Here is a 115343-nt window from a genome sequence, read left to right on the forward strand (position 1 = left end):
TTATCGGGTATCCGGGGAGGATTAAGGGGGTATTTGGGTAGAATCAGGAGTAATTAGGAGCGGAAATAGACGAAAACCTGTGTTTGGATTTCGGCTGTCGGAGGAAAAGGAATTTTGCAAAGGTCTCCATTTATTTAAAGGCCGTCTGAATATTTCAGACGGCCCTTTTTGTCAATCAAAACACTACTTTACATTCTATCTTGATATAATCTTAATAATCCGTTAGATAACGCTCGAAACAGTAAGTCCAAATAAGCATGATACGGGAAATCAAATCGCAGAAATGAAGTTCATTCTGTGCGTTTTTATTTGGGTTTGCTGTCAGTTTTCGACGTGTTTCAGACGGCCTATATAACAATAGCTACTTTTAACGAAAGGCCGCCCACTCTATGCACGAATTCTCCCTCGGTCCCATTGTCATTGTCCTGTTGGTTTCCGTCATTACGGTTATCTGCTGTCGCAAGTTCAACATTCCTTCCATGCTCGGTTATCTTTTGGTCGGTTTTATTGCCGGTCCGGGTATGTTTAAACTGATTCCACAAAGCCACGCCACCGACTATTTGGGCGAAATCGGCATTGTGTTCTTGATGTTCAGCATCGGTCTCGAATTCTCCCTACCCAAACTCAAAGCCATGCGCCGCCTCGTATTCGGTTTGGGCGGTTTGCAAGTCATCATTACCATGCTCTCGATTATGGGCATTTTGATGGCAATGGGCACGCCGTTTAACTGGGCGTTTGCCACTGCGGGCGCACTGACCATGTCGTCCACCGCCATCGTCAGCCGCATTCTGTCGGAGAAAACCGAGCTGGGTCAGCCACATGGTCAAATGGCCATGGGCGTTTTGCTGATGCAAGATATTGCCGTGGTACCGCTGATGATTCTGATTCCGGCACTTGCCGGCGGCAGCGAAGGCAACTTGTGGGTAGAGCTGGGCTTGGCCGGTTTGAAAATGTTGCTGACCTTGGGCATTTTGTTTGTTGTCGGCAGCCGAGTGATGTCGCGCTGGTTCAGACTGGTTGCCAAACGCAAATCGTCCGAACTCTTCATGATCAACGTTTTGCTGGTTACTTTGGGCGTGGCCTATCTGACAGAACTTGAAGGCCTGTCTATGGCATTGGGCGCATTCGTTGCCGGTATGCTGCTTTCCGAAACCGAATACCGCATTCAGGTGGAAGACGACATCCGTCCATTCCGCGACATCCTGCTGGGCTTCTTCTTCATTACCGTCGGTATGAAGCTCGATATTCAGGCGCTGGTCGGCAACTGGCAGCAAATCCTGATTTTGTTGGCAATCCTGTTGGTCTTGAAAGCACTGGTCGTCTTCATCATCGCTTTACGCATGAAAAACCCTACGAGCGATAGCCTCAAGAGTGCGCTTTATTTGGCGCAAGGCGGCGAGTTCGGTTTCGTGATGCTGGCTATTTCCAGCAAAATCAATATGGTTTCGCCCGAATTGGAACAAGCAGCCACTGCAGCCGTCCTGCTCTCCATGATTGCCGCACCATTCATTTTGGGCAGCAGCGATGCCATCGTCAGCCGCTTCGTCAAATCCGACTGGGATATGAAAGCCTTGGACTTACACTCCATGCTGGTGGAAACCATGAGCAAATCCGAACACGTCCTGATTATCGGTTTCGGACGCGGCGGTCAATCGGTCGCCCGTGTATTGGCGCAAGAAGGCATCCCCTACTTTGCCCTCGACTTGGATATTGCCCGCGTACAAGTGGCACGCAACGCAGGCGAACCGGTTTCCTTTGGCGATGCCAAACGCCGTGAAGTCTTGGAAGCCGCCGGCTTGGGACGCGCCAAAATGGTGGTCATCACGCTGAACAATATGCATGAAACCCAACATGTTCTCGGCAACATCATGTCCATGCATCCGAGCATGCCGGTTTATGTTCGCGCCACCAATGACGATTACGTCAAAACCTTTACCGAAATGGGTGCGGAAGAAACTGTCTCCGATACCAAAGAAACCAGCCTGGTGCTGGCAAGCTATGCCATGTTGGGCCACGGTCTCTCTTACAACCATGTTTATCAAACCATAACCCACATCCGTCACAGCCGCTATGCATCGTTGCAGGACTTGTTTGTCGGCAGTGATGATGACAGCTTCTCCGACGAAGACAGCAAGGCCGTCTGCCGCCACGCTTTCCCATTGCAAGGCGAGGCACACGCCATCGGCAAAACCATCCGTGAATTACCATTGGCAGCGCATTATCTGAAACTATTGTTTATCCGCCGCAATACCGGAAAAATCCAAGACCTTGACCCTGATTTCGTTCTGGAAACCGGCGACATTTTGGTTGTTGCAGGCAAGCAGGAAGAAATTATTTCCTTTGAAAACTGGTGCTTGCAGGGAGATATCTAATTATCGGCAAATAAATCTTGCGCGCATCAGGATTTTTTGGTTTAATAGCGTCTTCGCAATTTTGCGCATGGGTGATTAGCTCAGTTGGTAGAGCGTCTGCCTTACAAGCAGAATGTCGGCGGTTCGACTCCGTCATCACCCACCAAGTTTCTTTTTCATTGTCTTTGACAGTGGATGCGCGGTGGTAGCTCAGTTGGTTAGAGTACCGGCCTGTCACGCCGGGGGTCGCGGGTTCGAGCCCCGTCCGCCGCGCCATTATTTAAAAATACTGATTTTTCAGTATCTCCCTTTTTCGGGTGATTAGCTCAGTTGGTAGAGCGTCTGCCTTACAAGCAGAATGTCGGCGGTTCGACTCCGTCATCACCCACCACTTTCCTTTTCATTGTCTCTGACAATGGATGCGCGGTGGTAGCTCAGTTGGTTAGAGTACCGGCCTGTCACGCCGGGGGTCGCGGGTTCGAGCCCCGTCCGCCGCGCCATCAAGTTAAAAATAAAAAATACCGGTTTTTACCGGTATTTTTTCGTCTGCACCCTATGCCTTTTTATAAAAAATCCAGCTATTTAAATAATATAAACAGGACAACACAATAAAGCAGACATATGGTTTAAATCCTGAAAGACCATCCATCTCAAGCGGATTCACACCAAACGCTTATTCATCCAATCCCTAAATCATCTTCCAAAATAGACATAGATACTTACCTCCCCTTCTTACACAAAGGCCGTCTGAAAACGTCAATACATTTTCAGACGGCCTTTTTTAGCTTATCAAGCCTGATACCTAATCATGCAGGAGGCCTTAGCATCAATCCAATGATCTCCGCCCGGCTGAACAATTTTAGACACCAGCTTATCCAAGTCGCGTAAATAATCGGTTGATTTCTGGCTGTTGATAATGACGACAACCAGCAACGGTTTTTCACCTAACCAATACCCAGCCAGTGCGCGGACATCTTTAAGCGTACCAGTTTTGAGGCGTAGGTTTTCACCGGGCTGCTTCAAGCGTGTTTTAAGCGTGCCGTCTTTACCGGCAATCGGCAGCGTACTGATAAACTCGTTTTTAAACGGGCTGAAGTAGGCTTTTTCCAACATTTGCGCCATCATTCGCGCATTGAGCCGTTCAACGCGGGACAGGCCTGAGCCGTTTTCCAACACCAGCCCTTCCGTATTAATACCGGCAACCGCCAGCTCGCTTTTTACGATAGACGCAGCCTTGGCCTGCGCCAGCTTGTAATCAGACATGTTTCCGGCAAATTTAAGAAAAACCGAACGGGCAATCAGATTATTGGAATGCTTGTTCATATCGGTGAGGATATCGGTAAGCGGTTTGGATAGATGACTCGCCAACACATGCGCGTCATGAGGCGCGACACCTGTTGTCAGGCCGTCTGAAACCGTGCCGCCTTGTTGGCGCCATTGGTTGACAAAACTTTTGCCGACAAATTCTTTCATGCTGTACATATTTAGATACAGCTCTTTGCCCAAGCAGCTTTCCGGCAGCTTGCCCGATACGGTCAGCGTATTGTTTTTATAGGAAGTCTTCATGTGGTTTTTTAAAACACTGCACTTCCCTTCTTTATTCTCAAGCGTCAATTTGTTTTGAATGTTCAGATTCGGCAGCGGCGGATTGGTACGGATGACCAAGCTTCCGTCTTCTTCTTTTTCAGCACGCAGTTCAACGGTTTTATACGCCAACATATTGGGATCGGGCGGCGTCATAAAGCTTTCGGCAGAATCGGAAGCAAAATCATCCGGATTCTTCACATCGCCCCACAGGCTGCGGTCGAGTATCAGATGTCCGTCAATATGGCGTATGCCCTTATCGCGCATCTGTTGCTGCATTTGCACCAGATCATGCTGGTCAAACACAGGATCGCCGCTCCCCACCCAATACACATTGCCTTTCAACGTATCGCCTTTGATTGGGCCGTTGGTTTTAAACTCAGTTTTCCAACGATAATCACCGCCCAACATACGAAACGCGGTAAACGCCGTTACCAGCTTCATGGTCGAAGCAGGATTGCGCAATTCATCGGCACGGTGTTCGGCAATCACTTTGCCGCTGTCCAATTCCTGCACATAAACGGAAATTTCATTTTCAGGAATACGCCCGAAATCCAAAGCCCATGACGGACAAACCGCCATCATCAGGCTGATTGATAAAATACTTTTTAACTTCATTGTGTTACAAAATCTTATAAATTCTTACGAGGTACTTAGGCCGTCTGAACGTTTCAGACGGCCTTTTTATTTATTTCTGATGCGCTTTCAAACGCAAAGCAAACATAACGACCACAACACCGACAACCAAAGCGCAACCCATCGCCAAATGGATACCGTCCAGCATAGCCTGTTGCGGCATATCTGCGCTGGAAAGTTTCTCACCGATATTGGTTGCACCGACGAAAAACGCCGCGCCGATGGCACCGGCAATCGGATTGATGGTGGTCAGAATCGCCGCACCGTGCGGATTGAGCGTTTTCGGCAACGCATTCAGACCATGGGTTTCGCCGGTTACACAAGCAGACACGGAAAGCGCCAACAGCGTAAACATCGCCGTCAACATCACCACTTGCGTATCAATCCGTAAAAACAGCCACAATACCGCCAGCGACACCACCAGCATCACTGTTGCCGGCAAAACGACAAAGCGTCCGCCCTTTTTGTCCAACAATTTACCGAACAACGGAGCGGCAACCGCTTGGGCAATACTGGCAGGCATCAGAATCAGGCCTGTTGCTGTACCGGTCAGCATCAACACTTGCTGCGTGTACATCGGCACCATCAGCTCCAAGCCCAAGAACAGGAATACCGCACCGGCCAAAATCACAACGCAATATCTGAACTGTTTGTATTCAAACGCACGAAGGTTCAACAACGGCGTAGCCAAACGGAACTGACGGTGCGCAAACCAACCCACCAGTACAACGGAAGCGGCAAAGAGCAGGATAAATTCCAGCAGCGGCATATGGGCAAAATTACTGCTCGCATAAACCAGCCCGCCAAATCCCGCAATCGATAGTACGGCCGACAACATATCGATTTTCGGACGGCTGATGTTGCTCAAATTGACCGTCAAATATTTGCCCACCAGCACCATCGCCGCCAACATAAACGGCGCGGTAAAACCGAACAGCACGCGCCAATGCGTATGGTCGATGATGATGCCCGACAGCGTCGGCCCCATTGCAGGCGCAGCGGTAAACATCATGGTAATCACGCCCATCGCCGTTCCGCGCTTGTTGGGCGGAAAAATCGACAACACGCCGTTAAACAGAAGCGGGACAAAAAACGCGGCAGACACCGCCTGCACCATACGCCCCACAACCAAAATTCCGAAAGTCGGTGCAAACGCGCAAATCAGCGATCCTGCTAAAAACGTTGCCTGCGTAAACAGCACCATTTTGCGCGTTTCAAACCATTGAATCACGCCGGCCGTAATCGGCGTAAATGCCCCCATGACCAGCAAAAAGCCCGTTGTCAGCCATTGAACCGTGGTCTTATCGACACCAAAATCTTTCATAATCGGCGTAAGCGCGACATTCAGCAGCGTGTCGTTGAGATAGCCGAAAAATGCGCCGATGAATAAGGTGGCGACAATGGTTTTAGCTGGAAAATCGGGATTGTCGGCATAGTATTCGTGTGCCGTTGCGTCCTCTTGCGAATCAGAAGCGTGCATAATAATTTGAAATATCAGCGAAACCGTTATTTTAGCATAAACCATTTTGACAGGCCGTCTGAAACCTTGACCGCTTCCCCAGATAACACTAAAATTTAGAATTGTTTTCATTTTTATTATTAAACAGGAGAAAAACATGTCAAAGAAAGTCAGCATCTTGGTCGGCAGTCTGCGTAAAGGCTCGTTTGCACGAAAAATCGCACAAAACGTCATTTCCATGTTCCCCGAAGGCTACGAAGCGCAAATCGTCGAAATCGGCCATTTGCCTTTATACAACTTCGACTACGACGATCCTGCCGTTACCGACTTCCCCACTCCATCCAGCTATACCGAGTTCCGTGAAACCATCAAAGCCTCTGCCGGCGTATTGTTCGTGACTTCCGAAAACAACCGCACCGTCCCTGCCTGTCTGAAAAACGCCATCGACATTGGCTCCAAACCCAATGCCGATGTTGCCTGGAAAAAAACACCTGCCGGCATCATCAGCCATTCAGTCGGCAAAATGGGCGGTTATAGCGCGCAAAAAAATCTGCGCCTTGCCCTTTCATATTTCGATATGCCGCTGACCGGCCAGCCGGAAGTGTTCCTCGGCAACTCGCCTACCCTGTTTGACGACAACGGCCAGCTCATCGAATCCGCGCGCGGCTTTGTTCAAGGCTATATCGACCAATTGGTCGCCTTGATTGAGAAAAACCCTAAATAATCGGAATTGAAGCATACAGGCCGTCTGAAAAACGAATTTCAGACGGCCTCATCTTTTGCAAAAAATCAGTTTTTCGACAGTTCCTAAATTTTTACTAATTGAGTGCGGTTATAATCACTATCCACCCATCCTCCGGAGAACTTCCATGCGCGTATTATTGGTTGAAGACGATGCCATGATTGCCCAAGCCGTCAGTGCCAACCTGAAAGACACCGGCTACGCTGTCGATTGGGTCAGCCGCGGTTCGGAAGTTGCCGCAGCAGTGGCGGCGCAAGCATACGATTTGCTGCTCTTGGATTTGGGTTTGCCCGGCAAAGACGGTTTGGACGTATTGGCTCAAATTCGCAAAGGCGGCTGTAGCGTTCCCGTCTTAATCGTGACCGCGCGCGATGATTTGCACAGCCGACTCAACGGTCTAGACGGCGGCGCAGACGACTACATCGTCAAACCCTTCGACATGGCTGAACTGCAAGCCCGTATGCGCGCCGTATTGCGCCGACACGGCGGACAGGCGCAAACGCTGCTGAGCAACGGCATCATCACGCTCAACCCTTCCACCCATCAGGCGGAAGTGGTCGGGCAGGAACAGGCCATCATGCTCAGCAACAAAGAATTTGCCGTCCTCCAAGCCCTGCTGCTGCGTCCGGGCATGATTCTGTCGCGCAGCGATTTGGAAGACAAAATCTACGGCTGGGGTGAAGAAGTCGAAAGCAACGCCGTTGACTTCCTGATTCATGCCTTACGCAAAAAACTCGGCAAAGAAGCGATTCAAAACGTCCGCGGGGTCGGCTGGCTGGTTGCACAAAACAACCAGGTCGTCTGAAAAACCACAACAATATCAACACACAAACCATGCAACGCCTTATCCACACCATCAAACAATCCCTGCAAGTCCGAATCAGCCTTGCCCTGATCTGCATGCTCCTGCCCCTCTCCATCCTTGCAGGCATATTTTCATATTACGATACTTATCACGAGACCCAAGAGGTTCAAGACGACCTGTTGCGCCAAGTCGCGAACTATCTCGACCCGAGCGATGCCGATGACGAGAATCACTCGCTCGACAACGACAACAAGATTTCCGTTCAATTTCCCAATACGCCCAACCCCATTGTCAGCCTGCCTGAGAAGATTTCAGACGGCCTGCACACCATCCAGGCCGACGACGACGACGATTACTACCGCGTTTATACCCGCGACACCAAGCAAGGCCGCATCGCCGTCATGCAGGAAAGCGACTACCGCGAAGAGCTGGCCGAAATGGCCGCCGTACAGAGTATCCTCCCCATGCTCCTCGCCCTACCCCTGATTATCCTGCTCACCGTCTGGATTACCCACCGCACCATGCGTTCCGTCAAAACCCTGTCCAACGATTTGGAACAGCGCCAAATCAACGACCTCTCGCCGATGGACACGCAAGACATTCCCAGCGAAATCCAAGGCTTTGTCGTCGCCATTAACAACCTGTTGCAGCGTACCGACGAAAACGTCCGCCAACAGCAACGCTTTATCGCCGATGCCGCACACGAATTGCGCAGCCCCATGACCGCCCTTTCCCTTCAGGCAGAGCGGCTCAACAATATGCAGCTGTCCGCCGAAGCGCGCGAGCAGTCCGCCCTGTTGCAACAAAGCATACAGCGCAACCGCCACCTGCTCGAGCAACTCCTTTCCCTCGCACGCGCCCAAGCGCCCGAAACCCAACGCCCCAAAACCTTGATCAGCCTGCAAAACCAGTTCCGCCGCGTCTTGCAGGAACTCATGCCGCTGGCGCTGGCCAAAGGTCAAGACATCGGCGTCGCCGTTGAAAACGACTGCCAAATCCACGCCGACGACACCGAAATCTACACCCTTATCAAAACCTTTACCGACAACGCCATCCGCTATACTCCCAAAGGCGGCCGCATCGATTTGGGTTTTGACGAAACCGCCGAATACCTCAATATCTGGGTGGAAGACGACGGCCCCGGCATTCTCCCAAGCGAACGCCAACGCGTTATCGACCCCTTCTACCGTATTCTCGGCACCGAACAACAAGGCACCGGACTTGGTCTGTCCATTGCAGACACCATTGTCAAACGCCATCAAGGCCGTCTGAAACTGGCCGACAGCCGACGCTTTGACAGCGGCTTGTTGATTATTGCCGAGTTGGATAAAAAGACACTTTAAATAATCGACCCGCCCAAATTGGTCTATCTAGCTTTAATCCGATAAATGAAAACGTTTTAAAACCAAAGGCCGTCTGAAAATACCTTTCAGACGGCCTTTTTATATTTTAAAGCAAACCTCATTCATTCCTCACAAATACGGCTGCAAGGTTTGGCGGAGGATTTCCATATCGGTAATTTCAGTAATATTGGCTTTGCCCAAGTATTCCAAACCGACAAAACGCATGATGCCGCTGCTGACTTTTTTGTCGTGGCTCATGTGTTCAATCCATTTTTCAAAGGAGAAAACAGGCGGCGCAGACGGAAGAGAGGCGGCTTCCATTAAAGCGGCAATGCGGTCGGTATCGGCTTGTTGGATTTTGCCCAAAATTTGCGACAAACGGGAAGCGAGGACACAACCGGCGGCAACGGCTTCACCGTGCAGCCATACGCCGTAGCTCATTTCGGCTTCGATGGCATGGCCGAAAGTGTGGCCGAGATTAAGCCATGCGCGGATACCCTGCTCGGTTTCATCTTGGGCAACAATATCGGCCTTCATTTTGCAGCAATGGTAAACGGCTTCTGCCATTTTTTCTTGATGTTGCACCATCAGGTCGGCCATATTTTCTTCCAACCAAGCAAAAAATTCGGCATCGCCCAATGCGCCGTATTTGATGACTTCGGCCATACCTGCGGAAAGTTCGCGTTGCGGCAGCGTTTGCAGGGCGGTCAAATCGGCCAGCACGGCTTGCGGCTGGTAGAACGCGCCAATCATGTTTTTACCGAGCGGATGGTTGATGGCGGTTTTACCGCCGACCGAGGAATCAACCTGGCTGAGCAAGGTGGTCGGCACTTGAATAAAAGGTGCGCCACGCTGATAAGTTGCTGCGGCGAAACCGACCATATCGCCTATCACGCCGCCGCCCAAAGCGATTAAAGTGGTTTTGCGTTCGGCACGGTTTTGCATCAGACCATCATAAATCAGGTTAAGCGTCTGCCAGTTTTTATATTCTTCGCCGTCGGGAAGGATGATGCTGAAATGCGGCACGCCCAGCCTGTCTAAGGCCGTCTGAAGCTGTTTGAGATAAAGCGGCGCAACGGTTTCGTTGGTAATGATGGCTGCTTTTTTACCTAAATAGGGCTGAAGCAGCGTATCTGCCTGCTCAATCAGTTTATGCCCGATAAAGATGGGGTATTGATGGGACGGGGTTTGGACAGTCAGGGTGCGCATGGTGTTCCTTTGTAAAGCGTGTTATTCGCTCAATATTTCAATCAGCCGTTTGAGCGTTTTGTGGCAGCTGTCGGATTCGATGACGAGATGGGCGGTTTGACGGTACAGCGTATCGCGTTGGTCATACAGCTCTTGCAGTTTGGCCAAAGGGTTGGCAACTTGCAACAGTGGCCGGTTGCTGTCGTAACGGGTACGCTCCAGCAAGGTTTCGGGGCTGGCATGCAGATAAACAACCGTGCCGTTTTGGCGCAAAATCTGTCTGTTTTCACTGCGCAATACGGAGCCGCCACCGGTCGATAAAACGATGTTGCGCCGGGAAGCGAGCTTCTTCAGCATATTGGTTTCGCGGTTACGGAAGCCTTCCTCCCCTTCCATCTCAAAAATGGTCGGAATGGATACGCCCGAAGAAGTGCAGATTTCGTAGTCGCTGTCGTAAAACGGGCATGCAAACATTTGGGCAAGCTGCTTGCCCAAAGTGGTTTTGCCCGCGCCCATCAGCCCGATTAAGATTAAATTGCCGTTGATTTTTTCCATGTGGGTCATTTTATACGATATGGTGGTTTCGTGGAAAAGTTCGTCGTTTTTCAGACGGCCTTTTCATCTCAGGCCGTCTGAAAACCAAAACAGGCATACCTTTTCAGATATGCCTGTTTGTCATTTTGAAAATCAGTAACGCAGATTGTTACCCACATTGTCCATAATGCGCGGCGTGATGAAAATCAACAGCTCACGGCGGTTTTCACGTTTGCCGCGTGATTTGAACAGATTGCCGACAACAGGAATATCGCCCAAAACAGGTACTTTGTTCACTGCATTGGTGCTTTCTTCTTCGTAAATACCGCCGACAATCAGCGTGCCGCCATCTTCAACCATGGCTTGGGTATTCAAATGTTTGGTGTTGATACACTTGGTTGTCAGAGAATCCACGGTACAGTCGATCGGGGTATCACGATTAATCTTCACAGTCATGATGATTTGACCGTCAGGCGTAATGTTCGGCGTTACGGTCAAGCCCAAAACGGCTTTCTTGAAGGTAATCGAAGTCGCACCGCTGGAAGAAGCCTCTTGGTAAGGAATTTCCGTACCGGATTCAATTTTGGCTTCTTTGCGGTCTTGCGTCAGCACGCGCGGATTGGAAATGGTTTTGCTCTTACCTTGTTCTTCAGACGCGCTGATTTCCAAACCCAATGCGCCGGACGAGAACGCACGCACCAGCGCAATGCTGTTGACTGCGGCTGCGGTCGGCAGACTGACGTTCGGATCCAAAGTCCATGTGCGGTAGCCTACATCGCCACGGTTAAACGAGGCATTGGTATTGTAGTTGGTTTGTGCATTGCTCCAGTTGCTGCCCCATGCGTTACGGCCACTTGCGCCACCGGAACCGAATTTAACGCCCAAGTTGCGGAAGAAGGTATCTTCTGCTTCGACAATGCGCGCTTCAACCATCACTTGACGGGTCGGAACGTCCAGTTCATCAATCAGTTTGCGGAATTTCTCAATCACGCCGCGGTTGTCGGTCACGATCAGCGTATTGGTGGCCGGATCGATTAAGGCGCTGCCTCGGTTGCTCAACAGAGTATTGCGGGTATTGGAATTATTGCTGTCGTATTCTTCCAAACGCAGAATTTTGCGGAATTCTTCCACATTTTTGTATTTCAACTGGAAGGTTTGAGAATACAGCGGACCCAATTCGGCAATCTCTTTTTCAGCCTGCAAGAAGGCTTTGTCTTTTGCCAACAATTCATCGCGAGGTGCGATATTGATGATGTTGCCTTGACGGCGCATATCCAAATTGCGCGCCTGCATGACCAAATCCAAAGCCTGATCCCAAGGTACATCTTTCAGGGATAAAGTCATGGTGCCTTTGACGGTATCGCTGGCAACAATATTCACACCGGATTCTTTTGCCAAAATCTGCAAGATGGTACGAACTTCTACATCTTGGAAATCCAAAGAAATTTTACGGCCTTTGAACGATTTGTTCGCATTTTGGTTCAAGCCGCTGGATTCGGTATTGGCGGCTTTAGGCGATACTTCAAATACAAAACGGCCGGAAGAAGCTTTGGTATTGATGTCCCAATTCGCATTATTGTTGCGGATAATGAGCTGGGTAGAATTGCCGATACGTTTGAGCGTAACGTTTTGTACAGGCGTATTGAAGTCAGCCACATCCAAACTGCGTTGAGCTTGTGTCGGCAGCGTATGGTTTTTCAATGTCACAACCACGCGATCGCGCTGCTGTTTAATGTCCGGCTGTCCGCTGAAACCTGGGGCAGACAATTCAATAATGCCGGAATTGCGTGCACCTTTGCGGAAATCGATATTGGCTGCTGAAACAGCTTGATAAGTCTGAGCAGCGCGCGCGGTAGACGGCGTAGCCGCACGTTCATTTGCAACAGCCGCATTGGTTTGGTCAGTAGATTCGTTTACAAACACCCAAACTTCGTTGCCGCGAATCTCAGTATTGTATTGGCTGATTTTGTTCAAACCCAAAACCACGCGTGCGCGGTCATTGTTTTGCGCCGCAGTAATTTGATTCAACAATGGGTCGGCATATTCCAAAACAGGCTGAGGCAAACGGATATTAGTGTTGGCAAAATCCAATGCGATACGTGCCGGAGTAGATGTTACAAAACCATGAGGTGTGGTAACGTCTTTGTCGAAACGGATTTTGATGATTTTTTGGTTGTCAGGCAAAGTGGAAACGTTGATATCGGTAATATTGCCTGCAAAGGCCGTCTGAACAGCGAGGGCAACGCTGAAGCCGGCAAATAATTTTGTCATGTGCTTGGTTTTCATAATCGAGTGAGACCCCTAAATTAATTTGAATTCGAACTATCTGAGCTATTGGAAGAATCCGCCTCTTTACTGCTCAATGGCAATTCGGCCTTCCGGTACACCCAGTTGCCGTAGCTGTCCTCAACTTGCTCGGTCAAGATAATTTTATCTTCGGTAATACTTTGGATTCTGCCGTAATTCTGACCGATGTAGTTTCCGGGATAAACGGTATAAACATGGTCGTTGACCTTGATAAATCCGGAAACTTTGCCGCCGCTTTGCAGCGTTCCGACAAAGGCCATATTTTCCAAACTGAAGGCTTCCAATGTTTCTTTCGGACGGTTCACATCCGGTGCATTGCCGCCTTTAGGGGCAGTGTCCAAACGGCGTGAATCAAACGCATTCATGCCTTTAAAGTTCGGCAGGCTATACGGCTTAGGCAATGTAACCGTCGGCTCTTCAAACGGAATAATCTTGGATTTCGCTTCCTGACGGGTTTGCGTCATCCATTGAGTCAAATCTTCATAGCTTTGCGTACAGGCTGCCAAGGGAAGAAGACTTAAGAGTAAGATGATTTTTTTCATGATTTCCCTATTCTTTTATTTTTGCTCATTCTCGGCAGGTTTGCCTTCTTCTTGTGCCTGTTGCGCAGCCAATTCGGCAGCAATCTCTTCGGCCGGACGTGCTTTGTAAGTCGTCGCAATCGCGCTCAATGTCAACTCGCCTTTATTGCCTTTGCCTTCTTTATCCTCGCCTGCATTCACGAGTTTCAAAGAATCTAAAGTAATAATGCGCGACAAATCGCCTACATCACGGGTAAATTGGCTAATCTGAGAGTATTTGCCTGTGATGGAAATCTGATACGGCAGTTTTTGAATTGGACCATCGTTTTCAGGTTGGAGCGGTGCAACGCTGTCCAAACGCAATCCGTTGGTTGAACCTGCCTGATGCAATTCTTGAATCAGGTTCGGAATTTCCGCGTCGGTCGGAAGTTGTTTCAACAAAACGTCAAATGCAGAACGAATCGAAGCCAATTCAGCTTTCAAATTGTTTAAGCTTGCCGCCTGAATGCTTTTACGCGTAAAGGTTTCCTTCAGCTCTTCTTCTTTGGATTCCTGCGTATTCAAGGTTTCAATCTGATCTTTAAATACGCCGACATAGCCCAAAGCCAACATACCGACAATCAATAAACCTGCCAGCAAAAGTTTTGAAGGCATATTGAGCAGGTACAGGTTTTGTACGTCCAATTGTTTCAGGTTTTTAGATGCCATTATTGAGCCTCCGGAGCAGGTTCTGCCACAGGTTCGGCCATTTCACCGCTGCTTTGGGCAGTCGGTGCAGGAGCCGGCGTATTCACTTGGTTGATTGAAGATTTCAAAGTAAATTCTTGGTAGTTATCTACTTTTTTAATACTCAACAATTCAGGCTGCAAGAAAATACCTGTACTCGGCAGGGAGCGCATCATAACGGCAATTTTATTGTCGCTGATGGCATGACCGCTGATTTTATAGCTGGTCGGGCTTTCGGCTTCCAACGCGGTCAAATAAGTATTATCTGGCGTAAGCGTATTCAAAGAATCAAGGATATAGGCCGCTTGATAGCGTTTTTCCTGCAACTCTTCAACTTTCAGCTTTTTAGCCAAGAAGGCTTCTTTTTCTTGCTGAAGTTTATCGATTTCACCCAATTCTCTATCAAGTCTGTCGATTTCGGTTTGCAGGAAGTTGTTGCGGCCTTCTTGATTGCGGATGGCGCTGTCAATACCGAGATAAGTAGCGGCCGCCAAGCCTAAACCCACTGCAAAAGCACCAAGCATCAATATTTTGAATTGCTGCTGCTTGCGCTGTTTAATTTCTTCCCGATAAGGAAGAAGGTTGATTCTGGTTAATTCAATCATGTTCTCAAAGTCCCCTTAATGCCAATCCGAACGCCAAGGTCAGTGACGGCGCATCAATTTGAAGCTGCGGCAATTCTACTTTTGCACTGCGTTCCACATATGAAATCGGATGCAGATATTCTGTTGCCGTATTGGTTTGCGAGAAAATGCTTTCTGCCAAACCTGCCTGCTGTGCGGTAAAGCCTGTCAGCAGGATGTGTTTGATATTGGCGAAAGAATCAGTGGCCTGCGTGGTATAGTAAAATTGCAAAACACGCTGAACTTCTTGCGCAACCTGTACATTAAAACGGTCGGCAATCTGAGACTGGTAGTCGGAAGGCTTGTTTTGAGAAGCCATCATTTGCGCGGCTTTTTCTTCCGTCACCTGATAAGTCCGCTGAATCAGCTGATTGAGCTGCTCTGTGCTGACCGGCGTTTCTTGTTTGTAAAGAATACGGCCGTTTTGCAGAATCAAGGCATACATTTGCGTCGCATGAATGCCGAACACGGCAACTTTTTCCTCTGCCATTTCGGGAGCATGCGTATTTATCCAATGAACAAAGGCATTGCGTTGCGCCAGCAAGTCTAAATCCAAAGCGGACAAAGGCAAGCCCGCATTCTCAAACATTTCAATGCGCGGCTCGACATCATCTTTTTTGGCGGCAACAGCTAAAACATGCTGACCCGAGCCGACTTCTTCAGCTTGAAAGTCATAGTTCATTTCTTCAATAGGCGCAAATTGGCCGACTTCCGCCTCGACAAACTCTTCCAAGTCCAAATCGGTATCACGCGGGTTGTAAATAATTTGCTCGACTGTCGCCAAATTTTGTGGCACAGCCGCAACAATATTTTTGCAAGAACTGCGTAATTGTGTGTAAGTATGTTGGATGTAAGTAGCAAGCTGATCGTAGTCTTGAATTTTGTTGCCTTTGACAATATTTTTAGGCAATTTGGTAATAACGTATTTTTCCAGCTGAATTTGGTTTAAACTACGGCCTGTCAGTTGTACCATCTTAATGGCATGTTGGCTGATATCGACGCCGATGGCAGAGCGGTTGTTCAATCCGCTAGAAGCCTTGCCTGTTTTGGTATCTTTCGTGCTTTTAAATAAGCGCATGATTTGACTTCCCTGTATCATTTAGGAGTGAGTAACTGTTTCGTTATCCGTAAAGGACTTCTTATTCTTTGCACAGTATTGACTGTGGCTGATAGAAATCGTTTCCCATTTTACTTTATTTATCGCCATTAATGGCAAATTATTACTTAGTCATGATTAAAAAGATTATAACGACCTGCCTGGGTCTCTTATTGGGACTGGCTCTTTTCGGCGTGGGGCTAATTGCAATTGCAATTTTGGTCACCTATCCGAAGCTGCCGTCTTTGGACACTTTACAACACTACAAACCCAAAATGCCGCTGACGATTTATTCTTCAGACGGCCAAGTAATTGGCGTTTATGGCGAGCAACGGCGTGAATTCACCAAAATCGGTGACTTTCCCAAAGTTTTGAAAAATGCCGTGATTGCCGCCGAAGACAAACGCTTCTACGACCACTGGGGCGTGGACGTTTGGGGTGTGGCGCGCGCCGCGATCGGCAACGTCATGGCCGGCGGCGTCCAATCCGGTGCCAGTACGATTACGCAACAGGTTGCTAAAAACTTCTACCTGAGCAGCGAGCGTTCGTTCACCCGTAAATTCAACGAAGCCCTGTTGGCCTATAAAATCGAGCAGTCTTTGAGCAAAGACAAGATTTTGGAGCTGTACTTCAACCAAATCTATTTGGGTCAACGCGCTTATGGTTTTGCATCTGCAGCCCAAATTTATTTCAACAAAAATGTTAATGAATTAACATTAGCCGAAGCCGCCATGTTGGCCGGCTTGCCTAAAGCACCTTCTGCCTACAACCCGATTGTAAACCCTGAGCGTGCCAAATTGCGTCAGGCTTATATTCTGAACAATATGCTGGAAGAAGGCATGATTACCCTGCAGCAACGCGATCAGGCTTTGAAAGAAGAGTTGCATTACGAGCGTTTTGTACAAAACATCGATCAAAGCGCTCTGTACGTTGCCGAAATGGTGCGTCAAGAGCTGTTTGAGAAATACGGCGAAGATGCCTACACTCAAGGCTTCAAGGTATACACCACCGTCGACACCGCACACCAGCGCGTGGCCACCGAAGCCCTGCGTAAAGTCCTGCGCAATTTCGACCGCGGCAGCAGCTACCGCGGTGCAGAAAACTACATTGACCTGAGCAAAAGCGACAACGTAGAAGAAACCGTCAGCCAATACCTTTCTACACTTTATACCGTCGATAAAATGATTCCGGCGGTTGTATTGGAAGCCTCCCGCAAAGGTGTACAGATTCAGTTGCCGAGCGGCCGCAAAGTGACGCTGAACAGCCACGCTTTAGGCTTTGCCGCCCGTGCCGTCAACAACGAAAAAATGGGCGAAGACCGCATCCGCCGCGGCTCCGTCATTCGTGTTAAAGGCAGTGGCGATACCTTTACCGTCGTTCAAGAGCCTTTGTTGCAAGGCGCATTGGTGTCTTTAGATGCGAAAACCGGTGCAGTCCGTGCATTGGTCGGCGGCTACGACTACCACAGCAAAACCTTCAACCGCGCAACTCAAGCCATGCGCCAACCCGGCTCGACGTTTAAACCGTTCGTTTATTCCGCCGCTTTGGCAAAAGGCATGACTGCTTCCACCATGATTAACGATGCGCCGATTTCACTGCCGGGTAAAGGTGCAAACGGCAAAGCGTGGAACCCGAAAAATTCAGACGGCCGCTATTCCGGCTACATCACGCTGCGCCAGGCTTTGACCGCTTCGAAAAACATGGTGTCCATCCGCATCCTGATGTCTATCGGCATCGGCTACGCGCAACAATACATCCAACGCTTCGGCTTCAAGCCGTCTGAAATCCCTGCCAGCCTGTCTATGGCTTTGGGTACAGGCGAAACCACGCCGTTGCGTATTGCAGAAGGTTACAGCGTCTTTGCCAACGGCGGTTACAAAGTGTCCGCCCACGTCATCGACAAAATCTACGATAGCCAAGGCCGTCTGAGAGCGCAAATGCAACCTTTGGTAGCCGGTGAAAACGCACCTCAGGCCATTGACCCGCGCAACGCCTACATCATGTACAAAATCATGCAAGACGTTGTCCGTGTCGGTACCGCACGCGGTGCAGCCGCACTCGGCCGCGCCGACATCGCCGGTAAAACCGGTACTACCAACGACAACAAAGACGCATGGTTTGTCGGCTTCAACCCTAGCGTTGTGACTGCCGTCTATATCGGCTTTGACAAACCGCGCAGCATGGGTCGTGCAGGTTACGGTGGTACAATCGCCGTACCGGTATGGGTAGAATACATGCGCTTTGCCCTGAAAGGCACCAGCGTCAAACCGATGAAAGCCCCTGAGGGCGTGGTTTCGAACGGCGGCGAAGTGTATATGCGCGAACGCATGACCACCAGCTCCGACCTGGCCTTGGACAACAGCGGCGTTGCACCGCGTCCCGCTCAACCTGCCCGTCGCACGGTTCCGAATGAAAACCGCCGCCGCACCGAGAGCGGCAATGCGCCAGCCCGTGAAGAATCAGACGAAACCCCAGTTCTGCCAAGCAATACCGGCAACAATAACAGACAACAACTGGACTCTCTGTTCTAATGTTCTAAAGTAAGGCCGTCTGAAACGTTCAGACGGCCTTTTTTAAGAAAATTCAAAGCAAAACCATGATTGATTTACACTGCCATTCGACCGTTTCAGACGGCATGCTCTCCCCAACCGAAGTCGTCCGACTCGCCCGTCAAAACGGTTGCACCCTACTCGCCCTGACCGACCACGACCATACCGGCGGACTTGCCGAAGCGCGCGCCGAAGCCAATACCCTCGGCCTCCCCTTCGTCAACGGCGTGGAAATATCCGTCACTTGGCGCGGCCGCACCATCCACGTTGTCGGCTTGGACTTTGACGAACACAACGAAACCCTGCAAAGCCTGCTTGCCGAAGTCCGCAAAGGCCGTCTGAAACGATTGGAAGCCATCGCCGCCAAATTGGAGAAAAAAGGCATAACAGGCACGTATGAAGGCGCGCTGGCATTAGCTGCCAACAAAGAAATGGCCAGCCGCACCCACATTGCCGAATTCCTCATCCGCGAAGGCCATGTCAAAAACAAACAGCAGGCATTTACCAAATATCTGGGCGACGGCAAATCCTGTTCCGTCAGACACGAATGGGCCACACTGGAAGACTGTGTAGCCGCGATTACAGGCGCAGGCGGCATGGCCATTATTGCCCACCCGATGCGCTATGAATTATCCGCCACCGCCAAACGAAACCTGTTTCAAGAATTTAAAAATCTCGGCGGCGCAGGGATTGAAGTGCACAGCGGCAACTGCTGCAAAAACGACCGCCTCAACTATGCCCTGCTTGCCGACCGCTTCGACTTTCTCGCCAGCGCAGGCAGCGACTTCCACCGCCCCAACGACTTCAGCGGCGGCATACTCGGCGCCTGTCCCGACTTACCCGAACAATGCCGCCCGGTCTGGGAACACTTTAAGGCCGTCTGAATTTTTGACAGCAATTTTTCAGACGGCCCGCCAAGTATGAGACAGTTATAAACATATCACACTCTACATATTGAAACTGCCTGCCCGATACACCATAATAACCCTATAAATACCCCAAAAATAAAGGTTAACGCCATGTGCCAACTGCTCGGCATGAATTGCAACACTCCCACAGACATCATGTTTTCTTTTGAAGGCTTCCGCCGTCGTGGCGGCATTACCGACCACCATGCCGACGGCTTCGGTATCGGTTTTTTTGAAGGCAAAGGCGTGCGCTTGTTTCACGACGACAAGCCCAGCGCCAACTCTCCCGTTGCCGACTTGGTGCGCGCCTACCAAATCAAATCTGAAAACGTTATCGCCCATATCCGCAAGGCCTCACAAGGCCAGACCTCACTAGCAAACACTCATCCCTTCATGCGCGAGATGTGGGGCGAATATTGGCTGTTTGCCCACAACGGCCATTTGATTGATTTTTTTCCTGAGCAGGGCGAGTACTACCATGCCGTCGGCACGACCGATTCCGAACGCGCGTTCTGCTTTATCCTCAACCGCCTGCGCAGCCGCTTTGCCACCAAGCCCGAACCTGAAGTTTTGTTTGACGCCATTGCCGGCCTGACTCATGAAATCCGCCGCTACGGCTTGTTCAACTTTGTGATGTCCAACGGCGACTGCCTGTTTGCCCACGCCAGTACCTTACTGCACTACATCGTGCGCAAAGCCCCGTTTGGCAAAGCCCGTTTGCTGGACGATGATGTCATGGTCGATTTTTCAGAAGTGACCACCCCGAACGATAAAGTTTCCGTCATCGCTACCCTGCCTCTGACGCGAGATGAAACCTGGTCGCAATTGGCAGTCAATGAATTGGTGATGTTTCAAGACGGCGATATCGTCCGCAGCGACCGCCCCGAAAATCCGGTTTACATGAGTGCGGAAGAAGGTTTGGAAATCGCCCGTGCCGTCGGCGTATCGGTTTGACGTTTGATTGACTGAAAAACATAAGACCGTCTGAAAGGCTCAACTTCACTCAAGTTGCCCTTTCAGACGGCCTTTTTATACTTAATCCATAGACAAAGCCTTTACTATACGAAAATAACGCAATCCGCTACAATAATAGTTCACAAACAATAAATTCAATTGCTTAGCGACCTTGCCGAGCGTATGACAAGGAAACCCGATGAAGTGCCCGTTTTGCCAACACCCCAACACTCAAGTAACCGACTCGCGATGGCTGGAAGACACCAACAGCATCCGTCGCCGTCGCAGATGCTTGGAATGCGGACAACGCTTCAGCACTTTTGAAACTGTTGAAATGCGGATGCCGCAAGTCATCAAATCCAACGGCACACGGGTTCCCTTCAATGCGCACAAACTGCAGACCAGCCTTGAGCGCGCGCTGCACAAACGTCCTGTCACACAAGAACAAATCGATGAAACCGTTGCCCTTATCGAGCAGCGCCTCTACCGTTTGGGCAAAAAAGAAGTTGCTTCGCGCATCGTCGGTGAAATGGCGATGGAAGAACTGGCAAAAATTGACCAAGTCGCTTATGTCCGCTTCGCGTCCGTCTATAAAAGCTTTAAAGACGTTTCCGAATTCACCCAAGTCATCGCCGAATGTAAAGCCAAATAAGGCCGTCTGAAACCATGTTTTCCACACTTGATACCCAAATGATGCAAACCGCCCTCGAGCTGGCCAAGCTTGGGCGGTTTTCTACTTCCCCAAATCCCCGCGTCGGTTGCGTGATTGCACACGGCGCACAAATCGTCGGACAAGGTTTCCACGTCAAAGCAGGCGAGCCGCACGCTGAAGTTCACGCATTAAGGCAGGCCGGAGCGGCGGCCAAAGGCGCAACAGCCTATGTCACGCTGGAACCTTGCAGCCATTACGGCCGCACACCGCCATGCGCCGAAGCGCTGGTTCATTCCGGTGTAACGCGCGTGGTTGCCGCCATGACCGACCCTAACCCGTTGGTCGCAGGCAAAGGTTTGTCCATGCTGGAAGCCGCCGGAATCCGTACCGAAAGCGGTTTACTGGAAGCGCAGGCGCGCGAACTCAACCGCGGTTTCCTGTCGCGTATCGAACGCGGCAGACCGTTTGTCCGCCTCAAATGCGCCGCCAGTTTGGACGGCAAAACCGCCCTTTCAGACGGCCGCAGCTTTTGGATTACCGGTGAAACAGCGCGCGAAGACGTGCAAATTCTCCGTGCCGAAAGTTGCGCCGTTTTGACCGGTATCGGTACCGTACTTGCCGACAACCCGAAACTCAATGTCCGCAGCTTCCCCACCCTGCGCCAACCTGCGCGTATCGTCTTAGACAGCCGACTGCAAATCCCTTTGGACTGCCACCTCGTTACCGATACCGAAAGCCCGATCGTTATCGTTACCCTTTCCTCAGATGAACAACGTTTGCAGGCTCTAAGCGCATTTGAACATATCCGCATCATCAGGCCGTCTGAACACATCAACGGCCGCATCAATCTTCTTTCACTCATGCCGCAACTGGCAGAGCTTGGCTTTGGCGAAGTTCTGGTAGAAGCAGGCTCAACACTTGCTTCATCCTTTCTGAAGGATGACTTGGTGGATGAAATCGTCCTCTACCAAGCGCCAAAACTATTAGGCGCAGGCAAACCTCTTTTCTCCCTCCCTGAAAATCCGGCCGCCCTACTTTCAGACGGCCCTTGGCAAAGTCAATCGGTAGAAATCATCGGGCAGGACATTAAATGGGTTCTCCGGAAAAAATCCGTCTAATTGCCTCAACTTAATAATCAAACCACTTTTAATAGGATATATCTATCATTTACATAGCAATAAATGTAATTTTTTCGTCAATATATTATAATGACTTTAGCGTATTCCAATTTAAAACTTTGACTTAAGTTAACTATCCTCAAGCCGATTGTCGACAAATTTTCCTTTTTTTCATCACGAAATAATGGATTATTAAGATAAGTTAAGCCACGAAAATTTATTAAAAGTTTTTATTCTAGAAGGGTTTTAAACGGCATAAACGGTAGTTTCATTTCATGAATCATACATTTGACAAAACAATATCTAAAATCAAAACATGTGGTTGAATGTAATTTCTAAAAATTAAGTATTCAAAAATACCGTTTCCATACCATAGAGGCCGTCTGAACGACCGTTAAACTTTTTTGATTGAGACGAATCAGATAAGTGCTTATGATTTTGTCTAATGTAATTATAAGTATGGTTTTAAGGCTTCACACGATACGGCAGCCGGCTATGGCTATGCGGTTGCAGCAAACAACTCAGGCATCGGGCAAACACTCCCGATTTACTCATTCATTAAACGAAAGACATCATGAAAAACATTACGATACAAAAATTTGCCGATAAGACCGCAAAAATCGGCATCGTTGGCTTAGGCTACGTCGGTTTACCACTGATGTTGCGCTACGTGGATATCGGTTACCAAGTTTTGGGTTTCGACATTGACACCAACAAAGTCGACAAGCTCAACAAAGGCGAAAGCTACATTGAGCATATCCCTTCCGACAAAATTGCCGCTGCTTCCAACAGCCTGTTTGAAGCAACGACAGACTTCTCCCGCATCGGCGAAGTAGAAGCCGTCATTTTGTGCGTACCGACTCCGCTGAACAAATACCGCGAGCCGGATATGAGCTTTGTGATTGACACTACCGATGCGGTAAAACCTTACCTGCGTGCCGGTCAAGTGCTGTCTTTGGAATCTACTACCTACCCCGGCACTACCGAGGAAGAATTGCTGCCACGCATGGAAGAAGGCGGCTTGAAAGTCGGTCAAGACGTATTCTTGGTTTACTCTCCTGAGCGCGAAGACCCGGGCAACCCTAACTTTGAAACCCGTACCATTCCCAAAGTCATCGGTGGCCATACCCCTGCGTGTCTGGAAGTCGGCCTTGCGCTGTACCAACCTGCCATCGATAAAGTTGTTCCAGTAAGCTCCACCAAAGCGGCCGAGCTGACCAAACTTCTGGAAAACATCCACCGCGCCGTAAACATCGGCTTGGTGAACGAAATGAAAATCGTTGCCGACAAAATGGGCATTGACATTCACGAAGTCATCAATGCCGCCGCAACCAAACCGTTCGGCTTCGTTGCTTATTACCCAGGCCCTGGCTTGGGCGGCCACTGTATCCCTATCGACCCGTTCTACCTGACTTGGAAAGCACGCGAATACGGCGTAAACACCCGTTTTATCGAATTGGCCGGTGAAGTAAACTCCCATATGCCTGACTACGTTATCGAAAAAGTCAGCCTGGCTTTGAATGACCACAACCGTTCTATCAAAGACAGCAAAATCTTGGTATTGGGTATCGCCTACAAGAAAAACGTGGACGATATGCGCGAAAGCCCGTCTGTGGAAGTTATGGACCGCCTGCACAAACTGGGCGCAGTGGTTTCCTACTCTGACCCGCACGTTCCAGAGTTCCCACATATCCCCGGCCACCACTACTTCGACCTGAAGAGCGAAGCGCTGACCCCTGAAACTGTCGCCCAATACGACTGCGTGGTTCTGACCACCGATCACGACAAATTCGACTATGACATGATCACCGAACATGCCAAGCTGATTGTCGATACTCGCGGCAAATTCCCAGTGAAAAATCCTAAAGTCATCAAAGCATAATCTTGCTTCAGACGCATCCGGCTGCCACCGGTTTCCCCGACCGGGACGGCGGCCGGTTTCCCAAGGCCATTTGTTTTTTCAGACGGCCTTGGCAAACCGGCAACGGTAACAACGCATCTCTTACGAAAAACGCTCAGCTCGAACTTCCGGCCGTCTGAAAACAAATAATATGAACGCGAAAAAAATCCTCGGCTACGCATTGGGTCCGGTAGGAAGCGCCGCTTTCGGCCTACTTTCCCTGCCGCTCATCTCATGGTACTTCCCTGCGGAAGACATCGGCCGTATCGTACTCTTGCAGACCATTGCCGGACTGAGCATCCTGTTGCTGGGCTTGGGGCTGGACCAATCCTATATTCGCGACTATTACGCAGTTAAAGACAAGGCCGCGCTGTTCAAATCCGTTTTTTTATCGCCATTGATTCTGACTGTGGCGGTTGTGGTTTTAGTGTTATTGATAAACGCATCATGGCCGTCTGAAATCATTTTCGACATCCCCAGTGCAAATTTGGGGATTCTCTTCCTGATTTTCTTGGCCACCACGCTGATTATCCGTTTTTTAGCCTTGATTTTGCGGATGAAAGAGCAGGCACTGGCTTTTTCCGTCAGTCAGCTTGCGCCGAAATTTTTGATTTTGGTGTTGGTTTTTGCCGTGATCGCTTCCGGCCTGCCCGCCAATACCACTTCGCTGGTTTTTGCCTACACCGCCGCCCAAGTGCTGACCGTTGCGCTGTTAATCTATCAACTGCGCCGAGATCTGCAAGCCGTTTCCCATGCGAAATGGTCGTCCGAGCTGCATCGGGACGGCCTGCGCTACGGCCTGCCACTGGCATTCGGCAACTTGGCCTATTGGGGCCTGACTTCGATTGACCGTTTTGTCCTCAAGAATATCTCGGGCTTGGACGAGTTGGGTATTTATTCGATGGCGGTCAGCTTTGGTGCCGTCGCCCTGATTTTCCAAAGCGTGTTCTCCACTATCTGGGCACCTTTGGTGTTTAAATGGGTAGAAGAAAAAACCAATCTGGACAAAATCGGCGACATCACGCTTTCCATGACCGTCCTCATCAGCGCAATGATTTGCCTCATCGGGATTTTCTCGCCGATGGCGACTTGGATACTGCCGGAAAAATACACGCAGGTTCAATTTATCCTGCTCTCGTGTATGCTCTTCCCCCTGTTTTACACGCTGACCGAAGTCAGCGGCATCGGGTTGAACGTCGTCCGCTCGACTTGGCTGATTACCGTCATCAACATCGTTGCCTTTATCGCCAATACCGCCCTGCTCTATCTGCTGGTACCGAAATTCGATGCAAAAGGTGCGGCTATGGCCAGCGCAACGGCTTTTTGGCTGTTTTTCATCTTGAAAACCGAATTCTCTTCACGCCTGTGGCAGCCTTTGCCGCGCCTGAAGATTTATACCAACTCAACGCTCTGCCTGATGATCTGCCTTGCCTACACTTGGCTGGGTACGCGCGACAACTACATTTGGTTCGCGCTGGCATGGGCAGTCGGACTGGGTTTCCTGTTCCTAAAATACAAACACGCACTATTTGCCGCGACCGAAAACATCAAAGCCAAATTAAACCGTTCGTCAAAATAGCCAACCTGAGATTCACGTCTCTACGATAACAACAGAACGACCATGAAAATAAAACGTCTGAACTTATACACTTACATCCTATACATCATGCTCGCAGCCTATATGCTGGGGCCTGCGCTGTCCTTTAAGGTCGGCGTACCGCGTATTGACAACCCGCTGACCCTGATATTTGTACTGCTTGGTTTTGTCGTATTTTTTCTGGAAAGCAAGCATATTCCGCGCAAGATTTTTGCCATGCTCTGCGCCCTGACCGCCATGTGCATCTGGCCCGCCATCCACATGGGCATTACGTCGCTGACGCCGACGCAGTACATGGATATTTTGTTTTTTATGGCGGTTCCGGCTTTCTTCTACTTGTTTTACCAAGTATTGAAGCGCGCCGACGACCCTTTGGGGACGATTCAGAAGTTCCTCATCGTATTTACGCTGTTTATCGCCGTACCGCCGTTTGTAGAGCTGGCCACCGGTATTCAGTTTGTGAGTGCCAGCGATGAGTTGGCTATTGACGAAGGCTCGCTCAAAGGCTTGTTCTTTAACCCGAACAACCTCGCCGCCACCGCGGTCTGCCTTGCGCCTGCCATTTTGTTTTTCTTCCAACTCCAAGGGCGGAAACACAAAGAAAAACTACTTGGCTGGGGCTTGTTCCTGCTGTTGGGCATGGCCATTTTCGCCAGCGTATCGCGTACCGCCATCGGCTGCTACCTGTTGATTTTGTTGGTTTATACGGCCTATCGCAAAAACGGTTTTATTACGGTCGGCGTTGCTGGTTTGCTGGCATTGGTATTGTCGATGATTCCGTCACGCGCGATTGCGGAATTTTTGCTGTCGCTCAACGGCAACCAGTTTTTGGAACGCTTTTCCAGCCGCGTGTACCTCTTCCTGTACGACTTGGGCAGCGACAACTCCGTGTCCTACCGTCAAGAGATTTACAACTACTTCTGGAACAATCCGCCCCTGCTGCTGACCGGCTACGGTCCTAAAAACTTCCGCGAATATTTCGGCGGCCATTTGAGCGGCAGCTTGGGCTTTGAAAACCCGCACAGCTTCATCATCGAGCTGTATCTGGGTTTCGGCATGATTTCCTTACTCGGCTTTATTGCCTTTGTGGCGTGTTATTTCCTCTACACTGCCTCAAACCGCGTAGTAACCGGCAAATCGCGCGTTTTGGCTTGGGTTGCCTTGGGCATTTTCCTGCTGGCCGGTTTTATTCCGTCCACTATTTTGCGTATGCCGTTTATCTGGCTGCCCTGCCTGCTGATTTTTATTTACAGCGTATTTGTTGCGCCCAAGCTGAAAGATATGGCCGCTTACGCATACAACGAAACACTATACGATACGAAGAAACCATCATGAAAATCATCCTGACTACCTCCATGTCCGGCCTCGGTGGCACTGAAAACGCCACTTTCCGCCTCGGCCGCCTGCTCAAACAACGCGGACACGATATCGTATTGGCCTCTTCAGACGGCCCTTTGATTCAGGAAGCGCAAGCATTGGGCATCCGTTGGCAGCCGATCGATTTTTACCAAGGCGGTCTTTTGGGTTACGTCAAAGGCATGTTTGCCTATATGAAGCTGCTGAAAAAAGAAAAACCTGATGTGGTTCACTGCCAAATGGCGCGTATCGTTCCGGCCTGCGCCATTGCGGCCAAGTTTACCTCGCCGAAAACCAAAGTGTTCTACCACGCGCGCGGCCTTGATCCGGAAACTTATCCAAAAATCGCCAAGCTTTTCGACAAGCTGGGCGTGTACATCATCGGCAACTGCAAACACGAACGTGAAAAACTCATCCGTTACGGTTTCCCTGCCAACCGCATCACCTACACTTACAACGCCCTGCATAAAGCAGATTTCGTTCCTGAAAAAACAGTCAAAGACTATGTCCAACTGGGCACGCTTTCCCGTTTGGACACCGTCCGCGCCGTGCATCTGATGTTGGATATTTTGAAGAAAATGGTTGACCGCGGTATGCCTGTACGCCTCAACGTTGCAGGTATCGGCGAAGAAATGGACAACCTCAAAGCCCAAGCCAAACGTTTGGGTATTGAAGATAAAGTTACCTTCCTCGGCGGTGTCCGCGACTTGACCGGCTACTTCAAAGAAGTCGATATTTTGGTGAACACGCCGCATTGCGTGGGCGACCACGGCGCAGGTGTCGGCAACAATATTTTGGAAGCCGGCCTTTACGACACACCTGTCGTGACCTACAACATGGCAGGCATTTCCGAAATGGTCATTACCGGCCAAACCGGCTACTGCATTCCTTTCGGCGATGACGAAGCGTTTATCGAAGCCGTTGATACACTCATCAAGCATCCTGAGTTGCGCAGTCAAATAGGCAAAGCCCTGCACAAACACGTTGAGACCTTATGCTCCGACGACGAAATCTACCGCACCACCATGGCTGCGTACGAAATGTAAGGCCGTCTGAAACATGAACATTACCATCGTCGCCCCTTATTGCTCGCTGCCGTCCGAACCGCATTTCAACCGCTTCTGGTATCTTGCCGAGCTATTGTCGCAGTCGCATGACGTGTTGCTGATTACCAGCAACTTCAAGCACTACGACAAATCTTTCAGACGGCCTGAAGATGCCGAGGCCGCCTCACAAGGCCGTCTGAAAGTCATGCTGTTGGAAGAAAGCGGATACAGCAAAAACGTGTCTTTGGGACGCGTGACCAGCCATCACCGCTTCGTCAAACATTTTGAAAAATGGTTGGAAAACTGCCGTCCGGGCGAACAAGACGTCGTCTTTTCCGCCTATCCGCTGATTGCCACCAACCTGCTGTTGGGCAAACACAAAACGCGTTTGGGCTACAAACTGATTGTCGATGTGCAGGATGTATGGCCGGAGTCTTTCTCCTCGGTCGTACCGTTTTTGAAAAAAGTACCGCACAACCTGCTGCCCTTTGCTTCACGCGCCAACCAAGCCTACCGCTACGCCGATGCGCTGGTTGCCGTATCGCAGACTTATCTCGACCGCGCCAAAGAAGCCAATCCGAACGTACCCGGCGAAGTCGTCTATATCGGCGCTGATTTTCCCAAACTCGATGCCGCGCCTGCCAAAGATTTTGGCGACGACAAAACCCGCTTTTTCTACTTGGGCACGCTCAGTTACAGCTATGACGTGGAAACCGTGTGCAAAGGCGTTCGCAAACTGTTGGATGCCGGCGAAAACGTCGAATTGCACATCATGGGCGGTGGCCCCGATTTGGAGAGGCTCAAACAATATGCCTGCGACGGCATCAAGTTCTACGGCTACATTCCTTACGCCGAAATGATGTCGGTCGCCAAAGGCTGCGACATTTCCGTCAACGCCATCCACTCTTACGCCATGCAGTCGATTACCAACAAACTGTCCGACTATATGGCTTTGCAAAAACCGATTCTGAACAGCCAGGTTAACGACGAAGTTGCCGAAGTCCTTACCCTGCTGCCGCATGCGAACTACCGTTCCGGCGATGTGGACGGTTTCGTTCAAGCAGCCAAAGATATTCTGAAGCGCAAAAATGATCCTGTTCAGTCCGAAGAAATCATCCGCCGTTTCAAGCGCGACGTTGCCTATCAAAAAATCGTCAACCTGATTGAAAGATTAGCTCATGAATAAATTTTTCAAACGCCTGTTTGACATTGTTGCCTCCGCTTCAGGGCTGATTATCCTGTCGCCTGTGTTTTTGATTTTGGTGTACCTCATCCGCAAAAACTTAGGCTCACCTGTGTTCTTCATCCAAGAGCGACCGGGCAAGGATGGCAAGCCGTTTAAAATGATTAAATTCCGCTCCATGCGCGATGCAATCGATAAAGACGGCAACCCGCTACCGGACAGCGAACGCCTGACCGATTTCGGCAAAAAATTACGTGCCACCAGTTTGGACGAACTTCCTGAATTATGGAATGTCTTAAAAGGTGAGATGAGTCTGGTTGGACCTCGTCCACTGCTGATGCACTACCTGCCGTTGTACAACGACTTCCAAAACCGCCGCCACGAAATGAAACCGGGCGTGACCGGTTGGGCTCAAGTCAATGGCCGCAACGCCATTTCATGGGATGAAAAATTCGCCCACGATGTTTGGTACATCGACAACTTCAGCTTTTGGCTGGATATCAAAATTTTGTTCCTGACGGTTAAAAAAGTCTTCGTCAAAGAAGGCATCTCAGCCGAAGGAGAAGCCACCATGCCTTATTTCACGGGTAATAAAACTGATGAAAAAAAATAACATACTGATTCTGTCGGCAGGTCGCCGTGTCGAATTGGTGCAGGACTTCCAAACCGAAGCCGCACGTTTTTCAGACGGCATCGGCGTTTTTGCCACTGACCTCAACCCCCACATGTCTTCTGCCTGCCATGTTGCCGACCGCGCTTTCAGCGTGCCGCGCATTGATGCAGCCGAATACATTGACAGCATTTTCGAGCTGGCCAAACAACACGACATCGGTCTGATTGTGCCAACCATCGATACCGAGCTGCTCAAACTGGCCGAAGCACGTGACCGTTTTGAAGCTGAAGGAATACATATTGTCATTTCCGATGTAAAACTGATTACCCTGTGCCGCGACAAGCGCCTGACCGCAGGCCTGTTTGCACAATACGGCATCCGTTCACCTGAAATTTACGAACGGGACCGCCTGGTTTTCCCATGTTTTGCCAAGCCTTATGACGGCAGCCGCGCCATCGGTGCGAAAAAAATCAACACACCGGCTGATTTGACTGTCGACATTACCGAAGACCCAAAAATGATGTTCGCCCAATACATCGATATTGAAAATGCTTTTTCCGAGTTTACCGTCGATATGTATTACGACCGTCAAGGCCGTCTGAAATGCGCCATTCCTCGCGAGCGTTTGGAAGTACGCACCGGCGAAGTCAGCAAAGGCGCAACCCGACGCAATGCCCTGTATAACGAGCTGGTTGAAAAAATGGCCGTATTGGAAGGCGCACGCGGCTGCATTACCGCGCAATTCTTCGTCAGCAAAACCGACAGCACAACCTACGGCGTAGAAATCAACCCGCGTTTCGGCGGCGGTTTCCCGTTGACTTACGCCGCAGGCGGCAACTATCCGGGCTGGCTGATTCAAGAATACATCGGCGGCCAAGACGTCCCTTTCTCCGACGACTGGGAAAACAATTTAATCATGCTTCGTTACGATGCTAAAGTTTTGGTAAAAGAACATGATTAAGCCGGAAGAATCCGTCATCGTCTTTGATCTTGACGATACGCTTTACTCTGAGTACGACTACAAATGCTCCGGAATACAGGCAGTTGTAGGGATCATTACGTCGCTTTACCCGCAATACGATGCCGATGTACTAAATGAAATTGCAGACAATAAAAGTAAAGACTGGCTCGACAATTTGTGTCATCATTGCAAATTAAACGAACTAGAGAAACAATCACTTTTGTGGCAATATCGACTACATAGGCCTGTTATCCGACCCTATGTCGAACCGTCTTTTTTACGGAAGCTGATGCGCCCTTTTGCCGCACGCGCCCTAATTACAGACGGCCGCAGTCTGACACAGCGTTTGAAAATACAGGCCTTGGGTTTGACCGATTTGTTTGACGACATTTTGATTTCGGAAGCCATGCAATCGGAAAAACCCGACGATAAGCGTTTTGTCTTCCTGCAAAACAAATATCCGGCTGCAAAACGTTTCATCTACATCGGCGACAACATCAAAAAAGATTTTGTCGCACCAAACAAACTGGGTTGGCTCTCCATAGGCATCATGCCTAAGCCGCACAATATTCATCAAGCCGAGCCCGAGCAATACGGTCGTGAATACCAGCCCACCCTTTGGATAAACACCCTGGAAGAATTGACTACACTGACAACTTCCGCCACCGAAAAAGCAAATGCATAAGGGACATTTCTCCATGAAAATCTTATTTATGGGTCGTAAACAGGTTTCCGCCAACCTGCTTCGTTTTTTGACCAAACAAGACCATATCGAAATCGTCGGCGTCTTGACCGACAGCCATCTGCAAGGCTCGCCGACCACGGCCGCCGCACAGGAATTGGGCTTGCCCCTGTACACCTTCGATACGGCTTTGGAAGCAATGCGAGAAGGCCGTCTGAAATACGATTTGGGCTTGTCCGTCCTTTACTGGCGCAAGCTGCGTGATGAATTCCTGAGCATTCCGATTTTAGGCACGATAAACTTCCATCCTGCGCTGTTGCCCGAATACAAAGGCACGGGCGGCTACAACCTGGCCATCATGGACGAGCTGAACGAATGGGGCAATACCGCCCACTACGTCGATGCTTCCATCGATACCGGCGAAATCATCGAGGTGGACCGTTTCCCTATTGACGCTGAAACAGAAACCGCCCAATCGCTCGAACGCAAAACCATGCAGGCATTGGAAGATTTCGCACGACGCATCATCACCCGCGCCATCGAATCAAAAACCAAATTGCCGACCACGCCAAACATCGGTGGCCGCTACGTCAGCCGTGACGAAATGGAAGCCATGAAGCAAATCCGCGACGGCGACAATATCGAGAAGAAAATCCGCGCCTTCTGGTTCCCTCCTTACGACGGCGCATACGTCGAAATCAACGGTCAGAAATACACCCTGATCAACCGCCAACTGCTGGAAGAAATTGCTCCCAAAGGATCAACCAGTCTTTTCGCAGGAAAAACAAATGCTTAACACATCACTCTCCCCATGGCCAAGCTTTACTCAAGAAGAAGCCGATGCCGTTTCCAAAGTCCTGCTGTCCAACAAAGTCAACTACTGGACAGGTACGGAATGTCGCGAATTTGAAAAAGAATTTGCTGCTTTTGTCGGCACACAATACGCCGTCGCCCTTTCCAACGGTACGTTGGCTTTGGACGTAGCCCTCAAAGCAATGGGCATCGGCCAAGGCGATGATGTGATTGTCACTTCGCGTACTTTCTTGGCTTCCGCATCCTGCATCGTAACCGCCGGCGCAAATCCGGTTTTCGCCGATGTCGATTTGAACAGCCAAAACATCAGCGCCGAAACCATCAAAGCCGCACTGACACCAAACACTAAAGCCATCATCGTGGTTCACCTTGCCGGTATGCCTGCCGAAATGGACGACATCATGGCTTTGGCAAAAGAACATAACTTGTGGGTTATCGAAGACTGCGCCCAAGCGCACGGTGCGAAATACAAAGGCAAATCCGTCGGCTCTATCGGCCACGTCGGTGCTTGGTCATTCTGCCAAGACAAAATCATGACCACCGGTGGCGAAGGCGGCATGGTCACCACCAACGACAAAGAGCTGTGGAGCAAAATGTGGTCGTACAAAGACCACGGCAAAAGCTATGACGCCGTGTACAACCGCGAACACGCACCAGGTTTCCGCTGGTTGCACGAAAGCTTCGGTACCAACTGGCGCATGTTGGAAATGCAGGCGGTCATCGGCCGCATCCAGCTCAAACGCATGCCTGAATGGACGGCGCGCCGCCAAGAAAACGCCGCCAAACTGGCTGAAAGCTTGGGCAAATTCGCCAGCATCCGTTTGGTCGAAGTGGCCGACTACATCGAACACGCGCAATACAAGTTCTATATTTTCGTCAAACCCGAACACCTGAAAGACGGCTGGACGCGCGACCGCATCGTCAGCGAACTGAACGCGCGCAAAGTCCCCTGCTATCAAGGCAGCTGCTCCGAAGTGTATTTGGAAAAAGCCTTCGACAACACGCCTTGGCGTCCGAAAGAGCGTTTGAAAAACGCTGTCGAGTTGGGCGACACCAGCCTGATGTTCTTGGTGCACCCAACCCTGACCAATGAAGAAATTGCGTTCTGCAAAGAAAACATCGAAGCCGTATTGACTGAAGCCACGGCATAATCATTTTCAGACGGCCTGCAACTTCAGGCCGTCTGAAAAAATAAAACAGCCTGCTTCAAACAATCCGTACCAAGCCACATTACAACACTCAGACACAAGAAATATAAAATGAACTTGGAAACCCTGCTGGCTCTGCCGCGCAACCTTAAAAAAACCTTCTTCGTCATCCACGATATCTTGATGATATTCGTGGCGTTTTGGTTTGCCCAAAGCCTCAAAGTGCAATATTCCGACGAATGGTTGAGTATCGCCAACTGGCTGGCTTTCGGCAGCACCGCTGTGCTGACCATCATCCTTTTCATCCGTATCGGCCTCTATCGCGCCGTCACGCGCTTCGTCAGCATCCGCGTCCTGACCTCAGCCGCATTCGGCAGCATCATTTCAGCAGTCTTGTTCTGCCTGACCACCCTGATTTTTGAACAAAAACTGCATCTTGCCCTGCCCATCGTCTATTTCTTGGTCTTGGTGGTCGGCGTAACCAGCTCACGCATGATCCTGCGTGCGATTCTGACCGACCATCACCGCAAACAGATGACCCCCGTCATCATCTACGGTGCAGGCCAATCCGGCCGCCAGTTGTTGGAAGCCATCAAACAGGTTAACGAATATTCGGCCATCGCCTTTGTCGATGACAACCCGAAAATCCAACGTACCGTCATCTATGACCTTGCCGTCCACAACCCCAACGAAATCCCGATGCTGATCAGCCGTTACGGCGTCCGCAAAATCCTGCTGGCGATTCCAAGTTCTACGCCGGAAGAACGCAAAGACATCATCCGCCGCCTCGAAGCATACAAATGCGAAGTCCTGACCATTCCGGGCATGAAAGATTTGGTCGACGGCAAAATCAACGTCAGCTCATTGAAAAAAATCTCTGTGGTCGATTTACTCGGCCGCGCCCCTGTGGCACCTCGCCCTGAATTGATGAGCGCCGACATCAGCGACAAAGTCGTGATGGTAACCGGCGCAGGCGGCTCTATCGGCTCCGAACTTTGCCGTCAGATTCTCAACTGCCGTCCGACCAAACTGCTGTTGTTTGAATTGTCTGAATTTGCCCTGTACAGCATAGACAAAGAATTGCGCGAAACCCAAGCCGCGCAAGGCAGCCAAGTCGAAGTCGTACCGCTTTTGGGTTCGGTTCAAAACAAAGAACGCCTTAGCAGCATCATGAAGGCCTATCACGTCGACACCGTTTATCATGCCGCAGCCTACAAACACGTCCCTATGGTCGAGTTCAACACCATCGAAGGCATTCAAAACAACGTGTTCGGCACACTCTGTTGCGCGCAGGCCGCCGTAGATGCGGGCGTTTCCACCTTTGTTTTGATTTCCACCGACAAAGCCGTCCGTCCGACCAACACCATGGGCGCCAGCAAACGCATGGCCGAACTCTGCCTACAAGCCCTTGCTGCCGAGCCAGAACAAAAAACACGCTTCTGCATGGTGCGTTTCGGCAATGTATTGGGTTCGTCCGGCTCCGTTGTCCCTGTATTTGAAAAACAAATTGCCGAAGGCGGCCCGATTACCCTGACCCACCAAGACATTACCCGCTACTTCATGACCATTCCCGAAGCAGCGCAACTGGTTATCCAAGCCGGTGCAATGGGTAAAGGCGGCGACGTATTCGTCCTCGACATGGGCGAATCCGTCAAAATCATCGACCTTGCCCGTCAAATGATTGTCCTCAGCGGCCTCAAGGTCAAAGACGAGCAACACCCACACGGCGACATCGAAATCAAGATTACCGGCCTGCGCCCGGGCGAGAAACTTTATGAAGAACTGCTCATCGGTGATGAGGTGCAAAAAACCACTCATCCCCGTATTATGACCGCCAGTGAAGTAATGCTTCCATGGACGCAATTATCTGACATACTGTCGGAACTCCAAACCGCTTGTCTCCAAAGCGACCAAAACAGCCTGCGCCAGCTTCTGCTGCGCGCACCGACAGGCTTCGTACCTAAAGACGGTATCTGCGACTTGGTTTGGCAACAAAACAATAAGGCCGTCTGAACATTTTCAGACGGCCCGGACACCATCCCGCAAGGACTACTACATGAAAAAAACGCTCTCCCTGCTTACTCTATTCGCACTGACTGCCTGTAACAGCACGACAGTCATTCCTGGTTCAACCATCAAAACCAGAACCAAAACCATTGTTTACACCGATACCGACACCGCAGCCGATACCAACCTCGACAGCCGCGTTGCCGTTTACCCCATCACGCCCAACCTGATTGAAAAAATGCGCAAGCCGCCTGTACTTTCCCAAAACAACCAAGGTTTGGAGCAAAGCAAAAGCGCTTACCGCTACCGCATCGGCAGCGGCGACGTCCTCAATATCATGGTTTGGGCGCACTCCGACCTCAACTCCCCTATCCAGCAAAGCAATCCGCAAACCAACCAAGTCAGCCGCGGCGCCTGGGTAGATGAGGGCGGTTATATCACTTACCCGTTGGCAGGAAAAATTCAAGCCAAAGGCAAAACTTTGGATGAATTGCAAAACACCCTGACCAGCCTTCTGAAACGCTACATCAAAAACCCTCAAGTAGCCATCAACGTTACCGAATTCCGTTCGCAACGCATTTCAGTATCCGGTGCCATCAACCAAGCAGGTCAGCTGCCGATTACCAATATCCCGATGACCATTTTGGATGCCATCAACCAAGCAGGCGGTGTCACCCAAAGTGCCGACACCCAACACATCAAATGGACGCACAACGGCGTCGACCGCACCATCTCCCTGCAAGACATGCTGCAATACGGCGATATGTCTCAAAACCATCTCCTTAGCCATGGCGACATCGTTTACGTTCCTAACAGCAGCAACAACAAAATCTACATCATGGGTGAAGTCGGCAAACAAGCCACCCTGCCAATCGGCAATCACGGCCTCAACCTGACCCAAGCGCTCGGCGAAGTCGGCGGTATGAACCAAAACTATGCTGACGCAACCGGCGTATTCGTGATCCGTCGCGCACCTGAAGATGCGGCCAAACCTATCCACATCTACCAGCTCAACCTGAAAGATGCGACCTCTTACGCACTGGGCAGCGAATTCAAACTGCGCTCCGAAGACACCGTTTACGTTACCGCCGCCCCAGTTACCCGTTGGAACCGCGTAATGTCACAAATTACCAACTCCATCAGCAACGTCAACACCCTCGACAATACGTTTAAATAAGCAGTGGTTCCTGCTGTCAGACCCTTGTTTGACAGCAGGATACAAAATCACGCACAATCCGACCAAATTACATAAACGGCATATAAAAGCCGTACACACCGCACAAACGGAAAAGCAGTACCTTATAGTCTGACTCACGCTTTTTTCAGACCATAAACCGAAACAATATCATGTACCACAACATACTCATCGTCTGCCTAGGCAACATCTGCCGCTCCCCCACCGCAGAGCGGATCATGCAGAAAAAACTACCCGGCTACCGCATCAGCAGCGCCGGCATAAAAGCACTGGCAGGTAAGGATGCCGATTTCCAAGCCATCAAAACCGCACTCAAACACGGCGTTATCGTTGCAGGCCATACGGCACGCCAACTGACTGCCCAAATGTGCGAACAGGCCGATTTGATTCTCGTCATGGAGCCCTGTCAAATCGACATGGTGGCCGACATCCATCCGCCGGCACGCAGCAAAACCATGCTGTTCGCCCAATGGTTGCCTAAAAAAACCGTACCTGACCCATACAAACAAAGCAGTGAAATGTTTGAAGCCGTTTTTGAACAGCTCAATGCTGCCGCAGACACTTGGAAAACCAAACTAAACGGAAAAACTCAACCGGTATAAAACCGGCATGAACAAGAAAGCAAGCAATGAAAAAAACGACCTACACACCTTACAGCGCAGACAACGACGAAATCGACTTCGGCCAACAGTTGCGCGTAATTTGGACAAATAAATACAAAATCCTCGCCGCCCTGCTTGCAGGCGGCATTCTTGGCGCAGCCTTCAGCCTGGCATCCACTCCGCAATACCGTGCTGATGCCATGCTGGAAATTGAAACGCGACAAAACCAAATCCTGACTGAAATCAACAGCATCTTCAACAACCAAACCACGCCGTCTGAAGCAGAAGTCGAGCTGGTTCAATCACGCTTGGTGTTGGGTAAAACCGTTGACGATCTTCAGCTTGACCAAGAAGTCAAAGCCAAATACACACCTGTTATCGGCAGCCTGATGCACAACATCAGCGGAGACCCCGATCCTAAATTGACCGTCGGCAGCTTTACCGTACAAGACGAATGGTTCAACAAAACCTTCACGCTGACCGCCAAGAGCAACAAAGCCTATACCCTTACCCTTCCTGACAAACGCGTCGTCGAAGGCAAGGTTGGCGTGCCTCTGAAAATCAACAATCAAACCACCCTCAAAATCGATCAAATATTGGCCAATCCGGGTCAAGAATTTGCGTTGACCAAGTTCTCCCGCATCAGCGCCATCGAAAACATCCAAAACAAACTGGCTGTTATCAGCAAAGGTAAAACCAGCCCCATCATCAACCTTACCTTTACCGGCACCGACCCTAAACGTACCAGCGTCATCCTCAACAGCATTGCCGACAACTACGTTGCGCAAAACCGCGAACGTGACGTCCAAGTTGCATCCAGCGGTTTGGCCTTCATCAGCGAAGAATTACCACGCTTGAAAGAAACCTTGCAAGACGCTGAAAACAAACTCAATGCCTACCGCCAACAATCAGGCTCCCTCGACATTCCGCTCGAGTCTAAAGGCGCATTGGAAAGCCTGACCGGCATCGAAACCCAAATTACCCTGCTTAAAACCGAAGAAGCAGGTTTGGCCGAGTTGTACACGCCGGAACACCCTTCCTATAAAGCCGTATTGGACAAACTTGCTGTCCTCGAGCGCGCTAAAAACAAAATCAACCAACAAATCGCCGAGTTGCCGAATACCCAACAAGAAGTCATCCGCCTGACCCGCGACGTAGAAACCAACCAGGCTACCTACGTCCAACTGTTGAGCAAACAACAAGAACTCAACATCATGAAGGCCAGTGCGCAAGGTAATGTCCGCATCGTCGATTATGCCTATGTCCCTGAAAACCCCGTTGCACCGCGCAAAGCCGTCATCACACTTCTGAGCGCACTTGCCGCAGGCTCATTGACCGCTTTGTGGCTGATGATTCGTAACCGCATGAAAAACGGCATTACTTCATCCGAAGAAATCGAAAACCTCAATTTGGAAGTCGTCGCTCTTGTTCCGCATTCCAAAACCCAGCAAAAACGCGACTTCTTCAAAAACAAATTCAAAAAAACCGGCGGCCGTTCCAACTATCTGCTGGCCAGCGAAGACCGCGCCGATACTGCTGTCGAAGCCATCCGCGCCCTGCGCACCAATATCTACTTCTCCATGCTGGACGCGCCTAACAACGTCCTCATGATTACCGGTGCCGCGCCTGAGGCAGGTAAATCCTTTATCTCCGCCAACCTCGCCGCCGTAATGGCGCAGTCAGGCAAACGCGTTCTGCTTATCGATACCGATATGCGCAAAGGCTACCTCGACCGACTCTTTGGCCTTACTCCCGAGTTCGGCTTGTCTGACATCCTAAGCGGCAAAGCGGCTCCGGCCAAAGCCGTACAAGAGACCGGCATTGAAAACCTCCACCTCATCAGCAGCGGCAGCTATCCCAGTAATCCGTCCGAACTTTTGATGGACAACCGTTTCAACGAGTTGCTCGCCCACGCGCGCCAACGCTACGATTACGTCATTTTGGACACGCCGCCCGTATTGGCCGTGACCGATGCCGTCATCATCGGCCAACATGCCGGCACCGTCCTGATGATCAGCCGTTATGCGCACACGCGTGCACGAGAGCTTGAGGCCAGCGTCGAGCGCCTCAAACAAAACCACATCAACATCAAAGGTGTCGTCCTCAACGGCATGAAGCGCGAAGCCAACAACAGCTACGACTACTACGCCTACGATGCCTACCATTCCGGTAACAATAAATCATAAACCGAAGCAGGCCGTCTGAACTTTCAGACGGCCTAAGGCTTTTTAAACGGCACAAAATATTTTTCACAAACGCCGCCCTTGCACCCCAAAGCCGTTTGTTTTAAAGTAAGCCCCGTTCCCATATGGAAGAGAAACATGAAAATTACCGTCATCGGCGCAGGTTCGTGGGGTACAGCTCTCGCGTTGCACTTTGCGCACCACAACAATGAAGTTGCCCTTTGGACACGCAATCCCGACCAAATCCGCACCCTGCAAGCAGATCGCGAAAACAAACGCGGCTTGCCCGGCTTCCCTTTCCCCGAGTCCCTGACCGTTCACGCCGATTTGGGTGAAGCGCTGAAAGACAGCCAACTTGCCCTGATCGTTACCTCCGTAGCCGGCCTCAGAAGCAGTGCCGAGCTGCTCAAACAGCATAACGCCGCCGATATTCCCGTTCTCGCCGCCTGCAAAGGTTTTGAACAAGATACTGGCCTCCTGACTTTCCAAGTACTGAAAGAAGTCCTGCCTAACAATAAAAAAATCGGCGTTCTCTCAGGACCGAGCTTTGCCCAAGAACTCGCAGCCCAACTGCCTTGCGCCGTCGTGTTTGCTTCCGAAAACAAAGACTGGGTGGAAGAAACTACTGCCCAACTGAACACCAACGTAATGCGCCTGTACGGCAGCACCGATGTCATCGGTGTCGCAGTGGGCGGTGCCGTTAAAAACGTCATGGCGATTGCCACCGGCCTTTCAGACGGCCTCGAATACGGCCTCAACGCACGCGCAGCCTTAGTAACACGCGGCCTTGCCGAAATCACCCGCCTTGCCATCGCCATGGGCGCTCAACCCAAAACCATGATGGGCTTGGCAGGCATCGGCGACCTTATCCTGACCTGTACCGGCGCACTCTCGCGCAACCGCCGCGTCGGCCTCGGCCTCGCAGAAGGAAAAGAGTTGCATCAAGTGCTTGTCGAAATCGGCCACGTTTCCGAAGGTGTCAGCACCATTGAAGAAGTCTTCAACACCGCCGCCAAATACCAAATCGATATGCCCATCACTCAAACCCTGCTGCAACTCATCCGCAAAGAAATGACACCGCAGCAAGTCGTTGAACGACTGATGGAACGAAGCGCTCGCTTCGAATAAACGGTCGCGCCGTCTGCCATTCAGACGGCCTGACGCACAATATGACGGCCATAAGGCCGTCTGAAGGGAAACACATGAACCAATCACTGAACAATCTGGAAATCAACGTTTACCAACTTGTCCAAAAATTTGAAACGCTGGTTTCAGAAAACCGCCGTCTCAACGAAGAAATCGACAGACTCAAACTCGAGCAAGAGCAACAAAAACGCCAACACGACGCGGCCATTGACGAACTCAGCGAAGCCTTGCTGGTTCAAGTCGGCAAACTCAAAGAGGACCTGCAAAGCAAAATTGACAACCTGACTGCCGAAAAAGAAAACTACCGCAACGCGCTGGCCCAAAGCGCAGACCAAATCCGCAGCCTCATTACCCGATTGCCCCAAGAAACACAACAATAAAAGGATGCCCCGTGAGTATCGAACAAGTCAATCTCGACATCATGAATGTCAACTTCACCATCAACACACCGAGTGAAGAAAAAGCCACCCTTCTGCAAGCCGTTGAAATGCTCAACAAGAAAAGCGATGCGATTAAAGAAAGCGGCCGCATCGTCGGCACAGACAAAATCGTCGTCATGGCAGCCCTCAACGTCGTGCACGACCTCTTGAAAACCACCCTCAACGACGATTTGGCAATCGGTGAATTTGAGCGTAAAATAACCGACATGAACAACGCGTGCCAAAAAGCACTGGCGCGCTTGGAGCAAAACTGATTTTCCCCTTTTCCCTGCGGTGTTCGCGAAGGCATACATTCCTTTGAACCAATACGTTCGCTTTAGGTTGCCGGGAGCTGTAGTGGGCGCGAGCGTCCGTTTATTGGACGCACCCGAAACTACCCGAGGTGACCGCCTTGTCAGCAAGGTTCAAGCGGATTCAGCCTAAACGGCACTCGTGGGGATTCCCTAAAAAAAGCCATACCGACAGGTGTGGCTTTTCCCTTTCCAAGTAAAGACTTTCGTAAAGATTTCCGGCCGTCTGAAAAAACCGCATATTCATGCATCAAACACACTCAATTAAGATTGACAAAAACCAATCTCCTCTTTAAAATCCATAACTTTCTATATATATCTGGATTCCAACCATGAAAACCTTCTCTGCAAAACCCCACGAGGTGAAGCGCGAATGGTTCGTCATTGACGCAGAAGACAAAGTTCTGGGTCGTGTCGCAGCCGAAGTCGCACACCGTCTGCGCGGCAAACACAAACCCGAATACACCCCTCACGTTGATACCGGCGACTACATCATCGTCATCAACGCAGACAAACTGCGCGTGACCGGTGCTAAATTCGAAGACAAAAAATACTTCCGTCACTCTGGTTTCCCAGGTGGCATCTACGAGCGTACTTTCCGCGAAATGCAAGAGCAATTCCCAGGCCGCGCTTTGGAACAAGCCGTAAAAGGCATGTTGCCTAAAGGTCCTCTGGGCTACGCCATGATCAAAAAACTGAAAGTGTACGCTGGCGCCGAACACGGCCACGCTGCACAACAACCTAAAGTTTTGGAACTGAAATAATAAGGACACGACATGAACGGTAAATACTACTACGGCACAGGCCGCCGCAAAAGTTCAGTGGCTCGTGTATTCTTGACTAAAGGTACCGGCCAAATCATCGTAAACGGCCGTCCCGTTGACGAATTCTTCGCACGTGAAACCAGCCGCATGGTTGTACGTCAACCTCTGGTTCTGACTGAAAATGCCGAATCTTTCGACATCAAAGTTAACGTAACCGGTGGCGGCGAAACCGGTCAATCCGGCGCCATCCGTCACGGCATTACCCGCGCCCTGATCGACTTCGACGCAGCCCTGAAACCAGCCCTGTCTCAAGCAGGCTTCGTTACTCGCGATGCTCGTGAAGTTGAACGTAAAAAACCTGGTTTGCGCAAAGCACGTCGCGCAAAACAATTCTCCAAACGTTAATACGTTTTCAGAATCGAATCAAAAAGCCTTGCCCTGCAAGGCTTTTTTCATTTATAAAACAATAATCCAATATCCCCCGCAATATATGATGAAAACCCTGCTCCACTACGCCAAATCATTGCTTCAGGCTGTGATTATCTTCATCTTCTTATCCCTGATTGTCGACTGGGTGCGCAAGCCTGACCAGCCCTTACAATCAGCGGCACAAACCATTACTTTAACCGATGGGCAAACCACTTCCCTTCAATCCTTCAGCCAAAATCGGGTTGCCGTCGTTTATTTTTGGGGTAGCTGGTGTCGTATTTGTTCATACACATCATCAACCATAGAAAAGCTGCACCAAGACAATATCCCAACACTGGGCGTAGCCTTGCGCTCCGGAAGCGACGCGGACATTGCCCACTATATGCAACAAAACAATCTATCCTTTCCAAACTTCAATGATTCAGACGGCCTGATGTCTCAAAAATGGGATATAGCCGTCACACCGACCATTATCATATTAAAAGATGGCAAAATGATTCATCACACATCCGGACTTTCCAGTTATATCGGCTTAAAAATCAGAATTTACTTGGCAGATATCTTCAGCTAAATTCATTGAAAATCCACTAAAAATAGAGAATCTAAAGAATAATTTCAACTGAATATATTCAACCAATTCCATTTCATAAATAAATAAACTATCTCTTTCCCAATAACATATGATTTTGTTGAGATTATAAAGAAAATAGACTAAGATATAACCATAAGAACAATTGGAAACATTATTATCAAAACAAACTGTTAGAGATCTTCATCTAATATTGTGGCAGTGATGCTTTTGTTCCCATGACCCGGCTGCCGACGGCAGCCTTAAAACAGCAATATTCGCCTTTATCAATCTACCTCACGCTTCAACGGTTTGATTTTTGATAACACCGGAGACTTAGTAATGCCCAACCAATCTAAACATGCATCTATCAATATCGGTCTGATTCAGGCACGGGAAGCATTGATGACCCAATTCCGCCCTATTCTGAACCAAGCCAATATTACTGACCAGCAATGGCGTATCATCCGGCTCTTAGCGGAAAACGGCACACTCGACTTTCAAGATTTGGCCAATCAGGCCTGCATCCTTCGCCCCAGCCTGACCGGCATTCTGACCCGCTTGGAAAAAGCAGGTTTGGCCGTGCGCCTGAAGCCTTCCAACGACCAACGCCGCGTTTATCTGAAACTGACGCCCGAAGGCGAGAAACTCTATGAGTCCACCGGCGCATTGGTTGACGAGCGCTATGACGCAATTGAAAAAGTCCTTACCAAAGAAAAAATGGCACAACTCAAAGAACTCTTGGCAGAGCTGGCAAAAATCGAACAGGCATTAAAATAAAGCGAGCCGGATGACAGATTCAACACACACACTCAAGAGATCCTTCCGAGATGCCATGGCCTCCTGTGCCGCCGGCGTGCACGTTATCACGACAGACGGCGAAGCGGGACGCTATGGCATTACTATGACTGCCGTAACTGCCGTTACCGACGAGCCACCGACGGTCATGCTGTGCATCAACCGCCAATCCGCCATCATTCCCATTCTGCAAGGCAACCGTGATTTGTGCATCAACACACTCAACGATAGCCAGCAGGATGTTGCCGAACACTTTGCCGGACTGACCGACCTCTCGCCCGAAGAACGCTTCGAATACCATATTTGGCACAGGGGGCAAACCGGACAACTCGAAGTCGAAGGCGCACTGGCGCACCTGCACGGCAGCATTGTCGATCAACGCGAAATCGGCACGCATTACGTCTTTTTCGTTCAGATCAACGAAATCCGCAATACCGACACGCAAGCGCCGGCATTGCTGTATTTCCGTAGGCAATTCAAATCTTTGGCATAAATAAAGGTCTCAGGCCGTCTGAAACATCGGTTTCATTTTTCAGACGGCCTGAGACTTTTTCTGTTTCACACATTATAGGCACACCCATGAAAGCAATGATACTAGCCGCCGGTCGCGGCGAACGCATGCGCCCGCTGACCGACCACACGCCCAAACCCTTACTCGAAGTAGCAGGTACACCGCTTATCGGCTGGCACTTGCGCCGCCTGCAGCAGGCCGGTTTTACTGAAATCGTCATCAACCATGCCTGGCTTGGACAACAAATCGAAGATACCTTGAAAGATGGTTCGGACTACGGCGTGCGCATTGCCTACTCTCCAGAGCGCGCCGGAGGCCTGGAAACCGCCGGCGGCATTGCCACTGCCCTGCCTCTTTTGGGCAACGAGCCGTTTTTGGTCGTCAATGGCGATGTATTAACCGACATTAATTTCCAAGCTGCACGACTGGCTGCCCAGCGCATGCAGGAACACAACCTTCTCGCCCATTTGTGGCTGGTGAACAATCCGCCCCACCATCCCGAAGGCGACTTCGGTCTGCTTTCAGACGGCCTGGTATCCGCATCATCCGCAGACGGCCAAGCCCTGACTTTCAGCGGCGTGGGCGTTTATCATCCCGCACTTTTCAAAGATACTCCGGCGCACCAAGCTGCCAAACTTGCCCCTCTATTGCGTCAGGCCATGAACCAAAACCAAATCAGCGGCGAACACCACAACGGCCTTTGGTTGGACGTCGGCACCGTCGAACGCCTGCAAGAAGCTGACCGTATCGCCCAAAGCTGGTAAAACAAAAGGAACGTATCCGATACATCCCTTTCAATATCAAAGGCCGTCTGAAAATATTGGTCAACCCATTTTTCAGACGGCCTCAATCTATCATCAAGCTTTAGCCAATTTCTTTTCTTTATTCATTCCTAACAAGCCATTAACAATCATCACGCACAATCCCGACCAAATCAGGCCATAGCCGATCAATGCGCCTTTTTGCACCGGCTCGCCCAGCCATACAATCGACACAATAAAAAGCAATACAGGCTCCAAATAGCTCAACATGCCGAACACCGCCACCGGCAGCAACTGATTTGCCTTCAAATTCAAATGCATGGATATTGCACTATTAAAACCCAGCAACACAATAAAGAAAATTAAAACTGGTTTGGCCGCAATCATCGCCGGCGTATCCGTTGCAAATATAATATACGCCAATGCAAACGGCGTAATCATCAACAAATCAAAGGTCAGCCCGATTAAGGAAGGCACGCCCAGCTTGCGGCGCAGCAGATAATAAAACGGATAAGTACCGAACACCCATACAGTCGTCCACGAAAACGCGCCCGACCGCACCAATTCGCATGCCACGCCTGCACACGCCAAGATTACCGCCACCCTCTGCAACCGGTTCAAACGCTCTTTAAACCAAATCCGTCCGCCCAGCATCATCGCCAAAGGAAACAGGAAATAACCCATGGCAATGTTTACCCCTTCTCCATTGACCGGCCCCCAAACAAACAGCCACAACTGGCTGGCAAATATCGGCGTCGGCAATACAATCAGCAGCCATCGTTTCCAATCCCGGCCAACGCCATAAGCAAAACGCATTGCCGCCTGCCAACCGTTGACCATGGTCATCAGCACGCACAAAGCCGACAGCATGGCGACCATGCGCCAGGCAAACACCTCCGTCCCCGTCATCGGCCGCATCCACATACCGTACAGAAACAGCATGGAAAACAACAAATTGGACGCTACCGCAGCCAGTAAACCTTTGGATAAATTCGTCATTTCAGACGGCCTTTTGCAATCAATCAAAGTTAATATTGTAGAAAAAACGGATGAAAAAATTACTCATCTTTTTGAATGAAGTTTTACCGCAAACATCTATTTCATTAAAGGCCGTCTGAAACCCTGTCTTCAGGTTTTCAGACGGCCTTTCATTACATCGAAGCAGTCTAATGCATCAACCCTGCTTCACAATATCCGACAGCGGCCAGCGCGGCTTGACATTGAATGCACCGACAGCCTGACGCTCGGCAAGACGCATCGCGCCGGCAAAGGCAATCATTGCGCCGTTGTCGGTACAGTATGCCATCGGTGGGAAATAGACGTTGATTTTTTCTTCCTGCGGTTTGGGTTTGCCTTTTTCAGACGGCATTTTGACGGTCAAGCGCGAAAATTCATCGCGCAGTTTCCAGTTTGCACCCACACCGCCGGCAACCACCAAAGTTCTGAAACCGGTATCCAACAATGCTTTTTTGGCTTTGGCCGCCAACACGTCAACTACCGCATCTTGGAAAGCGCGGCAAATGTCGTTGCGTGTTTGTTCCGGAATTTCATCGCAATCTGTTTCGCCGCGGACTTTTTCGACAGCGGTCAAAACGGCGGTTTTCAAACCGGAAAAGCTCATCTGCAAATCGTGTGAATGCAGCATGGGGCGTGGGAACGTGAAGGTATCAGGCGTGCCGAGTTTGGCCAGCTCGGATAATTTGGCACCACCGGGATAAGGCAGACCCAACAGCTTGGCTGTTTTGTCGAACGCCTCGCCTGCCGCATCATCCACGCTTTCGCCCAACAAGGTGTAATCGCCGATACCGCGTACAGCCATAAATTGCGTATGTCCGCCCGACACCAGCAAAGCGACAAATGGAAACTCAGGCTTGTCGTCTGCCAACAAGGGCGAGAGCAAATGGCCTTCAAGATGGTGGACGGGGATAACGGGCTTGCCGATGGCAAATGCCAACGCATTGGCGAAGCCCGAACCGGCCAGCAATGCGCCGCCCAAGCCCGGGCCTTGCGTAAAGGCAACCGCGTCGATATCGGCATAGCCTACGCCTGCTTCCTTCAAGCAACCTTGCGTCAACGGCACCACACGGCGGATATGGTCGCGGCTGGCCAATTCGGGGACAACGCCGCCGTATTCGGCGTGCATCGCCATCTGGGTGTGCAAATGATGCGCCAACAGGCCGCGCTCGGTGTCGTAGAGCGCAACGCCGGTTTCGTCGCAAGATGATTCAATTCCTAATACCAACATGGTTTGAGGCCGTCTGAAAAAATGATTAAAAACGATTCAGACGGCGTTTTCTCCGAAAACGGAAAAAGGCCGTCTGAAATAAAGTGCGGAATAAGCGGCTTACAAAGTGCCGTAAGAATGCAGGCCGCTCAAGAACATATTCACGCCGATAAATGCAAAGGCGGTAATGACCAGGCCGATGACCGCCCACCAAGCCAACACTTTGCCGCGCCAGCCTGCCACCAGCCGCAAATGCAACCAGATCGCGTAATTCAGCCAAACGATGAATGCCCAAGTCTCTTTCGGGTCCCAGCTCCAATAGCGGCCCCACGCGTCGGCCGCCCACAATGCGCCGAGGATGGTGGCAATGGTGAAGAATAGGAAACCGACGGCAATCGCTTTGTACATGACTTCTTCAATGACTTGAGATTGTGGCAGCCATGATTTTTTGCCCGCATCTTCTTTTCTGAGCGCCAACAGTTCGGCAATACCCAGCATGGCGGCGATACAGAATGCGCCGTAGCCGATAAAGTTGGCCGGAACGTGGATTTTCATCCACCAAGACTGCAAAGCAGGAATCAGCGGCTGAATAGTATGCGCCTCGCGCGAAACGCTGTACCACAAGACAAATCCGACTACGACCGCCATAAAGCTGAAGACAAATCCGCCCAGTTTTTGTACGGCAAAACGGCCTTCGTAGTAGAGGTACATCAGCGCCGTAATGACCAAGAACAAGATGAATACTTCGTAAAGATTGGAGACTGGAATATGGCCGGCATCGGGACGCAGCAGATAGCTTTCATGCCAGCGTACCAGCAGGCCGATAAAACCCGCCATCGCGGAAACCCACGCAAACACGCTCCCCATGCCCAAAAGCGTATTGGTCGGCACATTCTTGCGCACCGCCGCTATCGCGCCGACGATATAGGCAAACAAGGCAAAGAATACAAACGCGCATTGCCACATAATCGCCGACTGGCTGCTTAACAGGTATTTGAGCAGGAAGCCGTCTGCGCGTTTGATGTCGCCGCCATACAAATCAACAGCCAAATACGCCAGGCACACGCCCACAGGGATAAACCAGCGCATCGGTTTGAAAAACCAACCCAGAAAAACGGCAATACCGGCACTCGCCCACAAAATCACCATTTCGTAGATGTCCATGTGCAGACCGGCCTGGGTTTGGGCAATAAACGCACCGATGGCAATCAGCAGTGCGAATGCCCAGTCGAAAAGGTTGAGGTTTCGGATAAATGATTTGTGTGTCAGAAGCTCATGCTCGGGCAAGGCCTGATGTTTGTTATTCATGGTTCAAATCCTTGGCAAGCTGCTGCAATTGCCGTGTGTGTTGCGGAAATTCTTTCTGCAAGTCGCGTTCGTTGCGGCTGGAAGACATGGCAAAACGGATACGGCCGTCTGAAAACAGCAGCCAAGCGCGTTTTTCACGAATATAGAACATAAACACCGTACCCAACACCAGCAATACCGAACCCAGATATACCAAGAATGCGCCCGGCGAACGGGTCATCTGCAATCCGGAAGAGCGAACTTCGGAATAGCCGTCCAATTGCAGCAACATCGGCGCAGGATACTCGGTCAAACCGGTGTAAGCGTCCATTGCATGCAGCAGGAAGCGGTTGCGCTTTTCGTCTTGCGGCCAAGCCGGCAGGTTGTATGTACTGATCGTGTCTTCTAAAGCGGCGTTCATCACGCCATAGAGCATCTCGTAGAAATAGCCCTGCATTTTTTCCTGCTGGTCTTTGGGAATATTGGTGGTAACAAATTTGTCCAAAGCCAAATAGCCGCCTTTGGCAAAAATCGACAAGGTATTTTCCGCCGCCGCCATGAATTGCTCGCGGATTTCGGCGGGGGCGCCTTTAACGGCGTTGGCAACGGTTTTACGGCGTGCCGCATCGTCTTTCAAATATTGGCGCAAAGCCATAAAGGTATCGATTTTACCGTTTTTATCCATCGGAATGCGCAACCAGCGGTATTGCTGCGCCAAGCCGCTGCGCGTGCCGGTAATGAAGAAATAGTCTTCATCTTGTTTCAGCGGCAACATATAGTTTTTATATTCGACCGCCTGCCCCGCTTTGTCGCGGATGCGGTAAACGATAGACGGGCCGATATTGGTGTATTTTTTGTCCTCCTGACGGACGGAGCGGACATCATTAAGGGCGGATTTCAGGTTTTGCTCTTTTTCAGACGGCTCGCTCATGTCTTCGACGTTCATCGAAGTAAACTGGTCGAATTCCAGTTTATAAGAAGTCTTGCCCAAATCCAGCGGAAACTCGCGCATGGAAGTTGCTTTGAGTTTGACCGGAGTACGGTCGGCATCAGCCAGATTCCACGCTTTAAACGTCAAATCCGAGCCGCCGTCGGCGAAACTTGCCTGATAAACCGTAATACCGTGCAGCGTCAAAGGATGGTTGACGCGGATGGTGTGTTCGCTGACTTTGCCGGTTGCCTTGTCCGTGACTTCCAAGTCGCTGGCGAAATCGCGCGGCATACCGGTATCGTAAAAGTCGATATGGAATTTCTTCAATTTGACGGAAAACGGCAAGTCTTGCACGAGCATGCCGTTATCCGCATTCAGAAATACCACGTCCGCGCTCTGCCCTTCCGAAATATTGACATTGCCCCTAAACGACAAATTGGACGTACCCAACACGCTTTCGGGCTTAAAGTCTTTGGCGTAAACCGCCGTATTGTCTGGCACGACCCGGCCGGTAAGCATACCGATTTTCAGCAGGATGTTGCTGTCTATCAAACCGCCCAAACAAATCACAATCAGCGCGGCATGGGCAAAGATATAGCCCCATTTGTTCATCGCACCTTTTTTCGCCGCCACCAAAACCGAACCGTCTTCACGCGTAACGGTTTTGCAGCCATAGCCTTGTACTTCCAAATATCGTTGCGCGACTTCGGGCGTCACCTGTCCGTCTAAAACGGTGGAATGGCGCATTGCCGCCAGTGATTTTTCCTTGGCGTTTTCACGGAAGGAACGAATCTCGCGCAAAAACGGCGGAACATTGCGAATCAGGCACAATCCGGTGGAAATCACCAAAAACATCATGATGACAACGAACCATGCCGAGGCATACACGTCGTACAGGCCCAAAAAGCCGAAAATCTGCGACCAAAACGGGCCGAATTTCACCAAATAATCGACTTGCGGCTGGTTTTGCTGCAAGACCGTACCGATAATCGAAGCTACGCCCAACAGGCTGAGCAGGGCGACGGCAAAACGCATGGAGCTGAAAAAGGCAAACCACGGTCTACGGATGAGTGGGACGGATGATGAAGATTTACTCATGTCTCAAATGTCGGCTTGGGGCAACCCGATCCAATGGAACGGACTGCAATGACGTGTGATGCGAAAGGAAGAATACTGCATATTGTAGTAAAAATCTTGCTGTCGCTATTTGAAAAAACCAATCAGGCTTATCGGCCTATATTGGCTAAGGCCGTCTGAAGAGTTTTCAGACGGCCTGTATCAATAAGCTCGTTTCAAAACGAAATTAGTGCAAACCTTGGATGAAGTTGGCTACTGCGTTCAACTCTTCTTCGCTCAGTCGGTTGGCAATATCGGCCATGATGGCGTTTTTGCGTTGGCCGGATTGGTAAGCTTTCATTTGCTCGACAACGTAAGCTTTGTGTTGGCCGCCCAGACGAGGATAGGCTTGGATTTCAGTACCGCCGCCAGGGATACCTGCGCCGCTAGGACCGTGGCAAGACATACATGCCGGCAGTTTTTTAGCGCTCAGGCCGCCGCGATAGATTTTCGCGCCCAGCTCTGGGTTTTCTTTAGGATTGGCTTCGCCCGGTTTGCCTTGTTGTTTAGCGTAGTAGGCGGCAGCGTCGCGGATGTCTTGTTCGGACAAGTTCATCACCATCGGTTTCATCACGCCGGCAGCACCGTGGGTACGGGTACCGTCTTTGATGGCCATGGTTTGACCGTAGGTGTAGGCCGCAGCCTGACCTGCCAGTTTAGGATAAGTTGCGATACCGCTGTTACCATCGGCTGCGTGACACGCCGCACAGATAGTAGTCGCTACCTGTTTGCCTTTTTCAGCATCTGCTTTAGGGGCAGCGGAAACCGCACCGGCAGCCAATACCAAGGCCAATAAAGTCAATCGTTTCATGGAGTGCTCCTGATTACAGCATTGCGTACCGCGTCAATGCCTTTTTTATACTCAAATACCGGGGAATTTTCCCGATTAAAACCGATAATTCTATAAACGTGCTATTCTATACCAAGTTTACATTAAATTACTACTCAAATTACCAAACTGTTGCAACATAAATGCCCGATACAAATTATGATGTTGCAGTTTTGTTTCCATGTAAGGAAATACTGATGAACCTTTTTCAAAACGCCAAATTCTTTACGACGGTCAACCATCTGAAAGACCTGCCCGACACGCCGGCCGAGATTGCCTTTGTCGGCCGAAGCAATGCCGGTAAATCCAGCGCCATCAATACTTTAACCAATCATGTGCGCCTTGCCTACGTTTCCAAAACACCGGGCCGCACCCAACACATCAATTTCTTTGAGCTGGAAAACGGCAATTTCATGGTCGACTTGCCCGGCTACGGCTACGCGCAAGTACCGGAGGCCATTCGTGCACACTGGGTAAAACTCTTGGGCGACTACCTGCAACAACGTCGCCAACTGATCGGCCTGATTCTGATTATGGACTCGCGCCATCCGCTCAAAGCTTTAGACATTCAAATGCTGGACTTTTTCCACATCACCGGCCGTCCTGTGCATATCCTGCTGTCAAAAGCAGACAAGCTGTCTAAAAACGACCAGATTAAAACTTTAGCGACGGTAAAAAAATCACTCAAGCCCTACACCGAGCGTCAAAAAATCAGCGTTCAACTGTTCTCCAGCCTGAAAAAGCAAGGTATGGACGAAGTCAATCAAGTGGTCGGCTCATGGTTTGACGCGCATCGCGAAGAAATCGAGAATCTTGCAGACGAAACATCGCCTGAGTGATTGTAAGACAAGGCGGAATAAGATGAATTGACCAACCGCAAATCTTATTCCGTCATTTGTTTTTCTATAATGCCGTTTTCTATCTGACTTTCAAAGAGTATATATACGCATACCCTTTTTTATTGCGTTTTTAGTTTCCTTATCGCAAACTAAAATACTATATAAGAAAGTTTCTCAAACACACGGTTTCTATTCAACTAAACCGTTTTCAGACGGCCTTTGCCTCATCTTCGCCATCAGTCCAACCAGCTTCTTTCAATTTCCTCTGTTGCGCGTCATAGCGTGCTTTTTCCGCCCAATACATTGTCTGAATACAGGCATCGCCGCATTCGCTGCCGCAACATTCCCACGACTCAGGGCGGACAGGTTCGTCTAACAACGGCTCGCCCAAGATGGCTTCGGCTTTATTCTTCAGGGTCGTATCCATCGGCGATTTCCAAGCGCGCACCGTCAAACTCAATCACTTCGCCGCCGCGTATTTTGGCGGTTTTACGGGTTTCAGTTTCGCCGTTGCGCAACACCAGCCCTTCGGCGATAAACGCTTTTGCCTGTCCGCCGCTTTCGGCAAGGCCGGCCAATTTCAATAAGTCGCACAACGCGATGTATTCGTTGTCTTCAAGATAGACTGTTGCTTCCATCATTTAATCCTTTTCAATAATGGCGATATTTTAACATGGCCGTCTGAAAGAAAGCCCCCTTCTGTTTTATTTGCTTTATCCAACCCCATTACATTTGGTTTTCAGACGGCCTTTCGCTGCCAACCCTGCTACAATACGCCTTTTATTGTTCACGCCGATTTTGCCATGACCGAGCCGACCTACATCCCCCTGCGCCTGCATACCGAATTCTCGATTACCGACGGTATGGTGCGGATTAAAAAACTGATTGCCAAAGCGCAGGAATACGGTTTGCCTGCTTTGGGCATCAGCGATTTGATGAATGAATTCGGCTTGGTGAAATTCTATAAAGCCTGCCGCGGCGCAGGGATTAAGCCCATCGGCGCGGCGGATGTGTGGATAGGCAATCCGAATGCACCTGACAAGCCGTTTCGCGCCATGCTGATTATCCGCAACGATGCGGGTTATCTGCGTTTGAGCGAGCTTTTGACGGAGGCCTATGTCGGCAAAGACCGCAATATCCATCATGCGGAACTCAACCCCGAATGGCTGGAAAGCGGCGACAACAGCGGCTTGATTTGTTTGAGCGGCGCGCATTACGGCGAAGTGGGCGTGAATCTATTGAACAGCAATGAAGACGCGGCGCGTACGGCGGCGTTGAAATATGCGGCGTGGTTTCCCGATGCGTTTTATCTAGAGCTGCAACGCCTGCCCGAACGCCCTGAATGGGAGGCTTGCGTTTCCGGCAGCGTGAAGCTGGCGGAGGAACTGGGTTTGCCGGTGGTGGCGACGCATCCGACACAGTTTATGAGCCGCGACGATTTCAACGCACACGAGGCGCGGGTGTGTATCGCGGGCGGCTGGGTATTGACGGACAAAAAACGTCCGCGCGATTTCACGCCGAGCCAGTTTTTCATTCCGCCGGAAACCATGGCCGAACGTTTCGCCGATTTGCCCGAAGCCCTCGAAAACACGGTGGAAATTGCCAAACGCTGCAACCTGCACATCACATTGGGCAAAAACTTCCTGCCGCTCTTCCCTACTCCGGACGGCTTGTCGCTGGACGATTATTTGGTGAAACTGTCCAACGAGGGTTTGCAGGAACGCATGATTCAGCTTTATCCCGACGAGGCGGAACGGGCGGCGAAAATGCCTGAATATCAGGAACGTTTGGATTTTGAGCTGAATATCATTATCCAGATGAAATTCCCCGGCTATTTCCTTATCGTACAAGACTTTATCAACTGGGCAAAAACGCACGGCTGTCCGGTTGGGCCGGGCCGTGGTTCGGGCGCAGGCTCGCTGGTGGCGTATTCACTGAAAATTACCGACCTCGACCCGCTCAAATACGCGCTGCTGTTCGAACGTTTCTTAAACCCCGAACGCGTCTCCATGCCTGACTTTGACGTAGACTTCTGTCAGGCAAACCGCGGCCGCGTGATTGAATATGTACGCGAAAAATACGGTGCGGAAGCGGTCAGTCAGATTGTTACCTTCGGCACGATGTCCTCAAAAGCGGTGATTCGCGACGTCGGACGCGTGCTGGAACTGCCGTTTATGCTGTGCGACAAACTGTCCAAGCTGATTCCGTTGGAAGCCAACAAACCCCTGAGTTTGGAAAAAGCCATGGAGGCCGAGCCGCAGATTCAGGAATTAATCGAAGCGGAAGAAGCGGACGAACTCATTACGCTGGCGAAAAAGCTGGAAGACCTGACGCGCGGTTTGGGTATGCACGCGGGCGGCGTGTTGATTGCGCCGGGCAAGATTTCCGATTACAGCCCCGTGTATCAGGCGGACGAATCCGCCTCGCCCGTATCCATGTACGACAAGGGCGACGTGGAAGACGTGGGTTTGGTGAAGTTCGACTTTTTGGGTCTGCGCAACCTGACCATTATCGAAATGGCGCAGAACAACATCAAAAGTACCACCGGCGATATCGTCGATGTCGGCAAGATTCCGCTTGACGACCAGGCCGCCTACCAAATCTTCCGCGATGCGAACACCACCGCCGTCTTCCAGTTCGAGTCGACCGGCATGAAAAAAATGCTGAAAACGGCGCATACAACCAAGTTTGAAGAACTCATCGCCTTCGTATCGCTCTACCGTCCCGGCCCGATGGACAACATTCCCGACTTTGTCGCGCGCATGAAAGGTCAGGAGTTCCAATACATCCACCCGCTGCTTGAAGGCATCCTCGCGCCGACCTACGGCATTATGGTGTATCAGGAACAAGTGATGCAGGCGGCGCAGATTATCGGCGGCTACTCGCTCGGTGGCGCGGACTTGCTGCGCCGCGCCATGGGTAAGAAAAAACCCGAAGAAATGGTGAAACACCGCGAAATCTTCGCCGAAGGTGCGGAAAAACAAGGTATTTCGCGCGAAAAATCCGACGAAATCTTCAACTACATGGAAAAATTCGCCGGCTATGGTTTCAACAAATCCCACGCCGCCGCCTACGCCCTGATTTCCTACCAGACCGCATGGCTCAAAGCCCACTATCCCGCCGAATTTATGGCGGCAACCATGTCGTCTGAATTGGACAACACCGACCAGCTCAAGCATTTCTACGACGACTGCCGCGCCAACGGCATCGAGTTCCTGCTGCCCGACATCAACGAATCCAACTACCGCTTCACGCCGTATCCGAACATGAAAATCCGCTACGCACTCGGCGCGATTAAAGGCACGGGCGAAGCCGCCGTCGAATCCATCATCGCCGCGCGGCAAAGCGGCGGCAAGTTTACCGGCCTCTTGGACTTCTGCGAGCGCGTTGGCAAAGAACACATGAACCGCCGCACCCTCGAAGCCCTGATACGCGGCGGCGCGTTCGACAGCATCGAACCCAACCGCGCCATGCTCTTGGCGAACATCGACCTCGCCATGAACAACGCCGACCAAAAAGCCGCCAACGCCAATCAGGGCGGGCTTTTCGACATGATGGAAGACGCCATCGAACCGGTGCAGCTCATCGATGCGCCCATGTGGAGCGAATCGGAAAAACTCGCCGAAGAAAAAACCGTCATCGGCTTTTATCTGTCCGGCCACCCGTTCGGCCCGTATGCCCAAGAAGTCCGCCAAATCGCCCCGACCAAATTAGGCCGTCTGAAACCGCAAGACAGCGTACGCCTCGCCGGATTCGTGACCGCCGTGCGCACCATGATGGGCAAGCGCGGCAAAATCGCCTTCGTCAGTCTCGAAGATTTGAGCGGGCAGATTGAAATCATGGTCAGCGGCCACACGCTGGAAAACTGCGCCGACTACCTCAAATCCGACCAAGTGCTGATTATCGAATCCAAAGTCAGCCGCGACGACTACGGTGGAGGCGACGGGCTGCGCATCATGGCAAACCAAGTCATGACCCTGCAAATGGCGCGCGAACGCTACGCCCGCAGCCTCAGCCTCGCCCTCGCACCCGGCCACGACATCGCACGCCTCGCTGCCATTCTCACCGCCCACCGCCTGCCCGACACATCGCACATCCCGTTGCAACTGTCGTACAGCAACAGCAAAGCATCGGGTAAATTGAAAATTGCGCCCAAATGGATTGTAACGCCAAGCACCGCCTTGTTTGACGAACTGGAAACATTGCTCGGCAGCAGGGCAGTTCGTGTGAATTGGTAAGACTAAAGGCCGTCTGAAACTACACGTTCAGACGGCCTTTAATTTAAAAATCAAATACGGATTGAGGCTTTCAGACGACCTTATTGTATAGAGAGATTATCTGAAAAGTTTATTGCAAGAGACTTTGGCTAATAGGAAAAGATAGCCCACAAAAAAAGGGGGTGAAAATACACCCCCTTTTTCTATAGAAGCCCCATATCAAAGGCCGTCTGAAAAACAGTTTTATTTAACGATTTCAACCGGGCCGTGGTCGTCGCAGTGATCTCCGTGTTGGTGATGCAGACGGCCGTTGACGATGTAGTCGACGTGATCGCCGTGCGGTACAGCTTCGTGGCCGCAACCTTCGCCGTGAATGTGGCCGTGGCAGGTATCAACCGGATGGCAGCCGTCAGGGTTGGTTTCATTGACGCTCAGAGCATGCTCGTCGTAGTGGCCGTTGTGCTCATGGTGCAGGTGGCCGTCGTGCAGATAATCGACGTGGCCTTCGTGTTTGATGGCAGTGTGGCCGCAGTTTGCGCCGTGAACGTGGTCATGATGTTCGTGGGTTTTGCAGGTCATTTTTTCTCTCCTAATGTTCAGTGAATAGCAATCTTTCGCGATTGATTCTTTCATTTTATCTTTTTTTTGATACAAACGTAAAAAATTTTACAGTTATTAATATATTGTTACGATATATCATCTGTTGATATATAAGCCTATTTTATTTTTCAGACGGCCTTTCATCTATAATTCATTTATTTTCAGCGAGAACTTCAAACCCTTCCGGCAATGTAAAATATCGAATTTTTCAGCCGTAACAGGTAACATGGAAACAAAGGGATGGGTTCTTCAAACAAACAGGTACTGCAATGGGAAAACAAGCCAGACTTTATATGGTTCGCAGCACGCAAGGTGCGCTTTATGATGTATTTTTTGAACGCGGTGTGGCGGCGTTGGCCTGGCCCATGCTGGCCGAAGCGGCGGCCAAGGGTTTTGGCCGTGAGAAACTGACGGATATTTACCGTTCGGCCGTGCCGGATGTGAAATTGAGAACAGCGCAATCGGGTGCGGCTCAGATGTGGCGGTTTGCCAACGAGTTGGCCGATGGAGATGCCGTACTGACCTACTCGCCTGCCCTGCGCCGTTATCGGATCGGCAGAATTACAGGCGGCGCAGTACATTGTCCGCAATGGGACGATGAGAAAATGTCGCTGGTGCGGCCTGTTGAGTGGCTGGGCGAAGTATGCCGTGATGATTTGAGCGTGGCAGCACAACGGGCTTTAGGCAGTGTGGCAACTTTGTTTGCTGTATCGGAAGCGTGTGCAGCAGAAATTTTTGAACGCGTGGGTTTTCAGACGGCCTAAGAAGGAAAAGGAAACAGGATTATGTGGAACACCATGCATGAATGGCTGAACGCTTTGCCTGTCAGCGAAGAAATCATCAAATCGGCATTGATGTCGGTATTGATGATTGTGGCCGTCATTGCCGGGCGCAGCATTTTGCTCTCGGCGCATTTTCGCAGCCATCCGGATTTGAGCATTGAAAACAAACGCCGCTCGCTGGTGTTCAGCCGCAACGTGACCATGTTGCTGATCCTGCTCGGGCTGGCGATGATTTGGGCGGCGCAGATTCAAACTTTGGCGTTGTCGATGTTTGCGGTAGCCGCAGCGATTGTGGTGGCGACCAAAGAGCTGATTATGTGTTTGTCCGGCAGCATCCTGCGCTCGGTAACCAAACAATATTCCATCGGCGACTACATCGAAATCAACGGCCTGCGCGGACGGGTGGTCGATATCAATATGCTGAACACGCTGATGATGCAAATCGGCCCTAATCCGTTGATCGGCCAACTTTCCGGCAAAACGCTCTCGTTTCCCAACAGCCTGCTTTTGAGCCATACCGTGCGCCGCGACAATATTTTGGGCAATTATGTGATTCATACGGTGGAAATCCCCGTGCCGATTCATTTGGATTCGGACGAAATCATAGGCCGTCTGAAAGCCGTTCTTGAGCCGTTGTGCGCAGCCTATGTTCCCGTTATCCAACAATATTTAGAAAACGTTCAAGCGCAAAAACTCTTTATTACCCCCGCCGCCCAGCCGCGCGTGTCTCGCGTGCCGCATGATGACAAGGTGTACAACATCATCGTGCGCTTTGCCTCGCCCGTAGCCAAACGCTTGGAAATCCAACAGGCAGTTTTGGACGAATTCTTACGCACACAATGCCGATTAATCAATAAATTAAAATAGCCCAGTTTATATATACTATCAAATCCCTTACAATACCGAGGTTCATAATAAACAATAAGGAAAAATCATGTTGCCCGAATCAGCCCTTGCTGAAATGTATCCCGTCATTATGACCCCCAGCCATGACGGCAAATATTTCCACAATTACACCCTCTCGCTTCTAAACATCGTCCACACCAACGCCTCCCTCGGCCTGCCGCTGCAAGTAATGATGCAGCGCGGCGAAAGCCTGATTACGCGCGCGCGCAACAATTGCGTGGCCACATTCTTAGAAAACAAAGAATGGACGCATTTATTCTGGATTGACTCCGACATTGGCTTCTCTCCCGACTCATTCTACCGCCTGCTTTTGGCAGACAAAGACGTTGTAGCAGGCATTTATCCGCTCAAACGCGAAAACTGGCCTGAAGAAGGCGTTCCAGCCGGCACGACCCAAGCCGACTTCGAGCGCATGTACACTTCTTATACCGTTAACACCAGCGAAAAAAATGAAAACGGCGAAATCATCCTGAAAGTCGATGAAGACGGTTTTATGAAAGTTCATGATGCGCCAACCGGCTTCATGGTTATCAAGCGCAGCGTATTTGAAAAAATGATGGCAGCCTACCCCGAGTTGAACTATATCTCCGACAGCGACTACAACAGAGAAGACAAAGGCCTACACTACCGCTTCTTCGACTGCATGGTCGATCCTGAAAGCAAACGCTATCTGTCCGAAGACTACACCTTCTGCCACCTCTGGCGTCAAATCGGCGGCGACGTATACGTCGACGTACAATCCAACCTGACCCACCAAGGCGCAAAAGTGTATCGCGGCTCGTTTGCCGAATCCCTGCAAACCAATGTTGCCAATGCAGTATTTGCCCCGAAAGGCACACCGATGCGCCTCGAGCTGGCTGCGCCATTGCACGCCAATCCGCGTGGCGCAGAATAAAATTGGCTGATAGACAGACGGAACACTTTAATTCTGCCTGTCTGCCACCATATAACGCCTATCGTTTTCTTTTCAGACGGCCACAAGGCCGTCTGAATCCATCTTATTCAGGAGAAACCATATGAGCGACAACGTCCTGCTCCACTTGGGCGAAGAACCCCGTTTCGACCAAATCAAAACCGAAGATATCAAACCCGCCCTGCAAACCGCCATTGCCGAAGCGCGCGAACAAATCGCCGCCATCAAAGCGCAAACGCACACCGACTGGGCAAACACCGTCGAAAAACTGACCGACATTACCGAACGCGTCGGCCGTATTTGGAGCGTGGTTTCCCATCTCAACTCCGTGGTCGATACGCCCGAATTGCGTGCCGTATACAACGAATTGATGCCCGAAATCACCATCTTCTTCACCGAAATCGGTCAAGACATCGAGTTGTACAACCGCTTCAAAATCATCAAAAATTCTGCCGAATTCGACACCCTCTCCCCGGCGCAGCAAACCAAGCTCAACCACGACTTGCGCGACTTCGTCCTCAGCGGTGCCGAATTGCCGCCCGAACAACAGGCAGAACTGGCACAACTGCAAACCGAAGGCGCGCAACTGGGTGCCAAATTCGCACAAAACATCCAAGACGCGACCGATGCTTTCGGCATTTACTTTGACGATGCCGCGCCGCTTGCCGGCATCCCCGAAGACTCCATCACCATGTTTGCCGCCGCCGCACAAAGCGAAGGCAAAACAGGCTACAAAATCGGCCTGCAGATTCCGCACTACCTCGCCGTTATCCAATACGCCGACAACCGCGAACTGCGCGAACAAATCTACCGCGCCTACGTTACCCGCGCCAGCGAATTGTCTGACGAAGGCAAATTCGACAACACGGCCAACGTCGAACAAACCCTCGCAAACGCGCTGAAAACCGCCAAACTGCTCGGCTTCAAAAACTACGCCGAGCTGTCTCTGGCAACCAAAATGGCGGATACGCCCGAACAGGTTTTAAACTTCCTGCACGACCTTGCTCGCCGCGCCAAACCGTTTGCCGAAAAAGACTTTGCCGAAATCAAAGCCTTTGCGCGAGAAAACCTGAATATCGAAGATCCGCAATCTTGGGATTTGAGCTACGCCGCCGAAAAACTGCGCCAAGCCAAATACGCCTTCAGCGAAACCGAAGTGAAAAAATACTTCCCTATCAGCAAAGTATTGGCAGGCCTGTTTGCCCAAATCAAAAAACTCTACGGCATCGAGTTGGCTGAAAAAACCGTCCCCGTTTGGCACAAAGACGTGCGCTATTTCGAGCTGAAACAAGACGGCCAAACCATCGGCGGCGTTTACATGGATTTGTACGCACGCGAAGGCAAACGCGGCGGTGCATGGATGGACGGCTACAAAAGCCGCCGCCGTTTCGCCGACGGTACGCTGCAACTGCCGACCGCCTACCTCGTCTGCAACTTCACCCCGCCTGTTGGCGACAAAGAAGCGCGTTTGAGCCACGACGAAATCATCACCCTCTTCCACGAAACTGGCCACGGCCTGCACCACTTGTTGACCCAAGTTGACGAAGTGGGCGTATCCGGCATCAACGGCGTCGAATGGGACGCGGTCGAGCTGCCTAGCCAATTCATGGAAAACTTCGTTTGGGAATACGACGTATTGGCGCAAATGTCCTCGCACGAAGAAACCGGCGCGGTATTGCCGAAAGAGCTGTTCGACAAAATGCATGCCGCCAAAAACTTCCAACGCGGTATGTTCCTCGTCCGTCAAATGGAATTTGCCCTCTTTGACATGGAGATCTACCATCAGGAAGATGAAGGCCGTCTGAAAGAATGGCCGCAAATCTTGGACAAAGTGCGTCAAGAAGTCGCCGTGACCCAACCGCCGGCATACAACCGCTTTGCCTTGAGCTTCAGCCACATCTTCGCCGGCGGCTACTCCGCAGGCTATTACAGCTACGCATGGGCGGAAGTTTTGAGTGCAGACGCTTACGCCGCTTTTGAAGAAAGCGATGATGTTGCCGAAACCGGCCGCCGCTTCTGGAAAGAAATACTGGCAGTCGGCGGTTCGCGCAGCGCAGCCGAATCCTTCAAAGCCTTCCGCGGCCGCGAACCAAGCCTAGATGCCCTGCTCCGCCACAGCGGTTTCGACAACGCAGCTTGATTTGAAAACCCGCCGTTTTAATTGCTGATTCAACGCTAAAGGCCGTCTGAAATGTTTCAGACGGCCTTTTTATAATCAATTCAATATTTTCAGCAAAACAAATATAAAACCATTCAGCCGATAAAACTACCCGGCGCGGAACGCCGCAACGGTTGCCAAGCTCAATATTTTCCCAATGCGGACAAGCCGCCCATAAAAACAGGGCATGTTCCCATGCCCTATCATTTGAATTTCAGACGGCCTTTCGGTTGTCAAAACTTATTAGGAACAATGAGCAAGCACTGTCCCTAACAAAATTTTCGAGAAAACAGAAGTCCGCATTTCAAATTCCTATCTTCCTCCTACCCATCGCTAAAATTAGTTTTTGCCCTTTTTATCGCCGGCATTCAAGCGCATATTGATAAATTCCATCATCAAATCTTTTTTCGTCCAGAAAAAGGTTTTCATTTTTTCCAAAGAATAGATTTTCCGAATCATCGCAGGCAATCCTGCATGAACGATGGCCGCGACTTCGCCATTGGTTGTTTCGTTGTCCATGGCGGCTTTGAGGTTTAGATTGTGCGTATTCAGGTAGTTGCTAAGCTCTTTCCTGACACTGTTGCTGATTTCGAATTGTTTCATGCTTTCCGTCCATAATGTTTTTATAATTAAATAGCATATGATTCTAACAAGTTTTTTGCATCGTGCATATCTCAACTTGCATATTGTTGCGAAATTTACAATTTGGCTTTTGAGTAAAATCATGCCTGCAACACATTGTTGCGGCGCACCCTGTCGGATTGTTTTGACTATTTTGTTTCGGCTTAGGCCGCATTGCGGATAAAATAACGGTTTTAGGTGTTGAGGCCGTCTGAAATGTATTTGTGGTTTAAGCTGTTACACATATTTTTTGTGATTTCTTGGTTTGCCGGACTGTTTTATCTGCCGCGGATTTATGTGAATCTGGCGCAATTAAAGCCCGGCAGCGTGGAATATGTACGGCTGACGGATATGTCGCGGCGGCTGTACCGCTTTATGTCGCCTTTGGGCTGGGGAACGCTGATATTTGGCGCGGCCATCGGGTTTGTCAATAATTGGTGGGGCAACGGCTGGCTGGCGGTTAAATTATTGTGCGGCCTGCTGCTCTTGGCTTACCAGCTTTATTGCGGCCTGCTGCTGCGCCGTTTCCAAAATGGCAGCAATGTGTATTCGCACCGCTGGTATCGGGTATTCAACGAACTCCCCGTATTGATGATGGTGGCCGCGCTTTATATGGTGGTTTTCAAGCCGTTTTGATCTTCAGACGGCCTGTTTGGTAAATAAGGAAAGAATTCATGACGATCGAAATCGAACGCCGCTTTTTACTGGCAGATGACAGTTGGCGCAAAGCGGCAAGCGAGCCGCTGGTATTGCAACAGGGCTATTTGAGCGTGGAAAAAGAGCGCACCATCCGTGTGAGGATTATCGGTTCGCAAGCCTGGCTGACCCTGAAAGGCTATATTTCCGACATGACGCGCAGCGAGTTTGAATACGAAATTCCGCTGGCTCACGCGCAGGCGATGATGGCGGACATGTGCCCGTTTAAAATGGAAAAATACCGCTATCAAGTTGAATTTAAAGGCTTTGTGTATGAAATCGACGAATATTTCGGCGACAATGCACCCTTGATTGTGGCGGAAATCGAATTGCCGTCTGAAGATACTGAGTTTCCCAAACCGTCTTGGTTGGGCAAGGAAATCACGTCAGACGGTAAGTTCACCAATGCGTATTTGAGCAAACATCCGTATTCGTCTTGGACGGAATAAGGGCAACAACCTCTATGCACATACAAAAAAGGCATGTATCGCACATGCCTTTTTTCTTTTCAGACGGCCTGATTTGCTTGTATCAAGCTGCTTTCGACATAGTGTTTCAAATATCGGGCAAGCCCGTGTGTTTTATCCGTGGAACCTTATGCCGGACGGCAGGCCACCATGTAGTTGACTTCGGTCGAGTCGCACAAAGAATAACGGCCGCTCAACAAATTGTAGGTCATGCCCTTGCTGCCGACGGTATCCAATCCGGCTTGGCGGCACATGCGTGCGAGTTCTGCCGGCGTGATGAATTTTTTCCAGTCATGCGTGCCTTTGGGGACGAATTTCAACAGATATTCCGCGCCGACAATCAGATGCAGATAAGATTTGGGATTGCGGTTGATGGTGGAGAAAAACACCATGCCGTCAGGTTTGACCAGTTTCGCACAGGCTTGAACAATGGCGGACGGATCGGGAACGTGTTCCATCATTTCCATACACGTTACCACGTCAAAGCTGTGCGGCTGCTCGGCGGCGAGGTCTTCAACGCGGATGCAGCGGTAATCGATATTGGCAACGTGTTGGCTGGCCGCATGGGCAGCGGCGGTTTGCAGGGATTTTTCCGCCATATCGATGCCGGTAACGTGTTCTGCGCCGCGTTTGGCCATGCTTTCGGATAAAATACCGCCGCCGCAGCCTACATCCAGCACGCGTTTACCTGCCAATCCGGCATAGCCGTCGATATAGTCTAGGCGTAAGGGGTTGATGTCATGCAGGGGCTTGAATTCGCCGTTTTTATCCCACCATTTATCGGCGATTTGGCTGAACTTGGCGATTTCGCCGGCATCTACGTTGTCGTGTTGATTGCTCATGGTTTGCTCCTGCATAAAATCATTCGCCTGATTTTAGCCGATTGTGCTTCAAAATAAAATGTTTCAGACGGCCTTTGCCCGTTTATCGGCCCTATTTCAACTTTCATCCGCCTGAATATAAAAAACGCACCTTGTGGCAAGGTGCGTTTCAATCGGTACGATTTAGAATTTAGCGCCGGATTCGTTGGCCATGTAGTCAACTGCGGCTTTCACTTCATCATCACTCAAGCTGCCGTTGCCGCCTTTGGCAGGCATGGAATTAAAGCCTTCTAGGGCGTGTTTGTGCAAGGTGTCTTTACCTTGTTTAATGCGAGGCGCCCAGTCTTCTTTTTTGCCTACGGCCGGAGCGCCGGGAATCAAGCCGCTGTGGCATGCTTTACAGTTCGCTTCAAAAACAGCTTTGCCGTCCACTTTGGCGGATTCTGCAGGTTTGGCTTCAGCGGCAGGCGCTTCGGCTTTCTCTTCAGGCTTGGCAGCTTCTTCAGGTTTGGCGGCTTCCTCTGCTTTGCTGGCAGCAGCTTCAACCTTATCGGCGGCTTCTTGAACGGCAGATGCAGTCGCATCGGCAGCAGAAGCGGCTTCGTTTTTCACTTCAGATGCAACGGCTTGAGCAGTCTCTTGTGTCTCCTGTTTAGCCTCTTGGGAACAAGCTGTCAAACCAGCCATCATCATTACGGCAATCAGTAATTTGTTCATGTTCTGTCTTTCCTTAATTTTATTTAAATCACTGTTTTATATAAACAGCTCAAAAATTCTAACATAGAAACTAATACTTTCGACCTACACTATAATAAATATTGGTATAAATCAGATTTTGTCTCAAAAACAGAAAAATATATTGACACCACCTCTCTACTCGGATAGAAATTCACCCCATTTGTCATGAAGCGCGATAACTTTCATTTTATTGTTCAAGCAGTTACTTATTTTATTTTCAAAGTTTCTTTTAGAATTCAACTTTTTACCGATTTCTCCATGAGTAGTGTCAACCTGAAAGCCATCCCCATCCCAAAAAGGCCGTCTGAATCCCAATCAGGTTTCAGACGGCCTTTTTGAATCATGTTAATAAACATTTGCCGCTTGCCTATGCAAAACACACCAGCAGGCTTACCTATTTATGTGGTTATTCATATCCCGACGACAATTTAATCCATTGCTGCCATTAGTCTTTTGCCAATGTTTCAGCTTCAGCCCACAATCCCCGCTTCTGCTCTGCCGTCAACGTCTTAATGCCGATTTCCCGTTTCAGCGCTTCACTTTTGTTCAGGCCGTCTGAAACGATGCGCATCTCAACAGGCTTGTTCAACCGCGTGTATTTCGCGCCTTTTCCTGACAAGTGCGCCGCAAATCGCTCTTGCGGACGGTTGCTGATGCCGCAATAAAACGCGCCGTTTTCGCACAAAATCAGGTAAACGCTCCAATTTTCCGCGTTCATAAATCCCCTTCCTTGGCAAAACTCTCGGTAAAAATGCGCACGGCAACCTCAGTTTTGGCAGACTGCACACGATAAGGCGTTACCAAATAAAGGCTGACCGGCGGCAATGTCCATTCAGGCAAAATCGCTTTCAGACGGCCTTGCGCAATTTTCTCCCTCACTTCGCCGCCCACCTGCAAAGACAAACCAAATCCGCTTTCGGTCAGATTACACACGGCGGCAAGATGCGTGCAGGCAATGCTGTCGGCGATATCGAGGAAATAGCTTTCTTCACCGTTTTGCAAGGTCGTACAGACAGGTAAAAAATGCAGCCAGCGGTGTGCATGAAGCTGAGAGGGATGGGTAATGGGCGGATACCGGTCGAGATAATCGGGTGCGGCGCAAATGATGTACGGCCAAGTTACGAGATGGCGCGCAACCAAGTTGGGATCGTCCAAAGCCCGGTCGCCGCCGCGTATGGCGATGTCGGTCTGATTGTGTTGCAGGTCGTCCAAAGTATCGCTGAAATTAAGGACAGGACGAATTTTGGGAAACTCAGTTTGCAATCGTGAAAACGCCGTCTGAAAAGCGCGGGAGCCGATGACCGTAGAAGTCAGGGAAATGCGCAATTCGCCGACGGGTTCGGTTTTCAGATTGTCGATAACGGTACGCGTATCGGCAAGTGTGGCGGCGAGGCGGCGGCAGTATTCGCCCAAGGCGCGGCCGGCATCGGTAGGCGCAAGGCTGCGCGTACTGCGGTTTAACAGCTTGATGCCGTGCAGGGTTTCGAGGCGGTTGATGTGCTGGCTGACGGCAGACGGCGTCATGCCCAACACGGCAGCAGCGGCGTTCATGCTGCCGTGTTCGAGGACGGCGGCGAAAACGAGCAGGGGTTTGATGTCTTGCATGATGTTTACTTTACTGAAATTGGTGTTTTCAGACGGCCTGTTAGGAATACTGCGGATTATATAGCGCAGATGAAAAATCGGCGCGGAACTGATTGGGCGGTTGAATAATATTTATTTATAGCCATTTGCATATTTACCCTTTTTAAGGTATACCGCCTATTGATGTTTATATTTTAAAAGGATGATTAAATGGCCGATTTCGACACATCCACCCCTGACAAACCCAAAGGACTACTGTCGCGCCTGCTGCGCTTCTTAGGCATTGGTTATTGTGCTGAAGATGAACAAGAGCGTGCGCGTTTGGCTGCCTTAGATTTGGATACGGCAGTTTATGCAGACTTATTTGGTGACGAATCCGATGAAATACTGGTTTTGACTTCAGATTTCGGCCTTAAAATGGGAACAATCAGGATTAACGCAGCCATAGGCGGCGGCAAAAAACAATTCCAAGGCAAAAGTTGCCCAATTTTGGGCTATATCCATGTTGGAAGCGGTATGCTCATGGATGAGCCCGTTCATAAGCTGACCTGGGCAGAAGACAACCTAAACAACCCCTTTAAAAACTGTTCATTTCAGACGCTCCGACCACTGACTGTGTACCGTATCCGTAGTAAACTGGCTATAGATTGGGAACCATTCGGAAGCGATTGGCTGAGCAACATCCTTTTAGTTGAAGTGCTCGAAAGCGATGTACACAATCAAGAATTGGAAAACTTACGCCAAAAATATCTGAATCCCGTTGTATATACCCATCCGCCAGCAACGTTCAGATTAGACACATTCATGGGCACTTTCGAGGCATCTTCAAAATGGGCAGGGCTACCTGTGAAATTATCTTTGAACGCAGACGGCAAAAAACCGGCAAACAGGGCGCTCAAACGCTTAACGGAAGCATTTGCACAACAGGCGCAACTCTATTCCACCCTAAACACATACCTGCTCGAACATATCCGTAAACACAACGGCATCCGCACCAAAAACGATTTTTTTGCCAATCCGCATCCGACAGCGGAAAGCTTCCTTCAATATTTAAAGCCGCAAGCATTAAATATTGTCGATCAGAATCTCTATATCGTGTTTCACAATGATGACGATGCATGGATACCCGACGATGAATACTATTTTTATGTTTCATTTGATAAAAAGGGTCACATCACCAGCATCACTTCCTGATACTGACAACAGGCCGTCTGAAACTTGCCTCCGTTTCAGACGGCCTTTTTCTATCTATTATTTAGTTTAACTTCACAATCATAACAGCAAATCAGGGATTATCAAGCGTTTCAGACGGCCTTACAATGCGCTCATCTAATCAATCACATCCCTACAAGGAGTCAAATATGAAAATCGCAGTTATCGGTGCAACTGGTTATGTCGGCAACGCAGTCGTTCAAGAATTGGCAGGCCGCGGTCATGAAGTAACCGCTTTCGCTCGCAACACAGACAAAGTTTTCCAAGCGCAAAATGTTGCCGCAGTCTCCGCAGATGTCAATGCAGCCGATTTTGCCGACAAACTGGCAGGCTTTGACGCCGTGGTCAGCGCGTTCACCCCGGGCTGGACCAATCCCAACATCGGCGCGGATTTCACACGTGGCGCAAACAGCATCGTCGAAGCGGCAAAAGCAGCACAGGTGCCTTATTTGTTGGTCGTCGGCGGCGCGGGCAGCCTGTATGTGGCACCCGGTTTGCAAGTTATCGATACGCCCGACTTCCCGAAAGAAATTTTCGACGGCGCCAATGCCGCACGCCATCTCTTGGCAGAACTCCTGCCGCGCCACGACGTGAACTGGTCTTTCGTTTCCCCTCCGGCACGGCTAGGCGCAGACGGCGGTTTCAGCGAAGACAAAACCAGCAAATACCGCTTGGGCAAAGACGATTTGCTGATGGACGGTGAAATTCCGGCAGGCATCAGCGTGGCCGATTTGGCAGTCGCCATCGCCGACGATGTGGAAAACAAAGCGCATTTGTTTGAACGCTTTACCGTCGCCGCCGTTTAATCATCTTAATTTAAAGGCCGTCTGAAACCCAAAGTTTCAGACGGCCTTTTCATATTCGGATCGATAGAAATAAATATTTAATTACAATTTTGCTATAGCAAACATAACTAACTTCCGATATTTCAAGGCTTCCAACCTCGTCAGTCCCACCTGCGCGGAAATGACGGCAATAGGTATTGCGTATCGAAAATAAAGTAATTGGGCTATATAAAACAAAAACCACCGTTTCCACCCACCTCAAACGGCAGGCGGTTTTAATTCAATTTGATTTTTCGAGCCCCCACCAATTTCGTTATCTATAAAATCATTGAATTGTTGACGGAACTCCATTGGTCGGGCGATATAAGGAATCGGAGCATGACTACCGCCCGTCCCTCTGACCACTACGGAGCCATAATTGAAAATCCTACCCCAAAAACCTTGATTTACCGAAATACTTTCGATACGGTTGATATTTATCTCAATTGTTTGCCGGCGGATAAAGCCAAACTTAGCGATAACCCTTTTGTTAGTTAAAGCAAGCTCGGTTGTCATTACATTCAATACCGCGAACACTATAAATACGATACCGATTACCCACATCAACAGCAGGATACCGAAAAAAATCCTCCAGAATTGGGAAAACCACGATACTTGCGCTTTATAAACAATACGTTCACCTCGCCCTAAAGAGCTTTCAATATAACTTGCCATTTAACATTCTCCACATTAGGTATTTTCCAAAAATACGGATTATAATCCGTGGATAAATAGGCGTCAAAATTGGATATTTTGAGATTTGTGAAGACAAATCTCATGAGTAAAATCAGTGTTTTGATAGGTATAAAAATCCGAGAAATCCGCAAACAGTCCAATATCAACCAAGAAAGCTTAGCCTTACTTGCCGATATAGACAGAAGCTATATGGGTAGAATAGAAAGGGGGGAGGTCAACATAACGGTTGATAAACTATATCAACTGTCTTCTGCTTTAAACTGTTCCGTACACGACTTACTACCGGATGATTTGGAAATTAAAAATACCTGAACCGTTTAAGTAGTCCGCCCACATTGCCAATCTGCTAAAAAGGTCGTCTGAAACCCCAAAACCCAAAGTTTCAGACGGCCTTTTGCTATAATACGCACATTAAATTTACCTATACGCGAGTTCTCATGTCCGCATCCCAACCCACCATCGCCGCCACCGCCACCGCACCCGGACGCGGCGGCGTCGGCGTGATCCGTCTTTCCGGCAAAAACCTGCTGCCTTTGGCGCAAACCCTCAGCGGCGGCAAAACGCCCAAACCGCGCACCGCGCTTTACACCGACTTTCTCGGCGGCGACGGGCAGCCGATAGACAACGGCATCCTGCTCTACTTCGCCGCGCCAGCCAGCTTCACCGGCGAAGACGTGATTGAATTGCAGGGACACGGCGGCCCCGTCGTAATGGACATGCTGCTTTCGCGCTGCCTCGAACTGGGCGCGCGTATGGCGGAGCCGGGAGAATTTACCAAACGCGCCTTTCTCAACAACAAACTCGACCTTGCCCAAGCCGAAAGCGTCGCCGACCTCATCGACGCCTCCAGCAAGTCCGCTGCACGCATGGCGTTGCGTTCGCTCAAAGGCGCATTTTCCCAACACATACACGAGCTGGTGGACGACCTTATTACTTTGCGGATGCTGGTCGAAGCCACGTTAGACTTCCCCGAAGAAGACATTGATTTTCTCGAAGCCGCCGATGCGCGCGGCAAGCTCCAAGCGCTGCAAGGCCGTCTGAAAACCGTGCTTGCCAGTGCGGAACAAGGTGCGATTTTGCGCGAAGGCATGAACGTCGTCCTCGTCGGCGCGCCCAACGTCGGCAAATCCAGCCTGCTCAACGCCTTGGCTGGCGACGACATCGCCATCGTAACCGACATCGCAGGCACCACCCGCGACACCGTGCGCGAACAAATTACCCTTGACGGTGTGCCCGTCCACATCATCGACACCGCCGGCCTGCGCGAAACCGACGACGTGGTCGAACAAATCGGCATCGAGCGCAGCCGCAAAGCCGTCTCCGAAGCCGATGTCGCCCTGATTCTGATTGACCCGCGCGAAGGCGTGAACGCCAAAACCCAAGCGATTTTGAACAGCCTGCCCGAAGGTTTGAAAAAAATCGAAATCCACAACAAAGCCGACCTGACCGGCGAACCCGTCGCCGTCCGTTCAGACGGCCTCGCGCAAACCGGTGCGGACACCGTTATCAGCCTGTCCGCCAAAACCGGCGCCGGTCTCGACTTGCTCAAACACGCGCTGTTGCAGGAAGTCGGCTGGCAGGGCGAAAGCGAAAGCCTGTTCCTCGCCCGCAGCCGCCACCTCAACGCCTTGCACGAAGCCGAAGCCGAGCTGGAAAACGCCGCCCTCTGCGACAACAACCAAATCGAGCTTTTCGCCGAACACCTGCGCCTCGCCCAAAACGCCTGCAGCGAAATCACCGGCGAATTTACCGCCGACGATTTGCTGGGCGTGATTTTCTCGCGCTTCTGTATCGGCAAATAAAACGGTTTACCATCAAATACAAAGGCCGTCTGAATGTTCAGACGGCCTTTTTTATCACCAAAACAAGCTTAATTTCACTTGCGTTTATTTATTGGCAGCTTCTGCCATATTTTTTGCGATTTTGGTTGCGCCAACTGTCAAACCGGACATGCCGATCAGAGAAGCCGCGGCCAATTTGATTAATGTTTTCATTTTAACTCTTTTCTGTGTATTTAAGGGTGTGTTGTGTATTTTTTATTTATCGGCATCAGCCATATTGTGGGCGATATTGGTTGCACCGACGGTCAGGCCGGACATACCGATTAAAGAGGCTGCTGCCAGTTTGATTAAAGTTTTCATTGTTTATCTCACTTTCTTGTCTGTCGGCCGAGAAACGGCCTAAGTTGCGTTTTCTGAGGTATTGTAATTGATTCGTTTATAATTGAATTATTTGTGTACTACCGTTTCGATATTGTAGGCGACGCCGAGGGCGGAGGCCGGTATCCCGACATGCCGATTAAAGAAGCGGCAGAAAGCGTTATTAAATGTCCCATTTTAAGTAGTCCTTTTTCATAGATACAAAATGTTATTTAACAACATACACATTTTTTCGCCGGCATCTGCGCTGCCGACAGGACGAATCATACCGTGTTAATCGTTAATTAATACAATTTTTTCGTAAAGATAAAATACTAAAAACATACATAACAAAGCTTTTAGTTAATTTATATTTTGTTTTGAAAATGACACCGATGTCTTTTTCAATGACACCGATGTCTTAATTACATACGCACTACAAACGTATCTTGCTGCGCCCATAAAATCCCTCCTTTTTTGTTGCAAAATTGCACTCTAAATTAAATATATTTTTAAATTCAAAATGTTACAAAATTATATTTTTTGCAAACCAAATATTCATTTAGTCAAAACCAATACCTTTGATAGCTTCTTTTAAAGAAAACACACGTTTCTAGCGCATATCCGACCATAAAATGCGCTGCAAATATATGATATAGTGAAACATTCTGCGTATTGACTATTTCCAGCATGAACAACACCCTAATCCTGACCGGCGCGGCCGCATTTTTTATCGGCGCGCTGTTTGCTTGGCTGATAACACGCTACCAAGCCCAAAACCGACACTTTATTGTTTTACAAGAATTGGCCGAAAGTCGCCGCTTGCATGAGTTTGCCGAACAGGTGCAGGCTCAAACTGCGACGGATTTGGCGCAAAGCCGCCATACCGTACAGGAATTGCAAGACGAATTGCAGGAGACGGGCAACCGCTTTGCTGCAGCCGAAAAACAGATTGCCTATCTGCAAGATTGCGAGGCCGAAGCCGAAGCTTTAAAACACGAATGTGCAAAATGGCAGCAAAACGCGCAAAACCTGCAAATCAACAATGAACGCCTAAACACGCAACTGATTCAAGAACAGGCCTTGAGTGCGGATAAAAATACGCTTTTACAACAGCAGGAAACGGAAAAAGGCCGTCTGAAACAAGACTACGATACGCTTTTAGAGCAAAACCATGCGCTGCAAGTCCAAAACGAGCGCCTCTCCACACAACTGACGCAAGAAAAAGCCAATATCGACGACAAAAACAGCCTTTTACAGCAACAGGAAGCCGAAAAAGGCCGTCTGAAACAAGAATACGCCGCCCTTTTGGAGCAAAATCACGCGCTTCAAGTCCAAAACGAGCGCCTCAACACCCAATCGGAAAAAGACCGTCAGGCTGCCGAAGAAAAACTGGCACTGCTGGCAGATGCGCGTAAAAACCTGAGCGACCAGTTCCAAAACCTCGCCAACACTATTCTGGAAGAGAAAAGCCGCCGCTTTACCGAACAAAACCACGACCATCTCCAGCAACTGCTCAATCCGCTCAACGAACGCATCCACGGCTTCAGCGAGCTGGTTCAGCAGACTTATGAAAAAGAAGCCAAAGAGCGCCTGACCATCGAAAATGAGCTCAAACGCCTGCAAACCCTCAATACCCAGCTCCACCACGATGCCAAAGCGCTGACCACTGCGCTGACCGGCACGCAAAACAAAACCCAAGGCAACTGGGGCGAGATGATTTTGGAAAGCGTATTGGAAAATTCCGGCCTGCAAAAAGGTCGCGAATACATCGTTCAAGCTTCCAGCGTCCGTCACGAAGCAGACGGCACCCAACGCCGCCTCCAGCCCGACGTCCTCATCAATCTGCCCGACAACAAACAAATCGTCATCGACTCCAAAGTATCGCTGACCGCCTACGTCCGCTATACGCAAAGCACCGGCGCAGAAGCAGAACGCGAGCTTGCCAACCACGTCGCCAGCATCCGCGCCCACATCAAAAGCTTAGCAGCGAAGGACTACACCGACCTTGAGGGCGTCAAAACGCTGGATTTCGTCTTTATGTTCGTCCCTGTCGAACCGGCCTACCTCCTCGCCCTGCAACACGATCCAAACCTCTTCCAAGAGTGTTTCGACAAACGCATCATGCTGACCGGCCCCAGCACCCTGCTTGCCACCCTGCGCACCGTTGCCAATATCTGGCGCAATGAGCAGCAAAACCAAAACGCACTGGCGATTGCCGAGGCAGGCAGCAAACTTTATGACAAATTTGTCGGCTTTGTCGAAAGCATGGACGGCATCAATAAAGCGCTCGGTCAGGCTCAATCACAGTTTCAGACGGCCTATGGCCGCTTGGTTTCCGGCAGGGGCAACCTCATCAGCAGCACCGAAAAACTGCGCAAATTGGGCATCAAAGCCGGCAAACAGCTGCAACGCGATTTATTAGAAAAAGCCATGTCAGAAAACGAAGATCATGCAGCCTTACCAACCGCACAAGACCAAGAAGATAACTGACAAAATTTAAGATATTGCAAATAAAGGGAATTTAACCAATGAGCAACATCACCATCGTCCTTGCCGCCGATACCGGCTACGCTGAGCAGGTTCATACCCTGATGAAGTCCGTCTGTACGCACAATACAGGTGTCAATTTCTACCTTATGCACAACACTTTCAGGAAAGAATGGATCAACTATACCAACCAAAAACTCGCCGCTAGCGGCAGCCGTCTGAATGATGTCAAAATCGAAATGGACTTCAGCCAATATCGCCGCCTGTCCCATATTTCGGATGCCGCATTTTTCCGCCTGATGATGCAGCACCTGCCCGTCGACCGCGCCCTTTATCTCGACAGCGATATGGTGGTTACCCAATCCCTGCATGATTTGTTCAACCTCGATATGCGCGACTATCCCGTCGCCGCCGTACAAGATTCCTATCTCGCCCGTACCGATTGGAACCATCCGACCGGCCTGCATACCACGCCCTATTTCAATTCCGGTATGTTGTTGGTCGACCTGGCGCAATGGCGGGAACACAATATCGCAGCGCAACTGCTGCAAACTGCTACCACCATTGACAAATCCGTTCCCTACGGCGACCAATGCTTTCTAAACACCGTATTTCAAAAAAACTGGCTGCAACTAGAAGAATCTTGGAACTTCCAGACCGGTGCAGTCGAATATTTCCAAAAACGAAACCTCAGCGAAGTATTCCCCAAACCCGACACCGTCCCGCCCGTTATCCACTACACCACACGCGCCAAACCGTGGTTGTGCGATTACGGCGAGATTCCTTTTATCGAAGTCTATTGGCAATACTATTGCGCCGACTGGCCGGAAGCGTAATTTCAGGCAAGGGACCCCTCTCCCTTCGATTACTCTTAAAGAACCCATCATCAAAAACAAAAGGCCGTCTGAAATCGTTTCAGACGGCCTTTAAGCCATAAAAAACAGACAGAACATTCTGCCTGTTTTGTGTTCACACCCGACCGTAAAGCAGGCTTTGCCACCTACCCTCAGTCGGCATCATCGTTATCCGCTTAGATACCGCGCAACAATTCGTTCACGCTGGTTTTCGCACGGGTTTGCGCGTCCACGCGTTTAACGATAACCGCGCAGTAGAGGCTGTGGCTGCCGTCTTTGGAAGGCATGCTGCCGGATACGACGACCGAACCAGCCGGTACGCGGCCTTGATAGATTTCGCCGGTCGTACGGTCAAAGATTTTGGTGGATTGACCGATGAACACGCCCATGGAAATCACGCTGCCTTCTTCGACAATCACGCCTTCAACGATTTCAGAACGCGCACCGATGAAGCAGTTGTCTTCAATAATGGTCGGGCTGGCTTGCAGAGGCTCGAGTACGCCGCCGATGCCGACGCCGCCGCTCAAATGCACGTTTTTACCGATTTGCGCGCAAGAGCCGACAGTCGCCCAAGTATCGACCATCGCACCTTCGTCAACGTATGCGCCGATATTGACATAAGAAGGCATCAACACGACATTTTTCGCCACAAAGCTGCCGCGACGGGCAACCGCACCTGGAACTGCGCGGAAACCTGCGCTGCGGAATTCGTCTTCAGACCAATCGGCAAATTTAGTCGGTACTTTGTCGAAGCATTTGTTCACACCGTCGTTGAGGATTTCATTGTCCTGAATGCGGAAAGACAGCAATACGGCTTTTTTCGCCCATTCGTTGACTTTCCATTCGCCCATGCCCAAACGCTCGGCAACGCGCAGTTTGCCGGAATCGAGTTGGCGGATGGTTTCCAAAACCGCTTCACGCACTTCGGGGGTAACGGTATTCGGATTGATTTCGGCACGGTTTTCAAAAGCCGTTTCAATGATGTTTTGCAAAGACATGTTGATTCCTTCAAGAGTTCAGGGCCGTCTGAAACCTATTCAGACCACCCTATTACAAATATTTAACTCGTTATTTTGCCATGTAAAAGCGATTTCGTCAGCTATTAACATGATTAGCGCCGAGCGTTACACGGTTGGATTTTGGTTAAGCCAAGATTTTCAGACGGCCTGCTTAAGTGAATTATTTTCTAACTAATTTTCCAGCTACGACATACAGACTGTCGCTTCTACCGACACGCCGTGCCGATAAATCAATCTTCGCCGCCAATCTTTTGCAGAAGATTTTCAACCACCACGCCGTATTCGATATTCCGCTTTAACGGTTTCGCGTTCAAATCCTTCAAGGCCGTCTGAAAGTCGGCAAAATTCATCAGCTGCGAACCGAAACGGCGCATATGTTCGGTATCCTGCTGACAGTCTATCAGCGCAACGCCCAAATCCGATAAAAACGGGACGGCGCAGGCAAACGCAATCTTTGACGCATCGGGACGCAAGGCAAACATCGATTCGCCATAAAACACACAGCCGATTTGCACGCCGTAAAACCCGCCTGCCAACTGCATTTCGCCTTGTTCATCCGGCAGCCAGCATTCAAACGAATGCGCATGCCCCTGATGGTGCAGCTTCAAATAGGCCGTCTGAAACGCAGGTTCTATCCACGTTCCGTCCTGTTCTGGACGCGGCACATTGGCGCAATGGGCAATCACTTTTTCAAAACAGCGGTTGACCGTTACCCGATACGGCTTGTGACGCAAAGTTTTGGCGAGCGATCGGCCGATATACAGGTTTTCCGGCACAATCACGGCACGCGGCGCAACCGCATACCAGAAAAACCAACCGTCGCGGCTAAACCACGGAAAAATCCCCTGCCCATACGCCGACAACAGCCGCCCCGTATCCAAATCGCCGCTGACGCCGACCAAGCCGTCGCATTCTGCCAAAGCGTAAGACGGGTCGGGGAAACGATAATCCCGTGGCGCAAGAAAAGGAATCTTCATCGTAAAGCCCATAAAGTTTCAGACGGCCTCAGGCTGAAAATGCCCAAGGCCGTCTGAAAAATCAACATACAAACTGATTAACGTTTGGTTTTGGTTTGGCATTCGCCACATACGCCGTACATATACAGCGCGTGATCGACGATGCGGTAGCCGTTTTCTTCGGCGATTTTGTCTTGCAGCGCTTCGATTTCCGGATTGTGGAATTCGGTTACTTCGCCGCATTTCACGCAGACGATGTGGTCGTGGTGATCGCCTTTGTCCAATTCGTAAACCGCTTTGCCGGTTTCAAAATGGTGGCGTTGCAAAATGCCGGCCTGTTCAAACTGGGTCAACACACGGTAAATCGTCGCCACGCCGATTTCCACACCCTCTTCCAACAGGATACGGTACACATCTTCCGCACTCAAATGCTCCTCGGCATGAGTCTCGAACAAGTCCAAAATTTTCAAACGTGGACCCGTAACTTTCAAACCGCTGTCTTTCAATTGCGCAATGTTGCTGAATTTTTCCATAATATTCAATATCCCTGTAAGGTAATAACCGTTATAATACGCACTTTCCGCCCGTTTGCCCACTATTGGGCCGTTAAAGGGCGGCAATCTGCCGCCGGTCTTACAATTGAAAATCGGCGAAAAGAAAAATTAAGAAGATGATTATCGTTTGCTTTTTAAAAATATTCAAGCGATGATAAACATCTTTCCCGAAATGACACAGAAAGGTAAGCCCGTGAATAAAGCCTTATGCCTTGCCATCGCCGCTATTTTAGGTCTGGCCTCATGCAGTGCCGAGCGCGTATCCAACTTCCCATCCTACAAACTCAAAATCATTCAAGGTAACGAGCTCAATCCCCGCGCCGTGGTTTCCCTGCGCCAAGGCATGACCCGCGACCAAGTCCAACTGCTGCTCGGTACGCCGCTCCTGCGCGACGCCTTCCACGCCGACCGCTGGGATTACACTTTCAACACCAGCCGCAACGGCATCATCAAAGAACAAAGCAACCTGACCCTGTACTTTGAAAACGACGTCCTCGCACGTGCCGAAGGCGATGCCATTCAAAAATCCATCGAAGCGGTTCAAGCCGGACAAAACGTCGTTCCGACTACCGAAACCAACGCGAAATAAGGAAGCCCCATGAGCGCATTGAAAATCGCCATTGCCGGCGTCAACGGCCGCATGGGTCGCGTTTTGGTTGAAGCGGTCAACAACCACCCCGATGCCGTCCTCTCCGGCGCACTCGAACATTCCGGTTCGGAAGTATTGGGTTTGGATGCAGGCTTCGCCTCCGGCCTCAAAACCGGCGTTACCATTTCAGACGACGTAGATGCCGTACTGGCTCAAAGCGATGTCCTCATCGACTTTACCCGTCCCGAGCCAACCCTGAAACACCTGCAAAAATGCGTGGAAAAAGGCGTCAACATCATCATCGGCACGACCGGTTTTGACGACGCAGGCAAAGCCGCCATCCAAGCCGCAGGCGAGAAAACAGGCGTTGTCTTCGCCGCCAACTTCAGCGTCGGCGTCAACCTGACCTTCCATATCCTCGACACCGTCGCCCGCGTGTTAAACGAAGGCTACGACATCGAAATCATCGAAGGCCACCACCGCCACAAAGTCGATGCCCCAAGCGGCACCGCGTTACGCATGGGTGAAGTCATTGCCGACGCCCTCGGCCGCGACCTCAAAGAATGCGCCGTTTACGGCCGCGAAGGCCACACCGGCCCGCGCGATCCGTCCACCATCGGTTTTGCCACCGTCCGCGCAGGCGACATCGTCGGCGACCACACCGCCCTCTTCGCCACCGACGGCGAGCGCGTGGAAATCACCCACAAAGCCAGCAGCCGCATGACCTTTGCCGCCGGTGCCGTACGCGCCGCAGTTTGGGCAAACGGCAAAAAAGGTCTGTACGATATGCAAGACGTACTGGGTTTGAAAAACCGATAAGCCCGCATCATCAGGTTTCATACCTTACAAGGCCGTCTGAAAGCACAACGTCGATTTTCAGACGGCCTTATTAAAAAGAAAGCCCCACCATGTCCTATCAACAAATCACCATCAACGTCAACGATGCCGTCGCCGAACGCCTTGCCGACGCGCTGATGGAACACGGCGCATTGTCCGCCGCCATTGAAGATGCCTACGCCGGTACAGAAAACGAGCAGGCCATTTTCGGCGAGCCGGGCATGCCGACCGAGCAAATCTGGCAACAAAGCAAAGTCATCGCCCTTTTCGGCGAAAGCGACGATGCCGCTTCCATTATCGAAGCCGCCGCGCAGGAATGCGGTTTGAACGATTTGAAATACACCGACGAAATCCTTGAAGATCAAGACTGGGTGCGCCTGACCCAAGCGCAATTCGACCCGATTCAAATTTCCGACCGCCTGTGGATTACCCCGTCTTGGCACGAAGCGCCCAACGGCGACGCCGTCAACCTGCAACTCGACCCTGGCCTTGCCTTCGGCACCGGCAGCCATCCGACCACCCGCCTCTGCCTCAAATGGCTGGACACGCAGCTCAAAGGCGGCGAAAGCGTATTGGACTACGGCTGCGGCTCAGGCATTTTGGCCATTGCCGCCCTCAAACTCGGCGCAGGCTCCGCCATCGGTGTAGATATTGACGAACAGGCCATCCGCGCCAGCAAAGACAATGCCGCGCAAAACAACGTCGACGCGCAGTTCTACCTGCCGGACGGCCTGCCGCAAGGCCAATTTGATGTCGTTGTCGCCAACATTCTGGCAAACCCGCTGCGTATGCTCGGAGAAATGCTTGCCGCGCGTACCAAACAAGGCGGCCGCATTGTCTTGTCCGGTCTTTTGGACGAACAAGTCGAAGAACTCAGCGGCATTTACAGCCAATGGTTCGACATCGAGCCTGCCGAAATCGAAGAAGGCTGGGCGCGATTGAGCGGTGTCAAACGCTAAACCCGTTTTCCGATACAAAGGCCGTCTGAAATTTAATCTTTCAGACGGCCTTTTTGCACTTAAAACGCTGAATATTCCAGCAAAATCAGGTATAATTGCCTATTATTTTGACCTTTCGGAACACATCCGCCGCGCCCGTTTGACATTTCATTGCGCGCACGGAAAAATTCCTTGAAATTCAGCAAGAAAAGACCATGACTGACCAAAAACACGAAGAATACGGCGCCGACAGCATACAAGTGCTGGAAGGCTTGGAAGCGGTACGCAAACGCCCCGGTATGTATATCGGCGACACGCAGGACGGCAGCGGCCTGCACCACATGGTGTTCGAGGTGCTCGACAACGCCATTGACGAAGCGCTCGCCGGACATTGCGACAAAATCACCGTAACCATCCATGCCGACAATTCCGTCAGCGTGGCCGACAACGGCCGCGGCATGCCGACCGGCATCCACCCGAAAGAAGGACGCTCTGCCGCCGAAGTCATCATGACCGTCTTGCACGCGGGCGGCAAGTTCGACAACAACAGCTACAAAATCTCCGGCGGCTTGCACGGCGTGGGCGTATCCGTCGTCAACGCACTGTCCGACTGGGTAACGCTGACCATCTACCGCGACGGCAAAGAACACTTCGTCCGCTTCGTCCGCGGCGAAACCGAAGAGCCGTTGAAGGTTGTCGGCGATTCCGACAAAAAAGGCACAACCGTACGCTTCCTCGCCAGCAGCGAAACCTTCGGCAATGTCGAATACAGCTTCGACACTCTTGCCAAACGTATCCGCGAACTCTCCTTCCTCAATAACGGCGTAGACATCGAGCTGACCGACGAACGCGACGGCAGACACGAAAGCTTCGCCCTCTCCGGCGGCGTGGCCGGCTTCGTGCAATACATGAACCGCAAAAAAACGCCGTTGCACGAAAAAATCTTCTACGCGTTCGGCGAAAAAGACGGCATGAGCGTGGAATGTGCGATGCAATGGAACGACAGCTACCAAGAAAGCGTGCAATGTTTTACCAACAACATTCCGCAACGCGACGGCGGTACGCACCTGACCGCACTGCGCCAAGTGATGACCCGCACCATCAACAACTATATCGAAGCCAACGAAGTAGCCAAAAAAGCCAAAGTCGAAACCGCCGGCGACGATATGCGTGAAGGCCTGACCTGCGTTTTGTCCGTCAAACTGCCCGATCCGAAATTCTCATCGCAAACCAAAGACAAACTGGTTTCCAGCGAAATCGGTCCCGTCGTCAACGAAGTCATCAACCAAGCCTTGACCGACTTCCTTGAAGAAAACCCGACCGAAGCCAAAATCATCACCAGCAAAATCGTCGATGCCGCGCGCGCGCGCGAAGCCGCCCGCAAAGCCCGCGAAATTACCCGCCGCAAAGGCGTGATGGACGGTTTGGGCCTGCCGGGCAAACTTGCCGACTGCCAAGAAAAAGACCCTGCCCTGTCCGAACTCTACCTCGTCGAGGGCGACTCCGCAGGCGGTTCCGCCATGCAAGGCCGCGACCGCAAATTCCAAGCGATTTTACCGCTCAAAGGTAAAATTTTGAACGTCGAAAAAGCACGTTTTGAAAAAATGCTGGCCAGCCAAGAAGTCGCCACGCTGATTACCGCTCTAGGCGCAGGCATCGGCAAAGAAGAATTCAATGCCGAAAAACTACGCTACCACCGCATCATCATCATGACCGATGCCGACGTGGACGGCGCGCATATCCGCACCCTGCTCCTGACCTTCTTCTACCGCCAAATGCCCGAGCTGGTTGAACGTGGCTACATCTACATCGCCCAGCCGCCTTTGTACAAAGCCAAATATGGCAAACAAGAGCGCTATCTCAAAGACGAATTGGAAAAAGACCAATGGCTGCTCGGTTTGGCCTTGGAAAAAGCCAAAATCGTTTCAGACGGCCGTACCATCGAAGGCGAAGAGCTTGCCAATACCGCCAAACAATTCCTGTTGGCCAAAACGGTTATCGAGCAAGAAAGCCGCATCATTGACGAACTCGTCCTGCACGCCATGCTGCACGCTTCGCCGGTCGATCTCAGCACGGCAGAAAGCGCAGACCGGGCCATTGCCGAATTGAGCAGCCTCTTGGACGAAAAAGAAGTCGCGCTCGAACGCATCGAAGGCCATGAAGGACACCAGTTCATCAAAATCACACGCAAGCTGCACGGCAATGTGATGGTGAGCTACCTCGATCCTAAGTTCCTCAACAGCAAAGCCTACCAAACCCTTACCCAAACCGCCGCCGCACTCAAAGGCATGGTCGGCAAAGGGGCGAAGCTCTACAAAGGCGACAACGAATACGACATCGACAGCTTTGAAGGCGCTTTGGACATCTTGATGAGCGTTGCCCAAAAAGGCATGTCCATCCAACGATACAAAGGCTTGGGCGAGATGAACCCGGAACAACTTTGGGAAACCACGATGGATCCTACCGTCCGCCGTCTCCTGAAAGTCCGCATCGAAGACGCCATCGCCGCCGACGAAGTGTTCGTTACCCTGATGGGCGACGAAGTCGAACCGCGCCGCGCCTTCATCGAAAACAACGCCCTGCTGGCGCAAAACATCGACGCCTAAGCATGGAAAGATAAAAGGCCGTCTGAAAAACCACTTTCAGACGGCCTTTTTATTTTTGTACTTTGTTTCTTACAACTCAAATCCCAACAACTTCGTGTGTTTTAATAGAGTGTTCCAACTGATTCGGATTCGGGACAACCCAAATACCCCATTTAAAACGCTCCAATCCACTTCCGCTTTATTCCGCTTTCCCTAAAATCATCGCATCGCCATAGCTGAAAAAGCGGTATTCCTGTTCCACCGCATGACGGTAAACGCTACGGATATGCTCCATGCCCGAAAACGCGCTAACGAGCATCAGCAAGGTTGATTTGGGCAGGTGGAAGTTGGTAATCAAGCGGTCGGCAACATTGAAGCGGTAGCCCGGCGTAATGAAAATATCGGTATCGCCGCGACCGGCTTTCAGACGGCCTGTTTCGTGTGCGGCAGATTCCAAGGCGCGCATGGAGGTTGTGCCCACCGCCCACACCTTATTGCCGCGCGCTTTGGCGGCTTCAACGGCGGCAACGGTCTCGGCCGGTACGTCAAACCACTCGCTGTGCATTTTGTGTTCTTCAATTTTATCGACGCGCACAGGTTGGAATGTGCCGGCACCGACGTGCAGGGTCACTTCTGCGGTTTCTACGCCTTTGGCTTTCAGACGGCCCAACAATTCATCGGTAAAGTGTAAGCCTGCCGTCGGCGCGGCCACTGCGCCTTGATATTTGGCGTACACGGTCTGATAGCGGCTGTCGTCCTCATCATCGGCCGCGCGTTCGATATAAGGCGGCAAGGGCAGATGGCCGTTTTGCTCTAAAAGTTCGTAAACGGTTTGCTCGCCTTCAAATTTCAGGCAAAACAATTCCTCCGCGCGCTCCATCATGACGGCACGGATATCACCTTCAAAAATCAATTCTGTACCCGGTTTCGGCGATTTGGACGAGCGGATATGCGCCAATGCGGTATGCGCGTCCAATACCCGCTCAATCAGGGCTTCGATTTTGCCGCCGCTGGCTTTTTGGCCGAACAGGCGCGCCTTCATCACTTTGGTATTGTTAAACACCAGCACATCGCCCGGTGCAACATAATCGGGTAAATCGCCGAAATGTTTGTCTTCAATCGGCAATGTAGGCAAGGCAACCAGAAGCCTGCTGCTGCCGCGCACTTCCGGAGGATGCTGGGCAATCAGTTTTTCGGGCAATTCAAAATCAAAATCGGAAATATCCATTGTCGCGCATACTTTAAAAAAACAGGCGCCATTATACGCGCAAAGTTGGTTTTCAGACGGCATGTTTTGTCGAAAAACCAATAAATTAGAATAAACGCTCTTGAAAAAATCACTTTTTAACAAAAATCAGCGTTCCTTTCTTTTTTCGCCGAAAAACGCCTTTTTTCTATCTTTTACTGGACATTTACCGACAAGTTCGGGAAAATAACCAGATTCATTTCTCAGGCTCCGCCCTGTTCCGACATTATTTAAACGCCGGATGGCAAACCTGCCTTCCGACGTCTCAGGAAATCATCTAAAACCACAGCGGCGCATACCCAATATGCACTTTATGCCGCGCTAAAAAGGAAAAGCAATGGATTTGCGTAAATTAAAAAAACTGATTGATTTGGTCGAAGAATCAGGCATTGCAGAAATTGAAGTTACCGAAGGCGAAGAAAAAGTCCGCATTACGCGCACCACTGCCGCCGCAGCTCCTATTTATGCTGCTCCGGCACCTGCCGCAGCCGCTCCGGTTGCCGCCCCTGTTGCTGCTGCTCCGGCACCTGCCGCTCCAACCGCCGCCCCTGCCGCTCGCGATTTGTCCAACGCGCAAAAATCGCCTATGGTCGGTACGTTCTACCGCGCCCCAGGCCCGAACGCCGCCGCTTTCGTCGAAGTCGGCCAACAAGTCAAAGCCGGCGATACTTTGTGCATCATCGAAGCCATGAAGCTGATGAACGAAATCGAAGCCGAGAAATCCGGTGTCGTTAAAGAAATTCTGGTTGAAAACGGTACTCCGGTCGAATACGGCGAGCCGCTCTTCATCATTGAATAATCCGTTTTTTCAGACGGCCTTTATCTTTAAGGCCGTCTGAAATTCCTTTTTCTGTTCATTAAGGACAAACCATGCGTCTGATTTTGGCTATTTTCTTGCCTTGGTTGCAGTTTTTCACCATCGGCCGTCCGTTTGCAGGCATCATCTGTCTGATTCTGCAATGTACGCTGGTTGGCTGGATACCGGCAGCCATGTGGTCGGTTTACGCCTTGAGCCAATACAAAACCGACCAAAAAATCCGCAACGCATTAGGCGGCCGATGAGGCCGTCTGAACCATCCGGAAAGATTATCATGCTGAAAAAAGTATTGATCGCCAACCGGGGCGAAATCGCCCTGCGCGTCCTGCGTGCCTGCCGTGAAATGGGCATCGCCACCGTCGCCGTCCATTCCGAAGCCGACAAAGACAGCCTGCACGTCAAACTCGCCGACGAATCCGTGTGCATCGGCCCTGCCGCATCTGCACAAAGCTACCTCAACATTCCCGCCCTCATTGCTGCTGCCGAAGTAACCGAAGCCGACGGCATCCACCCGGGCTACGGCTTCCTCGCCGAAAACGCCAATTTTGCCGAACAAGTCGAACAATCCGGCTTTGTCTTCATCGGCCCGAAAGCCGACACCATCCGTCTGATGGGCGACAAAGTATCCGCCAAACACGCCATGATCGAAGCCGGCGTGCCTTGCGTTCCCGGCTCTGAAGGCGCATTGCCAGACAACGGCGAAGAAATCCTCAAAATCGCCGATAAAGTCGGTTATCCCGTCATTATCAAAGCCTCCGGTGGCGGCGGCGGTCGCGGTATGCGCGTCGTCGAGAAAAAAGAAGACCTCCTCCAGTCTGTCGAAATGACCAAAGCCGAAGCAGGCGCGGCATTCGGCAACCCGATGGTTTACATGGAGCGCTATCTGCAGCGTCCGCGCCACGTCGAAATCCAAGTGATTGCCGACGAACACGGCAACGCCATCTATCTCGCCGAGCGCGACTGCTCTATGCAGCGCCGCCACCAAAAAGTCATCGAGGAAGCGCCTGCTCCGTTCATCACTGAAGAAGAACGCGCCAAAATCGGCAAAGCCTGTGCCGACGCTTGCAAACGCATCGGCTATCGCGGCGCAGGTACGTTTGAATTCCTGTACGAAGACGGCGAATTCTTCTTTATCGAGATGAACACACGCGTTCAGGTTGAGCATCCGGTTACCGAGCTCATCACCGGCGTGGACATCGTCCAAGAGCAATTGCGCATCGCATCCGGCCTGCCTTTGCAATACAAACAGGAAGACATTCAAGTCGAAGGCCACGCGTTTGAGTGCCGTATCAACGCCGAAGACCCGTACAACTTCATTCCAAGTCCGGGCCTGATTGAAAGCTGCCACTTGCCCGGCGGCTTCGGCGTCCGCGTCGACAGCCATATTTACCAAGGCTACCGCATCCCTCCTTACTACGACAGCCTGATCGGCAAAGTCTGTGTCGTCGGTAAAGACCGCGACCAAGCCATGGCCAAAATGCGTGTTGCCCTCGATGAGCTGGCGATTACCGGTATCAAAACCAATACGCCGCTGCACCGCGACTTGTTCAGCGATCCGGGTTTCCAAAAAGGTGGTGTCAGCATCCACTACTTGGAACATTGGTTGGAAGAACGCAAAGCCAAACTGGATAAATAATCCCTTGTTTTGACTAAAAATAAGGCCGTCTGAAACGCAAAATAAAGTTTCAGACGGCCTTTTTTAAGGCGAAGCAGGCTTCTTCAAATACCGCGTGGACTTTTACGCGCTGGAGAGCCTGCCCGAACTCAAAGCAGGCGAAATGGCGCGTTTGGACGCTTTGGCGCAGGAGCATGGGATTCCGCTGATTATCGACAACGCTTACGGAATGCCGTTCCCGAATATTATTTACAGCGATGTGACGCTCAACTGGCACGAAAACATCATCCTCTGCTTCAGCCTTTCTAAAATCGGCCTGCCCGGCGTGCGTACCGGCATTATTGTCGCCGCACCCGAAGTCGTCAAAGCCGTCAGCAGCCTGAACGCGATTGTGAACCTGTCGCCTACCCGCTTCGGCTCAGCCATTGCAACGCCGCTGTTGCGGGACGGTCGTCTGAAACAGCTTTCAGACGACGTCATCCGGCCGTTTTACCGCAATCAGGCACAAACTGCCGTCTCGCTGCTCAAGCGCGAGCTGGGCGCATATCCGCTGAAAATCCACAAGCCCGAAGGCGCGATTTTCCTGTGGCTCTGGTTTGAAAACCTGCCCGTTTCGTCGCAAACTCTGTACGAAATGCTCAAAGCCGAAGGCACGCTGATTATTCCGGGCGAGCATTTCTTTGTTGGCATCGATACGCAAGATTATCCGCACGCGCACGAGTGCATCCGCATGAGCATTGCTCAGGACGCGGAAACGCTGGAAAAAGGCATCGCCGCCATCGGCAGGGTGGTGCGCGGTTTGTACGATGCGGCGTAAACGGTAAAGTTGATAGCCATTCAGTCAAAAGGTCGTCTGAAAACAGTTTCAGACAACCTTTTATCATTTATTTATTTTTTTTGAAATAAAATTAATTTTCTTTTAAAATTAACCATTACGATCGACTTTTGAAAGAAAATACAAATGACTAAGCTCGCTTCCAGACTCAGCATCCTCAGCCTCTCCCTCCTTGCCGTTTCGGCGGCATTTGCCTCAGACGAACCCCAAGACCGAGAAATCTCCGAACTCGAAACCATCACCGTAACCGCCAGCGCGGACGCATCCAAGGGCGGTTTGATTCCTGCATTTAAAGGCGGACAGGTGGCGCGCGGCAGCCGCGTGGGTATTTTGGGCAATAAAAAAAACCTAGAATCGCCGTTCTCCAATACTGCTTACACCAATAGGCTGATTCAGGACAAACATGCGCGCAGCGTCGGCGACGTACTGCAAAACGACCCGACCGTCCGCGTTGCGCGCGGTTACGGCAATTTTCAGGAAGCGTATTTCATACGCGGCTTTGCCGCCGAATCGGACGATACCATGTACAATGGCCTTTACGGCATCCTGCCGCGCCAATACATCGCCACCGAGCTTTTCGAACGCGTGGAAGTCCAGCGCGGCGCATCCGCCTTCTTAAACGGCATGGCGCCGGGCGGCAACAATATCGGCGGCACGGTATCCGTATTGCCCAAACGCGCGTCCAATGAAGGATTGAACCGGCTGACTGCCAATTACGGTGCGGGAAAACGCGGTGGTTTGGCGGCGGATGTAGCGCGCCGTTTCGGACAAAATCAGGAATTCGGCGTGCGCGTCAATGCGGCGCACCATAACGGCAAAACCGCAATAGACGACGAAAAGTCCAAACTCAGCCTGGTCAATGTCGGCCTAGACTGGCGCAATGAAAATGCCCGCCTATCCGCCGATTTGGGCTGGCAGGACAACAAGCTCAAAGCCACGCGTACCAATGTTACCCTGTCAGGCCTGACCGCCGTGCCGGCCGCGCCTGATGCCTCGTCCAACTGGGCGCAGCCTTGGACGTATTCCAACGAGCGCGACTGGTTCGGCACAATGCGTGGCGAATACGATTTCAACGACAACCTGACTGCCTACGCCGCCTACGGCTTCCGCCGCAGCAAGGAAAACAATTCTCTGGCAAACCTGACTGTCGGCAATGTCAACGGCAACGGATCGATTTACCGCTTTGACAACGCGCGTAAGGATAAAATCGACACGGGCGAAATCGGTTTGCGCGGCAAATTCAATACGGGCGCGGTAGAGCACGAATGGACCGCCGCCGCCAACCGGTTCCAATCCTCGCGCAAAAACGCTTACATCATGGATTGGGGCAACCAATATACGACCAACCTCTACAACCCGTCCCGCTATCCGCAACCCGCAGCCGCCAACCCGCTGTATTCGGGCAACGACATGGGCAATCCTGCTGTTACCGGCAAAACACGCCTGACCAGCTTCGCCTTGGGTGACACCTTCAGCCTTTGGGACAAACGCCTGCAATTCATGCTCGGTGCGCGCTGGCAGCAGGTGCATAACAAGGCTTACGCCTATAATACGGGCGCGCAAACCGAAAATTACAAAAAATCGCGCCTCAGTCCCGCCGCCGGCGCGGTGTACCGCATCACGCCGAATTGGTCGGTGTACGGCAACTACATCGAAAGCCTGGGACAAGGCGCGACTGCAGGCTCGACTGCCTCCATCAACGGCCGGGTCTACGCCGTCAGCAATACCGGCGAATCGCTCAAACCCTATGTTTCCAAACAAAAAGAAATCGGCACGAAATTTGAAGCCAACGGCTTCGGCGCGGGATTGGCCCTGTTCCACACCGACAAACCGCGTTCGCTTTACGTTGCCGAAAGCAACAACACCGCCCGCTTCACCTCCGAAGGCAAAGACCGCCACCGGGGTGCGGAAATCACCGTTTACGGGGAAGTCGCACAAGGTGTGAGGCTCTTGGGCGGCATTACCCTGCTCGATGCCAAGCAGAAATCTACCGGCTCATCTTTAACTGACGGCAAACGCACCATCGGCGCGGCTAAAACCCAAGCCAACATTGGCTTGGAATGGGAAGTGCCGAAAGTGCAAGGTTTGGCATTTGACGGACGCATGGTTTACACCGGTTCTTCCTACGCCGATGCGGCCAATACGCTTAAAGTCGGCGGCTGGACGCGCTTCGACATCGGCGCGCGCTACCACACCCAAATCGGCAGGCACGAAGCCACCTTCCGCGCCCGCCTCGATAATGTTGCCAACAAGAAATACTGGGCATCCGTCGGCGGATACCCTAACAGCGGCTACCTGAACGCCGGCGCACCGCGCAGCTTCACCCTGTCGGCATCCGTCGATTTTTAAGGCAGCAAACGGCAAAGGCCGTCTGAAAAATATTCAGACGGCCTTTAAGAATGTCGGCAAACCCTTTCCCCTACCGCAAAAACAAGACAAGCTCACGACAAATCAGCCGGTTGCATTTTCAGCAGCCTCTGATGCCGTGATGTCTTTACCCGAAACCGCCCTGCCCTAAGGCCGCGTTTTCGGACAACCGCTGCAAAATTCCCCGTCTTCCCGACGGTAGTGTTGGCAGCAGGTGGCCAGTTGTGCCTGAAACCCCTGTGTTTCCCCGTCCCACACCAGCGCGCCGTTGCAGCGTACCGCCAAAGCATCCTGCCATTGCCGCGCCAGCATTTCCGTTTCACCGCGCGAGAGCAGGCGCAGGGCATGTGCGGCAGACAGAGCTTTGAGCACCGCATCGCCGAGGAAATATTCCGCCAGCTTCGCACCCAAAGGATAATGCGGACGAATCAGCGGCAGCGAGGCGTACAGATAGGCTTTCAAATCTGTGGCGGTTCGTGAAACGGCTTCCTGCCTGAGCCGCACCGTACAATCCTGCACCGCAATGCCGAAACGTGCGGTAAACAGCCCGTCGAAAGTGTGGGCAAAACCTGAAAAATCGGGCGATGCACCTTTGACCGATGCCGCCCACACACCCAGATAAACCGGCTGCCACATCCATAAAAGCCAAGTGCGGCAAGCCCAATAGACCGCCCCTGCTTCAGGATGTGCCACGGAGAGCCTGCCGAACGCCGATGCCATGATCTCCGCTTCGCGACTGTCCGCCTCTGTTTCAGACGGCCTCGCATCGCCGTCCAAAGCAGGCAGCACAAGGGCGCAGAAACGGATGATGTCTTGGATGGCGAGAGTGTTTGGGAGGCTCATGTCTGCATTTGAATTGAAATAAGAATTGTTATATTTTAACCATATCCAACCGGGCGGAAAAGTTGCCGTTTGACAGCGGACGGACAAAACCGGAACAAAGCGGCAAAGCCGCAGGCCGTACAGACAGTATGGAACCGGTTCACACGGTGTTTCAACACCTTAGCGTATCGTCCGCTTTGAACAGGACAAGCCGGTTCCGTACCGTTTTTTTGTTTATCCGCCGGCAAACATCCTCCGCCCCATTTTACCGAAAGGCCGTCTGAACCCGTGTTCCAACTACAAAACGCCTCATTTGCCGTGCCCGGGCGCACCCTGCTGCACGATATTTCCCTCTCTTTCGAACCGAACAAGGTTTACGGCCTGATCGGACACAACGGCTCGGGCAAGTCCACCCTGCTCAAGCTGCTGACGCGCCAACACGAATTGGCCGGCGGCAGGATATTGCTGGACGGCAGGGACATTCATGACTATTCCGTGCGCGGATACGCCAAAGAAGTCGCCTATCTGCCGCAGCACCTGCCGGCCGCCACCGCACTGACTGCCCGCGAGCTGGTCATGATGGGGCGTTATGCATGGAGCGGCCTTTTGGGGCGCACCAACGATGCGGACAGGGAGGCGGTCGCCCAAGCCTTCCGGCTGACGCACACCGAAAAATTTACCGGACAAATCGTCGATACCCTCTCGGGCGGCGAGCGTTCGCGCATCTGGCTGGCAATGTGCCTGGCGCAGCAAAGCCGCTTCCTGCTCTTGGACGAACCGCTCGCCGCTTTGGACATCGCCCACCAGATAGAAGTGATGGCACTGGTGCAGAAGCTGTCGCGCGATTTGGGGCTGGGCGTGATTATCGTCATCCACGACATCAATCTGGCGGCGCAATATTGCGACGAACTGGTCGCGCTCAAACAAGGGCGGCTGCTGAAAACGGGCAGGCCGTCCGAAATCATGACGGCGCAAGTGTTGAAAGACATTTACAGCGTCGAGATGAACATCATCGCCCACCCCGAAAACGGCCGCCCCGTGGCATTGCCTTGAAAAATTCTTCCAAGAAGAACACGTCGTCTGAAAAGCCGGAATGTGCAGGTCGGATACCCGTATCCGACAAAACGCAGATATTTCGGTTGCTTTGAACGGCACCGCCAATTTGAAAATATCGGATTCGAGAATCCGACCCACATTTTTCAGACGACCTTGACCCCAACCCCCGAAAGACTGCCGAACAAATGTCCCACCGCTTTTCAGACGACCTCCCCCACTTTGCCGCACGGCTGTTTCTCACCGCCGCCGCGCTGTTTGCCGTTTTTTCCCATGCCGCACCGCGTGTGGCGACTTCGGACTGGACGATAACCGAAACGCTGACGGCGATGGGGCATCCGCCCGTCGGTGTCGCCGACAGAAGGGTTTACGATACCTGGGTAAACTATCCGCCGCTGCCTGCCTCGGCGAAAGAGGCAGGTTTGCGCTTCCAGCCGAACCTGGAGAGGCTCTATCAGATCAAACCCGATTTCTTCGTACAATCTTCATGGTATGCCGCCGCCAAGCCGCAATTTGAAAAAATCGCGCCGGTACACGAGCTGGATTTCGGTACCCCAAAAGGCATCGAATACGCGCACACGCTGGATACGACGCGCAAACTGGGCAGGCTTATCGGCGATACGCCGGCTGCCGAAAAGCTGATACGCGACACGGAAAACCTGTTCGCCCGCGCCCGTCCCGTACTCGCCCCCTACCGCAACCGCCCCTTTGCGGCCGTCCAGTTTGCCGACGGCCGGCATTTGCGGATTTACAGCAAAACTTCGCTCTTTCAGGTCGTTTTCGACAAGCTGGGGCTGAAAAACGCATGGACGGGCAAGAGCAACGAATGGGGGTTTGAAAACATCACGCTGGTGGACTTGGCCAAGCTGCCGCCGGATACGGTGCTGATTATCGTCAAACCGCATCCGCAAAATACGCGGCCGGTATTGGAAAAAAGCACGCTTTGGAAAAGACTGCCGTTTAGCAGGCCGGAAAACCGCCGTATTTTCGAACCGTCGTGGAGCTACGGCGCACTACCCTCCATGCAACACTTCACTTTGCAACTGATGCGTTCGATGCCGTCTGAAACGGCATCCGCAAACAAGGAGGCCGCATGGTAAATATGTTCAGACGACCCCTGCCCCCACTTGCCGTCCTGCTGCTTCTTTTGTGTGCGCTGACGGCATGGTGGATCTTGAAGCTGGAATGGACGCTGCCGTGGCTGCGGATTTTCGACTGCCCCGATACCCTGCCCCTGGACGCACTGATGGTGCAGAACAATACCCTGCCGCGTATGGCGATGGCGCTGCTCGCCGGCGGCAGTACGGCGGCGGCAACCATGCTGATGCAGCAGCTGATGCGCAATCCGCTCGCCTCTGACGGCACGCTGGCAGTCAGCAGCGGCGCACAGACGGCACTGGTGGCGGCAACCGTATTCGCCCCCTCCTTCCTCTCCTACGGCACGTCCGCCGTGGCGTTTGCCGGTGCGGCGGTGGCCTTGGGCGCAGTCTTGTGGCTGTCGTCCCGGCGCGGCCTGCAACCGCTTACCGTCGTGCTGGCAGGCCTGGTGGTCAGCCTCTATCTCGGCTCACTGACGGGCATTGTGATGCTGTTTTTCAGCGAAGAGACGCGCGGCGTGATGCAGTGGGGCAGCGGCTCGCTGGTGCAGGACAGTTGGCGCGACACGCTGGGACTTTTGTGGCGCGTCGCCGCAACCGCCCTGTTTACAGCCTTTCTGATCAAACCGCTGACCATCATGAGCCTGGGCGACACGCAGGCGGAAGCGGTGGGCATCCCTGTCAAAAAAATCCGCCTGCTCTCGTTGGCAGCGGCGGCCTTTTTGGGCGCAAGCGTGGTCGGCTTCGTCGGCATGATGGGCTTTGCCGGACTGGCGGCGGCCACGCTGGTACGGCAGACGGGCGTGCGCACACTGCCCATGCGCCTGATCTGTTCCTTCATCATCGGCGCACTGCTTTTGATGCTGACTGACAACAGCCTGATGCTGCTGAAGCACTATCGCGGCATAGACCTGCCTGCCGGTGCAGTAACGGCACTCATCGGCGCGCCGCTTCTGCTGTGGCTGATGATGAAAACCCCGTCCCGTCCTTCTTTTCAGACGGCCTCCGACACCGCGCCTGCCGCGCTGCATACCTCGCGCCTGTTGCGCCTGCTGCCGCTGATTGCCATTGCCGCAGCGGTATTGGCCCTGACCGTCGGACGCTACGATGAAACCCTGCGCCTGACCATAGACCCCGAATATTTCGTATTCCGCTGTCCGCGCGTGATGCTTGCCGCCGCCACTGGCACCATGCTCGCGCTGACCGGCGTGATGCTGCAAAGGCTGACGCAAAATCCGATGGCAGGCCCCGAGCTTTTGGGCATCAGTTCCGGCACGGCATTCGGCGCGATGGCCTGCGTCATGCTGTTCGGCATCACTTCGGGCAGCGGCTGGTTTTGGCTGGTCGGAGTGATTTCCGCACTGGCATCCTTGGGACTGTTGATGCTGTTCAACCGCAAAAACGGGCTGACTCCCGAAAAAGTCCTGCTCACCGGCATGGCCATCGCCGCCCTTGCCGATGCCGCCATCCGCATTTGGACGGCAAGCGGCGACTACCGCGTACAACAGCTATTGGTATGGATGTCCGGCTCGACCTATCAGGCAACGCCCGAATCCGCCCTCATCGTCAGCCTCCTCGCCGCCGCTTCGCTCCTGCTCATCCTTCCCCTGCAACGCTGGCTGGGCCTGCTCAGCCTGAACGCCGATGTCGCCCAATCCACCGGCGTCAACGTCTCCCTTGCACGGATGGTGCTGATCGCCTCAAGCGCGGCACTGACTGCCGCCGCCACCCTGCTTATCGGTCCCTTGAGCTTCGTCGGCCTGCTTGCCCCCCACCTTGCCCGTATGCTCGGCGCGCGTCTGCCCGGACAGCAGCTTGCCGCCGCCGCACTCATCGGCGCATCGGTTATGATGACGGCCGACTGGCTGGGCAGGCAGATAATGTTCCCTTACGAAGTCCCCGCCGGAATGATGGCCACGCTCATAGGCGGCGCATATTTCATGATGATGATGCGCAAGCTTTAATGCGAACGGAGATACAAAAAGGTCGTCTGAAAACAGTTTCAGACGACCTTTTTGTTTAACATGTTTATTCGATAATAAAAATCTAACAAAAATAAAATCTCAATTAATAATAACAATATTAAATTGAAGTCATAGTTCCAATAGTCAAAACCTTTCTGTATAGTCCTTTTCATAGCTTAAGTAAAAGGAAAAACAAATGTCGATACAAGAAATTTATGAATGCCAAGAAACCGGCTACGAATATGCTTTTCGGCAAATCGTTTTATAAATCACTGACCATTTTGCAAAGGAAACCATCATGACTACCTCCAAATGCCCTGTTACCCACCTGACCATGAACAACGGCGCGCCCGTTGCCGACAATCAAAACAGCCTGACCGCAGGCCCACGCGGCCCATTGCTGGCGCAGGACTTATGGCTGAATGAAAAACTCGCCGACTTCGTGCGCGAAGTCATCCCCGAACGCCGTATGCACGCCAAAGGTTCGGGCGCATTCGGTACGTTTACCGTGACGCACGACATCACAAAATACACCCGCGCCAAAATCTTCAGCGAAGTCGGTAAGAAAACCGAAATGTTCGCCCGTTTCACCACCGTGGCAGGCGAGCGCGGCGCAGCCGATGCGGAACGCGACATCCGCGGCTTTGCGCTGAAGTTCTATACCGAAGAAGGCAACTGGGATATGGTCGGCAACAACACGCCCGTGTTCTTCCTGCGCGACCCGCGTAAATTCCCCGATCTGAACAAAGCCGTCAAACGCGACCCACGCACCAATATGCGCTCTGCTACGAACAACTGGGACTTCTGGACGCTGCTGCCCGAAGCCCTGCACCAAGTCACCATCGTCATGAGCGACCGCGGTATCCCAGCCAGCTACCGCCATATGCACGGCTTTGGTTCGCATACTTACAGCTTCTGGAACGAAGCGGGCGAGCGTTTTTGGGTGAAATTCCATTTCCGCAGCCAGCAAGGCATTAAAAACCTAACCAACGAAGAAGCCGCAAAAATCATCGCCGACGACCGCGAAAGCCACCAGCGCGATCTGTACGAAGCCATCGAGCGCGGCGAGTTTCCAAAATGGACGATGTACATCCAAGTCATGCCTGAAGCCGATGCGGAAAAAGTGCCTTATCATCCGTTTGACTTGACCAAAGTTTGGCCGAAAAAAGACTATCCGCTGATTGAAGTGGGCGAATTCGAGTTGAACCGCAATCCCGAAAACTTCTTCGCCGATGTGGAACAATCCGCCTTCGCACCGAGCAACCTCGTTCCCGGTATCGGCGCCAGCCCCGACAAAATGCTGCAAGCGCGTTTGTTCAATTACGCTGATGCGCAGCGCTACCGCTTGGGCGTAAACTTCCGCCAAATCCCTGTCAACCGCCCACGTTGCCCTGTTCACAGCAATCAGCGCGATGGACAAGGCCGCGCCGACGGCAACTATGGCAGTCTGCCGCACTACGAACCCAACAGCTTCGGCAAATGGCAGCAACAACCCGACTTCGCCGAACCGCCCTTGAAAATCAACGGCGACGCGGCACATTGGGACTACCGCCAAGACGATGACGACTATTTCAGCCAACCGCGCGCCTTGTTTAACTTGATGAACGACGCGCAGAAACAGGCTTTGTTCGACAATACCGCCGCAGCCATGGGCGATGCACCAGACTTCATCAAATACCGCCATATCCGCAACTGCTACCGTTGCGACCCGGCATACGGCGAAGGCGTAGCCAAAGCCCTTGGACTGACTGTCGAAGATGCTCAAGCGGCACGAGCTAACGACCCGGCTTTAGGTCAACCTGGTTTACTGTAAGTAGGTATTATGTGGATAGAAATTGAAGAAATCTTGTCTCAAACTGTCCGATACAGTCGTTCAAGCAAAAAGTAACGGTTTAGATCATTAATCAGGCCGTCTGAAACGCAAAATAAAGTTTCAGACGGCCTTTTTTATGATGAAGTTTATTTGATTTCTTCAGATTCAATAGAACTGGCTGCCCTTATTTCTCTGTAAATCATGGCGTACCCCTCACCATCTCACGCTTCTTGCTGGCAAATAAAAAACCGCACGGCTGCTTGCCGTGCGGTTTTGCTTTTTTGTCTGAAGGTTTCAGACGGCCTTACATCATGCCGCCCATACCACCCATGCCGCCCATATCAGGCATAGCAGGTTTTTCTTCAGGGATTTCAGCGATCATGCAGTCTGTGGTCAGCATCAGGCCGGCGATAGATGCAGCGTGTTGCAGCGCAGAACGGGTTACTTTGGCAGGGTCGAGTACGCCCATTTCGATCATGTCGCCGTATTCGCCGGAACCTGCGTTGTAACCATAGTTGCCTTTGCCTTCCAATACTTTGTTCACAACCACGCTAGGTTCGCCGCCTGCGTTGGCAACGATTTGGCGCAGAGGAGACTCAACGGCGCGCAATACGATTTGTACGCCTGCGTCTTGGTCGGCATTGCCGGTGTGCAGGTTTTCCAAAGCGGCACGGGCGCGCAACAAGGCTACGCCGCCGCCGGCAACCACGCCTTCTTCAACGGCTGCGCGGGTAGCGTGCAGCGCGTCTTCCACGCGGTCTTTTTTCTCTTTCATTTCCACTTCAGTAGCAGCACCGACTTTGATCACTGCCACACCGCCGGCCAATTTAGCCACGCGCTCTTGCAGTTTTTCTTTGTCGTATTCGCTGGTTGCGGTTTCGATTTGTTGGCGGATTTCAGCAACACGCGCTTCGATTTGGGCTGCGTCGCCGAAGCCGTCGATGATGGTGGTGTTTTCTTTACCGATTTCGATGCGTTTGGCTTGACCCAAGTCATCCAAAGTTGCTTTTTCCAGAGACAGGCCGACTTCTTCGGAAATCACCACGCCGCCGGTCAGGATGGCGATGTCTTGCAACATGGCTTTGCGGCGGTCGCCGAAGCCAGGGGCTTTAACGGCAACGGTTTTCAGAATACCGCGGATGTTGTTCACCACCAAAGTCGCCAAGGCTTCGCCTTCTACATCTTCAGCGATAATCAACAGCGGACGGCTGGCTTTGGCCACTTGTTCCAAAACAGGCAACAAGTCGCGGATGTTGCTGATTTTTTTGTCGAACAACAATACAAACGGATTGTCCAAAGCAGCGATTTGTTTTTCAGCATCGTTAATGAAGTAAGGAGACAGGTAGCCGCGGTCGAACTGCATACCTTCAACTACGTCCAGCTCGTTTTCCAAAGACTTGCCGTCTTCAACGGTAATCACGCCTTCTTTGCCGACTTTTTCCATCGCTTCGGCGATAATCGCGCCGACTTGTTCGTCAGAATTGGCAGAAATAGAGCCGACTTGGGCGATTTCTTTAGAAGTATCGCAAGGTTTGGCGATGTTTTTCAGCTCGTCAACCAAAGCGGCAACGGCTTTGTCGATACCGCGTTTCAGGTCGGTCGGATTCATGCCGGCGGTAACGTATTTCATGCCTTCGGCAACGATGGATTGCGCCAATACGGTTGCAGTAGTGGTACCGTCGCCGGCTACGTCGTTGGTTTTGGACGCAACTTCTTTCACCATTTGCGCGCCCATGTTTTCGAATTTGTCTTTCAATTCGATTTCTTTTGCAACAGACACACCGTCTTTAGTGATGTGCGGGCCGCCGAAAGCGCGGTCGAGCACCACGTTGCGGCCTTTAGGGCCCAAAGTTACGCGTACGGCGTTTGCCAATACATTGACGCCGTTTACCATTTTTTGGCGAACTTCATTGCCGAATTGTACGTCTTTTGCTGCCATTTAAATTCTCCAAATCAATATTAAAAATCTGTTTGAGGCCGTCTGAAAACTTCATATTTGATTCAGACGGCCTTTTGGTTCTGAAACTTAATTCAACAATTATTCAACGATACCGAAGATGTCTTCTTCACGCATTACCAACAGCTCTTCGCCGTCGGCTTTTACAGTTTGGCCGCTGTATTTGCCGAAGATCACTTTGTCGCCGACTTTGACATCCAGCGGACGGCGCGCGCCGTCTTTACCGATTTTGCCCGCACCCACGGCGATTACTTCGCCCATGTCGGGTTTTTCAGCAGCCGCACCCGGCAAAACGATGCCGGAGGCAGTTTTTTCTTCAGCTTCTAAGCGTTTGACGACTACGCGGTCGTGTAAAGGGCGGATGGTCATGTCTTAATGCTCCGATAAATAAATAGATTGAAAACAATTGTCTGTCGGACATGACAGACACGGTTTGCTTGAAAATAGCGGCACACTTAGTAGAAAGCCTGCCGTAATGGCGAGTAGATTTGGGTTGTTTGCGACAAATTCAAGGGAAAAAGTAAAAATTTCTATGCAGTCTTTCCAAATATTTTCATACACAAAAATGTTCGAGTACATATTTTTTAGACGGCCTGATATACCAACTGCAAAGTTTGTTTAAAAACAACTCACTTCCTTAACAAATTCAATACAACTCTTTACAACTGTTTCTTTTATATGCATTATTATAAATGATGATTATTCTTAATTGCATATTTTAAAGATAATTTCTCTTTATTTGCTTTTATTTTTTATTACTGTCATTTTATTAAGGACATTTCTCAATGAATACGCCCCTGTTCCGACTGAGCCTGCTGTCACTGACACTGGCGGCCGGTTTTGCACACGCAGAAAATGAAGCCAAAGACAATGTTGTGCTTGATACCGTTACCGTCAAAGGTCAGGCCACAAGCGCCACACACCGCGTAACGACGAAACGTATGGAAGAAACGACTTCCACTGATTTAAAAGACGTATTGTTCAACGAACCCTCTATCAGTTTCGGCGGTGGCAACGGTCAGTCGCAGTGGGTAACCATCCGCGGCATGGGACAAGACCAAATAGACTATAAAGTTGACGATACCTACACCGACAGCCAGATTTTCCACCACAACGGCCGCTTTATGCTTGACCCCACATTGGTAAAAGTCGTTGCCGTGCAAAAAGGTACGGGTTCGGCCTCTGCAGGTATCGGTGCAACCAGCGGCGCAATTGTTGCCGAAACGGTTGAAGCCAAAGATTTACTGAGGGAAGGTCAAAACGTCGGTTTCAAAGTCAATGCCGGCATCAGCAGCAATAAAGGCTATTCACGCGGCGCAAGCATTTACGGTCAGGCAGGCGGTTTTGACGCTTTGGTTTCAGGCAATTTCGTACGCGACAAAGAATACACGGCAGGCAAAGGTTACCGTAATCTGCTCGGAAGCGATAAGGTTTTAAACAGTGGATTGGGTTCACGCGGCTTGTTGGGCAAAATCGGCTATCGTTTCAACGAGGACAACCGTATTGAATTAAGCCACCGCCAAGAGAAACAATATGGGGAACGCGCCCTGCGCGAAGAGTTCGATTTCTCGCAAGTCTTCCAAACCGACCGCCGCACAGGTCAATACGTTTTGGATGCCAACGGCAACCGTATTCCGAATACCGCCAACAACTCGCCGCGTTACCGCACGCTGACCCAAGACACCACCAACTTGGAATTCAAAGGCGGAAACTTGGGCTTTATTGACAAAATCAAAGCCAATGTTTACCGTTTGAATACCAAACGTGATGAAGTCCCCAGTCCAGATTATGAATTGGACGGCGAAGTACGGACATACGGAGCCAACCTCAATCTCGACAGCCGTCTATTTGACCGCCATACCTTGAAATACGGAGTAAACTGGCGCACTCAAAAAAGCAGCTCAAAAGGAGAAAACAGCGAGAAGAAAAGCGATGCCGGCGTATATGTAGAAGGCATTTGGGATTTCTCACCGGTTACGCTGACCACAGGTTTGCGCTATGACCGCTGGAAAATGAAAACCAGCAGTAATACAGAAAATTCAGACGGCAACCTCAATCCAAGCATCGGGCTGGTTTATGACATTACCCCTGATTTTTCCATCAACACCAGCCTGAACTATGCAACCCGCAGCCCCCGCCTGTACGAAGCAGCTTTAGCAAACAACAGGCCGATTATTTCATCACCTGACTTGAAAGCAGAACGCTCGCGAAATGCAGAAATCGGCTTTAACTACCACTGGAATTCTGCCCTGACGCTCTCCGGCAGCTATTTCCATCAGCAAATCAAAGATGTACAGGCCATCCGTCAAGAAGGACGAAACAACGTCTGGTATAACGGCGGCAAGCTGAAAAACACAGGTTACGAACTGAACGCAGCCTACCGCTGGAAAGGTCTGACCGCACGTGCAGGCGTAGCCTACAGCAAACCGAAGCTGAATGGCGATACCGCTGACAAAGTAACGACCGCCATCCCGATGGGACGCACATGGACAACCGGTCTCTCTTACCAATTCGACAATCCGAATCTGGAAATCGGCTGGCGCGGACGTTATGTCCAAAATGCAGGCTATGCTCCGACCTCGCGCGGCTCTGATGTGGCTCTGAATGTCGTCCGTGCAGGCTACGGCGTCAACGATATCTTCGCCAACTGGAAACCGACAGGCAAAGACGATTTGAACGTCAACTTCTCCGTCAACAATGTCTTTGATAAAAACTACAAGCCGCACAGCCAGCGCGCAGGTGCCAATTCTCTGCCTGAACCAGGCCGCGATGTCCGCTTGAGCGTAAACTACCGCTTCTAAGCAATCAGCTTGAAAAGGCCGTCTGAAAACAAAAGTTTTCAGACGGCATCTAGCTTTATAATCCGATACAAGTTATCATTTCTATTTACTTTATTTCCGACCACGGAGAAACCCTATGTTACGTTTGACCGCTTTAGCCGTATGCTGCACCCTCGCTTTGGGTGCGTGTTCACCGAAAGATTCTGCGTCCAACCAAGCCCAAACTGCTTCCGCTTCTGCCGCCCAAACCGAAGGTGCAAGCCTGACCGTTAAAACGGCGCGCGGTGAAGCAAAAGTGCCGCAAAATCCGGAGCGTATCGCCGTTTACGATTTGGGCATGCTCGATACTTTAAACAAACTGGGCGTGAAAACCGGTTTGTCCATCGACAAAAACCGCCTGCCCTACTTGGACGAATATTTCAAAACGACCAAACCTGCCGGCACGCTGTTTGAGCCTGACTACGAAGCACTCAACGCTTACAAACCGCAGCTCATCATTATCGGCAGCCGTGCAGCCAAAGCGTTTGACAAGTTGAACGAGATTGCGCCGACCATCGAAATGACCGCCGAAACCGCCAATCTGAAAGAAAGTTCCAAAGAGCGCATCGATGCGCTGGGGCAAATCTTCGGCAAACAGGCCGAAGCGGACAAGCTGAAAGCGGAAATCGATGCTTCGTTTGAAGCGGCGAAAACTGCTGCGCAAGGCAAAGGCAAGGGTTTGGTGGTATTGGTCAACGGCGGTAAGATGTCGGCTTTCGGCCCTTCCTCACGTTTGGGCGGTTGGTTGCATAAAGACATCGGCGTTCCCGCTGTTGATGAATCGATTAAAGAAGGCAGCCACGGCCAGCCTATCAGCTTTGAATACCTGAAAGAGAAAAACCCTGATTGGCTGTTTGTTTTGGACCGCGGCGCGGCCATCGGCGAAGAAGGTCAGGCGGCAAAAGATGTGTTGAACAATCCGCTGGTTGCCGAAACGACCGCCTGGAAAAAAGGACAGGTGGTTTACCTTGTTCCTGAAACTTATTTGGCGGCCGGTGGCGCGCAAGAATTGCTGAACGCTTCCAAACAGGTCAGCGATGCGTTTAATGCGGCCAAGTAATTCGGCGCGGGCATAGCCGCCCGCTTCTTTCAGACGGCCTGAACGGTTTGATGACTCACATGGTCAAGTTGCTTGATCTGAAGTCATTGGATTTAGGCCGTCTGAAAATACATGGTGCAAATGGACAATTTTTGCCTGTTTGCATCTGTTTTTATGATGGGCAAACCTGCTTTTTTTGCCAAATACCTTAACCCTTCTTTCAGACGGCCTTATTTTTTCCGAACCATTTTATGTTTCACAAACCTTCATTTTTAAATGCGATCAACGGCGTGGCGCTGCTGATATTGTTTGCCGTCAGCCTGTCAGTCGGCGTGGCCGAATTCAAATGGTCCGCCCTGTTTTCGCTATCCGACAGCCAGCAAGTGATGTTCATCAGCCGCCTGCCGCGCACGTTTGCGATTGTGCTGACGGGTGCGTCGATGGCGGTGGCCGGCATGATTATGCAGATTTTGATGCGCAACCGTTTTGTCGAACCGTCGATGGTGGGTGCAAGTCAAAGCGCGGCTTTGGGTTTGCTGCTGATGACCCTGCTGCTTCCGGCCGCGCCGCTACTGGCAAAAATGTCGGTTGCCGCCGTTGCCGCGCTGATCGGGATGTTGGTCTTTATGCTGCTGATCCGCCGCCTGCCGCCGACCGCGCAACTGATGGTGCCTTTGGTCGGGATTATTTTCGGCGGTGTGATTGAGGCGGTGGCCACCTTTATCGCGTATGAAAACGAAATGCTGCAAATGCTCGGCGTGTGGCAACAGGGCGACTTTTCCGGCGTGTTGCTCGGGCGGTATGAGCTGTTGTGGGCAACGGGGATTTTGGCTTTGTTTGCCTATTTGATTGCCGACCAGCTGACGATTTTGGGTTTGGGCGAAACAGTAAGCGTGAACTTGGGGCTGAACCGGACGGCGATTCTGTGGTCGGGGCTGATTATTGTGGCGCTGATTACGTCTTTAGTGGTCGTGACGGTCGGCAATATTCCGTTTATCGGCTTGGTCGTGCCGAACATCATCAGCCGCCTGATGGGCGACAAGCTGCGCCAAAGCCTGCCTGCAGTGGCCTTGCTGGGCGCGTCTTTGGTATTGCTGTGCGATATTGTCGGACGCGTGATTGTGTTTCCGTTTGAAATTCCGGTCTCTACGGTTTTTGGAGTGATGGGGACGGCTTTGTTTTTATGGCTTTTATTAAGGAAACCTGCTCATGCCGTCTGAAAAAAATATCGGTTTTATGGCAGGAAGCAGCCGTCCGTTGTGGGTGGCCTTTGCGCTGTTGCTGGTTTCCTGCGTCCTGTTTATGACGCTCAACGTCAAAGGCGATTGGGACTTTGTTTTGCACCTGCGCCTGACCAAGCTTGCCGCGCTGCTGATGGTCGCCTATGCGGTCGGCGTGTCCACGCAACTCTTCCAAACGCTGACCAACAATCCGATTCTGACCCCTTCGATTTTGGGTTTCGATTCGCTGTATGTGTTTTTGCAGACCTTGCTGGTGTTTACGCTCGGCGGCGTGGGCTATGCTTCCCTGCCGTTGACGGGTAAATTCGGCTTTGAACTGGTCGTCATGATGGGCGGATCGCTACTGCTGTTCTACACGCTCATCAAACAGGGCGGACGCGATTTGTCGCGCATGATTTTAATCGGCGTGATTTTCGGGATTTTGTTCCGCAGCCTGTCATCGCTGCTTTCGCGCATGATTGACCCCGAAGAATTTACCGCCGCACAGGCGAATATGTTTGCCACCTTCAATACCGTCCACTCGGAATTGTTGGGCATCGGCGCAATCGTGTTGCTCATCAGCGCCGCCGTGATCTGGCGCGAACGCCACCGCCTCGATGTTTACTTGCTCGGCCGCAATCAGGCCATTAATTTGGGCATCAACTACACGCGCAATACCTTATGGCTGCTGCTCTGGATCGCCGCATTGGTTGCGACTGCCACCGCCGTTGTCGGCCCAGTAAGCTTTTTCGGCCTGCTGGTTGCCGCGCTGGCCAACCATTTTTCTCCGTCGGTCAAACATTCCGTCCGCCTGCCCATGACTTTTTGTGTCGGCGGCATCCTATTGGTCGGCGGGCAAACCATCTTCGAACACTTCCTCGGCATGCAGGCCGTATTGAGCGTAGTCGTCGAATTTGCAGGCGGATTGGTATTTTTATATTTGGTGTTGAAAAAGAAATAAATTAAACGTGCCCAAACGCTCGCAAAAATAAATTCAGGCCGTCTGAAATCCATGTTTTCAAAATATTTAACCCTTGAAATGAAACTAAATTTCTGACATGTACTCATAGTAAACATTACTAGATTTACTAGAATTACAAAAAATGAGCACGACATTAAAATACCGTCCTGACTTGGACGGCATACGGGCTTTGGCAGTCTTGGCTGTCATTATTTTCCACATTGACGCCGCTTGGCTGCCCGGCGGTTTTCTCGGCGTGGATATGTTTTTCGTTTTGTCCGGCTATCTGATCACCACCATCATCAGCCGCGAAATGCAAAACGGCAGTTTTTCGTTTTTAGAATTCTACAAACGCCGCGCGAAGCGCATTTTGCCTGTTTTTTCCTGCGTATTGCTGTGTACGAGCTTGGCCGCCGCAATCTTTTTCTTGTCGTTTGACCTGCGCCAATACGTCAAATCCGCAGTGTTTGCGTTGCTGTTTTCGGCCAACCTGTTTTTTGCACGGCGCGGCGGCTATTTCGATGCCGATGCGGCGGAAAAACCTTTACAGCACATTTGGTCTTTATCGCTGGAAGAGCAGTTTTACTTTGTTTTTCCAGTTTTGCTGACTGCTTTTTTCCGATTCAGCAAAGGGCGCAACATCCGCCAATTCATCCTTTTGCTGATTGTATTGAGCCTATTGTCCGTCTTTTTGCCCACCTTCGGCATGGATCCTTATTTCCTGCCTTATGTGCGCGCATACGAGCTGCTGATCGGCGCGCTTTTTGCCTTTATTCCGCCCTCCCAAACCAACGACCGTTTCAGCACGCCCCTGGTCGGCTGGGCGATGATGGCGGTGATTGCCGCCATGCTGCTGCTTCCTTACGGCGTGTTGCCCGGCGAAGGCAATATCGAACGGCTGCTGTGCTGTACGGCGGTTGGCGGCTTGATTTACTCGGGCAAAACCCTGCAAACGCAAAACGGCTTCAATACCGCCAAACTGTTGAGCCTCAAGCCCGTTGTGTTTATCGGTTTGATTTCCTATTCGCTGTATCTGTGGCATTGGGTGGTCTTGGCCGTCATGCGCTATGTTTACATGGACAACGCTTTGCCGATGTCCGCGATTGTATTGGCAGTGGTGCTGATATCGGGCTTGTCCGTTTTGTCCTATTACTTTGTCGAAACACCGGCGCGACGGATAAAGAATTTCACCACCAAGAAATTCATCGGGGTAATCGCCGCCTATTTCGCCCTGCTGATTCCTGCCGCCGGATACCTGCTGACTGCCAAACCGGCCGCATACGAGGCAAACCTATATACGGTTGACGAAAGTAAAATCTGCGCGGATACCTTGACCAAAACCGACTGCGCTGTCGGCGCAGAAAACCAAAGCAGCAAAGTCCTGCTGATGGGCGACTCCCACGCCGCCCACCTGACGCCCTTTATCGATATGGTGGGCAAACAGGAAGGCTTTGCCGCCGATGTTATTTCGTCCAACAGCTGCGGCGTTGCCTTCGGCTTCCTTCTGCCGCAAAGCGACCGACGTGCCAACCGCTGCAACCCTTACAACCGCTTTATCGCACAAAAGGTTGAAAACTATCCGGTGGTCTTTATCTCGCAACGTTGGTTCCTGCATACCGACAAGCCCGGTTTTACGGATCATTTCGGCAAAATGCTCGACACCCTGATCCAACAGGGCAAGCAGGTTTACGTCTTTGCCGACACGCCGATGAGCGCGCAACTGCCCCTGCGCCATTACTACCTGAAACAGCGTCTCGGCATCGACATGCAATACGTTTCCGAGCATAAAAAAGCGGAAATTGCCCGCTCCGCCGAAGCGAACAAAACCATAGAAAACATCGTCAAACAGCGGCCTGCCGTGCATTGGGTCAACATCATGGGGCCGATTCCGGCAGACAAAACCATAGACGGCCTGCCGATATATTTTGACACCAACCACCTCAACACCCACGGTGCGACAAAACTGGCGGAAAAATTTATACAGGACAAAAAAATACTCCTAAAATAACACCGCAGTTTCAGTCAGAAACCTTTGCCGCAATACTGAATACAAATGCCGCTCAAAGCGCAGCAAACAGTATGCCGCAAAGGTTTCAGGCCGTCTGAAACCTTCAGACGGCCTAAGCAAACCCATAAAGGACAACCCTCATGACACAAGAACGCCTCCCTTCATTCTTCGATAATGCCCCGACCATTACCGTCCAAGACGCATTGGCCGACTTCCTCGGCGCAGCCGAAAACGGCATCCTCACTTACCACTACGCCGATGCCGTGCGCCTGTGCGGCCATTCCTGCCCAACCGTTGCCGGAGCCTACCTGATGGTGGTCAAAGGCCTGAAAGCCCTTTACGGCGCAGAGCTGCCGCAACGCGGCGACATTGAAGCCTTTATGCAGGGCGAGCGTGACGAGGGCACGACCGGCGTGACCGCTTCCGTCGTCCAACTCCTTACCGGCGCGGCACCTGAAACCGGCTTTGGCGGCGTAGGCCCGGCCGGACGCTTTGCCCGCCGCCATTTATTGTCCTTTGGTGCAGGCGAAATCAACGGCACACTCGCGCTCCGCCGCCGCGATACCGGCAAAACCGTTGCCGTCAGCCTCAACGCCGCGCTCCAACCCTTTGCGCCGCAAATGCGCGACATCATGCCCAAAGCCGTCAGCGGCAACGCAAGTGCCGACGAACTCAAACAATTCGGCGAGCTTTGGCAAGAACGCGTCCGCGCCTTCCTGATCGACCAAGCCGACAATCCCGAATTTGTCACCGTCAACGAAATCTAAAACGTCATAATCAATAAGTTTCAGACGGCCTTAAAACTCAAGGCCGTCTGAAACCCCCAATTTCCCATTTTCGGACCCGCCTATGATTACCATCCGCAACGTCAGCCACACCATCGGCAGCAACCCCATCCTCAACGACGTCAGCCTCGACATCCCCGAAGGCGGCATTACCGCGCTAATCGGCCCGAACGGTGCTGGCAAGTCCACCCTCCTCTCCTTTATGGCGCGCCTGCAACCCTTGGTACACGGCGACATCAGCTACGCAGACAAAGACATCAAAACCACCCCCACCGCCGAACTCGCCCACACGCTTTCCATCCTCACCCAAGAAAACAGCATCATGAGCCGCATTACCGTGCGCGACCTGCTCATGTTCGGCCGCTATCCCTACCACCAAGGCAGGCCGTCTGAAAACGACAAAACCATCGTCGAAGAAGCGCTTGCCGAGTTCCACCTGCAAGACTTTGCCGATCGCTACCTGACCGAGCTTTCCGGCGGCCAACGCCAACGCGCCATGATTGCTATGGTGTTCTGTCAGCGTACCGACTACGTTTTGCTGGACGAACCGCTGAACAACCTCGACATGTATCATGCCCGCTCCCTCATGCAAATCCTGCGCCGGCTGACCGACGAACACAAACGCACCACCGTCGTCGTACTGCACGACATCAACCAGGCCGCCGCCTATGCCGATTACGTCGTCGCCATGAAAAACGGCCAAGTCGCCATGCAGGGCAAGCCCAACGATATTTTCACCGCCGAAAACATCAAAATCCTATTCGATATGGACGTCAACGTCCTCGATTACGAAGGCAAAAAACTGGTTATCCACCATATCTAAATCCGACAAAAAGGCCGTCTGAAACCAGATTGTTCAGGTTTCAGACGGCCTTTGTCTATTCAAAGCATTTATTTTTTATCGTACAAACCGCGGACCACGCGACCAAACGCGGCAATGCCTTTTTCCAGCGTTTCCGCGTCCTGCGCAATGCTCATGCGGATGCACTCGTGCGCGTGCGGATAGTCTTGCGTATCAATGCCGACAAAGAAATGCTCGCCCGGAATAATCAGCGTGCCTTCGGCCTTGAGCATTTCGTACAAGGTTTGCGACGAAACAGGCAGGTTTTCAAACCAAAGCCACAAGAAAATCGCACCTTCAGGCTTGTGGATTTTCAACGGATACGCGCCCAATTCGCGTTTGAGCAGGGAAACCGCCGTTTGCGCCTGCTGACGGTAAAACGGCTGAATCACTTGGTCGGCCAGCTGTTTCAGACGGCCGTCGTTCAACAGCGGAGCCGCAATCGCCGCGCCGAAACGGGTTGGCGACAGGTTCACAATCGCGTTCAGGCTGCTGACGGCTTTGACGACTTCGGGTGCGGCGACAATAATGCCGGTACGCACGCCGGGCAGGCCGATTTTAGAAAGGCTGAAGCAGAGGATGATGTTTTCGTGCCAGTTGAGCGTCACATCGCTGTAAATAATATTCGGAAACGGCATTCCGTAAGCGTTGTCGATAATCAGCGGAATCCCGTGTTCCTGCGCCAAAGCGTCCAAACGCGCCATCTCGCCGTCGGTCAACACATTGCCGGTCGGGTTGGTCGGGCGCGAACAGCAAATCGCACCGATTTTGCCCTCTTTCAATTCAGACAGGCTCTCCAGCGCGTCAAAGTCCACGCGGTATTTGAAAAAGCCCGCTTCGCCTTCGTGTTCGACATTTTCGATTTTCGGTTTTACCGAAATAAAATGCTGCCCCTCGACATGCACGTCGGCATAACCTATATATTCAGGCGCCAGCGGCAGCAAAATGGCTTTCTCAGCCGTTTGGCCGTCTGAAAGATTGAATTTGCCGCCAAACAGGTTAAACAAATAGAAAAACGCGTTCTGCGAACCGTTGGTCAGCGCGATATTGTCCGCCGTCAGGTTCCAGCCGTATTCACGGTTGAGAAACTCAGTCAAAGCCGCAATCAGCGCCGCGTCGCCCTGCGGATTGGAATAATTTCCGATATTCTCAACAGCATGTTCCGCCGCCAGCTTGGAGAACACATCGGCGAACACCGCATTGACTTCAGCAATCTTTGCCGGATTGCCGCCGCCAAGCATATTGACGGGCTTATCGCTTTTGAGCGCGTCGCCCAAATCGTCCATCAACTGCAAAATACCGCTGTGTTGTGTGAATTTTTCGCCGAATGCTGAAAACTGCATGGAAACTCCGTTGCTGAGTGTGTAAAAAAATAAACCGCTATTATAAGAACAAAGGCCGTCTGAAAACCAGTTATCCTGATCTTTCAGACGGCCTTTAGTTCCTCAGCTATCTATGCTGAATAACCCGATAGCCATTTTCTACGCTTTTACCTGTCTTGGCACAAAGTTCATCGCCGCATCGCACGATATTGGCTCTATTGATGCGACCGACCATATCTGCATCCTGTCGTTTTTGGTCAATCAACATTGTATAAAAGAAAGATAATGCCAATCCACCAATAACCAATGTTGCCATTGCAAGCGAAATAACCCATACCAAACGTGAAGAAATCTTCTGATTTTCTTCATTTACCTTATTCAAATATACATTGAATTCACGTACTTGATCAGCCATTTGATTGCGTGCCTTTTCCATGTCACGCACATAACCAGCCACAGAATTTGACATTTCTTTCGTCACTTCCGCGCGTACCATCTCTGTAATCATCTTACGTTGATCGTAAAGTGATTTATCCAATTTATCCTCAAGATTTTGGACAATCTGATGAGCACTTTGCCTAAATTGTACCATTACCTCGGCGGTTTCAAGCAAAAGATTATGTGCCTGTTCAAGTTCGTTATTATTCATACGTAACTATCTATTGAAAGAATAAGGAAAAAACGTGCCATTAGCATTCTTCAAATTTGGAAAGGATTTAACCAAACGAACGACCGCCATAGCTGCGCTCTTCTTGAACTTGCGGAGTATTTTGAGCAACTTCTTGAGCCTGATTTTGTTTTAAGGACTCTCGCAACTCATCTCTAAAATTTGCCACCACATCGGCATTATCAGCCAATGCTTTGGCTGTGAACGTACCATCTTTGTCGTTTTTAAAGCCTTGAATTAGAGCTTGGAGTTTATCAGTTGGACTTAAATCTAATTCTGCAAGATTTGTATCAGATTTTTCCATGCTATGCTTTTGGGGACGTTCCTTAATTTTTTCCATATACTTAAGTTCATTTTCAGAGCGTATTGGAAATTTAGCATCCATAACGTTTTTTTCAATTCGCGAGCGTAGCATGTTTTCAGAAATTTCGCCTCGCCAATAATCACCGATAGCATCAGCAACTCTTCTCGCTTTGCCTGTTGAACCGTGATAAACCATAGAATATAAACCTGCCCGTTGCTCTTCCGATAATGCTTCTTGAGGACAATTCACAGTTTTTAATATTTCATTATCTAATGTATTTTCATATTCAGGGGAAATCTTATTATATAACTCAAGGGTTTGCTCTCGTGTCAAAAAAAATTTCATTTTACTTTGTTCTGAAGTAAATATATCCCATGAAGATGATTTTCCATTTTTACCAAATGAAATTGGTCCTAAAACAACTTGCGCTTCCTTACCAAAATTAGATTTTCTAAAAGATGCCAATGTCTGATATTTTTCATCTCTATGCTTATCTAAGGTATCTGTATATTTTTCCAAAGTAGAGACTAAATTTTTCCTATCTAACTCAGAAATATTTGCTATATCAGCAAGGAGATTTACACGAGAATAATTTAATTCCCAGCTTCTATCTTTTTGGCGATTAACCAACAACACGCCTATCCCAACAGTTGGAAGTCCCTTAATATCTAAATAAATATTGTTAATAAAGTCCTCATTTCGTTCTACTAAACGATTACGGGCAGCTAAATATTTTTCATTGCTAAAATTATTACGATTATCCATATCTATTTCTATCTGTAATGTTAATGGCTACTTGATTTCCATTTTCCATTGGACCAACAAAATTTTTCAGGATCTAAATAATACGAACCATTACGGGTAATATACTCTACTTTAATACACCCTTTCCCTAAACTTTTAATCTCTCCTTCATAAGAAATATCTTCCATTCTTTCTACAAACTGTTGGGTTTTAGGTTCAAAAATATAGATTCTATTAATGTTTTGTAAAGACGGATAAATAGCAACTGAAAGAATATCAGCGTAACCATCATTATTTAAATCTAATATTTTTAATAGATCAGTTGCTCTGGGATGTTCAAAAGGCTTTCCTTCATCGATAATTTGAATTTTATGATTTTGCTTATTTATAATTTTAATTTGGTAATTTTCTTTATTTTTGTTACTATATATAGTAGAAATTTCAAAAGGGAAATCATTAATGTTCGGATAGAAACTTTCTTTTTTAGCCATATTTCCACCTTGTTGTGCAACGCACCCAGTAGAAAATAAAGTAAGTACAATAACAGGAATTATAAACAGTTTTTTATATTGCATTGTTCCTCCTAGAAGAATGTGAATTTTTTAGAATTGTACCGTAACTAGCATGAATACTCCATAGTAATTTTAAATTTGGTCTTATTATAACCTTAAGTTGAGAATAAATCAAATAAATCAAAATTTCCTAACGTTTTTATATGAAATAATTTCTGCTCCAGATTATAAACAAGCTCTTTTACATCATAAGAATTTTTTAACCCCCTGTAATATATCATTTAATGGATTAAAGCAAGCTTCATCCTCATAAGCAGAGTACGTTTTTCTTAACTTAGAAAAATAACTTGAAGGAATTTTTCAACTAATTTATTTTTTTGTTTTCAATTTGTAATTTTTTATATTTTTCATCTATTGCATTATCTAAGCTAAGAGATAAACTATACAAACATTCATTTCCAATTTTATGTAGTTGATCATACTTTTCCACATTGCATAGAATGTATGTTTTCTCATCGATTGACTTCTTAATAAAAATCTTGAGCAAAACAAGAACCAGATCCTAACAGGCAAATAGAAAGAATGCTTTTTTCATTTCAAACTCCTTAAATTTGTAATGTCTTATCCTATTATAGCAATAACCATTTTTAAAACTTATAAAGTTACATTTTATTGCTCACAAGATTCTAGCACCATTTTGAAAACTTAGTACTAATAAATAATTATCAATTAAATTTTAAAGATAAAATTTAAAAAATAACCGTTCTTTTATTATACTTCTATAAATTTCATAGAATAGATGATTTTAATCCTACCTATTTTTTTCAAACATCCTTTAATACGAAAAATGGTATATACAAGCCCCAAAAACTCGTCATTTAAAACAATAAAAACAGTAAGTTAAAAATACACTATACAATTATCCTCCCTATAAAAAACAGGCCGTCTGAAAATCTTTCAGACGGCCTTTAGTATTCAATCTTTCATTCAACGGCCAAAATGCTCACGGCGTTCGCGCCAGTCTTGGCGGATGGAGCCGCTTTTGCCGACCGGAGTATCTTGTTCGACTTCCCAAATAAAATTCGTTCCGCCACCAATCGGATGCGAACCGCGCAAGCCGATGTGGCTGCCTTGATCGGCAACGGCGGTGCTGCTGCGTGTTTGACCGCCGAAACGGGTTTGCGAGGTTTCGATGCCGCTTTTGATGCTGCCGTAAAGCTGTACGTCGGCATGTGCGGCCAGTGCGGCGGTGGAAAGTGCGGCTGTGAGGGGAAGTTTCAAGTTCATGGTTTATCCTTTTTTTGGAGAGGAATTGTGAGGCGATTGTATCGGCCTTGTGCGTAAACAAGTTACAATTCTTGCAAAATCTGACAGGAGTTTTGATGATGCACTCTTTACGCGCTGCCGCGGTGCAAATGGTGTCGTCCACCAACCCCGAAACCAATATTGCCACGATGAAACGCCTTGTCCGCGAGGCGGCCGAACAAGGGGCGGATTGGGTGTTGCTGCCCGAATATTGGCCGCTGATGGGCAAAAACGATACGGACAAGCTGGCATTTGCCGAGCCTTTGGACGATGGAGGCGTTGGCGAAACCTACCACACCCGTTTTCAGACGGCCTTAAGCGAAACGGCAAGGGAATGCGGCGTGGTGTTGTTTGGCGGTACGGTTCCGCTGCAAAGCCCAGACGCGGGCAAGGTGATGAACACGATGCTGGTGTATGACCGCGACGGCAAACGAATCGGGCTTTACCACAAAATGCACCTTTTCGGCTTTTCCGGTTTGGGCGAACGCTACGCCGAAGCCGATACGATACTGGCAGGCAGCGATGTGCCGAAGCTGAGCGTGGATGATGTTCCGCTGGCGGCCGGTGTCTGCTACGATTTGCGCTTTCCTGAGTTTTTCCGCGCCCAGCAGCCGTTTGATGTTTTGCTGTTGCCGGCCGCGTTTACCTATACGACCGGCAAGGCACATTGGGAATTGCTGCTGCGCGCCCGTGCGGTGGAAAACCAATGCTACGTCATCGCGTCGGCACAAGGCGGACTGCATGAAAGCGGCCGCCGCACATTCGGTCACAGTATGATTATCGACCCTTGGGGCGATGTGTTGGCGACGTTGCCGGAAGGCGAAGGCGTGATTTGTGCCGATTTGGATACCGCGCGCCTGCAAAGCGTGCGCACACGCCTGCCTGCCCTGAAACACCGATTACTTTAAACACACACTATGTCCCAGTTCCAACCCACACGCATTCTCGGCATCGACCCCGGTAGCCGCGTGACCGGCTTCGGCGTGATTGATGTTCACGGCCGCGAGCATCATTATGTTGCTTCCGGCTGTATCAAAACGCCGACCGGCGCGTCGCTTTCCGAACGCATCGCCGTGATTGTCCGCCATATCGACGAAATCATCCGCTACTATCAGCCGCATCAGGCTGCCATCGAGCAAGTCTTCGTCAACGTCAACCCGGCCGCTACTTTGATGCTCGGTCAGGCACGCGGTGCGGCGATTGCCGCTTTGGTTATGCACGATTTGCCCGTATTTGAATACACCGCGCTTCAAGTCAAGCAGGCTGTGGTCGGCAAGGGCAAGGCCGCCAAAGAGCAGGTTCAGCATATGGTGGTCCAAATGCTCGCACTTTCAGGCACGCCTCAAGCCGATGCCGCCGACGGACTCGCCATTGCCCTCACCCATGCCCTGCGCAATCACGGATTGGCTTCGCAACTTAACCCCGACGGCCTGCAGGTCAAACGCGGCCGTTTCCAATGGTAAGCCGACATTCAGGCCGTCTGAAATAGTGTTCCAGCCCGTTTTCAGACGGCCTTTCGGTTATAATAGCCCTTTGCCCACATACAGCGAGCCTTCATGAAAGCCGCCTTCCTTTTTCTCTACCTCATCCGCCTGCTGCCTTTTTGCGTGTTGCACAAGATTGCCGACGCAATCGGTATTCTCGCTTATTACGCGGTCAAACCGCGCCGCAAAGTCGGCGAGGTCAACCTCAAAAAATGTTTTCCCGAGCTAAACGACAACCAGCGCACCGCCCTGCTCAAACGCCATTTCCAACACATGGCCAAGCTGATACTCGAATACGGCCTCTACTGGTACGCGCCTGCGGACAAGCTGCGCTCGTTGGTACGCTATCAAGACAAACACCATCTCGACGAAGCCCTCGCCGCCGGCGAAAAAGTCATCATCCTCTATCCGCACTTTACCGCATTTGAAATGGCGGTTTACACGCTCAATCAGGATGTGCCGCTGACCAGCATGTATTCGCACCAAAAAAACAAAGCCCTGGACGAGCAAATCCTGAAAGGCCGCCACCGCTACAACAATGTTTTCCTGATCGGCCGTACAGAAGGCCTGCGCGCCATCATCAAACACCTACGCAAAAGCGATGCGCCCTTTCTTTATCTGCCCGACCAAGACTTCGGCCGCAACGATTCCATTTTCGTCAATTTCTTCGGCATTCAGACGGCCACGATTACCGGCCTCAGCCGTATCGCCGGCATGACCAAAGCCAAAATCATTCCCGCCATTCCCACACGCGAAGCCGACAATACCGTAACCCTGCGCTTCTATCCGGCTTGGGACAATTTCCCGACCAAAGATGTCAAAGCCGATACCCAGCGCATGAACGACTTCATCGAAGAGCGGGTACGCGAGCATCCCGAACAATATTTCTGGCTGCACAAACGCTTCAAAACCCGTCCCGAAGGCGAAAACAGCTTTTATTGACTACATCGAATTACAATTTAAATATGCAAAAAGCGGCAAAATCCTTCTTTCGCCGCTTTTTCATTTTAATTGAATCAAACCGAAACTCATTTTTGATTTTAAACAATCAAATAATATTCCGCTTTAAATGCTTTAAAAACAACTTTTTTCATCGTGATTGAAACTTTCAAACAACCCTATATTTTTTCTCAAATGAAAAACATCAGACCCAATACACTTTTTTCATTTACATATTAAATTTAATTTCTTTTAAAAACAATATATTATAAAACAGTTCATCTGAAAAAATGCATT

Annotated in this window: 103 protein-coding genes, 4 tRNA genes, 1 other RNA gene and 1 pseudogene; 74 read left to right on the top strand and 35 right to left on the bottom strand. The window is 50.8% G+C overall.

Annotated features, from left to right (window positions below; genetic code table 11):
* Positions 1–389 precede the first annotated feature (389 nt).
* From ACTHTS_RS09105 to ACTHTS_RS09125, 5 genes are all read left to right on the top strand, one after another.
* Positions 390–2372, top strand: a complete 1983-nt coding sequence (locus ACTHTS_RS09105; RefSeq protein WP_440369837.1) for a cation:proton antiporter domain-containing protein — start codon at positions 390–392, stop codon at positions 2370–2372.
* 69 nt (positions 2373–2441) lie between these two features.
* Positions 2442–2517 (top strand) — tRNA-Val (locus ACTHTS_RS09110).
* 33 nt (positions 2518–2550) lie between these two features.
* Positions 2551–2627, top strand: a tRNA-Asp gene (locus tag ACTHTS_RS09115).
* Between the two features lie 39 nt (positions 2628–2666).
* Positions 2667–2742, top strand: a tRNA-Val gene (locus ACTHTS_RS09120).
* Positions 2743–2774: 32 nt separating this feature from the next.
* Positions 2775–2851 (top strand) — tRNA-Asp (locus ACTHTS_RS09125).
* 289 nt (positions 2852–3140) lie between these two features.
* On the opposite strand, the gene dacB is transcribed toward ACTHTS_RS09125, so the two are convergent.
* Together dacB and ACTHTS_RS09135 are read right to left on the bottom strand one after the other, a co-directional pair.
* Positions 3141–4553 (bottom strand): D-alanyl-D-alanine carboxypeptidase/D-alanyl-D-alanine endopeptidase, encoded by a 1413-nt coding sequence (dacB, locus tag ACTHTS_RS09130; protein WP_440369838.1) that lies wholly within the window; start codon positions 4551–4553, stop codon positions 3141–3143.
* Between the two features lie 70 nt (positions 4554–4623).
* Positions 4624–6051 (bottom strand): MFS transporter, encoded by a 1428-nt coding sequence (locus ACTHTS_RS09135; RefSeq protein WP_440369839.1) that lies wholly within the window; start codon positions 6049–6051, stop codon positions 4624–4626.
* A gap of 136 nt (positions 6052–6187) precedes the next feature.
* Between ACTHTS_RS09135 and ACTHTS_RS09140 the strand changes: the two genes are divergently transcribed.
* From ACTHTS_RS09140 to ACTHTS_RS09150, 3 genes are all read left to right on the top strand, one after another.
* Positions 6188–6754 carry an NADPH-dependent FMN reductase gene (locus ACTHTS_RS09140; protein ID WP_049328898.1) on the top strand — a complete coding sequence of 189 codons (567 nt, stop codon included), beginning with the start codon at positions 6188–6190 and terminating at the stop codon, positions 6752–6754.
* A gap of 145 nt (positions 6755–6899) precedes the next feature.
* The gene (locus ACTHTS_RS09145) at positions 6900–7577 is read left to right on the top strand and encodes a response regulator (RefSeq protein ID WP_440369840.1); all 678 of its coding nucleotides are present in this window, start codon (positions 6900–6902) and stop codon (positions 7575–7577) included.
* Positions 7578–7606: 29 nt separating this feature from the next.
* Positions 7607–8920: a sensor histidine kinase gene (locus ACTHTS_RS09150; RefSeq protein ID WP_440369841.1), complete on the top strand. Its 1314-nt coding sequence runs from the start codon at positions 7607–7609 to the stop codon at positions 8918–8920.
* Positions 8921–9049: 129 nt separating this feature from the next.
* Here ACTHTS_RS09150 and aroB read toward each other — a convergent pair whose 3' ends face one another.
* The 7 genes from aroB to pilM form a co-directional block, all read right to left on the bottom strand.
* Positions 9050–10129, bottom strand: coding sequence for a 3-dehydroquinate synthase (gene aroB / locus ACTHTS_RS09155; protein WP_440369842.1), 1080 nt, complete (start codon positions 10127–10129; stop codon positions 9050–9052).
* 21 nt (positions 10130–10150) lie between these two features.
* Positions 10151–10672 carry a shikimate kinase gene (locus ACTHTS_RS09160; RefSeq protein ID WP_440369843.1) on the bottom strand — a complete coding sequence of 174 codons (522 nt, stop codon included), beginning with the start codon at positions 10670–10672 and terminating at the stop codon, positions 10151–10153.
* A 123-nt stretch (positions 10673–10795) separates the two neighbouring features.
* The gene (gene pilQ, locus ACTHTS_RS09165; RefSeq protein WP_070734707.1) at positions 10796–12928 is read right to left on the bottom strand and encodes a type IV pilus secretin PilQ; all 2133 of its coding nucleotides are present in this window, start codon (positions 12926–12928) and stop codon (positions 10796–10798) included.
* A 20-nt stretch (positions 12929–12948) separates the two neighbouring features.
* Complete coding sequence (locus tag ACTHTS_RS09170) at positions 12949–13491, bottom strand: pilus assembly protein PilP (protein WP_440369844.1); 543 nt, start codon at positions 13489–13491, stop codon at positions 12949–12951.
* Between the two features lie 15 nt (positions 13492–13506).
* Complete coding sequence (locus tag ACTHTS_RS09175; RefSeq protein WP_107792215.1) at positions 13507–14178, bottom strand: type 4a pilus biogenesis protein PilO; 672 nt, start codon at positions 14176–14178, stop codon at positions 13507–13509.
* Entirely contained in the window at positions 14178–14801 is a 624-nt protein-coding gene (locus ACTHTS_RS09180) for a PilN domain-containing protein (RefSeq protein ID WP_063068256.1), read from the bottom strand. Before ACTHTS_RS09180 ends, ACTHTS_RS09175 begins: the two co-directional genes overlap by 1 nt.
* Before the next feature lie 4 nt (positions 14802–14805).
* Positions 14806–15897 carry a type IV pilus assembly protein PilM gene (pilM, locus tag ACTHTS_RS09185; protein ID WP_440369845.1) on the bottom strand — a complete coding sequence of 364 codons (1092 nt, stop codon included), beginning with the start codon at positions 15895–15897 and terminating at the stop codon, positions 14806–14808.
* A 152-nt stretch (positions 15898–16049) separates the two neighbouring features.
* Between pilM and ACTHTS_RS09190 the strand changes: the two genes are divergently transcribed.
* The 29 genes from ACTHTS_RS09190 to murU all read left to right on the top strand — a co-directional run bounded on the left by ACTHTS_RS09190 (position 16050) and on the right by murU (position 45092).
* On the top strand, positions 16050–18446 hold the full coding sequence (locus tag ACTHTS_RS09190) for a penicillin-binding protein 1A (RefSeq protein ID WP_440369846.1): 2397 nt from the start codon (positions 16050–16052) through the stop codon (positions 18444–18446).
* A 65-nt stretch (positions 18447–18511) separates the two neighbouring features.
* Positions 18512–19348 (top strand): PHP domain-containing protein, encoded by an 837-nt coding sequence (locus ACTHTS_RS09195; protein WP_070734699.1) that lies wholly within the window; start codon positions 18512–18514, stop codon positions 19346–19348.
* A 135-nt stretch (positions 19349–19483) separates the two neighbouring features.
* A complete protein-coding gene (locus ACTHTS_RS09200; protein ID WP_063068260.1) occupies positions 19484–20326 on the top strand; it encodes a class II glutamine amidotransferase in 843 nt (280 codons plus the stop codon).
* Between the two features lie 199 nt (positions 20327–20525).
* Positions 20526–20978, top strand: coding sequence for a transcriptional regulator NrdR (gene nrdR, locus ACTHTS_RS09205; protein WP_150540629.1), 453 nt, complete (start codon positions 20526–20528; stop codon positions 20976–20978).
* Between the two features lie 14 nt (positions 20979–20992).
* Positions 20993–22096 (top strand): bifunctional diaminohydroxyphosphoribosylaminopyrimidine deaminase/5-amino-6-(5-phosphoribosylamino)uracil reductase RibD, encoded by a 1104-nt coding sequence (gene ribD / locus ACTHTS_RS09210; RefSeq protein WP_440369847.1) that lies wholly within the window; start codon positions 20993–20995, stop codon positions 22094–22096.
* 574 nt (positions 22097–22670) lie between these two features.
* The gene (locus tag ACTHTS_RS09215; RefSeq protein ID WP_440369848.1) at positions 22671–23978 is read left to right on the top strand and encodes a nucleotide sugar dehydrogenase; all 1308 of its coding nucleotides are present in this window, start codon (positions 22671–22673) and stop codon (positions 23976–23978) included.
* Positions 23979–24147: 169 nt separating this feature from the next.
* The gene (locus ACTHTS_RS09220; RefSeq protein ID WP_440369849.1) at positions 24148–25575 is read left to right on the top strand and encodes an oligosaccharide flippase family protein; all 1428 of its coding nucleotides are present in this window, start codon (positions 24148–24150) and stop codon (positions 25573–25575) included.
* Positions 25576–25617: 42 nt separating this feature from the next.
* Positions 25618–26928, top strand: coding sequence for an O-antigen ligase family protein (locus ACTHTS_RS09225; protein WP_440369850.1), 1311 nt, complete (start codon positions 25618–25620; stop codon positions 26926–26928).
* The gene (locus tag ACTHTS_RS09230; RefSeq protein ID WP_440369851.1) at positions 26925–27995 is read left to right on the top strand and encodes a glycosyltransferase family 4 protein; all 1071 of its coding nucleotides are present in this window, start codon (positions 26925–26927) and stop codon (positions 27993–27995) included. Before ACTHTS_RS09225 ends, ACTHTS_RS09230 begins: the two co-directional genes overlap by 4 nt.
* A gap of 13 nt (positions 27996–28008) precedes the next feature.
* Positions 28009–29181, top strand: coding sequence for a glycosyltransferase (locus ACTHTS_RS09235; protein ID WP_440369852.1), 1173 nt, complete (start codon positions 28009–28011; stop codon positions 29179–29181).
* Positions 29174–29791: a sugar transferase gene (locus ACTHTS_RS09240; protein ID WP_049333552.1), complete on the top strand. Its 618-nt coding sequence runs from the start codon at positions 29174–29176 to the stop codon at positions 29789–29791. Before ACTHTS_RS09235 ends, ACTHTS_RS09240 begins: the two co-directional genes overlap by 8 nt.
* The gene (locus tag ACTHTS_RS09245; protein ID WP_440369853.1) at positions 29778–30752 is read left to right on the top strand and encodes an ATP-grasp domain-containing protein; all 975 of its coding nucleotides are present in this window, start codon (positions 29778–29780) and stop codon (positions 30750–30752) included. The genes ACTHTS_RS09240 and ACTHTS_RS09245 overlap by 14 nt, the downstream gene beginning before the upstream one ends.
* Positions 30745–31437, top strand: a complete 693-nt coding sequence (locus ACTHTS_RS09250; RefSeq protein ID WP_049336949.1) for an HAD family hydrolase — start codon at positions 30745–30747, stop codon at positions 31435–31437. Before ACTHTS_RS09245 ends, ACTHTS_RS09250 begins: the two co-directional genes overlap by 8 nt.
* 13 nt (positions 31438–31450) lie before the next feature.
* Positions 31451–32230 (top strand): methionyl-tRNA formyltransferase, encoded by a 780-nt coding sequence (locus ACTHTS_RS09255; RefSeq protein WP_440369854.1) that lies wholly within the window; start codon positions 31451–31453, stop codon positions 32228–32230.
* Positions 32223–33398 carry a DegT/DnrJ/EryC1/StrS family aminotransferase gene (locus ACTHTS_RS09260; RefSeq protein WP_440369855.1) on the top strand — a complete coding sequence of 392 codons (1176 nt, stop codon included), beginning with the start codon at positions 32223–32225 and terminating at the stop codon, positions 33396–33398. Before ACTHTS_RS09255 ends, ACTHTS_RS09260 begins: the two co-directional genes overlap by 8 nt.
* A 108-nt stretch (positions 33399–33506) precedes the next feature.
* Positions 33507–35408 (top strand): polysaccharide biosynthesis protein, encoded by a 1902-nt coding sequence (locus ACTHTS_RS09265; RefSeq protein ID WP_440369856.1) that lies wholly within the window; start codon positions 33507–33509, stop codon positions 35406–35408.
* A 43-nt stretch (positions 35409–35451) separates the two neighbouring features.
* Entirely contained in the window at positions 35452–36579 is a 1128-nt protein-coding gene (locus tag ACTHTS_RS09270) for a polysaccharide export protein (RefSeq protein WP_070607183.1), read from the top strand.
* A 170-nt stretch (positions 36580–36749) separates the two neighbouring features.
* The gene (locus tag ACTHTS_RS09275) at positions 36750–37199 is read left to right on the top strand and encodes a low molecular weight protein-tyrosine-phosphatase (RefSeq protein WP_440369857.1); all 450 of its coding nucleotides are present in this window, start codon (positions 36750–36752) and stop codon (positions 37197–37199) included.
* 26 nt (positions 37200–37225) lie between these two features.
* Positions 37226–39385, top strand: a complete 2160-nt coding sequence (locus ACTHTS_RS09280; RefSeq protein ID WP_440369858.1) for a polysaccharide biosynthesis tyrosine autokinase — start codon at positions 37226–37228, stop codon at positions 39383–39385.
* 135 nt (positions 39386–39520) lie between these two features.
* Entirely contained in the window at positions 39521–40510 is a 990-nt protein-coding gene (locus ACTHTS_RS09285) for an NAD(P)H-dependent glycerol-3-phosphate dehydrogenase (protein ID WP_004520880.1), read from the top strand.
* 74 nt (positions 40511–40584) lie between these two features.
* The gene (locus ACTHTS_RS09290) at positions 40585–40908 is read left to right on the top strand and encodes a hypothetical protein (protein ID WP_039862529.1); all 324 of its coding nucleotides are present in this window, start codon (positions 40585–40587) and stop codon (positions 40906–40908) included.
* A gap of 11 nt (positions 40909–40919) precedes the next feature.
* Complete coding sequence (locus ACTHTS_RS09295) at positions 40920–41222, top strand: cell division protein ZapA (RefSeq protein ID WP_003681511.1); 303 nt, start codon at positions 40920–40922, stop codon at positions 41220–41222.
* Positions 41223–41230: 8 nt separating this feature from the next.
* A non-coding RNA gene (gene ssrS, locus ACTHTS_RS09300) (6S RNA) lies at positions 41231–41411 on the top strand.
* Between the two features lie 179 nt (positions 41412–41590).
* Positions 41591–42022: a 50S ribosomal protein L13 gene (gene rplM, locus ACTHTS_RS09305; RefSeq protein WP_003684605.1), complete on the top strand. Its 432-nt coding sequence runs from the start codon at positions 41591–41593 to the stop codon at positions 42020–42022.
* Positions 42023–42034: 12 nt separating this feature from the next.
* Positions 42035–42427 carry a 30S ribosomal protein S9 gene (gene rpsI, locus ACTHTS_RS09310; RefSeq protein ID WP_003681515.1) on the top strand — a complete coding sequence of 131 codons (393 nt, stop codon included), beginning with the start codon at positions 42035–42037 and terminating at the stop codon, positions 42425–42427.
* Between the two features lie 88 nt (positions 42428–42515).
* Positions 42516–43022, top strand: coding sequence for a protein disulfide oxidoreductase (locus ACTHTS_RS09315; RefSeq protein WP_440369859.1), 507 nt, complete (start codon positions 42516–42518; stop codon positions 43020–43022).
* 339 nt (positions 43023–43361) lie between these two features.
* A complete protein-coding gene (gene hpaR / locus ACTHTS_RS09320) occupies positions 43362–43799 on the top strand; it encodes a homoprotocatechuate degradation operon regulator HpaR (protein ID WP_004520883.1) in 438 nt (145 codons plus the stop codon).
* A gap of 10 nt (positions 43800–43809) precedes the next feature.
* Complete coding sequence (gene hpaC, locus ACTHTS_RS09325) at positions 43810–44310, top strand: 4-hydroxyphenylacetate 3-monooxygenase, reductase component (protein WP_070625197.1); 501 nt, start codon at positions 43810–43812, stop codon at positions 44308–44310.
* An 86-nt stretch (positions 44311–44396) separates the two neighbouring features.
* Positions 44397–45092 (top strand): N-acetylmuramate alpha-1-phosphate uridylyltransferase MurU, encoded by a 696-nt coding sequence (murU, locus tag ACTHTS_RS09330; protein WP_440369860.1) that lies wholly within the window; start codon positions 44397–44399, stop codon positions 45090–45092.
* Between the two features lie 93 nt (positions 45093–45185).
* Here the strand turns inward: murU and rarD are convergent, their stop codons facing one another.
* The 5 genes from rarD to ACTHTS_RS09355 form a co-directional block, all read right to left on the bottom strand.
* Complete coding sequence (rarD, locus tag ACTHTS_RS09335) at positions 45186–46088, bottom strand: EamA family transporter RarD (RefSeq protein WP_440369861.1); 903 nt, start codon at positions 46086–46088, stop codon at positions 45186–45188.
* A gap of 175 nt (positions 46089–46263) precedes the next feature.
* Entirely contained in the window at positions 46264–47334 is a 1071-nt protein-coding gene (tsaD, locus tag ACTHTS_RS09340; RefSeq protein ID WP_440369862.1) for a tRNA (adenosine(37)-N6)-threonylcarbamoyltransferase complex transferase subunit TsaD, read from the bottom strand.
* A gap of 99 nt (positions 47335–47433) precedes the next feature.
* On the bottom strand, positions 47434–48621 hold the full coding sequence (gene ccsB, locus ACTHTS_RS09345; protein ID WP_440369863.1) for a c-type cytochrome biogenesis protein CcsB: 1188 nt from the start codon (positions 48619–48621) through the stop codon (positions 47434–47436).
* Positions 48614–50566, bottom strand: a complete 1953-nt coding sequence (locus ACTHTS_RS09350; RefSeq protein WP_440369913.1) for a cytochrome c biogenesis protein ResB — start codon at positions 50564–50566, stop codon at positions 48614–48616. Before ACTHTS_RS09350 ends, ccsB begins: the two co-directional genes overlap by 8 nt.
* 268 nt (positions 50567–50834) lie before the next feature.
* Positions 50835–51458, bottom strand: coding sequence for a c-type cytochrome (locus tag ACTHTS_RS09355; protein ID WP_003684518.1), 624 nt, complete (start codon positions 51456–51458; stop codon positions 50835–50837).
* A 215-nt stretch (positions 51459–51673) separates the two neighbouring features.
* On the opposite strand from ACTHTS_RS09355, the gene yihA reads away from it, so the two are divergent.
* Positions 51674–52315 carry a ribosome biogenesis GTP-binding protein YihA/YsxC gene (yihA, locus tag ACTHTS_RS09360; RefSeq protein WP_440369864.1) on the top strand — a complete coding sequence of 214 codons (642 nt, stop codon included), beginning with the start codon at positions 51674–51676 and terminating at the stop codon, positions 52313–52315.
* Positions 52316–52523: 208 nt separating this feature from the next.
* Here yihA and ACTHTS_RS09365 read toward each other — a convergent pair whose 3' ends face one another.
* Together ACTHTS_RS09365 and ACTHTS_RS09370 are read right to left on the bottom strand one after the other, a co-directional pair.
* A complete protein-coding gene (locus ACTHTS_RS09365) occupies positions 52524–52742 on the bottom strand; it encodes a hypothetical protein (RefSeq protein ID WP_036492735.1) in 219 nt (72 codons plus the stop codon).
* A complete protein-coding gene (locus tag ACTHTS_RS09370; protein ID WP_002221492.1) occupies positions 52720–52953 on the bottom strand; it encodes an RNA-binding S4 domain-containing protein in 234 nt (77 codons plus the stop codon). The genes ACTHTS_RS09365 and ACTHTS_RS09370 overlap by 23 nt, the downstream gene beginning before the upstream one ends.
* 165 nt (positions 52954–53118) lie before the next feature.
* Here ACTHTS_RS09370 and dnaE point away from each other — a divergent pair, with 165 nt between their 5' ends.
* Positions 53119–56553, top strand: a complete 3435-nt coding sequence (gene dnaE / locus ACTHTS_RS09375) for a DNA polymerase III subunit alpha (RefSeq protein ID WP_440369865.1) — start codon at positions 53119–53121, stop codon at positions 56551–56553.
* 222 nt (positions 56554–56775) lie between these two features.
* Here the strand turns inward: dnaE and ACTHTS_RS09380 are convergent, their stop codons facing one another.
* Entirely contained in the window at positions 56776–57111 is a 336-nt protein-coding gene (locus ACTHTS_RS09380) for a hypothetical protein (protein WP_063068286.1), read from the bottom strand.
* Positions 57112–57401: 290 nt separating this feature from the next.
* On the opposite strand from ACTHTS_RS09380, the gene ACTHTS_RS09385 reads away from it, so the two are divergent.
* From ACTHTS_RS09385 to ACTHTS_RS09400, 4 genes are all read left to right on the top strand, one after another.
* Positions 57402–57896, top strand: a complete 495-nt coding sequence (locus ACTHTS_RS09385) for a restriction endonuclease (RefSeq protein WP_070591536.1) — start codon at positions 57402–57404, stop codon at positions 57894–57896.
* 21 nt (positions 57897–57917) lie between these two features.
* The gene (locus ACTHTS_RS09390) at positions 57918–58781 is read left to right on the top strand and encodes a mechanosensitive ion channel domain-containing protein (protein ID WP_440369866.1); all 864 of its coding nucleotides are present in this window, start codon (positions 57918–57920) and stop codon (positions 58779–58781) included.
* A 67-nt stretch (positions 58782–58848) separates the two neighbouring features.
* Positions 58849–59715 (top strand): hypothetical protein, encoded by an 867-nt coding sequence (locus ACTHTS_RS09395; RefSeq protein ID WP_440369867.1) that lies wholly within the window; start codon positions 58849–58851, stop codon positions 59713–59715.
* Positions 59716–59836: 121 nt separating this feature from the next.
* Positions 59837–61873, top strand: coding sequence for a M3 family metallopeptidase (locus ACTHTS_RS09400; protein ID WP_440369868.1), 2037 nt, complete (start codon positions 59837–59839; stop codon positions 61871–61873).
* Positions 61874–62230: 357 nt separating this feature from the next.
* Here ACTHTS_RS09400 and ACTHTS_RS09405 read toward each other — a convergent pair whose 3' ends face one another.
* Positions 62231–62494, bottom strand: a complete 264-nt coding sequence (locus ACTHTS_RS09405) for a hypothetical protein (RefSeq protein WP_049333596.1) — start codon at positions 62492–62494, stop codon at positions 62231–62233.
* A 234-nt stretch (positions 62495–62728) separates the two neighbouring features.
* On the opposite strand from ACTHTS_RS09405, the gene ACTHTS_RS09410 reads away from it, so the two are divergent.
* A complete protein-coding gene (locus ACTHTS_RS09410; protein ID WP_440369869.1) occupies positions 62729–63148 on the top strand; it encodes a CopD family protein in 420 nt (139 codons plus the stop codon).
* Between the two features lie 38 nt (positions 63149–63186).
* Entirely contained in the window at positions 63187–63657 is a 471-nt protein-coding gene (locus ACTHTS_RS09415; RefSeq protein ID WP_440369870.1) for a CYTH domain-containing protein, read from the top strand.
* 146 nt (positions 63658–63803) lie between these two features.
* On the opposite strand, the gene ubiG is transcribed toward ACTHTS_RS09415, so the two are convergent.
* From ubiG to ACTHTS_RS09435, 4 genes are all read right to left on the bottom strand, one after another.
* Positions 63804–64517 carry a bifunctional 2-polyprenyl-6-hydroxyphenol methylase/3-demethylubiquinol 3-O-methyltransferase UbiG gene (ubiG, locus tag ACTHTS_RS09420; RefSeq protein ID WP_199900968.1) on the bottom strand — a complete coding sequence of 238 codons (714 nt, stop codon included), beginning with the start codon at positions 64515–64517 and terminating at the stop codon, positions 63804–63806.
* A 162-nt stretch (positions 64518–64679) separates the two neighbouring features.
* On the bottom strand, positions 64680–65213 hold the full coding sequence (locus ACTHTS_RS09425) for a c-type cytochrome (protein ID WP_440369871.1): 534 nt from the start codon (positions 65211–65213) through the stop codon (positions 64680–64682).
* A 466-nt stretch (positions 65214–65679) separates the two neighbouring features.
* Entirely contained in the window at positions 65680–65952 is a 273-nt protein-coding gene (locus ACTHTS_RS09430) for a GIY-YIG nuclease family protein (RefSeq protein WP_440369872.1), read from the bottom strand.
* A complete protein-coding gene (locus tag ACTHTS_RS09435) occupies positions 65949–66839 on the bottom strand; it encodes a LysR family transcriptional regulator (protein WP_440369873.1) in 891 nt (296 codons plus the stop codon). The genes ACTHTS_RS09430 and ACTHTS_RS09435 overlap by 4 nt, the downstream gene beginning before the upstream one ends.
* A gap of 189 nt (positions 66840–67028) precedes the next feature.
* On the opposite strand from ACTHTS_RS09435, the gene ACTHTS_RS09440 reads away from it, so the two are divergent.
* On the top strand, positions 67029–68012 hold the full coding sequence (locus tag ACTHTS_RS09440; RefSeq protein WP_440369874.1) for a DUF7021 domain-containing protein: 984 nt from the start codon (positions 67029–67031) through the stop codon (positions 68010–68012).
* A 167-nt stretch (positions 68013–68179) separates the two neighbouring features.
* Positions 68180–68836 carry an NAD(P)-dependent oxidoreductase gene (locus ACTHTS_RS09445; protein ID WP_440369875.1) on the top strand — a complete coding sequence of 219 codons (657 nt, stop codon included), beginning with the start codon at positions 68180–68182 and terminating at the stop codon, positions 68834–68836.
* Between the two features lie 237 nt (positions 68837–69073).
* On the opposite strand, the gene ACTHTS_RS09450 is transcribed toward ACTHTS_RS09445, so the two are convergent.
* Positions 69074–69529: a PH domain-containing protein gene (locus ACTHTS_RS09450; protein ID WP_049344311.1), complete on the bottom strand. Its 456-nt coding sequence runs from the start codon at positions 69527–69529 to the stop codon at positions 69074–69076.
* Positions 69530–69631: 102 nt separating this feature from the next.
* On the opposite strand from ACTHTS_RS09450, the gene ACTHTS_RS09455 reads away from it, so the two are divergent.
* The 4 genes from ACTHTS_RS09455 to ACTHTS_RS09470 all read left to right on the top strand — a co-directional run bounded on the left by ACTHTS_RS09455 (position 69632) and on the right by ACTHTS_RS09470 (position 75014).
* Positions 69632–69862, top strand: a complete 231-nt coding sequence (locus ACTHTS_RS09455; RefSeq protein WP_049344313.1) for a helix-turn-helix domain-containing protein — start codon at positions 69632–69634, stop codon at positions 69860–69862.
* A 125-nt stretch (positions 69863–69987) separates the two neighbouring features.
* Positions 69988–71352: a tRNA uridine-5-carboxymethylaminomethyl(34) synthesis GTPase MnmE gene (mnmE, locus tag ACTHTS_RS09460; protein ID WP_107697136.1), complete on the top strand. Its 1365-nt coding sequence runs from the start codon at positions 69988–69990 to the stop codon at positions 71350–71352.
* A gap of 1026 nt (positions 71353–72378) precedes the next feature.
* Positions 72379–74181: a DNA recombination protein RmuC gene (gene rmuC / locus ACTHTS_RS09465; RefSeq protein WP_440369876.1), complete on the top strand. Its 1803-nt coding sequence runs from the start codon at positions 72379–72381 to the stop codon at positions 74179–74181.
* 38 nt (positions 74182–74219) lie between these two features.
* Positions 74220–75014, top strand: a complete 795-nt coding sequence (locus ACTHTS_RS09470; protein ID WP_440369877.1) for a glycosyltransferase family 8 protein — start codon at positions 74220–74222, stop codon at positions 75012–75014.
* Positions 75015–75208: 194 nt separating this feature from the next.
* On the opposite strand, the gene dapD is transcribed toward ACTHTS_RS09470, so the two are convergent.
* The 3 genes from dapD to fur form a co-directional block, all read right to left on the bottom strand.
* Positions 75209–76030 (bottom strand): 2,3,4,5-tetrahydropyridine-2,6-dicarboxylate N-succinyltransferase, encoded by an 822-nt coding sequence (gene dapD, locus ACTHTS_RS09475; RefSeq protein WP_440369878.1) that lies wholly within the window; start codon positions 76028–76030, stop codon positions 75209–75211.
* Positions 76031–76281: 251 nt separating this feature from the next.
* Positions 76282–77028: a leucyl/phenylalanyl-tRNA--protein transferase gene (gene aat / locus ACTHTS_RS09480; RefSeq protein WP_440369879.1), complete on the bottom strand. Its 747-nt coding sequence runs from the start codon at positions 77026–77028 to the stop codon at positions 76282–76284.
* Positions 77029–77105: 77 nt separating this feature from the next.
* Positions 77106–77603: a ferric iron uptake transcriptional regulator gene (gene fur / locus ACTHTS_RS09485; protein ID WP_003682812.1), complete on the bottom strand. Its 498-nt coding sequence runs from the start codon at positions 77601–77603 to the stop codon at positions 77106–77108.
* Positions 77604–77754: 151 nt separating this feature from the next.
* Here fur and ACTHTS_RS09490 point away from each other — a divergent pair, with 151 nt between their 5' ends.
* The 4 genes from ACTHTS_RS09490 (at position 77755) to gyrB (ending at position 82531) form a co-directional block, all read left to right on the top strand.
* Complete coding sequence (locus ACTHTS_RS09490; RefSeq protein WP_039862532.1) at positions 77755–78150, top strand: outer membrane protein assembly factor BamE; 396 nt, start codon at positions 77755–77757, stop codon at positions 78148–78150.
* A gap of 9 nt (positions 78151–78159) precedes the next feature.
* The gene (gene dapB, locus ACTHTS_RS09495) at positions 78160–78969 is read left to right on the top strand and encodes a 4-hydroxy-tetrahydrodipicolinate reductase (protein ID WP_070591557.1); all 810 of its coding nucleotides are present in this window, start codon (positions 78160–78162) and stop codon (positions 78967–78969) included.
* Positions 78970–79058: 89 nt separating this feature from the next.
* Positions 79059–79946: a 50S ribosomal protein L11 methyltransferase gene (gene prmA, locus ACTHTS_RS09500; RefSeq protein WP_440369880.1), complete on the top strand. Its 888-nt coding sequence runs from the start codon at positions 79059–79061 to the stop codon at positions 79944–79946.
* A gap of 194 nt (positions 79947–80140) precedes the next feature.
* Positions 80141–82531, top strand: a complete 2391-nt coding sequence (gene gyrB / locus ACTHTS_RS09505) for a DNA topoisomerase (ATP-hydrolyzing) subunit B (RefSeq protein WP_440369881.1) — start codon at positions 80141–80143, stop codon at positions 82529–82531.
* 178 nt (positions 82532–82709) lie between these two features.
* Here the strand turns inward: gyrB and queA are convergent, their stop codons facing one another.
* Entirely contained in the window at positions 82710–83738 is a 1029-nt protein-coding gene (gene queA, locus ACTHTS_RS09510) for a tRNA preQ1(34) S-adenosylmethionine ribosyltransferase-isomerase QueA (protein WP_440369882.1), read from the bottom strand.
* 355 nt (positions 83739–84093) lie between these two features.
* Between queA and accB the strand changes: the two genes are divergently transcribed.
* The 5 genes and pseudogenes from accB to ACTHTS_RS09535 all read left to right on the top strand — a co-directional run bounded on the left by accB (position 84094) and on the right by ACTHTS_RS09535 (position 89372).
* Positions 84094–84555, top strand: a complete 462-nt coding sequence (accB, locus tag ACTHTS_RS09515; RefSeq protein ID WP_440369883.1) for an acetyl-CoA carboxylase biotin carboxyl carrier protein — start codon at positions 84094–84096, stop codon at positions 84553–84555.
* Between the two features lie 71 nt (positions 84556–84626).
* Positions 84627–84818, top strand: coding sequence for a YqaE/Pmp3 family membrane protein (locus ACTHTS_RS09520; RefSeq protein ID WP_003680299.1), 192 nt, complete (start codon positions 84627–84629; stop codon positions 84816–84818).
* A 29-nt stretch (positions 84819–84847) separates the two neighbouring features.
* Positions 84848–86209, top strand: coding sequence for an acetyl-CoA carboxylase biotin carboxylase subunit (gene accC / locus ACTHTS_RS09525; protein WP_440369884.1), 1362 nt, complete (start codon positions 84848–84850; stop codon positions 86207–86209).
* Between the two features lie 67 nt (positions 86210–86276).
* Positions 86277–87005 (top strand): annotated as a pseudogene (locus ACTHTS_RS09530) (aminotransferase class I/II-fold pyridoxal phosphate-dependent enzyme); the annotation flags it as partial.
* Between the two features lie 144 nt (positions 87006–87149).
* On the top strand, positions 87150–89372 hold the full coding sequence (locus ACTHTS_RS09535) for a TonB-dependent receptor (protein WP_440369885.1): 2223 nt from the start codon (positions 87150–87152) through the stop codon (positions 89370–89372).
* Between the two features lie 165 nt (positions 89373–89537).
* Here ACTHTS_RS09535 and ACTHTS_RS09540 read toward each other — a convergent pair whose 3' ends face one another.
* Entirely contained in the window at positions 89538–90233 is a 696-nt protein-coding gene (locus tag ACTHTS_RS09540) for a siderophore ferric iron reductase (protein ID WP_440369886.1), read from the bottom strand.
* Positions 90234–90500: 267 nt separating this feature from the next.
* On the opposite strand from ACTHTS_RS09540, the gene ACTHTS_RS09545 reads away from it, so the two are divergent.
* The 4 genes from ACTHTS_RS09545 (at position 90501) to katA (ending at position 96139) form a co-directional block, all read left to right on the top strand.
* Positions 90501–91265: an ABC transporter ATP-binding protein gene (locus tag ACTHTS_RS09545; RefSeq protein ID WP_070815053.1), complete on the top strand. Its 765-nt coding sequence runs from the start codon at positions 90501–90503 to the stop codon at positions 91263–91265.
* Between the two features lie 188 nt (positions 91266–91453).
* Entirely contained in the window at positions 91454–92365 is a 912-nt protein-coding gene (locus ACTHTS_RS09550; protein ID WP_150537152.1) for an iron-siderophore ABC transporter substrate-binding protein, read from the top strand.
* Positions 92359–94326 (top strand): Fe(3+)-hydroxamate ABC transporter permease FhuB, encoded by a 1968-nt coding sequence (gene fhuB / locus ACTHTS_RS09555; protein ID WP_440369887.1) that lies wholly within the window; start codon positions 92359–92361, stop codon positions 94324–94326. Before ACTHTS_RS09550 ends, fhuB begins: the two co-directional genes overlap by 7 nt.
* A gap of 298 nt (positions 94327–94624) precedes the next feature.
* Positions 94625–96139, top strand: a complete 1515-nt coding sequence (gene katA / locus ACTHTS_RS09560) for a catalase KatA (protein WP_440369888.1) — start codon at positions 94625–94627, stop codon at positions 96137–96139.
* 304 nt (positions 96140–96443) lie between these two features.
* Here the strand turns inward: katA and groL are convergent, their stop codons facing one another.
* On the bottom strand, positions 96444–98078 hold the full coding sequence (gene groL / locus ACTHTS_RS09565) for a chaperonin GroEL (protein ID WP_049322649.1): 1635 nt from the start codon (positions 98076–98078) through the stop codon (positions 96444–96446).
* A 99-nt stretch (positions 98079–98177) separates the two neighbouring features.
* Positions 98178–98465 carry a co-chaperone GroES gene (groES, locus tag ACTHTS_RS09570; RefSeq protein WP_003744509.1) on the bottom strand — a complete coding sequence of 96 codons (288 nt, stop codon included), beginning with the start codon at positions 98463–98465 and terminating at the stop codon, positions 98178–98180.
* A 416-nt stretch (positions 98466–98881) separates the two neighbouring features.
* On the opposite strand from groES, the gene ACTHTS_RS09575 reads away from it, so the two are divergent.
* The 7 genes from ACTHTS_RS09575 to ACTHTS_RS09605 all read left to right on the top strand — a co-directional run bounded on the left by ACTHTS_RS09575 (position 98882) and on the right by ACTHTS_RS09605 (position 107751).
* The gene (locus tag ACTHTS_RS09575) at positions 98882–100897 is read left to right on the top strand and encodes a TonB-dependent receptor domain-containing protein (RefSeq protein WP_440369889.1); all 2016 of its coding nucleotides are present in this window, start codon (positions 98882–98884) and stop codon (positions 100895–100897) included.
* Positions 100898–101012: 115 nt separating this feature from the next.
* Positions 101013–101975, top strand: a complete 963-nt coding sequence (locus ACTHTS_RS09580) for a siderophore ABC transporter substrate-binding protein (protein ID WP_440369890.1) — start codon at positions 101013–101015, stop codon at positions 101973–101975.
* A gap of 230 nt (positions 101976–102205) precedes the next feature.
* The gene (locus tag ACTHTS_RS09585) at positions 102206–103174 is read left to right on the top strand and encodes an ABC transporter permease (protein WP_049333632.1); all 969 of its coding nucleotides are present in this window, start codon (positions 102206–102208) and stop codon (positions 103172–103174) included.
* Complete coding sequence (locus tag ACTHTS_RS09590) at positions 103164–104135, top strand: iron chelate uptake ABC transporter family permease subunit (RefSeq protein ID WP_063068312.1); 972 nt, start codon at positions 103164–103166, stop codon at positions 104133–104135. Before ACTHTS_RS09585 ends, ACTHTS_RS09590 begins: the two co-directional genes overlap by 11 nt.
* 142 nt (positions 104136–104277) lie before the next feature.
* Complete coding sequence (locus ACTHTS_RS09595; RefSeq protein ID WP_440369891.1) at positions 104278–106143, top strand: acyltransferase family protein; 1866 nt, start codon at positions 104278–104280, stop codon at positions 106141–106143.
* 140 nt (positions 106144–106283) lie between these two features.
* A complete protein-coding gene (locus ACTHTS_RS09600; protein WP_440369892.1) occupies positions 106284–106910 on the top strand; it encodes an FmdE family protein in 627 nt (208 codons plus the stop codon).
* A gap of 82 nt (positions 106911–106992) precedes the next feature.
* A complete protein-coding gene (locus ACTHTS_RS09605) occupies positions 106993–107751 on the top strand; it encodes an iron ABC transporter ATP-binding protein (protein WP_440369893.1) in 759 nt (252 codons plus the stop codon).
* Positions 107752–107819: 68 nt separating this feature from the next.
* Here ACTHTS_RS09605 and ACTHTS_RS09610 read toward each other — a convergent pair whose 3' ends face one another.
* From ACTHTS_RS09610 to ACTHTS_RS09630, 5 genes are all read right to left on the bottom strand, one after another.
* A complete protein-coding gene (locus tag ACTHTS_RS09610) occupies positions 107820–109112 on the bottom strand; it encodes a valine--pyruvate transaminase (protein ID WP_440369894.1) in 1293 nt (430 codons plus the stop codon).
* A 106-nt stretch (positions 109113–109218) separates the two neighbouring features.
* Positions 109219–109740: a lytic enzyme gene (locus ACTHTS_RS09615; RefSeq protein WP_440369895.1), complete on the bottom strand. Its 522-nt coding sequence runs from the start codon at positions 109738–109740 to the stop codon at positions 109219–109221.
* A gap of 67 nt (positions 109741–109807) precedes the next feature.
* The gene (locus ACTHTS_RS09620; protein WP_440369896.1) at positions 109808–110827 is read right to left on the bottom strand and encodes a hypothetical protein; all 1020 of its coding nucleotides are present in this window, start codon (positions 110825–110827) and stop codon (positions 109808–109810) included.
* A 20-nt stretch (positions 110828–110847) separates the two neighbouring features.
* Positions 110848–111381 carry a hypothetical protein gene (locus ACTHTS_RS09625; RefSeq protein ID WP_295863865.1) on the bottom strand — a complete coding sequence of 178 codons (534 nt, stop codon included), beginning with the start codon at positions 111379–111381 and terminating at the stop codon, positions 110848–110850.
* A 924-nt stretch (positions 111382–112305) separates the two neighbouring features.
* Positions 112306–112605 (bottom strand): porin, encoded by a 300-nt coding sequence (locus ACTHTS_RS09630; protein WP_440369897.1) that lies wholly within the window; start codon positions 112603–112605, stop codon positions 112306–112308.
* 95 nt (positions 112606–112700) lie between these two features.
* On the opposite strand from ACTHTS_RS09630, the gene ACTHTS_RS09635 reads away from it, so the two are divergent.
* From ACTHTS_RS09635 to ACTHTS_RS09645, 3 genes are all read left to right on the top strand, one after another.
* Positions 112701–113531, top strand: a complete 831-nt coding sequence (locus tag ACTHTS_RS09635; RefSeq protein WP_440369898.1) for a carbon-nitrogen hydrolase family protein — start codon at positions 112701–112703, stop codon at positions 113529–113531.
* Positions 113532–113540: 9 nt separating this feature from the next.
* A complete protein-coding gene (gene ruvC / locus ACTHTS_RS09640; RefSeq protein WP_440369899.1) occupies positions 113541–114086 on the top strand; it encodes a crossover junction endodeoxyribonuclease RuvC in 546 nt (181 codons plus the stop codon).
* 78 nt (positions 114087–114164) lie between these two features.
* Positions 114165–115049: a lipid A biosynthesis lauroyl acyltransferase gene (locus ACTHTS_RS09645; protein ID WP_440369914.1), complete on the top strand. Its 885-nt coding sequence runs from the start codon at positions 114165–114167 to the stop codon at positions 115047–115049.
* Positions 115050–115343: the final 294 nt, after the last annotated feature.

The organism is Neisseria sp. P0019.S003 (genome assembly GCF_051957115.1).
Lineage (GTDB): Bacteria > Pseudomonadota > Gammaproteobacteria > Burkholderiales > Neisseriaceae > Neisseria > Neisseria flavescens_D.

What these genes read in the sequence shown, in the direction of transcription:
- dacB (WP_440369838.1), bottom strand. Translation starts at nt 4,553, where the DNA reads ATGAAGTTAAAAAGTATTTTATCAATCAGCCTGATGATGGCGGTTTGT.
- aroB (WP_440369842.1), bottom strand. Translation starts at nt 10,129, where the DNA reads ATGCGCACCCTGACTGTCCAAACCCCGTCCCATCAATACCCCATCTTT.
- ACTHTS_RS09590 (WP_063068312.1), top strand. Translation starts at nt 103,164, where the DNA reads ATGCCGTCTGAAAAAAATATCGGTTTTATGGCAGGAAGCAGCCGTCCG.
- ACTHTS_RS09395 (WP_440369867.1), top strand. Translation starts at nt 58,849, where the DNA reads ATGTTGCCCGAATCAGCCCTTGCTGAAATGTATCCCGTCATTATGACC.
- nrdR (WP_150540629.1), top strand. Translation starts at nt 20,526, where the DNA reads ATGAAGTGCCCGTTTTGCCAACACCCCAACACTCAAGTAACCGACTCG.
- ACTHTS_RS09280 (WP_440369858.1), top strand. Translation starts at nt 37,226, where the DNA reads ATGAAAAAAACGACCTACACACCTTACAGCGCAGACAACGACGAAATC.
- groL (WP_049322649.1), bottom strand. Translation starts at nt 98,078, where the DNA reads ATGGCAGCAAAAGACGTACAATTCGGCAATGAAGTTCGCCAAAAAATG.
- ACTHTS_RS09440 (WP_440369874.1), top strand. Translation starts at nt 67,029, where the DNA reads ATGGCCGATTTCGACACATCCACCCCTGACAAACCCAAAGGACTACTG.
- ACTHTS_RS09175 (WP_107792215.1), bottom strand. Translation starts at nt 14,178, where the DNA reads ATGGCATCTAAAAACCTGAAACAATTGGACGTACAAAACCTGTACCTG.
- ACTHTS_RS09370 (WP_002221492.1), bottom strand. Translation starts at nt 52,953, where the DNA reads ATGGAAGCAACAGTCTATCTTGAAGACAACGAATACATCGCGTTGTGC.
- ACTHTS_RS09625 (WP_295863865.1), bottom strand. Translation starts at nt 111,381, where the DNA reads ATGCAATATAAAAAACTGTTTATAATTCCTGTTATTGTACTTACTTTA.
- groES (WP_003744509.1), bottom strand. Translation starts at nt 98,465, where the DNA reads ATGACCATCCGCCCTTTACACGACCGCGTAGTCGTCAAACGCTTAGAA.
- ACTHTS_RS09450 (WP_049344311.1), bottom strand. Translation starts at nt 69,529, where the DNA reads ATGGCAAGTTATATTGAAAGCTCTTTAGGGCGAGGTGAACGTATTGTT.
- ACTHTS_RS09350 (WP_440369913.1), bottom strand. Translation starts at nt 50,566, where the DNA reads ATGCGTTTTGCCGTCGCCCTGCTCAGCCTGTTGGGCGTAGCTTCGATT.
- ACTHTS_RS09240 (WP_049333552.1), top strand. Translation starts at nt 29,174, where the DNA reads ATGAATAAATTTTTCAAACGCCTGTTTGACATTGTTGCCTCCGCTTCA.
- ACTHTS_RS09430 (WP_440369872.1), bottom strand. Translation starts at nt 65,952, where the DNA reads ATGAACGCGGAAAATTGGAGCGTTTACCTGATTTTGTGCGAAAACGGC.
- ACTHTS_RS09385 (WP_070591536.1), top strand. Translation starts at nt 57,402, where the DNA reads ATGGGAAAACAAGCCAGACTTTATATGGTTCGCAGCACGCAAGGTGCG.
- hpaR (WP_004520883.1), top strand. Translation starts at nt 43,362, where the DNA reads ATGCCCAACCAATCTAAACATGCATCTATCAATATCGGTCTGATTCAG.
- tsaD (WP_440369862.1), bottom strand. Translation starts at nt 47,334, where the DNA reads ATGTTGGTATTAGGAATTGAATCATCTTGCGACGAAACCGGCGTTGCG.
- gyrB (WP_440369881.1), top strand. Translation starts at nt 80,141, where the DNA reads ATGACTGACCAAAAACACGAAGAATACGGCGCCGACAGCATACAAGTG.
- ACTHTS_RS09270 (WP_070607183.1), top strand. Translation starts at nt 35,452, where the DNA reads ATGAAAAAAACGCTCTCCCTGCTTACTCTATTCGCACTGACTGCCTGT.
- rarD (WP_440369861.1), bottom strand. Translation starts at nt 46,088, where the DNA reads ATGACGAATTTATCCAAAGGTTTACTGGCTGCGGTAGCGTCCAATTTG.
- pilQ (WP_070734707.1), bottom strand. Translation starts at nt 12,928, where the DNA reads ATGAAAACCAAGCACATGACAAAATTATTTGCCGGCTTCAGCGTTGCC.
- ACTHTS_RS09435 (WP_440369873.1), bottom strand. Translation starts at nt 66,839, where the DNA reads ATGCAAGACATCAAACCCCTGCTCGTTTTCGCCGCCGTCCTCGAACAC.
- ACTHTS_RS09600 (WP_440369892.1), top strand. Translation starts at nt 106,284, where the DNA reads ATGACACAAGAACGCCTCCCTTCATTCTTCGATAATGCCCCGACCATT.
- ACTHTS_RS09635 (WP_440369898.1), top strand. Translation starts at nt 112,701, where the DNA reads ATGATGCACTCTTTACGCGCTGCCGCGGTGCAAATGGTGTCGTCCACC.
- ACTHTS_RS09170 (WP_440369844.1), bottom strand. Translation starts at nt 13,491, where the DNA reads ATGAAAAAAATCATCTTACTCTTAAGTCTTCTTCCCTTGGCAGCCTGT.
- dapB (WP_070591557.1), top strand. Translation starts at nt 78,160, where the DNA reads ATGAGCGCATTGAAAATCGCCATTGCCGGCGTCAACGGCCGCATGGGT.
- ACTHTS_RS09135 (WP_440369839.1), bottom strand. Translation starts at nt 6,051, where the DNA reads ATGCACGCTTCTGATTCGCAAGAGGACGCAACGGCACACGAATACTAT.
- rplM (WP_003684605.1), top strand. Translation starts at nt 41,591, where the DNA reads ATGAAAACCTTCTCTGCAAAACCCCACGAGGTGAAGCGCGAATGGTTC.
- ACTHTS_RS09105 (WP_440369837.1), top strand. Translation starts at nt 390, where the DNA reads ATGCACGAATTCTCCCTCGGTCCCATTGTCATTGTCCTGTTGGTTTCC.
- ACTHTS_RS09540 (WP_440369886.1), bottom strand. Translation starts at nt 90,233, where the DNA reads ATGAGCCTCCCAAACACTCTCGCCATCCAAGACATCATCCGTTTCTGC.
- pilM (WP_440369845.1), bottom strand. Translation starts at nt 15,897, where the DNA reads ATGCGCTTATTTAAAAGCACGAAAGATACCAAAACAGGCAAGGCTTCT.
- ACTHTS_RS09620 (WP_440369896.1), bottom strand. Translation starts at nt 110,827, where the DNA reads ATGGATAATCGTAATAATTTTAGCAATGAAAAATATTTAGCTGCCCGT.
- katA (WP_440369888.1), top strand. Translation starts at nt 94,625, where the DNA reads ATGACTACCTCCAAATGCCCTGTTACCCACCTGACCATGAACAACGGC.
- dnaE (WP_440369865.1), top strand. Translation starts at nt 53,119, where the DNA reads ATGACCGAGCCGACCTACATCCCCCTGCGCCTGCATACCGAATTCTCG.
- ACTHTS_RS09610 (WP_440369894.1), bottom strand. Translation starts at nt 109,112, where the DNA reads ATGCAGTTTTCAGCATTCGGCGAAAAATTCACACAACACAGCGGTATT.
- ACTHTS_RS09315 (WP_440369859.1), top strand. Translation starts at nt 42,516, where the DNA reads ATGAAAACCCTGCTCCACTACGCCAAATCATTGCTTCAGGCTGTGATT.
- ACTHTS_RS09415 (WP_440369870.1), top strand. Translation starts at nt 63,187, where the DNA reads ATGACGATCGAAATCGAACGCCGCTTTTTACTGGCAGATGACAGTTGG.
- ACTHTS_RS09615 (WP_440369895.1), bottom strand. Translation starts at nt 109,740, where the DNA reads ATGAATAATAACGAACTTGAACAGGCACATAATCTTTTGCTTGAAACC.
- ACTHTS_RS09180 (WP_063068256.1), bottom strand. Translation starts at nt 14,801, where the DNA reads ATGATTGAATTAACCAGAATCAACCTTCTTCCTTATCGGGAAGAAATT.
- ACTHTS_RS09190 (WP_440369846.1), top strand. Translation starts at nt 16,050, where the DNA reads ATGATTAAAAAGATTATAACGACCTGCCTGGGTCTCTTATTGGGACTG.
- aat (WP_440369879.1), bottom strand. Translation starts at nt 77,028, where the DNA reads ATGAAGATTCCTTTTCTTGCGCCACGGGATTATCGTTTCCCCGACCCG.
- accC (WP_440369884.1), top strand. Translation starts at nt 84,848, where the DNA reads ATGCTGAAAAAAGTATTGATCGCCAACCGGGGCGAAATCGCCCTGCGC.
- ACTHTS_RS09630 (WP_440369897.1), bottom strand. Translation starts at nt 112,605, where the DNA reads ATGAACTTGAAACTTCCCCTCACAGCCGCACTTTCCACCGCCGCACTG.
- hpaC (WP_070625197.1), top strand. Translation starts at nt 43,810, where the DNA reads ATGACAGATTCAACACACACACTCAAGAGATCCTTCCGAGATGCCATG.
- ACTHTS_RS09605 (WP_440369893.1), top strand. Translation starts at nt 106,993, where the DNA reads ATGATTACCATCCGCAACGTCAGCCACACCATCGGCAGCAACCCCATC.
- ACTHTS_RS09215 (WP_440369848.1), top strand. Translation starts at nt 22,671, where the DNA reads ATGAAAAACATTACGATACAAAAATTTGCCGATAAGACCGCAAAAATC.
- rpsI (WP_003681515.1), top strand. Translation starts at nt 42,035, where the DNA reads ATGAACGGTAAATACTACTACGGCACAGGCCGCCGCAAAAGTTCAGTG.
- ACTHTS_RS09195 (WP_070734699.1), top strand. Translation starts at nt 18,512, where the DNA reads ATGATTGATTTACACTGCCATTCGACCGTTTCAGACGGCATGCTCTCC.
- ACTHTS_RS09140 (WP_049328898.1), top strand. Translation starts at nt 6,188, where the DNA reads ATGTCAAAGAAAGTCAGCATCTTGGTCGGCAGTCTGCGTAAAGGCTCG.
- ACTHTS_RS09255 (WP_440369854.1), top strand. Translation starts at nt 31,451, where the DNA reads ATGAAAATCTTATTTATGGGTCGTAAACAGGTTTCCGCCAACCTGCTT.
- ACTHTS_RS09365 (WP_036492735.1), bottom strand. Translation starts at nt 52,742, where the DNA reads ATGGATACGACCCTGAAGAATAAAGCCGAAGCCATCTTGGGCGAGCCG.
- ccsB (WP_440369863.1), bottom strand. Translation starts at nt 48,621, where the DNA reads ATGAATAACAAACATCAGGCCTTGCCCGAGCATGAGCTTCTGACACAC.
- accB (WP_440369883.1), top strand. Translation starts at nt 84,094, where the DNA reads ATGGATTTGCGTAAATTAAAAAAACTGATTGATTTGGTCGAAGAATCA.
- ACTHTS_RS09380 (WP_063068286.1), bottom strand. Translation starts at nt 57,111, where the DNA reads ATGACCTGCAAAACCCACGAACATCATGACCACGTTCACGGCGCAAAC.
- ACTHTS_RS09275 (WP_440369857.1), top strand. Translation starts at nt 36,750, where the DNA reads ATGTACCACAACATACTCATCGTCTGCCTAGGCAACATCTGCCGCTCC.
- ACTHTS_RS09150 (WP_440369841.1), top strand. Translation starts at nt 7,607, where the DNA reads ATGCAACGCCTTATCCACACCATCAAACAATCCCTGCAAGTCCGAATC.
- ACTHTS_RS09580 (WP_440369890.1), top strand. Translation starts at nt 101,013, where the DNA reads ATGTTACGTTTGACCGCTTTAGCCGTATGCTGCACCCTCGCTTTGGGT.
- ACTHTS_RS09445 (WP_440369875.1), top strand. Translation starts at nt 68,180, where the DNA reads ATGAAAATCGCAGTTATCGGTGCAACTGGTTATGTCGGCAACGCAGTC.
- ACTHTS_RS09220 (WP_440369849.1), top strand. Translation starts at nt 24,148, where the DNA reads ATGAACGCGAAAAAAATCCTCGGCTACGCATTGGGTCCGGTAGGAAGC.
- ACTHTS_RS09235 (WP_440369852.1), top strand. Translation starts at nt 28,009, where the DNA reads ATGAACATTACCATCGTCGCCCCTTATTGCTCGCTGCCGTCCGAACCG.
- ACTHTS_RS09245 (WP_440369853.1), top strand. Translation starts at nt 29,778, where the DNA reads ATGAAAAAAAATAACATACTGATTCTGTCGGCAGGTCGCCGTGTCGAA.
- ACTHTS_RS09260 (WP_440369855.1), top strand. Translation starts at nt 32,223, where the DNA reads ATGCTTAACACATCACTCTCCCCATGGCCAAGCTTTACTCAAGAAGAA.
- mnmE (WP_107697136.1), top strand. Translation starts at nt 69,988, where the DNA reads ATGTCCGCATCCCAACCCACCATCGCCGCCACCGCCACCGCACCCGGA.
- queA (WP_440369882.1), bottom strand. Translation starts at nt 83,738, where the DNA reads ATGGATATTTCCGATTTTGATTTTGAATTGCCCGAAAAACTGATTGCC.
- ACTHTS_RS09585 (WP_049333632.1), top strand. Translation starts at nt 102,206, where the DNA reads ATGTTTCACAAACCTTCATTTTTAAATGCGATCAACGGCGTGGCGCTG.
- ACTHTS_RS09470 (WP_440369877.1), top strand. Translation starts at nt 74,220, where the DNA reads ATGAGCAACATCACCATCGTCCTTGCCGCCGATACCGGCTACGCTGAG.
- ruvC (WP_440369899.1), top strand. Translation starts at nt 113,541, where the DNA reads ATGTCCCAGTTCCAACCCACACGCATTCTCGGCATCGACCCCGGTAGC.
- ACTHTS_RS09535 (WP_440369885.1), top strand. Translation starts at nt 87,150, where the DNA reads ATGACTAAGCTCGCTTCCAGACTCAGCATCCTCAGCCTCTCCCTCCTT.
- ACTHTS_RS09520 (WP_003680299.1), top strand. Translation starts at nt 84,627, where the DNA reads ATGCGTCTGATTTTGGCTATTTTCTTGCCTTGGTTGCAGTTTTTCACC.
- ACTHTS_RS09455 (WP_049344313.1), top strand. Translation starts at nt 69,632, where the DNA reads ATGAGTAAAATCAGTGTTTTGATAGGTATAAAAATCCGAGAAATCCGC.
- fhuB (WP_440369887.1), top strand. Translation starts at nt 92,359, where the DNA reads ATGGTAAATATGTTCAGACGACCCCTGCCCCCACTTGCCGTCCTGCTG.
- ACTHTS_RS09265 (WP_440369856.1), top strand. Translation starts at nt 33,507, where the DNA reads ATGAACTTGGAAACCCTGCTGGCTCTGCCGCGCAACCTTAAAAAAACC.
- ACTHTS_RS09160 (WP_440369843.1), bottom strand. Translation starts at nt 10,672, where the DNA reads ATGACCCACATGGAAAAAATCAACGGCAATTTAATCTTAATCGGGCTG.
- murU (WP_440369860.1), top strand. Translation starts at nt 44,397, where the DNA reads ATGAAAGCAATGATACTAGCCGCCGGTCGCGGCGAACGCATGCGCCCG.
- ACTHTS_RS09145 (WP_440369840.1), top strand. Translation starts at nt 6,900, where the DNA reads ATGCGCGTATTATTGGTTGAAGACGATGCCATGATTGCCCAAGCCGTC.
- dapD (WP_440369878.1), bottom strand. Translation starts at nt 76,030, where the DNA reads ATGTCTTTGCAAAACATCATTGAAACGGCTTTTGAAAACCGTGCCGAA.
- ACTHTS_RS09290 (WP_039862529.1), top strand. Translation starts at nt 40,585, where the DNA reads ATGAACCAATCACTGAACAATCTGGAAATCAACGTTTACCAACTTGTC.
- ribD (WP_440369847.1), top strand. Translation starts at nt 20,993, where the DNA reads ATGTTTTCCACACTTGATACCCAAATGATGCAAACCGCCCTCGAGCTG.
- ACTHTS_RS09250 (WP_049336949.1), top strand. Translation starts at nt 30,745, where the DNA reads ATGATTAAGCCGGAAGAATCCGTCATCGTCTTTGATCTTGACGATACG.
- ACTHTS_RS09400 (WP_440369868.1), top strand. Translation starts at nt 59,837, where the DNA reads ATGAGCGACAACGTCCTGCTCCACTTGGGCGAAGAACCCCGTTTCGAC.
- ACTHTS_RS09230 (WP_440369851.1), top strand. Translation starts at nt 26,925, where the DNA reads ATGAAAATCATCCTGACTACCTCCATGTCCGGCCTCGGTGGCACTGAA.
- ACTHTS_RS09405 (WP_049333596.1), bottom strand. Translation starts at nt 62,494, where the DNA reads ATGAAACAATTCGAAATCAGCAACAGTGTCAGGAAAGAGCTTAGCAAC.
- ubiG (WP_199900968.1), bottom strand. Translation starts at nt 64,517, where the DNA reads ATGAGCAATCAACACGACAACGTAGATGCCGGCGAAATCGCCAAGTTC.
- ACTHTS_RS09595 (WP_440369891.1), top strand. Translation starts at nt 104,278, where the DNA reads ATGAGCACGACATTAAAATACCGTCCTGACTTGGACGGCATACGGGCT.
- ACTHTS_RS09410 (WP_440369869.1), top strand. Translation starts at nt 62,729, where the DNA reads ATGTATTTGTGGTTTAAGCTGTTACACATATTTTTTGTGATTTCTTGG.
- ACTHTS_RS09200 (WP_063068260.1), top strand. Translation starts at nt 19,484, where the DNA reads ATGTGCCAACTGCTCGGCATGAATTGCAACACTCCCACAGACATCATG.
- yihA (WP_440369864.1), top strand. Translation starts at nt 51,674, where the DNA reads ATGAACCTTTTTCAAAACGCCAAATTCTTTACGACGGTCAACCATCTG.
- ACTHTS_RS09425 (WP_440369871.1), bottom strand. Translation starts at nt 65,213, where the DNA reads ATGAACAAATTACTGATTGCCGTAATGATGATGGCTGGTTTGACAGCT.
- prmA (WP_440369880.1), top strand. Translation starts at nt 79,059, where the DNA reads ATGTCCTATCAACAAATCACCATCAACGTCAACGATGCCGTCGCCGAA.
- ACTHTS_RS09575 (WP_440369889.1), top strand. Translation starts at nt 98,882, where the DNA reads ATGAATACGCCCCTGTTCCGACTGAGCCTGCTGTCACTGACACTGGCG.
- ACTHTS_RS09225 (WP_440369850.1), top strand. Translation starts at nt 25,618, where the DNA reads ATGAAAATAAAACGTCTGAACTTATACACTTACATCCTATACATCATG.
- ACTHTS_RS09550 (WP_150537152.1), top strand. Translation starts at nt 91,454, where the DNA reads ATGTCCCACCGCTTTTCAGACGACCTCCCCCACTTTGCCGCACGGCTG.
- ACTHTS_RS09355 (WP_003684518.1), bottom strand. Translation starts at nt 51,458, where the DNA reads ATGAAACGATTGACTTTATTGGCCTTGGTATTGGCTGCCGGTGCGGTT.
- rmuC (WP_440369876.1), top strand. Translation starts at nt 72,379, where the DNA reads ATGAACAACACCCTAATCCTGACCGGCGCGGCCGCATTTTTTATCGGC.
- ACTHTS_RS09285 (WP_004520880.1), top strand. Translation starts at nt 39,521, where the DNA reads ATGAAAATTACCGTCATCGGCGCAGGTTCGTGGGGTACAGCTCTCGCG.
- ACTHTS_RS09390 (WP_440369866.1), top strand. Translation starts at nt 57,918, where the DNA reads ATGTGGAACACCATGCATGAATGGCTGAACGCTTTGCCTGTCAGCGAA.